The organism is Staphylococcus kloosii, assembly GCF_003019255.1.
Lineage (GTDB): Bacteria > Bacillota > Bacilli > Staphylococcales > Staphylococcaceae > Staphylococcus > Staphylococcus kloosii.
Genome location: NZ_CP027846.1, coordinates 1,095,759 through 1,211,101 on the forward strand (window position 1 = coordinate 1,095,759; position 115,343 = coordinate 1,211,101).

The window sequence follows — 115,343 nt, forward strand, 5'->3', positions numbered from 1 at the left end:
ATCGCCATAGTTGTAATAACTTCACCGACGAGACCTATGACACATGCTAATTTATCGGCTTTGGTAAATGTTGAATCTATATTATGTAATACATTACCAAAATTTGCTGCTGTTAAATCACCAGGTATTGGAGGTTCGGTATTTTCATATATATGTTTAACTTTTAAGTCAATAAGTTCTCTATTACCATTTTGCGCTATATTAGTTAATTCTTCATAATCTTCTATACCACTTAATAAATAGCCTAAGCCTTGAATCATTCCACCACCAGTTCCGATACCGCCAACACGGGATTGATTAATACCATCGGAGAAATGTAAAGACGTACCCGTCCCGACATTAGTAAAAATATAATTATCTAAATTGTGACCTTGCTCCTTCAGTAAAATATTTAGACCAATTGCTGCTGCATCGAATTCTACAAAAGTTCGAGTAGAACAATTTAATTGTTGATTGATAGTTGCAGCATGCCCACCAGTTAAACTAATATCCTCACAATTATGATTGTTTAACCACTTTATGACTTTATCAATTTCTGTCGTAGGTATCGTCTGGTATTCTCTATAATCATCATGTTGTATAACTATTTTAATCAGTGTGCCACCTGCATCAATACCAATTTTCATTGAAGTGCCCCCCTAAAAAATTTACATTATAACTAATAATATAATAAAATATTGGAAAATAACATATAAGTTGGGGAGAATTTTGAATGTTGCAATTAAGCCCATACATTACTGTCGAAAATGTCAAAGAAGCAATTGATTATTATCAAAGTGCATTTGGTGGTGAGGTGAAAATATTAAATAAAGCTAAAGATAATATATTACATGCTGAATTACATGTTTCAACTGCAGTAATATTACATTTATCTAGTAATTACGGCAAAACATATAGCAATGAAAATACAGATATTATTTTGACTCTTGATGACTTAGCCACACAAGAACAAGCTTATAATGCTTTAAGTGTAGAAGGTAATCCGCATATGCCGTTAGAAAAAACATTCTTTAATGCAATACACGGGCAAGTTAAAGATAAATATGGAGTCAATTGGTTGATGAATTGCTTTTTAAAATAAAGTTAATGCTTAATCAAAGGGTTAAATTTTTAGTTTAGTGGTAATAAATAATTAAATAAAACGCATAGGGGTTTAATTATGGTTATTAAGAAACAATTCAAAAACATTAAAGTTCAAGAATTTGAAGAACAATATCGACAGGCACTATATGATTTTAAATTAAGTGAAAGACAGCAAATATATTCATCTTTGCCGAAAGATGTGTTGGATGATGCATTAACTGACGAGGATAGAATTGCTAACATTGTCTTAAATGAAGAAGATCAAGTCGTAGGTTTTTTTGTATTACATCAATTTTATCAACACGAAGGCTATGATACGCCAGAACAGGTCGTTTATATACGATCATTATCTATCAATGAAGTTTTCCAAGGGAATGGTTATGGTACTCAAATTATGATGTTTATCCCGCAATATGTACAAACTGTATTTCCAGACTTCAATCACCTCTATTTAGTTGTAGATGCTGAAAATAAAGGGGCTTGGAATTTATATGAACGCGCTGGATTTATGCACACTGCGACAAAAGAAGAAGGCCCAATCGGGAAAGAACGTTTATATTATTTAGATTTAGATGCCAAATATGTGTCATCTTTATCATTAATTTTAAACGATGAAGAATATAAATACGGCATCAATATTATAGATTTAATAAAAGACGGTTCAAAAGTTGGGTTTATTGCAGTGGAACAACATGATAATAGACTTAATATTACTTCGATAGAAGTTGATGCTTCGGAGCGTTTAAGTGGAATCGCTCAGAGTGCACTTAGACAACTTTCTACATTCGTTAGGAAAAATTTTGAAGGTATAAATGTCATAACAATAACGTTATATGGTGAACGAAACGAACTAAAACCCTTATGTTTAAATAGTAATTTTGTTGCTTTCGAAGAAGGGGATGATTTTGTTATCTTCGAAAAGTATATAAATTATTAATACTGATTGCGTAATCATTGTTTGTCCTTTATAATTTAGATTTGTTACTATTAATTAAGTGAAATGTGTATATAAATGTGAGAAAAGCGTGCGAAAGGAAGTAAATGAGCTATGAAAATACAAGATTATACTAAAGAGATGGTTGATGAGAAATCATTTATCGACATGGCATATAGCCTATTAAATGAAAAAGCAGATACAATGAATTTATACGATATCATTGATGAATTCAAAGCAATTGGTCACTATGAAGATAATGAAATTGAAAATAGAATTGTACAATTCTATACTGACTTAAACACTGATGGTCGTTTCTTAAACGTAGGAGAAAACGTATGGGGATTACGTGACTGGTATTCAGTAGATGACATTGAAGAAAAAATTGCACCAACTATTCAAAAATTTGATATCTTAGACAAAGACGACGAAGAAGATAAAAATCTTAAACTATTAGGTGAAGACGAACGAGACGATGATGACAACATTCCTAATGCAACTGATGATCAAGAAGGATTAAATGATCCTGAAGATGAAGAAGTAGAAGAAGAAATCAATGATTCTGAAATTGTTATCGAAGATGACGATGAAGAATTAGATGATGAAGAATTAGACGAAGACGACGAAGAATATGATGAAGAAGAGGAAGAATTCGAAGAGTAATTCTTGATATTCAATTGACTTTTTCTGTGAACATGATAAAATTTTATTCGGGCTCCTTTAATTAGGACGACGTGTATAAATTATATACGCTCCCCCTTACAAATTTGTGAGAGGGAGCGTTTTTTTATTTTTTAAATAAACTTATTAATAGCTTAATTTTAGCAAAAGAAGTAGTGTTTTCGCTTAAGTTTTATACATAATATGAAAAGTAAGCAAATACTAACGACTTATATGGCATATTATTGTTAAAATGTATCACCCCCTATCAGAAAGGTATTAGACCCTAAGAAAAATACAATATTAAAAGGTTGTTTGAATAACAGGAGGATTAGAAATGACAAAATTTATTTTTGTAACCGGTGGTGTAGTTTCCTCACTTGGTAAAGGTATTACGGCAGCTTCTTTAGGTAGATTATTAAAAGATCGTGGATTAAAAGTAACGATTCAAAAATTTGATCCATATTTAAATGTGGACCCAGGTACAATGAGTCCATATCAACATGGTGAAGTATTTGTCACTGATGATGGGGCAGAAACTGACTTAGACTTAGGTCACTATGAAAGATTTATCGATATTAATTTAAATAAATATTCTAACGTAACGGCTGGTAAAGTATATTCACACGTTCTAAAAAAAGAACGTCGTGGTGACTATTTAGGTGGTACGGTTCAAGTTATCCCTCATATTACAAATGAAATTAAAGAACGATTATTATTAGCAGGCGAAAGTACAAATGCAGATGTAGTTATTACAGAAATCGGCGGAACGACTGGCGATATCGAATCTTTACCATTTATCGAAGCTATTAGACAAATAAGAAGTGATTTAGGTAGAGAAAATGTAATGTATGTTCACTGTACTTTATTACCTTATATTAAAGCTGCTGGTGAAATGAAAACAAAACCAACACAACATAGTGTGAAAGAATTACGTGGTTTAGGTATTCAACCAGATTTAATTGTTGTTAGAACTGAATTTGAAATGACGCAAGATTTAAAAGATAAAATAGCATTGTTCTGTGATATTAATAAGGCAAGTGTTATTGAATGTCGTGATGCCGATTCGTTATATGAAATTCCATTACAATTAAGTAAACAAGACATGGATGATATCGTAATCGAACGTTTACAATTAAAGCCAAAATACGAAACACAATTAGATGAATGGCAATATTTATTAGATACAGTAAATAGTTTAGACGGTAAAATAACTATCGGTTTAGTTGGTAAATATGTAAGTCTACAAGACGCTTATTTATCAGTAGTTGAATCATTAAAACATGCGGGTTATCCATTTAAAAAAGATGTTGTTGTAAAATGGATAGATTCAAGTGAAGTTACAGATGAAAATGTGAAGGATTATCTAGCAGATGTAGATGGCGTACTTGTACCTGGTGGTTTCGGGTTCCGTGCTAGTGAAGGTAAAATTTCAGCTATTAAATATGCTAGAGAAAATAATGTGCCATACTTTGGTATCTGTTTAGGTATGCAATTAGCAACAGTTGAATTTGCGCGACACGTTATTGGATTAGAAGGTGCACATTCAGCAGAATTAGATCCTAACACACCATATCCAATCATTGATTTACTACCTGAACAAAAAGATATTGAGGATTTAGGGGGAACTTTACGCTTAGGCTTATATCCATGTAAAATCCAACCAAATACTTTAGCGCATCGTATTTACAATTTATCTGATATAGAAGAAAGACATCGTCATCGTTATGAATTTAACAATGATTATCGTCAACAACTTGAAGATAATGGCATGGTTTTCTCTGGTACGAGTCCAGATGGCAGATTAGTAGAAATGGTAGAAATACCTGCAAATGATTTCTTTGTAGCGTGCCAATTCCACCCAGAATTTTTATCTAGACCAAACCGACCACAACCAATCTTCAAATCATTTATTGAAGCTGCTTTAAAACAAAGTCAAAAGTAAGTTGATTAATAAAATATTAAAATTTAAAATTTTGAGATAAAAAAACGTCAATTTCTAACATAATAGTTTAGAAATTGACGTTTACTTTATGTGTTCGAAAATTTATGGTGATTCAAGTTTCAAACAAAGATTATTAATTATTATATGGTAGGCGTGCTATCATCTATAGTTCTAAGTCTCGTGACATCTCTATCATTTGTGTATAAATTTCATAATAAATGTAATTAAATGACATCGTGTGTGGTGTAATAATTTTATCGTAATCTTCTGTGTAAATAATTGGTCTAGATGTATTTAAGTTAACGAAATGAAACAGGTGATCAGGAAAATCAGTTTCTTTGGGTTTATTTGTAATGAGTACAAAGTCAGCATCTAAGTTTATTAACGTTTCAACATCACTTTGAACTTCTGCAGTATAAAAAGGAGCGAATAAAAACACTCTGTCTGTCGTATCAATTGAGGTATTAGCAATCGTGTCAGTCATAATTTCACTTGAGTCTAATTTTTCATTACTGTTAACGATATAAGATTCAAAGAATTTTAAATCGTCATACCCTTTAATATAAACGATGCCTTCACCACCAATAGCTTGGACAACACATTGTGCAGCCATTTGAATATCTAGCGCTTGATCTTCTAATCTATTAAATATCCCATTTAATTGTGTATTTAAAATTTTAGACATGGATACCCTCCGTTCTTTCTTCATCAACATATTGTATAAAAATGCCTAATATAATGCAATAATACGTATTTTAAACTTATTTGATAATATTTAAATGTAATAAGTATATGAAAATTAATTAAAATTATTGAATTTGCATGCATACGAGTCCAAATTTTGATATAATACAATAGTAAAAATACGTGCACATTGCACCCAAGGAGGAACTTTAATGCCTTTAGTTTCAATGAAAGAAATGTTAATCGATGCAAAAGAAAATGGTTATGCGGTTGGTCAATACAACTTAAATAACTTAGAATTTACACAAGCTATACTACAAGCTTCTCAAGAAGAGAATGCACCAGTAATTTTAGGTGTATCTGAAGGTGCTGCTCGCTACATGGGTGGATTTTATACTGTAGTGAAAATGGTTGAAGGTTTATTACATGACTTTAACATTACAATTCCTGTAGCTATCCACTTAGACCATGGTTCAAGCTTTGAAAAATGTAAAGAAGCAATTGACGCTGGTTTCACATCAGTAATGATTGATGCTTCTCACGCTCCATTCGAAGAAAATATTGAAATTACTTCAAAAGTAGTTGAATATGCTCACGAAAATGGTGTATCAGTTGAAGCTGAATTAGGAACTGTTGGTGGACAAGAAGATGACGTTGTAGCTGAAGGCGTTATTTATGCTGATCCTAAAGAATGTCAAGAACTAGTAGAAAGAACTGGAATTGACACATTAGCACCAGCACTTGGTTCAGTACATGGGCCATATAAAGGTGAACCAAAATTAGGTTTCAAAGAAATGGAAGAAATTGGTACTTCTACTGGTTTACCATTAGTATTACACGGTGGTACTGGTATCCCAACAAAAGATATCCAAAGAGCAATTCCTTATGGTACTGCTAAAATAAACGTAAATACTGAAAACCAAATTGCTTCTGCACAAGCTGTTCGTGATGTATTAAATGCAGACAAAGAAGTTTATGACCCTCGTAAATATTTAGGGCCAGCACGTGAAGCAATTAAAGAAACAGTAAAAGGTAAAATTAGAGAGTTTGGAACTTCTAATCAAGCTAAATAATTAAAGATATTAACAGCTATTATATATAAGTATAATAGCTGTTTTTTATGTTATAATTAACGCATTAAATATTGAAATGTGAGTTTAGAATTCTCAAAAAATAAATCTTTTTAAGAATTTTATAAAATAATGATTTAAGTTGCTTTACAATGGGAATTGTAATATTGAGTCAAATTAACAGAGATAGAATTTAAATTTGCTTATGATTTGGAAAGATGATTTTTGCATTGAACATCGATTTATTTTATAATTCTCGTATTGTGTAAAATTAGATTTCGAGTGATTGAAAAAAGGAGAACGTGCGTATGGCTCAAGAAGTTATTAAAATTAGAGGTGGACAAACACTTAAAGGTACTGTAAATAATCATGGCGCTAAAAATAGTGCGGTTGCAATTATACCTGCATCAATTTTAGCTGAAGACAAAGTGACGATAAATGGTTTGCCTGAAATATCAGATGTAGAAACACTTGTAAGTTTGTTAGGCGATTTAAACATTAAAACTGAACTTGATGGATCAACATTAAATGTAGACCCAACTGAAATTGAAAATGCACCATTACCTAATAATAAAGTAGAATCATTAAGAGCTTCTTATTATATGATGGGCGCAATGTTAGGTAGATTTAATAAATGTGTTATTGGTTTACCTGGTGGTTGTCCTTTAGGGCCTAGACCTATTGACCAACATATTAAAGGATTCAAAGCGTTAGGTGCAGAAATAGATGAATCTAGTGAAACTTCTATGCAATTAGTAGCGGATAAACTTGTTGGCGCAAATATTTTCTTAGATATGGTAAGTGTAGGCGCTACAATTAATATCATGTTAGCTGCCGTTCGTGCAGAAGGACAAACGGTTATAGAAAATGCGGCTAAAGAACCTGAAGTAGTCGATGTGGCATCATTTTTAACTTCTCTTGGAGCGAATATTAAAGGTGCTGGTACAAGTACAATTAAAATAATGGGTGTACCACATTTACATGGCTCCAATCATCAAGTAATACCAGATAGAATTGAAGCGGGTACATATATGTGTATTGCAGCTGCTTGTGGGGAAGATATTGAAATTAATAATATTATACCAACTCATTTAGAACCACTAGCAGTAAAAATGAAAGAATTAGGCGTCGATTTAACGATGGAAGACGACAGCGTTAAAATTAAACGTAAGCCTACATACAATAGTGTAGATATTAAAACACTTGTTTATCCTGGTTTTGCTACTGATTTACAACAGCCTATCACACCATTATTATTTTTAACTGATGGCGTGTCGTTTGTAACAGAAACAATTTATCCAGCACGATTTAAACATGTAGAAGAATTACAAAAGATGAATGCAGATATTCACGTTGACAATGGTACAGCGACTGTAAAACCATCTACTTTAAAAGGTGCAGAAGTCTATGCTAGTGATTTAAGAGCGGGCGCTTGTCTAATCGTAGCGGGTCTTTTAGCAGAAGGTGTTACTACAATTTATAACGTTAAACATATCTATAGAGGATATACAAATATTGTTAAAACATTATCAGCATTAGGCGCAGATATTTGGACTGAAGAAATATAAAAAATGTGGTATAATAATTATATCAAGAATTAGGAACTAACGATTGGTGAATTTAGCGATGCTGAATAGAGGTGAATATAATGGAGGTTTGTCCTTATCTTGAAGAAACTTTCAAAATCGTCGGTAGAAGTTGGAATGGACTTATCATTAATTATTTATCTAGATGTTCAAGCCGATCAGCACACTTTTCTGATATGAAGAAAGATCTTAAAACAATTACGCCACGTGCTTTAAGTATAAAGTTGACCGATTTAAGTGATTGGGGACTTGTAGAAAAGAAAATTGTATCGACAAGTCCGGTAAATATTGTATATGAGTTAACTGATAAAGGTTATGCACTAGCGCAAGCATTAGTACCAATAGAAAAGTGGGCACAAGATTATATTGAACTGGAAGAGATGCAATAATATATAACGTTTATTATAGCTGTTATTATGGGAATATACCGTAGGAATCGTGAAGATTCTTACGGTATTTTTTAGTTATTTGTTTTTTTAAATGATAGTTGCATATATCCTGTGAGCATTTTTATTTCATAATCAAATAATCTTGTTAGAATGTAACTACAGTAAAAATTTAAGGAGTGAATATATAATGAGAAACTTCACTAAGCAATATATTAACGGTGAATGGATAGACAGCACGAGCGGTGAAACAATTGAAGTTGTTAACCCTGCAACTGAAGAAGTTATCGGTTCAATTGCAAAAGGTAATAAAGAAGATGTTGATAAAGCAGTAGAAGCTGCTGAAAATGTATATATTGACTTCAGACATAGTTCTGTTAAAGAAAGACGCGATCTTTTAGATAAAATAGTACAAGAATATAAAAATAGAAAAGATGACATTGTAGAAGCAATTAGAGACGAATTAGGTTCTCCGGTTACTAATGCAGAAAAAGTACATTACCAAATGGGACTAGATCATTTTGAAGCTGCACGTGACGCACTAGATGATTTTGAATTTGAAGAACGTCGTGGCAATGATTTAGTAGTTAAAGAAGCTATTGGTGTAGCAGGATTAATTACACCATGGAACTTCCCAACTAACCAAACTTCATTAAAATTAGCTGCTGCATTTGCTGCAGGTAGTCCAGTTGTATTAAAACCATCTGAAGAAACACCATTTGCTGCAATTATCTTAGCTGAAATTTTTGATAAAGTAGGCGTACCTAAAGGTGTATTCAACCTTGTAAATGGTGACGGTGAAGGCGTTGGTAACCCAATCAGTGAACACCCAAGCATTAGAATCGTATCATTTACTGGTTCTGGCGGTACTGGTTCTAAAATTATGGAAAAAGCTGCTAAAGACTTCAAAAAAGTATCACTTGAATTAGGTGGTAAATCACCATATATTATTTTAGAAGATGCAGATATCGAAGATGCGGCTGCAGCTGCAGTTAAAAAAGTAATTGGTAACACTGGTCAAGTTTGTACTGCTGGTACAAGAACATTAGTTCCAGAAAGTATTAAAGCTGATTTCTTAACTGCTGTTAAAGAAAAAATGAGCCAAATTAAAGTAGGCGACCCTACAGATGCATCAACTGAAATGGGTCCAATTATTAGTAAAAAACAATTCGACCAAGTTCAAGCATATATTGATAAAGGTATCAACGAAGGTGCAGAACTATTTTATGGTGGTCCAGGTAAGCCAGAAGGCTTAGAAAAAGGTTACTTTGCTAGACCAACTATATTTAATAATGTTGATAATAAAATGACAATTGCTCAAGAAGAAATTTTTGGACCAGTAATGTCTATCATTAGTTACAACAATTTAGACGAAGCTATTAAAATTGCTAATGATACTAAATACGGACTTGCAAGCTATGTATTTGGTAAAGATAAAGAACAATTGGAAAAAGTTGCACGTTCAATGGAAGCTGGAACAGTTGAAATTAACGAAGCAGGTCGTAAACCAGACTTACCATTCGGTGGTTATAAACAATCAGGTATTGGCCGCGAATGGGGCGACTATGGTATTGAAGAATTCCTAGAAGTTAAATCTATTGCAGGATTTTACAATTAATAATTAGTTCAAGATATTGGGTGGGTAACCACCCAATATTTTTTTATTTTTTCAATAACTGAAAATCATTTTGTATTTAAATAGAAAATTTGCTATAGTGATTAGATGAATAGTGAACTATTAGGCTATTTAAATAAACTTTTTTATGAAATGGGTGCAAGATAATGCCTGACAAAGTACGTACATCACCTCAGTACGAGTCATTCCACGAATTATATAAAAATTACACTACTAAAGAGCTCACTCAAAAAGCAAAATCCTTAAAATTAACAAATTATAGTAAATTGAATAAAAAAGAACTTGTGTTAGCCATTATGGAAGCGCAAATGGAGAAAGACGGCAATTACTATATGGAAGGGATACTAGATGACATCCAACAAGATGGCTATGGTTTCCTTAGAACTGTTAATTATTCAAAAGGTGAAAAAGATATTTATATATCCGCTAGCCAAATAAGACGATTTGAAATTAAACGCGGAGATAAAGTAACAGGCAAAGTAAGAAAGCCTAAAGATAATGAAAAATATTATGGCTTGTTACAAGTTGACTTTGTGAATGATGAAAATGCAGAAGAAGTTAAAAAGCGACCTCATTTCCAAGCACTCACACCACTTTATCCAGAAGAACGCATTGTGTTAGAAACTGAGAAAAATAAATATTCAACAAGAATAATGGATTTAATTACGCCGATTGGTTTAGGGCAACGTGGACTGATTGTAGCACCACCTAAAGCAGGTAAAACTTCATTGCTTAAAGAGATTGCAAACGCGATTGCTGTTAATAAACCAGATGCAGAATTATTTATTTTACTTGTCGGTGAAAGACCGGAAGAGGTAACTGACATAGAACGTTCTGTTGAATCTGCTGAAGTCGTACATTCGACATTTGATGAACCACCACAACACCATGTTAAAGTTGCGGAGTTATTGTTAGAAAGAGCAAAAAGACTCGTCGAAATTGGAAAAGATGTTATTATTTTAATGGATTCAATTACAAGATTAGCCCGTGCCTATAACTTGGTAATTCCTCCAAGTGGCAGAACTTTATCAGGCGGTCTAGATCCTGCTTCATTACACAAGCCAAAGGCCTTCTTTGGTGCAGCACGTAATATTGAAGCTGGTGGCAGTTTGACTATATTAGCTACTACACTTGTAGATACGGGTTCACGTATGGATGATATGATTTACGAAGAATTTAAAGGTACAGGTAATATGGAACTGCATTTAGATCGCAAATTAGCTGAACGTCGTGTTTTCCCTGCTATAGATATCGGACGAAGCTCTACAAGAAAAGAAGAATTATTAATTTCACCAAAAGAATTGGAATCTTTATGGCAATTGCGTAATATGTTTAGCGATTCATTAGACTTTACAGAAAGATTTATACGTAAATTGAAACGAACTAATAACAATCACGAGTTTTTCTTACAGTTACAAAAATCAGCAGAAGAAAGTACTAAAACTGGAAAACCAATCATTTAATTTATTGACTTAAATACAAAGTCACGTTTAAAACGAAACTTTATAAAGAGGGTTGCGTTTTATATGTATAACAATTATAATGACTTAGTATTGGGTAAAAAACTCACAAACAACTCTGTTCCAGATGGTTCAGGGCAAAGGAGCTGAAAACAATGAAACAAAATACTCATCCTGAGTACCACAAAGTTATCTTTTTAGACACTACTACAGATTTTAAATTCTTAAGTGGTTCTACTAAAACATCTTCAGAAACTATGGAATGGGAAGACGGCAATGAATACCCAGTTATTCGTTTAGATATTTCTTCTGATTCTCATCCATTCTACACAGGACGTCAAAAATTCGCTGCTGCGGATGGTCGTGTTGAACGTTTCAACAAGAAATTCGGTTACAAATCAAGCAACCAATAATTGTTGTCATAAAGCATTCTCATATTTATATGAGAGTGCTTTTTTTGTTAGTATAACGATAGATTAACTTTCGTAGGTTACATATCTAAATATTTGAAGTTTTATTTTTAACAATTAATAAAAAACAACTGTATAAGTACAGATTTCTGTAATGTAAATATGCTATAATAAATCGATTATGTTTTGAAAAGGATGGACTCATTATGTATGAAACTTATCATTCTGGTTGGATAGAATGTATCACTGGCAGTATGTTTAGTGGTAAATCAGAGGAATTAATACGACGTTTACGTAGAGGTTTATATGCTAAACAAAAGGTAGTAGTATTTAAACCAGCTATAGATGACCGATATCATAAAGATAAAATAGTCTCTCATAATGGGAATGCAATAGAAGCATTTAATATTTCAACAGCTTCTGAGATATTAAGACATGATTTAACAGACGTAGGTATCATTGGTATTGATGAGGTACAATTTTTTGAAGACGAAGTAGTAAAAATTGCTGAACATTTAGCTTCTCAAGGCCATAGAGTTATAACTGCTGGTTTAGATATGGATTTTAGAGGCAGACCTTTTAGACCAATACCAGAATTACTATCTGTTAGCGAAATCGTTACTAAATTGCAAGCTGTATGTGCAGTTTGTGGCGCATCATCAAGCCGTACACAACGACTTATTGACGGTAAACCAGCTAAAATTGATGATCCGATTATTTTGGTAGGCGCAAATGAAAGCTATGAACCAAGATGTAGAGCACATCATGTAGTAGCGCCAAGTGATAATGACAAGGAGGAACTATAAGTGTTTGATCAATTAGATATAGTAGAAGAACGATACGAACAATTAAATGAATTATTAAGTGACCCTGATGTTGTAAATGATTCATCAAAATTACGTGCTTATTCGAAAGAACAAGCAGATTTACAAAAAACTGTGGAAGTTTATCGTGATTACAAACAAGTTAATGAAGATATTGGCGAAATTGAAACAATGTTGAATGATACAAAAGATAAAGATGAAATTGAAATGTTAAAAGAAGAGTTACAAAGCTCGAAAGAAAGAATTCCTCAATTAGAAGAAGAATTGAAATTCTTACTTATACCTAAAGATCCTAACGACGATAAGAACGTTATTTTAGAAATTAGAGCTGCTGCTGGTGGGGATGAAGCTGCGATTTTCGCAGGTGACTTATTTAGAATGTACTCTAGATACAGTGAAACACTTGGCTACAAAACAGATGTCGTAGAAATGAATGATAGCGACCATGGTGGTTATAAAGAAATCAGTGTAATGATTCAAGGTCAAGGTGCTTATTCAAAATTAAAATACGAAAATGGTGCCCACCGTGTACAACGTGTACCAGAAACTGAATCAGGTGGACGTATTCATACGTCAACAGCAACTGTTGCTGTTTTACCAGAGGCTGAAGACGTAGAAGTTGAAATACGTAATGAAGATATTAAAATTGATACTTATCGTTCAAGTGGTGCAGGTGGTCAGCACGTCAATACGACTGACTCAGCTGTGCGTATTACACATTTACCAACAGGTACAGTCGTAACATCACAAGATGAAAAGTCTCAAATTAAAAACCGTGAAAAAGCGATGAAAGTATTAAAAGCGCGTGTATACGACATGAAAGTACAAGAAGAAGAAGCTAAATATGCTTCAGAACGTAAATCTGCAGTAGGTACTGGTGACCGTTCAGAACGAATTAGAACTTATAACTATCCTCAAAACAGAGTGACAGACCATCGAATAGGTTTAACTATCCAAAAACTAGATCAAGTTATGGAAGGTAAGTTGGATGAAATCATAGATGCGTTAACGATGTCTGAACAAACCGAAAAATTGAAAGAACTAAACAATGGTGAAATTTAAAGATTTTATTAACGATGCAAAGGCGAAATGTGCTACTAAAGATTTAGACACTTCGAGCGTCGATTGGTTAATTATGGATTTGTTTGACTGGAATCGTACAGATATGATTATGAAGCAAAATAAAATTCCAACTGAGATGGAACAAAATAAATTGGATGATGCTTTTGAACGTTTATATCAAGGTGAACCAGTACAATATATTGTTGGTTTTCAAAGTTTTTATGGTGAAGTGTTCGATGTGAATCAACATTGCTTAATACCTAGACCTGAAACTGAAGAGGTTATGCTACATTTCTTGGATGAACTTCCTGATAATAGTAAAGTAGTGGATATAGGTACTGGTAGTGGCAATATACCGGTAATGTTAAAAAAGTTGAATAAATCATTAGAAGTTTTTGCTACAGATATTAGTCTAGAAGCTTTAAAAGTAGCTAAAAGCAATGCTCAAAAGCATGAGGTTGATATTAACTTTCTACATGGCGATTGTCTTACACCCCTTATAGAACAACAAATAACAGTTGATGGCTTGATCTCCAATCCGCCATATATAGATAGAAAAGATATAGACATTATGACTAATTCGGTTGTTAATTTTGAACCTGATAGTGCACTTTTTGCTGATGACAATGGCTTGGCAATTTACAAATCGATTTTAGAAGATCTACCTCATGTATTGAATGATAATGCTAAAGTCGTGTTTGAAATTGGTTTTAATCAAGCTGAAATATTAAAAACTATAATTGAATCATTGTATTCACATATAGACGTAAAAATTATTCAAGATATAAATAACAATGACAGAATCATTTCATTTAATTGGTAAGAGTTATGTGTCTGCGTATTTTGCGTAGATGCATAACTTTTTGTTTTATTTTAAAATAACTATGAAAGGTTGTGACGATAGTGGATACAAAAACATGGGACTTTAGAAATATTAATGCACTTTTATCTGCTAATGATGATGTACAAGAAATAAAACGTATTTACCAACAGGGTGGTTTAATTGCATTACCTACAGAAACAGTTTATGGATTAGGAGGCAATGCTAAGGATGATGACGCTGTTAAAGCTATTTATGAAGCGAAGGGCAGACCTTCAGATAACCCATTAATCGTACATATCCATAGTATGGATCAGTTAGCTGATTTTACTCAGAATATTTCTGTTGAGACTATAACGTTAATGCAACATTTTTGGCCTGGTCCAATCTCCTTTATTGTTCCGCTGAAGTCAGGCTACTTATGTGATAGGGTGTCCGGTGGATTGTCATCTATAGCAGTAAGAATGCCTAGTCATAAAGTAGGGCGCTATATTTTACAACAAGTTGATTTACCTATTGCTGCTCCGAGTGCTAATTTAAGCGGTAGACCTTCGCCTACATTGTTTGAACACGTATATCAAGATTTAAATGGACGTGTTGATGGCATAATTAATGGAGACCAGAGTGAAGAGGGATTAGAAAGTACTGTATTAGATTGCACTGTTTATCCGTTTAGAATAGCTAGACCAGGTGCTATAACGAAACAAATGATTGAAGAAGTTATTCCTCATAGTGTCGAGGCATTTACAGACTTTAATAACGAAAAACCTATAGCACCAGGCATGAAATATAAACATTATGCTCCAGATACACCATTAACCATTATTCGTAACTTTAATAAAATGCCAACAACTGTACAGGAATGGCAAAATATAGCCTTTATTGTACCAGATAATAAAAAGCATTTAGTTCCTCATAATGCGCAATTTATATCACTGTGTACGGATACTAAGGATTTAAAAGGTGCCAACCATAACCTATATACTATTTTGCATCGATTAGATAACGATACAAACATTAAACATGCTTATATCTATGGCTTTAAGGACACTGAGCAATCGAATGCTTATATGAATCGCTTAATGAAAGCAGCTAGTCAACAAATAATTGAGGGTGATGATTTATGAGGATTATATTCGTTTGTACGGGAAATACCTGTCGCAGTCCTTTAGCAGAAAGTATTGCTAAAAATGAATTAGATGAATGTGTTATTGAATCCAGAGGGCTCTTTGCCATGGACGGTAGTCCCATTTCTAAAAATAGCCAAGAGATTATAGCGGAAAAAAGCTTGCCAGAAAGTAGTACTGCCAAATCATTTTCGACTGATGATTTAGCGGCAGACTACATTTTTACAATGACAGAAACGCATAAACATTCATTATTTAATCAATATGGTAAACAAAAAAATATTTATACGATAAAAGAATTTATTGGTGAAAAAGGCGATATTTCTGACCCTTTTGGTGGGAATAAAAGCGATTATGAAGCAATTTTTGAAGAGTTATCGTCTTTAATTGTAAAGGTCAAGCAAAAAATTATGGAAACATAAATTTGCATAATTGGTATAAGTTATCTGAAAAATAAGTTATAATGTTAACGTGTAGCGAGTTTGCTATATATTTTTTCTGAAGTTGTCTGATTTATGGAAATTATATATTACTTTTATAGGGGGTGGGTAAAAATGGAAAATGATTTAGCATTGTTACTTGAAGAATTAAAAAACCGTGATTTTTTCAAAGAAAATGAACTTTGTATTATCGGTTGTTCTACCTCTGAAATCATTGGCGAAAGAATTGGTTCTGTAGGTTCTATGGATGTAGCTGAAAAGATATATAATCAGCTCAAGGCAATTGAGCAAGACACAGGAGTGTCGTTTGTATATCAAGGATGCGAACACATTAATAGAGCAGTAACGATAGATCGATCTAATTTTAACCCATTAACGTTGGAAGAAGTTACAGTCGTTCCAGATGTACACGCTGGAGGCAGTATGGCTACATATGCATATCAACAACTAGATAACCCAATGGTAGTCGAATATATTTCTGTACCAAAAGGTATTGATATTGGCCAAACACTTATTGGCATGCATATAAATCATGTTGCTATACCAGAACGTACTGAGACGAAAAAAGTTGGCGAGGCTTTTGTAACTGTAGCATCATCTAGACCTAAAAAAATTGGTGGCGAACGAGCGAAATATAATTAATTAAAAGTGAGGGAACTATACCAATGTCATTTATCCAAAAGCAAGATAAAGAAATCTATGAAGTAATCCAAAATGAATTTAACCGTCAAAACAACAATATCGAACTTATTGCATCAGAAAACTTCGTTTCTGAAGCGGTTATGGAAGCTCAAGGTTCAGTATTAACTAATAAATATGCTGAAGGGTACCCTAATAGAAGATATTATGGTGGCTGTGAATTCGTTGATGTATCTGAAAGCATTGCTATCGATCGCGCGAAAAAACTTTTTGGTGCTGAACACGTAAATGTTCAACCACACTCTGGTTCACAAGCAAATATGGCTGTTTATTTAGTTGCTTTAGAACATGGTGATACTGTACTTGGTATGAATTTAAGTCATGGTGGACATTTAACTCACGGAGCTCCTGTAAACTTTAGTGGGCAATTTTATAATTTCGTTGATTACGGTGTAGATAAAGACACTGAACAAATCGATTATGACGAAGTTTTAAGTATTGCTAAAAAACATCAACCTAAATTAATCGTTGCTGGTGCTTCAGCATATTCACGCGAAATTGATTTTAAAAAATTCAAAGAAATCGCTGATGAAGTAGGCGCTAAACTAATGGTGGATATGGCTCATATCGCAGGATTAGTAGCTGTTGGCTTACATCAAAATCCAGTTGAATATGCAGATTTCGTTACGACAACAACACATAAAACTTTACGTGGCCCTCGTGGCGGTATGATTTTATGTAAAGAAGAATATAAAAAAGACATTGATAAAAAAATCTTCCCGGGTATCCAAGGTGGTCCTTTAGAACACGTAATTGCGGCTAAAGCAATTGCTTTCGGTGAAGCTTTACAAGATGATTTCAAAACATACCAACAACAAGTGATTAAAAATGCACAAACACTTGCAGATACACTAAATAAAGAAGGTTTCCGTGTAGTTTCAGGTGGTACTGACAATCATTTAGTAGCGGTGGACGTTAAATCATCTGCAGGTATTACTGGTAAAGTGGCAGAAGAAACGCTTGACGCAATTGGTATCACTTGTAATAAAAATACAATTCCATTCGATCAAGAAAAACCATTCGTTACTAGCGGTATCAGACTAGGTACACCTGCTGCAACAACTCGTGGTTTTGACGAACAAGCTTTTGAAGAAGTAGGTAAAATCATGAGTTTAGTACTTAAAAATCCTGAAGACGAAAAAGCACTATCAGAAGGTAAAGAACGCGTAAAACAATTAACTACAAAATATCCTTTATATAATTAAAAATAGGAGGGAAATGAATTATGGGCAAAGTACATGTTTTTGACCATCCATTAATCCAACACAAATTAAGCTATATTAGAGATGTACACACGGGTACGAAAGAATTTAGAGAACTTGTTGATGAAGTAGGTATGCTAATGGCCTATGAAGTTACAAGAGATCTAGAATTACAAGATGTTAAAATTAAAACACCTGTTACTGAAATGGTTGCAAAACGATTAACAGGGAAAAAATTAGCATTTGTACCTATTTTAAGAGCAGGATTAGGAATGACTCAAGGGATTTTAAACCTTGTACCAGCTGCTAGAATTGGTCATATCGGCTTATATAGAGATCCAAATACTCTAGAAGCTGTAGAATACTTTGCTAAATTACCTCAAGATATTGAAGAAAGAGAAATCGTTGTAGTTGACCCTATGTTAGCTACTGGTTCTTCAGCTATTGAAGCAATAAATTCTCTTAAGAAAAGAGGAGCAAAGCATATTCGTTTTATGTGCTTAATTGCAGCGCCAGAAGGTGTAGAAAAAATGAAAGCGGCTCATGAAGATGTTGATATTTACATCGCAGCGCTTGATGAGAAATTGGATGACCATGCATATATCATCCCTGGACTAGGCGATGCTGGTGACCGTTTATTTGGTACAAAATAGAACACCAGGAGTGTATTAATATGAAAAAAATCATGACTGTTTTTGGTACTAGGCCAGAGGCAGTGAAAATGGCACCGTTAGTACAAGCGTTAAAAGAAACTGAAGAATTACAGCCTGTAGTGGTAGTTTCTGCACAACACCGTGAAATGTTAGATGGCGTGCTTGAAACTTTTCATATCAAACCAGATTATGATTTAGATATTATGCAGCAAGGGCAAACTTTGTCCGAAATCACATCTAGAGTGTTAATGAAGTTAGAAAGTGTCATCAAAGAAGTACAACCAGATATGATTCTTGTGCATGGTGACACGATGACTACTTTTGCGGGTAGTTTAGCGGCATTGTATAATCAAATTCCAATAGGTCATGTTGAAGCAGGACTCAGAACTTGGAATAAGTATGCGCCATTCCCTGAAGAGATGAATAGGCAAATGGTAGGAGTAATGGCAGACTTAAATTTTGCTCCTACCAATAATGCTGCTCAAAATTTAATTAACGAAAACAAAGATGAATCATCAATAGTCGTTACTGGTAATACGGCAATCGATGCGATGAGCACAACGATAGGAGATGACTATGACTCTGCCATTATCCAAAAGCATAAAGGCAAACGTGTCATTTTATTAACCGCACATAGAAGAGAGAATATAGGCGAGCCTATGGAGCATATCTTTAAAGCGGTCAGAAGAGTCGTTGAACAATATGAGGATGTTGTAGTTGTTTATCCAATGCATAAAAATCCTAAAGTTAGGACGATTGCACAACAGTATTTAGGTGATCATGAACGTATTGAATTAATCGAACCACTAGGTGTCATAGATTTTCATAATTTTGCAAATAATGCTTATTTTATATTGACAGATTCAGGTGGTGTGCAAGAAGAAGCACCATCACTTGGTAAGCCCGTGTTAGTTCTTCGTGACACTACAGAGAGACCAGAAGGAGTTGAAGCAGGTACTTTGGAAATTGTAGGTACTGAAGAGGCATACGTTTTTAATGCTACTGTACAATTGTTAGATGATGAAAGTCATTACCAACATATGAGTCAGGCACGTAATCCTTATGGTGACGGACAAGCTTCAAAACGAATTTGTGACAATATTAAATATTATTTTGGTTTAATAGATAAAAAACCAGAACCATTTATATAAAAGTTTATATTTAACTTTATTTGTGACAATTTAATGACATAAATTAAGATTTTATAATAACAATTTGAATAGAATTGACAGGCTTTACACGCTATATTATTATTAAATTTATATGAGTGGAACGGTTTTCATAAATTAGGAATTAATGAAATGAGGCACAGAATTGAAACGTTTTCACATCATCTTCAATCAATACATTCAATACTATATATATGCACTTATTGTATTGGTTATTGTGTTTTTTTTCACAAATTCACCATTTGTATTAGGACTCATAATAGGGACAATAGGATCGCTAATAAATACATTTACTTTCGAATATTATTTAGCTAAGGCTAAAAAGATTGAAACTATACATATATCTACGGGCAATATTTGGAGATATTTAACGGCGATTTTAGCATGTGTATTATGGGCTTGTTTTAAAGACAATATTAATATTTTTGGTGTAATTGTTGGTTTGTTAGTTTCTTATGTATTAGTTATTTTCAAACCGTTAATTCATAAGAAGAAAGTTTAAGATTAAGAGAGGTGAAAAAAACATGCAACACAAGCAACCTCTTGTCAGTTGGAAAGTGTTTGGTTTAGACATCGTGTTTAATTTATCATCCATTATGATGCTAATTATTACAGCGGTTATTGTATTTGTAGTAGCTATTATTTGTACGCGTAATCTTCAAAAACGACCAACAGGCAAGCAAAACTTCATAGAGTGGGTTTTTGACTTTGTTAGAGGCATCATATCAAGTAATATGTCTTGGTCGAAAGGTGGACAATTCCATTTCTTAGCAGTGACATTGATATTATTTATTTTTGTCAGTAACATGCTGGGATTACCATTTTCAGTTGTGACTGGTCATACATTGTGGTGGAAATCACCTACTGCAGATGCAACAGTGACTCTAACGCTTTCAACACTCATAATATTGTTGACGCATTATTATGGTATTAAAATGAGAGGTACCAAAAGCTATTTTGGTAATTATACAAAGCCAATATTCCTATTACCGATTAACGTGTTCGAAGAGTTTACTTCAACGTTAACGCTCGGTCTACGTTTATACGGTAATATTTATGCAGGTGAGTTATTACTTACTTTACTTTCAGGGTTAGTAATAAATCATTTAGCATGGGGTTGGATTATCGGCTTACCAGGATTAGTTGTTTGGCAAGCATTCTCAATCTTTATTGGTTCCATCCAAGCATATATCTTTATAATGCTATCAATGGTTTACATGTCACATAAAGTACAAAGTGACCATTAATTGATTTATTAAACAATTTATACAAAATTTAGGAGGATTTATAAATGAATTTAATCGCAGCAGCAATCGCAATTGGTTTATCAGCATTAGGCGCAGGTATTGGTAACGGTCTTATCGTTTCAAGAACAGTAGAAGGTGTAGCACGTCAACCAGAAGCTCGTGGACAATTAATGTCAATTATGTTTATCGGTATTGGTTTAGTTGAGGCATTACCTATCCTTGGTCTTGTAATTTCATTCATCGTAATGTTCATGTAATTACACTTAAATAGGCGAAGTCGTTACGACTTTGCCCTTCGTTTTACTATTAAGCAATTGGTTATAATGAATGAAAGGAGTGTAAGGCTAAGTGACTGCTACGACAAATATGTTCGTACTTGGTGCAGCTGAAGCACATGGCGTTCAGTGGGGAACTATTATTGTTACTGCAATAACATTTCTTGTTTTATTAGGTTTATTAAAGAAATATGCATGGGGTCCATTAAAAGAAGTAATGGATAAACGTGAACGTGACATTAATAAAGACATTGACGACGCTGAACAAGCTAAGTTAAATGCACAGAAGTTAGAAGAACAAAACAAACAAACGTTAAAAGAAACTCAAGATGAGGTTCATCGCATGATTGAAGAAGCGAAAGTTCAAGCACGCCAGCAACATGAAGAAATTATTCATGAAGCTAATGTACGTGCGAACGGTATGATTGAAACAGCTCAAAACGAAATTAATAGCGAAAAAGAACGCGCAATTGCGGATATTAATAATCAAGTTTCAGATCTATCTGTACTTATTGCTTCAAAAGTATTACAAAAAGAAATCAGCGAACAAGACCAAAAAGCATTGGTTGAAAAGTACATTAAAGAGGCAGGGGATAAATAATGGCGAAAGTAGCAATGAAATACGCTAAAGCTTTATTTGACGCCTCTCTTGATGCTAATAACTTGGATGTCGTTTATGAAGAATTTTCTGAGGTTGAAAAAGGGGTTTCTTCTGAAATCCATGGTTTAAAAGAGTTAGACCTAGACCCTAAAAAAAATAAAGAACAACGCGTTCAATTTGCTGAAAAAGTGTTTGCAAATACTAATGACTATTTATTAAATATGTTCAAAGTACTTGCTTCAAATAGACATCTTGGAATGATTAGTGAAGTTTATAATTCATTTAATCATCTATACAATAAACACAATAATCGAGATTATGCAGTTGTAGAATCAGTATATGCTTTATCAAATGATGAATTAGATGAAATTGGAAAAATAATAATACAGCAAACGAAATTATCTAAAGTCTTACTTAAAAACGAAATTAATAAAGAACTTATTGGTGGTATTCGTGTAAAAGTTGGCACTAAGGTAATGGATGCGAGTGTTCAAAACGATTTAGCTCAATTAGAGAAGAAATTTAAAAGAGCGCATTAATTAATAATAAAGGAGTGACATAGATGGCCATTAAAGCTGAAGAAATCAGCGCATTACTACGCTCACAAATTGAAAATTATGAGTCGGAAATGTCTGTAACTGATGTAGGTACAGTTTTACAAATTGGTGACGGCATTGCGTTAATTCATGGTTTAAACGATGTAATGGCTGGAGAGCTAATTGAATTTAAAACCGGCGTATTAGGCTTAGCTCAAAACTTAGAAGAATCAAACGTTGGTGTTGTTATTTTAGGACCATACGACGACATTAAAGAAGGCGACGAAGTTAAACGTACTGGTCGTATTATGGAAGTTCCTGTAGGTAACGAATTAATAGGTCGCGTAGTTAATCCATTAGGACAACCAATCGATGGTCAAGGTCCTATCCATACTACGAAAACAAGACCTGTTGAGAAAAAAGCTACAGGCGTAATGGACCGTAAATCAGTAGATCAACCATTACAAACAGGTATTAAAGCAATCGACGCATTAGTACCTATTGGTAAAGGTCAACGTGAGTTAATTATCGGTGACCGCCAAACTGGTAAAACTACAGTTGCTTTAGATACTATTTTAAACCAACATGATCAAGATACTATTTGTATTTATGTAGCTATTGGTCAAAAAGATTCTACTGTACGCGCAAACGTTGAAAAACTACGTCAAGAGGGTGCATTAGATTACACTATCGTAGTATCAGCATCTGCAGCAGATCCAGCACCACTTTTATACATCGCACCATATGCTGGTGTAACTATTGGTGAAGAGTTCATGTTTGATGGTAAAGACGTATTAATCGTTTATGATGATTTAACGAAACAAGCTTCTGCTTACCGTGAATTATCATTATTATTACGTAGACCACCAGGTCGTGAAGCTTACCCAGGTGATGTGTTCTACTTACATAGTAGATTGCTAGAAAGAGCAGCTAAATTAAATGACGAATTAGGTGGCGGTTCAATTACTGCATTACCTATTATTGAAACACAAGCAGGCGATATTTCTGCATACGTACCAACGAACGTTATTTCAATCACTGATGGACAAATTTTCTTACAATCAGATTTATTCTTCTCTGGTGTAAGACCAGCGATTAACGCAGGTCAATCAGTATCACGTGTTGGTGGTTCTGCACAAATTAAAGCTATGAAAAAAGTAGCAGGAACTTTACGTTTAGATTTAGCATCATATCGTGAATTAGAATCATTCGCACAATTTGGTTCAGATCTTGACGAATTTACTGCACAAAAACTTGAACGTGGTAAACGTACTGTTGAAGTTTTAAAACAAGACAAAAACAAACCACTACCTGTTGAAAATCAAGTATTAATTATTTTTGCTTTAACTAAAGGTCATTTAGACGATATTCCTGTTGAAGATATCACGCGTTTCGAAAGTGAATTAAACATTTGGGCTAAATCAAATGCAACAGAATTACTTGATGAAATCAGAACAACTGGTGCATTACCTGATGCAGAAAAATTTGAAACAGCAATTAATGAATTCAAAAGAAGCTTTAGTAAATCAGAATAATTAGTAAGAGTTATGAAAAGGTGGTGAGATAATGGGATCTCTTAAAGAAATTGATACACGTATAAAATCCACGAAGAAAATGAAACAAATTACCAAAGCGATGAACATGGTGTCAAGTTCTAAGTTACGTCGTGCGGAAAGTAATACAAAGTTATTTAGACCTTACATGGATAAAATGCAAGATGCTATAACAGCCGTGGCTGGTGCAAATCAACATACAAACCACCCGATGTTAAAACAACGTGAAGTTAAAAGACGTGGTTACCTAGTCATTACTAGTGACAAAGGTTTAGCAGGTGCATATAATGCCAATGTTTTGAAAAACCTAATTAAAGACATGGATGAGTATCATAAAGACAATGATGATTATTCATTAATGGTATTAGGTCAAACAGGTGTAGATTTCTTAACTAATAAAGGCTATCGCATTGATGACTCTTTAACGGAAGTGCCAGATCAACCTTCTTTCAAAAGCGTTCAAGCTATTGCTGAAAAGGCGATTGATTTATATAGTGATGAAGATATCGATGAATTAACGATTTATTTCAGTCATTTTGTCAATGTTTTAGAAAATAAACCTTCGAAGAAAACGGTACTTCCATTATCTCCAGAAGATTCAAGTCTTGGACATGGTCAAATGTCTTCATACGAATTTGAGCCAGACAAAGAATCTATATTGAGCATAATCTTACCTCAATACGTGGAAAGCTTAATATATGGAACAATCTTAGATGCAAAAGCAAGTGAACACGCTGCACGAATGACTGCAATGAAAAATGCGTCAGACAACGCATCTGATCTTATTGATGATTTATCATTAGAATATAACAGAGCGAGACAAGCAGAAATCACCCAACAAATTACTGAAATTGTCGGTGGTTCAGCTGCACTTGAATAGAATTAAAAGGAGGATACAAAAAATGGGAGTAGGCCGTGTGACCCAAATTATGGGGCCAGTCGTAGACGTTCGTTTTGAACATAACGAAGTGCCTGAAATTAATAATGCCTTAGTACTAGATGTTAAAAATGGCGAAAAAACGACATCATTAACATTAGAAGTTGCTATCCAATTAGGCGATGACGTTGTACGTACAATTGCTATGGATGGAACTGAAGGTGTTAAACGTGGTACTGAAGTCAAAGATACAGGTAGAAGTATTAGTGTACCAGTTGGAGATGCTACATTAGGTAGAGTATTCAACGTTCTTGGTGACACAATTGACTTAGATGAAGAAATCGATTCTTCTGTACGTCGTGACCCAATTCATAGACAATCTCCAGCTTTTGACGAATTATCTACAAACGTAGAAATTTTAGAAACTGGTATCAAAGTAGTAGATTTATTAGCACCATACCTTAAAGGTGGTAAAATTGGTCTTTTCGGTGGTGCAGGTGTAGGTAAAACAGTATTAATCCAAGAATTAATTAATAATATCGCGCAAGAACATGGTGGTATATCAGTTTTCGCAGGTGTAGGAGAGCGTACACGTGAAGGTAATGACTTATACTTCGAAATGAGTGATAGTGGCGTTATTAAAAAGACTGCCATGGTCTTCGGACAAATGAATGAACCACCTGGCGCACGTATGCGTGTTGCTTTATCAGGCTTAACTATGGCTGAATATTTCCGTGATGAAGAAGGTAAAGATGTATTATTATTCATCGACAATATCTTCAGATTTACACAAGCTGGTTCTGAAGTATCAGCATTGTTAGGTAGATTACCTTCAGCCGTAGGTTATCAACCAACGTTAAGTACTGAAATGGGTCAATTACAAGAACGAATTACTTCTACAAATAAAGGTTCTGTAACGTCAATTCAAGCAGTATTCGTACCTGCCGATGACTACACTGACCCAGCACCAGCCAATGTCTTTGCTCACTTAGACTCTACAACTAACTTAGAACGTAAGTTAACTGAAATGGGTATTTACCCAGCAGTCGATCCATTAGCTTCTACTTCTAGAGCTTTGGAACCTAGTATCGTAGGTCAAGAACATTATGACGTTGCTCGTGAAGTACAATCAACGTTACAAAAATATCGTGAATTACAAGATATTATTGCAATCTTAGGTATGGATGAGTTATCTGAAGACGATAAACAAACAGTTGAACGCGCGCGTCGTATTCAATTCTTCTTATCTCAAAACTTCCACGTTGCTGAACAATTTACTGGTCAAAAAGGTTCATATGTACCAGTTAAACGTACAGTAGCAGACTTCAAAGATATTCTTGAAGGTAAATATGACCATATCCCAGAAGATGCATTCAGACTTGTAGGTAGTATGGATGATGTAATTGCAAAAGCAAAAGATATGGGCGTTGAAGTTTAAAAAATTAGGAGGTATGGATAATGAGTACATTAAGCCTAAATATTGTCACTCCTAATGGCTCAGTTTACGACAGGGATGATGTCGAGTTAGCTGTAATGCAAACAACAGCTGGTGAGATTGGTGTTATGTTCGGACACATTCCTACCGTAGCAGCGCTAAAAACTGGCTATGTCAAAGTTAACTTTGATGGTGGTTCAGAATTTATCGCAGTGAGTGAAGGTTTTGTTGAAATAAGACAGCATAAATTATCGATTATTGTTCAAACTGCTGAAGCTGCTAAAGACATTGATGTTGATAGAGCACAGACAGCAAAAACAAAAGCCGAAGAGCATTTGAATAGCGAGCAAAATAGCGGTGATTTACATAGAGCTGAACGCGCACTTGAACGTGCGAATAACAGACTTTATGTTGCTACTTTAAAATAAACTTATTTAAGAGAAGTTCCTAAAGGGGACTTCTCATTTTTTTTTTGTGACAACAAAAATATCTTTGATTAAGATGTTTAAAATCGGGAACGTTACATAAAGTCATACGTTAAAGTTATAATAAAAATAATGACAATATTATTTTAGCGAAAAGTATCTTTTGTAGAATTTTTCGTGTAGAATACTTTAATAGAGACGAATGAGGAGAATTTAATATGGAGTATTTAGGTCAATTTGCGATTATACATTTGATATTACATGTGGTATGTATTTGTATAAGTTATTGGGCACTAAATGTACTCAGATTGGATCAATTTTTTAAAAAAGGTGATCCTTTAAAAGTACAAATATGCATGATATTTTTAGCAATATTATTAGGTACTGCAGTAAGTAATTTTATCGTAGATTTATTGCAATTTTCTACACAGGTAAAATATTTGTTACAATAATCCAAATAGTTGTTATTTAAATTTGAATATAGATATAATTACATGGAAGAAAATATTCATATAATAAGTGAGATGAAATTGTAGTTTAAGTGGAGGATAAATGATGGACAAGATAGTTATAAAAAGTGGCAATAAATTAACAGGAGAAGTAAAGGCTTCAGGAGCGAAAAATGCAGTATTACCAGTATTAACTGCATCTTTACTTGCAGCGGAAGGTACAAGTAAATTACTTAATGTACCTGCATTAAGCGATGTAGAAACAATTAATAACGTAATTTCTACATTAAATGCAGAAGTATCTTATGACAAAGATGGAGAAGCTGTTACTGTCGATGCAACTAAAGATTTATTTGAAGAAGCACCTTATGAATATGTAAGTAAGATGAGAGCAAGTATATTAGTTATGGGTCCTTTATTAGCTCGTTTAGGACATGCTAAAGTTGCGCTTCCTGGTGGTTGTGCTATTGGTTCAAGACCAATTGAACAACATATTAAAGGTTTTGAAGAACTTGGCGCAGACATCCATATGGATGGTGGTTTCATATACGCTAATGCGAAAGATGGACTTAAAGGTACAACGATTCATTTAGATTTCCCAAGTGTAGGTGCGACACAAAATATTATTATGGCTGCTTCATTGGCTGAAGGTAAAACTGTTTTAGAAAATGTAGCACGTGAGCCAGAAATAGTAGATTTAGCAAACTACATTAATGAAATGGGCGGTAACGTTGTAGGTGCAGGTACTGATACGATTACTATAAATGGAGTAGATAAACTGCATGGCGTCACTCATTCAATAATTCCGGACCGTATCGAAGCAGGTACTTTATTAATTGCAGGCGCAATTACACGTGGTGACGTGCTAGTTAAAGGTGCAATCAAAGAACATATGACTAGTTTAGTTTACAAATTAGAAGAAATGGGAGTTAACCTAGAGTATTCAGATGAAGCTATTCGCGTTAGAGCAGAAGGTGAATTAAAACCAGTAGACGTTAAAACTTTACCACATCCTGGCTTCCCAACAGATATGCAATCACAAATGATGGCATTATTATTAACAGCTGAGGGCAATAAAGTCGTTACTGAAACAGTATTTGAAAATAGATTTATGCACGTTGCTGAATTTCAACGTATGAATGCTAATATTACTGTCGAGGGTAGAAGTGCAAAAATTCAAGGTAAGAGCCAACTTCAAGGTGCTCAAGTCAAAGCCACAGACTTAAGAGCTGCAGCTGCTTTAATTTTAGCAGGATTAGTAGCGGAAGGAACAACTCAAGTTACTGAATTAACACATTTAGACCGTGGTTATGTAGATTTACATGGTAAATTGAATTCATTGGGTGCTAACATTGAAAGAATTAACGACTAATTAAATTGTAAAATTATTGGAGGATTTAATAAAATGGAAACTATTTTCGATTATAATCAAATTAAGCAAATCATCCCACATAGACAACCATTTTTATTAATTGATAAAGTGGTTGAATATGAAGAGGGTAAACGTTGCGTTGGTATTAAACAAGTATCAGGTAACGAACCATTTTTCCAAGGCCATTTTCCTGAATATGCGGTAATGCCTGGCGTATTAATTACAGAAGCATTAGCACAAACGGGTGCTGTCGCAATGCTAAATAACGAAGAGAATAAAGGTAAACTTGCGCTTTTTGCAGGTATTGATAAATGTCGTTTTAAACGTCAAGTTGTACCAGGAGATACTTTAACTTTAGAAGTAGAAATCACTAAAATTAAAGGCCCTATTGGCAAAGGCAGTGCTAAAGCAACTGTAGATGGTCAAGTCGCATGTAGTTGTGAGTTAACATTTGCCTTACAAGATGCAAAATAATAAAAAGAGCTTAACTTTTTAATAAGTTAAGCTCTTTTTATTTAATGTTTATCTGGTTTTTCATCTTTTAGACGAGGTTTAGATTGCATTAATCTATTGAAAGAAGTTTTTAATTCGTCTCCTGATAATCCTTCATCTACAAGTTGTTCTAATAAGCTTTCGGCATATACTTGTCGTAAAGTATAAATATGACATTCAAAAACGACCGAAATTGATCCGTTTAATTTCGTGATGTGTTTAATAGTCGCATCAAATAAAGCTGGGTCATTTGATGGGCGGGTAATGACCACACGAATATCTAACAAAGTTTCATTATCCATATATGATTTCATAGTATCATAATGATAATCTGGTATGACAAGTTCTAACAGCCACCCAGTACCACTACTTTCTTTATTAATGATTACGCCATCTTCCAACTCATATTCAGTTACACCACCGTTTTCTGAAACGATTTGGAATCTAACAGCTTTAAATGTTTTCATTGCCTCACATCCATTAAAGAAATTTAACTTTTACAATAAATAAGATTATGTTGCTATTATAACGTAAATTCAAATTGATAAGCCAATTTTTATAAAATATAGCAAACAATTTTTCCTTGATTTAAACATTACTGACTTTTGACGCTATTGACGAACCCAATTATGATATAGCTAACAAGGAGGTGAACTATGATAAATAATATAGTTGTCGTCGGACGACTAACTAAAGATCCACAGTTATTTAGTAAAGACGAAACAGACTATGTCTCATTATGTCTCGCAATAGATAGACCATCTAAGCGCAATGAGCAACAGCAAAATTGTGATTTTTTATTTTGTAAGGCTTTTGGAAATAATGCTAAAAATATCCACCGTTACTTATCTAAAGGCGCACTTGTAGGTGTAACAGGCCACATGCGTTCTTCTAAATATGAAAAAGAAGGGCAAATGCATTTCGTTACTGAAATCATTATTGATACAATCAAATTTATGTCTCCAAAGGTTAAACAACAGCAAAACCCACTTATTGAACCATGCGATCAAGATGCTACTGATTTAACATTCTCCTTGAATTAATCTATATAACTTAAATGATTTATCCTCAATTTCAATCATATTAATCAACTAACCACCATTTTTATTAACCATCATATTAAACTTATCAATCCTATTATTAATTATACTTGTTGACGGCTATTGCATATATCTAATTATAGATATAGCAATAGCTTTTTGGGGTTTAAATATTGAAAATTTACTCTAATAGTTAAACAGAAAAATCAGATTTATTACATATGTATTACATGAAAAATGTCACATAATAAATTTTCAAAACTGGCATAAACGAAAAAATAATTTTAAAAGCTTTAAATTAACCATTATTTAATGTAATTGTGTTGTAAAAAAATGCCGAATTTTTTTATTTCACTGTAACCTACAGCCTTTTTATAGATGTTACATTGGTAATTGCAAATTGATGATAAAACTAATTACCTTATAGGAGGATTTTTTAAATTATGAAAAAAACATTACTAACTTCAACTATAGTAGTAGGATTAGGCGTAACAGGATTAGCAACAGGACATCATGCAAATGCAGCAGAAACAACTGGAGCTAACCATGCGCACTTAGCACAATTAGCACAAAATAACCCTTCTGAATTAAATGCAAAACCAGTTCAAGAAGGTTCATATAATATTAACTTTGATCAAGACAACACTAACTATCAATTCTCTTCAAATGGCCAAAACTGGTCTTGGAGTTATAACGGATATGGTAATCAAGCAGCTAATACTCAACAAGAACAACCACAACAAAATGAACAACCACAACAAAATGAGCAAGCACAACAACAATCACAACAACCAGAACAACAAGAACAAACTCAACAAAGTACTCAAACTCAAGAGCAACCAAAACAACAACAAGCACCACAAACTGAATCAACTCAACAACCACAACAAGAATCTACTTCAAGTTCAAATGATTCAAGTTCAAGTGACGACAGTGGTTCTTCAGTAAACGTTAACAGTCACTTAAAACAAATTGCTCAACGTGAATCAGGTGGCGACATCCATGCTACAAATGCATCAACTGGTGCATCAGGTAAATATCAATTCTTACAAACTACATGGGATTCAGTAGCACCTGAACAATATAAAGGTAAACCAGCTTCATCAGCACCAGAATCAGTACAAGATAAAGCAGCAGTTAAATTATACAATACTGAAGGTGCTTCACAATGGGTAACTGCATAATTTAGTTATAAATTATGTAATATAATATCAATTTAAATAGAGTTTGGGATATGCTATTATCCTAGACTCTATTTTTTTATATTGGCAAAAAATGACTGAATTGAAAATTCACCAGTATTAAACTTTTGCATCTCTAGTCATTTTTCCCAATCCTTTATGATTTTGCCGTGCATGTTTGCCTTGATTTAGGATAGTATGGTTCGAGCCAGTAATCTTTCACTCATACACTTCCCCAAGGCATCAGTACGATACAAAATCGTTACAAAGTTAATCTTATCTTATTTTATTTTGGTTGATATTGATATTGTGACTATATGACTAAATTGAAATTGCGCTTGTATCAAGCTGCTTTCAACTTTAGTTTTTTTGTCGGGGCGAAACGACAAAGTCTTCTTATACAAGTAGGATTATTGTTCTGCTCATGTTATCTTACTCTTTTGCAAATTGCACGGGGATTTGTTATCTTTAATAAGAAAACATTATAGTAAAACTACTAGGGGAGCCTCTGGCTGAGATGATGTAATTCAGACCCTTACGACCTGATTTGGTTAGTACCAACGTAGGAAAGTAGTCTACTTGCGCTTAATTTATTAATTATGCCTAGTTAGTACTACATTCTTACAAGGAATGTAGTTTTTTTATTAGGAGGAATTTTAACAATGACATTTTCACAAGATTTAAGAACAGCAGCACAACCTATATTAGAAAAAATATATAATGACAACTTCGTTCAACATATGCTTGCAGGTGATTTATCAGCAGAAGCAGCAAGATTTTATTTAAGAGCTGATGCATCTTATTTAAAAGAGTTTGCCAATATCTATGCATTACTAATTCCAAAAGTTTCTACAATGGAAGACGTTAAGTTTTTGGTAGAACAAATTCAATTTATTGTAGATGGTGAAGTTGAAGCGCATGAAATAATAGCAAATTATATAGGTGAAGATTACAATGACATTGTACAAGAAAAAGTGTGGCCACCAAGTGGAGACCATTATATAAAACATATGTATTATAATGCTTTTAGCAAAGAAAATGCTGCGCATACGATAGCAGCGATGGCACCTTGTCCTTATGTTTATCAATATATCGCGCGTAAAGCAGTAAAAGATGATGCTTTAAATAAAGACTGTATTTTAGCTAAATGGTTCGAATTTTATAGTACAGAAATGGAAGAACTGGTAAATGTTTTCGATAAATTATTAGATAAACTAACAGCAAATATTTCACAACAAGAATGCGATGCTATTAAAGAGAGCTATTTACAAAGTACAGTGCATGAACAAAACTTTTTCAACATGGCATATGTACAAGAATCATGGGATTTTGGAGGAAATAACAATGAATAAACCTAAAATAGCACTAACAATTGCAGGAACTGACCCATCTGGCGGAGCAGGTGTTATGGCAGATTTAAAATCTTTTCATGCCTGTGGTGTATATGGTATGGCTGCTATAACAAGTATCGTGGCGCAAAATACAAAAGGTGTGCAACACATTCATAATTTAGATCCACAATGGTTGGCAGAACAATTAGATAGTGTATATGATGATGAATTACCACATGCTTTAAAGACAGGTATGATTGCATCTAAAGAAATGATGGAACTTATTCAATCATATATAGCTCAACATCCAGAAATTCCATACGTTATTGACCCAGTTATGCTCGCAAAAAGTGGTGATTCACTTATGGATGACGAAGGCAAAAATAATTTGAAGTCTATTTTATTACCACTTGCTACTGTAGCTACGCCTAATATTCCTGAGGCTGAAGAAATTACTGGATTAACAATTAAAAATGAAGCCGATATATATAAAGCTGGACAAATATTTATAAACGAAATTGGTAGTAAAGGCGTTGTTATAAAAGGTGGTCATGCGAATGATGACACACAAAATTCAACAGATTATTTATTTATAAAAGATGAAGTATACAAATTTACTGAAGCACGATATGATACGCCACATACTCATGGCACAGGTTGTACATTTTCTGCCGTTATTACTGCTGAATTAGCAAAAGGTAAATCAATATATGAAGCGGTACAAAAAGCTAAGAAATTTATAGCACTAGCAATTCAGTATACGCCTGAAATAGGACAAGGTCGTGGCCCAGTGAACCATTTTGCCTATATGAAAAAGGAGGGATTAGATGATGAATAATTTAGCAACGATTCGTCAACAAAATCCTTTAGTCGTGTGTTACACGAATGATGTAGTGAAAAATTTTACTGCTAACGGATTATTGAGTTTAGGCGCTAGTCCAGCTATGAGTGAAGCACCTGAAGAAGCAGAAGATTTTTTTAAAGTCGCATCATCACTATTAATTAATATTGGGACGCTTAACAAATCTCAAAGTCAAGATATGTTGAAAATCGCACGAATTGCTAATAAATCAGCTGTACCAATCGTTTTTGATCCAGTAGCAGTAGGCGCTTCACAGTTTAGAAAAACATTTTGTCATCAATTTTTAGCAGAAGTAGATGTAACTGTTATTAAAGGTAATGCTTCTGAGATTTTAGCTTTAATTGATGATGATGCTACAATGAAAGGTACAGATAGTGCAGAAAATTTAGATGTTATAGATATTGCTCAACGTGCACAGAAAAAATTTAATACAACAATCGTAATTACAGGTAAAGAAGATATTATTGCGCAAGAAGACAAAATAATAAAATTATCTAATGGCTCACAGATGTTAACTAAAATAACAGGTGCAGGCTGTTTATTAGGTGGCGTTATAGCTAGCTTTTTAAATCGTAGTTTAGCGCCATCTATTGAAAGCGTAATTGAAGCTGTCTCAATTTTTAATATAGCTGCAGAACAAGCAGAGAGTAAAACTTCACCACAAGGACCTGGATCATTTTTAACACGCTTTGTAGATAAGTTATATACGATTGAACACTCTGAATATATGCAGTTAAGACAATTAGAAGAGGTGTAAATAATGTTCCAACCAGATGATTTAAGACTATATTTCATTTGTGGTACTCAAGATATAAGCGATGAACGTAATATCGTGGACGTAGTAAAAGAGGCTTTAGCTGCAGGTATCACAATGTTCCAATTTAGAGAAAAAGGCAAAGGGACATTAATTGGTGAGGACAAAGAATTACTTGCTATAAAACTAAAAGAGTTATGTCATTCTTATAATGTTCCATTTATAGTAAATGATGACGTTTCACTAGCAATCGCAATTGATGCTGATGGTATTCATGTTGGACAAGATGATGAAGACGTGGAACATTTTGCACAGCAATTTCAACATAAAATAATAGGTTTAAGTGTAGGTAATATTGAAGAGTATCAGCATTCTAACCTAGCACATGTTGACTATATTGGAGTAGGACCAATGTTTCCGACTTCTTCAAAAGATGACGCAAATGCACCCGTAGGTCCTGAAATGATTACACAACTTCGAGAAAAACTTCAAGATTTCCCAATGGTAGGCATTGGGGGTATTTCGTTAGCTAACTATAAAGAAGTAATGGACGCTAAAGCCAATGGTGTATCAGTGATTTCAGCTATCGCACAAAGTGATGATATTAAATCAACAGTCCACCATTTTTTACAATATGTTGATTAATAGTGAAAATATTATGTTTTTGATTTTCACTTGCACACTAATATGATAAAATGATTTTTGTGTGAATATATCATTAGAGGTGGAAAAATGAAGAAAAAAGCGCTATTACCTTTACTTTTGGGAGTAATGGTCTTTCTAGCAGGATGTGACTACTCTAAACCGAGCAACAGAAATGGTTTCTTCTTTAATACATTTGTTGAACCAATGGACAAATTAATACATTGGTTAGGGACTAGTTTTAATAATGACTATGGTTTAGCAATTGTCGTTATTGTAATTGCAATTCGTTTAGTTTTATTACCATTCATGTTATCAAATTATAGAAATAGTCATATGATGCGAGAAAAAATGAAGGTAGCTAAACCTGACATTGATGCTGTGCAAGAGAAAGTGAAACGTTCTCGTACACAAGAAGAAAAAATGGCTGCCAATCAAGAAATGATGGAAGTTTATAAAAAATACGATATGAACCCAATGAAGAGCATGTTAGGTTGTTTACCAGTATTAATTCAAATGCCAGTCATTATGGGATTATATTTCGTCTTGAAATTCCCATCTAACGGTGGATTTACTGATCACCCTAATTTCTTATGGTTTGATTTATCAAAACCAGACATTTGGATCACAATTATAGCTGGTGTGTTATACTTCTTACAAGCTTATGTATCAAGCTTAAGTATGCCAAATGAACAACGTCAAATGGGTTACATGATGATGGTTATTTCTCCAATCATGATTGTATGGATTTCATTAAGCTCTGCTTCAGCACTTGGCTTATATTGGTCAGTCAGTGCCGCATTCTTGATTATACAAACGCATTTTGCGAACATCTACTACTCAAGAGTTGCCAAAAGAGAAGTTGCTCCAATGTTAGAAGCAATGAACAAAGATAAAAATGGCGACGGTAACAAAGCAAAAAATACACAAGTTGTATCAAAAAAAGCTAAGAAAAAATAATTAAAGTAAAAGCGTCTTTCAAAAATATTGAAAGACGCTTTTTTATATACTCTATATTTGAAGTTACCATTCTTCGAAAAATTGATGCACGAATTGTTGCATAAATTCATGTCTTTTTTCAGCTATAACATAAGCCGTTTTAGTATGCATTAATCCTTTTAAATTAAATAGTTTTTCATAAAAATGTTTAATAGCAGAAGGTGATAAATGAGCTAAGTTATAATTGCCATTAATTAAGGATTCATAGTCTATGTCACCACTCCACATAGGTTCATCATAAGCACCTGCAAACTGAAAAGTGCGGGCAATACCAATAGCACCTAATGCATCTAAACGATCGGCATCACGAACGATTTGTCCTTCTTTTGATAACTTTGTTTGATGAACTTTAGCATGACTATAACTCATATTATTAATGATGTGAAGAATCGCTTCACTATCTTTATCGTTAAGTTGAATTGATGATAAAAACGTACGAAGTTTATGCGTAGCTTCTTCGTTATTTGTTAATTTTGAATCAACCGTATCATGTAGAAGACTTGCCATATTTATAATAAAGGTATTAACAGGTTGCTCTCGCTCTGCTAAATACAATGCTAAACGTTCAACTCTATTAATATGCGCAATATCATGTCCCGAAAAATCATTATTATGAAAAGTAGTCATAAAAGTGCGGGCACTATCAAGCTGTTCTTCTTGGTTCATCTGCTTTCACCTCTATAATTTTATAAAATTGGAGATAATAATCTGGCAATACCTTCTTTAAACTTAACCCATATACTACGTTGTTCGTATAGTTCTTTTGTAAGTCTATATGATACTAAAAGGTCTTTTTCGAATTCTCCGCGTAATTGTTTTGCGACTGCAGTGTCGTAAATAAAAGCATTAATTTCAAAATTCAATGTAAAACTGCGATGATCCATATTAGTCGTACCTACACTAGCAACTTCATCATCAATGATGACACATTTAGAATGTAAAAAGCCGTCTCTATATTGGAAAATATTAACACCGGCATCTAATAAACTTGCAACGTTATTATAAGTTGCCCAGTAAACAAAAGGGTGGTCCGGTTTGTCAGGAATCATAATATTTACATTTACACCACCTAGTGCGGCAATTTTCACTGCATCTAAAAAGGCTTGATCTGGAATAAAATATGGTGATTGTATAAAAATACTCTTTTTAGCAGAGGAAATCATTTTTAAATAGCCATATTTAATTTGCTCCCATTCCTCATCCGGTCCACTCGATGCGATTTGTATACCGATGTTCCCGTCGTAATTGACATCTGGGAAATAACGGTCTTGATAACTTAAGTTGGAACGTGTTGCCTGAGCATTCCAATCGAGCATATAGCGTAATTGCAGTGCGTTCACTGCATCACCTACAATGCGTAAGTGAGTGTCTCTCCAATAACCGAATTTCTTTTTTAGTCCTAAATATTCGTCACCAACATTAAAGCCGCCAACATAACCAATTTTGCCGTCAATAACGACAATTTTTCTATGGTTACGATTGTTCATTCTTAAATTTATTAAAGGCAGTTTAGAAGGGAAGAAAGCCTCTACCTTGCCACCTTTTTGACGAAATGATTTAAAGTCTTTAATTGATAATGATCTCGAACCCATATCATCATATAACATTTTGACTTCTAAACCTTCATCTAGTTTTTGTTCCAATGCAGCTAAAATACTTTTACCTAAATTATCATGACGAAAGATATAATACTGAATATGTATATAATCTTTAGCGTTATGAATATCTTCAAGAAGTGCATCGAATTTCTTTCTTCCATCTGTATAAATCGTTACATCATTATCTGTCGTTAAAAAGGCAGCATTATTATAAAGAAGCATTTGCACCATATCTTTAAATTTAACAATTTGATGATTACCTTTTGAAAAGTTATCATTTTTTAATGCTTCTAACTGTTCATTTACTATCATTTGGATGCCGATTTTGTCTTTTTCATCTATTTTAAATATATGATTTCGTTGAATTTGTCGTCCAAATAATAAATACAAGACGAAACCTAATAAAGGTAATAGAACAAGGACTAAAAGCCAAGCCCAAATTGCTCCAGCAGTTCGTCTTTCCAAAAATATAATTGTAAAAGCAAATATTAAATTTAAAGCAAATGCACTAATAAATATAATGTTTAATACGACATTTGAATGATGAAGTCCGATTGACCACGTTTCCATCATATATATTCCCCCAAAACAACATCACATTTAAATCGTACAAAGTCTTTGTTATTGTAACATGAGATAAAAATTTTATCATTTGACTCATACCCGTTGTGGGTATACGATAAGCTTAAATATATAATAGGAGAGGGTATTTATGGTAGAAACATCTCAAGCCCATCATTCTACACAGACTAAAAACAACTTAAAATCACGTTTAAATCGTATTGAAGGCCAAGTAAAAGCGATTAATCGTATGATTGATGAAGACGTATATTGTGATGATGTATTAACACAAATTAGAGCAACACGTTCAGCATTGAATAGTGTAGCTACAAAACTGCTAGATCATCATATGAAGAGTTGTATTATGGAAAAAATAGACAACGGTGAAAATGAAGCGGCTATGGAAGAATTGCTAGTTACGTTTCAAAAATTAATGAAAGACTGATGGAGATTATACAATGGAAACGAAAGTAATTTTTGTGGCAGGTCTAAATACTGCTAAGCAGGCAGAAGCACTAACAAAAGATTTATTAAATATAATTGGTGTTCATCAAGTTCATGTTGATAGTCACAATAGTTCTATTCAAGTCACTTTTACTACACCTGCCAATTTAAATAATATAGAAAAAGAAATTTATGATAGAGGGTATACAATAATCTTTTAAAATATTGAATAACTTATAAAAAATAAACGCGTTGTAAAAAATATTCATAAAAATGAAAAAAATTGCAATTTGGTGTAGTAACATATATTAAAATAGGGTATGATGAAGTAGAAGCCATACAGTCAGGAGTGATGATATGAATAAGAACAACGACAAATTACAAAACGTAGTTAAGCTATTATCATCATTAGGGGTAAACATAAAGAAAACTAAGTCAAGATTTGAAGTTATGCATACTTTACCAACTACTGTGAAAACCACTAACGAACTGAAATAGTCAAAAAGGACCTAGCGAAGTGCTAAGTCCTTTTTTTGTTGACTATTAATTTGAAGTTGATTGTCGTAGTGGCGTAGTAGCTGTATCTTCGTTAAAACGCTTTGGTTGGTGATAATAAATAGAAAGACAAACACCAATTCCACACATTAAACTCCATAACGAACTACCGCCATAACTTATAAACGGTAAGGGAATACCAGTAATTGGTAGCAACTGAATAGTCATACCGATATTTTGTAAAATATGGAATAATAACAATGAAACATAGCCAATAAGAAAAATCTTATTAAATGGGCTGTCATCAGTTGTCGCCAGACGTACTAAATGGAAGATTAATCCTAAGAAAATAAGTAATAAAATAACCGAACCTATAAAACCAAATTCTTCGCCTATTACTGAAAAAATAAAGTCAGTGTGGTTTTCTGGAATATAGACTTCGCCATGATTAAAGCCTTTACCTAACAATTGACCCGAACCAATCGCTTTTAATGATTCAGTTAAATGATACCCATCTCCACTACTATAAGTATAAGGATCTAACCAAGAACTAATTCTTCCTAATTGATAAGTTTTAACTCCTAATAAGCTTTCTATTAATGAAGGTCTATAAATCATAGCCAATAAAATACTTGAACCAACGGCAATAACGACTAAAAAGAGCGGTGCTAACAATTTCCAAGTAATACCGCTGACAATAATGACACCGACTATAATTGCACAAAGTACTAATGTAGTACCCAAGTCATTTTGTAACAAAATAAGTGCCATTGGTAAAAGTGACATACCAATAATTTTAAATAATAATTTTAAATCTGTTTCGAGCGATTTGTTAAAAGTAAACTTGTTATGTTTCATTACTAATTTCGCTAGTGCTAATATCAAAACTATTTTCATAAATTCAGAAGGTTGGACACTGATTGGACCTAATTTATACCAACTTTTGGCACCATTGATTACAGGAGTAAAAGGTGTCTCTGGAATGATGATTAAGACAAATAAAGCAAAACATAATATAAAGTATAATAAATAACTGTACTTTATTAGTTTTTTAGGAGAGACAATCATTATTAAGCCGGCAATTATAGCACCTAACACATAATAAAATATTTGTCTTTCACTAAAGTTCGAGCTATATTGACCGCCACCCATAGCAGAATGTATTATACTCACACTAATTATAGCTAATATTACGATAACGCCAACTAAAATCCAATCGACGCGTCGCATCCAACTGTGTTCTTTTGAACGACGTGAATTACTCATTGCATACTCCTTAAAATAAAATCTAATTTTATGTATTATAGTTTGATTTTACCGAACTTTCTATTATATTGCTAGAACAATACTAGGTAAGTTTGAATAAAATTATTAAGAAATATGACTATATTTCTTAATGTGTAGAACTTTTTAAAAATTACTTTATTAAAAAAATTAAAATTTAAAACAACCTATTAACATAATCGATGCAAAGATATATTAAATCGTGATATGATGTAGTTTAATAATAATATTTGGAGGCAAAAGAGATGGCTAAAGAAAATATTTGTATTTTATATGGAGGTAAAAGTGCCGAACATGACGTATCGATTCTAACTGCTCAAAACGTACTTAATGCGATAGATAAGGATGCGTATCGTATTGATATCATTTACATAACAAATGATGGGCAATGGAAAAAGAAAACAGATATCGTTAATGAAATTTCGGACAATGATTACTTGAGATTAAACGATGTTGAAGCGGGTGATATATCTCGTTTACTATCAACAGAAGAAGGCCAACAATCATATAGTGCAGTCTTTCCTTTGTTACATGGGCCGAACGGAGAAGACGGTACGATGCAAGGTTTATTTGAAGTATTAGACTTACCATACGTTGGTAATGGTGTATTAGCCGCATCAAGTACAATGGATAAATTAGTTATGAAGCAACTATTTGCACATAGAGGATTGCCTCAATTACCGTATGTTAGCTTTTTAAGAAGTGAATACCAAAAATATGAAGGTAATATCTTAAAATTAGTGCATGACAAATTAGAATATCCAGTATTTGTTAAACCAGCCAATTTAGGTTCAAGCGTTGGTATTAGTAAATGTAATAATGAAGAAGAATTAAAACAAGGTATCGAAGAAGCTTTCCAATTTGACCGTAAACTTGTTATCGAACAAGGTATTGATGCGCGTGAAATAGAAGTCGCTGTACTAGGTAATGACTATCCAGAAACAACATTACCAGGTGAAGTTATAAAAGATGTAGCTTTTTATGATTACAAATCAAAATATAAAGATGGTAAAATCCGTTTGGATATACCAGCCGATTTAGATGAAGAAGTACAAATGACTTTAAGAAATATGGCAGTAGAAGCTTTCAAAGCGACAGACTGTTCAGGTTTATTACGTGCTGACTTCTTTGTCACAGAAGATAATCAAATCTTTATCAATGAAACAAATGCTATGCCTGGATTTACTGCGTATAGTATGTACCCTAGCTTATGGGAAAATATGGGATTATCATACGCTGACTTAATCAAAAAATTAATTGAGTTAGCTAAAGAAAAACATGAAGATAAGAAGAAAAATAAATATAGTATTAATTGAGGCGAATAATTTATGATCGAAGTAACATTAAAACAAATACATGAATGGATTGATTGTGAAATTGACGAACAATTTTTAAATCAGTCTATTGCAGGCGTGACAATAGACTCACGACATATAGATAGCAAAATGTTGTTTATTCCTTTTAAAGGGGAAAACGTTGATGGCCACAAATTTGTGAAACAAGCTTTACATGATGGTGCAGGCGCAAGTTTCTATCAAAAAGGTGAAACAATAGATGAAACGATTGCCGGTCCAATAATTTGGGTTGATGATACGTTAAGTGCTTTACAACAATTAGCACAAACTTATTTGCGTTACGTGAATCCACAAGTAATTGCAGTTACGGGATCTAATGGCAAGACAACCACTAAAGATATGATTGAAAGTGTGTTAAAGCCTCAATTTAAAGTAAAAAAAACACTCGGTAATTACAATAACGAAATCGGCATGCCACTCACGATATTACAATTAGATCATGATACTGAAATTTCTATTCTTGAAATGGGAATGTCAGGATTCCATGAAATTGAGCTACTATCAAAAATTGCTGAACCTGATATTGCGGTAATCACTAATATAGGTGAATCTCATATGCAAGATTTAGGTTCTAGAGAAGGCATTGCTCAGGCTAAGTTTGAAATTACTTTAGGCCTAAAAAAAGATGGTTTATTTATATATGACGGTGATGAGCCATTATTAAAGCCCCATGTAGAACAATTGAAAGATGTAAAACTTACAAGTATTGGTTTGAATGCCGATAATACTTATGTATGTAAAATTGACGACTTTGCGACTGAAGGCATTGCATTTTCAATTAATGATTCAGAACAATATGCCTTACCTATTTTAGGAACACACAATATGAAAAATGCTGCAATTGCAATAGCAGTAGGTAAACGATTAAATTTAGATTATGAAACGATATATCAAAATTTAAAAAAAGTTAAATTAACTGGTATGCGTATGGAACAACATGTAACTGACGATGGTTTAGTTGTTATTAATGATGCTTATAACGCAAGTCCAACAAGTATGAAAGCTGCAATTGATACTTTAGCTAATATGACGGGACGTAAAATACTCGTATTAGGCGATGTCTTAGAATTAGGTCAAGACAGTAAAAAAATGCATCAAGAAGTAGGCGAGTACTTAGACAATAAAGGTATTGATATGTTATTGACTTACGGTACTGAAGCTTCATATATTAATGAAGCAGGGCAGAACTTAGTAAATCAAGCAGTACATTACGATGATAAATCACAATTAATTAATGAACTAAAAGAACTAACACAACTAGACGATAAAATTTTAATAAAAGGCTCTAGAGGCATGAAGTTAGAAGAAGTCGTAGATGCTTTAGTTTAATGATAACCACAATGGAAGTTATATTCTGTTGTGGTTTTTAATTTTAGTAAATATCAGAATATAGAAACTTTAAAAAAATATTTAACAAATTAAATGGGAAATATGAATATTAATTAACCGCTTACAACCCAACAACTGCAATATTAGTTTAATTTTTTTAAAGATGGATAATATCAAATTAATTAAAGTTATGTAATTTTGCTTTATTGCGATTATATTGTGGAGGTGGTACTATTAAGAAGTTGAAGAAACTTAAATGAACATATATGAAGAGAAATATAGAAGTATAAAGGAGAATTATATTGCAAAATTTTAAAGAATTAGGGATATCGGCTAAAACAGTAGAAACCCTAGAATCAATGGGGTTTACAGAAGCCACACCAATTCAAAAGGATAGTATTCCACTTGCATTAGCAGGTAGAGACGTATTAGGACAAGCTCAAACAGGTACTGGTAAAACAGGTGCTTTTGGTATTCCTTTAATCGAAAAAGTAGTAGGTAAAGAAGGCGTGCAATCTTTAATCTTAGCACCTACAAGAGAATTAGCGATGCAAGTTGCTGAACAATTAAAAGAGTTTAGTAAAGATCAAAAAGTACAAGTAGTTACAATTTTTGGTGGTATGCCAATTGATCGTCAAATTAAAGCATTGAAAAAAGGACCTCAAATCGTAGTTGGTACTCCAGGACGTGTTATAGACCATTTAAATCGTCGTACTTTAAAAACTACAGGTATCCACACTTTAATCCTAGACGAAGCAGATGAAATGATGAACATGGGCTTTATAGATGATATGAGATTTATCATGGATAAAATTCCAGCAGAACAACGTCAAACGATGCTATTCTCAGCTACGATGCCTAAAGCTATTCAAAACTTAGTTCAACAATTTATGAACTCACCTGAGATTGTCAAAACAATGGATAACAAAATGTCAAATCCACAAATTGACGAATACTATACTATCGTTAAAGAATTAGAAAAATTTGATACATTTACGAACTTCTTAGATGTACATCAACCAGAGTTAGCTATCGTATTCGGTAGAACAAAACGTCGTGTTGATGAATTAACAAGTGCGTTATTATCTAAAGGTTATAAAGCTGAGGGATTACATGGTGATATCACTCAAGCTAAACGATTAGAAGTCTTGAAAAAATTCAAAAATGATCAAATCGACATTTTAGTAGCTACAGATGTTGCTGCTCGTGGATTAGATATTTCTGGCGTAAGTCATGTTTATAACTTTGATATTCCTCAAGATACTGAAAGTTATACACACAGAATTGGTCGTACAGGCCGTGCTGGTAAAGAAGGTATCGCTGTTACTTTCGTTAACCCAATTGAAATGGATTATATTCGTCAAATCGAACAAGCGAATAATCGTCAAATGAATGCTTTACGTCCACCACACCGTAAAGAAGTATTAAAAGCGCGTGAAAACGACATTAAAGAAAAAGTACAAAATTGGATGTCTAAAGATAATGAACCAAGATTACAACGAATCGCTGGTCAACTTTTAGAAGAATACAATGATGTAGAATTAGTTGCTTCATTATTACAAGAATTAGTAGAAGCAAACGATGAAGTTGAAGTGCAACTTACATTTGAAAAACCATTAGCTAGAAAAGGTCGTCCTTCAAAAGGACCACGTCGTAATAACAACAATAAACGTGGTAACAAGTTTGATAATAAAGGTCGCCGTGGCAAACCAGCATTTAACAAAAAAGGTAAAAAAGATAGAACATCAGACAGAAAAGACAACAAAAAGTCGATGAAAGGTCGTACTTTCGCTGACCACCAAAAATAAGGTCTAACTTTATCATATATAGCAATTTAAGTTTAATCATCTCACATAAGTGAGATGATTTTTTTATATATTTTTTTAATTATTAATTTTTATGAAAAGTTAGTTGTATGTATAGACTATGTTATAATGAAGTGAAATTTTATATTGCGAAAGGATTGAGAAGATGGAACAAAGTAATAAGTATATTCGCAGTCCTAAAAGTGTGCTGAAATATTATTATTTTACGGAAGGATTGTTACTAATTGTCGGACTGATAATTAGTGGTGTATTACTCTTTTTAACAAATCATTTCGAGTGGTGGAAACCGATCTACTATATCATTGTGGTAGGGATGATTTTTGATATTTTATATTTTATCGTGACACCATTAATTAAATATAAATTTACTTTTTATAAAATTGAAGAAGATTATGTAGCTATTTCCAAGCAATTTTTCTTTCAAAAAACAGAATTAGTTAAATTCGAAAGAACACAATTGATTAAAAGAAACAGCAATCCGATTTTACATAAATTATCATTGAGCAAAACTTCAATACTTACTGCTGGACATATAGTAGATTTGCCTTTGATTCATAAACAAGATGCTGAAAAATTTGAAACAACGATAATGTCGTATTTGAGAGGAGCAGATTTTGATGTATAACCCTCAAAAATTACACCCAATTTCATATATTTCAGGAATTATTAATGTAATCAAGCAAAATTTTATTTTTGTTATTATTTTCTTAATATTTAACTTAAAAGATTTTGAGTTCACTAATTTTTATTCATACATCTATCCCGGTATAGTGACGCTTATCTTTGTGGTTTCATTTATTATACATATTGTAAAAGTATATAAGACAAGATATTGGATTGAAGAAGATCATTTTATATTAACGACTGGCGTTTTCACTAAACAACGTAAAGAATTGAATATTCGTCGTATTCAATCGGTTGATACTGCACAAGGAATCGTTAATCAACTTGTTGGTGGTGTAGTCTTACTAATTAAAACACCAAGTGACGGTATAGAGTTGGATACAGTGTCCAAAAAACAAAGTCAACTTATACAACAAGCTATCAAACAGCTGCAATTAGATTTAGCTGACGATGTAGTAAATGATGAGGCGTTGCAAAATAATGAAGCGCATAACGTTGATAATTCTAATACCGCGACACAACAATTATATAAATTAAACTTTAAAAATTTATTGTTAATGGGGATGACAAGTGGTGCGATTGGTATAGCATTTGCAGCAGTGATGCCTATTTTTGGCAGTATTTCAGATTTACTGCCTTGGAAGGCTTTAGATAGTAAAATAGAACATCTTACACATGCAGTTTTAGTCACTGTAATTATTATAGTTTCTGTCATTCTGCTTATAAGTTATATTGTTGGTACAATTATAACTATAGTACGTTATTTTAATTACACGTTAACGCGAGAAAATAACCAACTTAATATTTCATATGGATTGTTTAAAGTTCAAAATATAACTGTTCCAACCGATAGAGTACAAGCAGTTATAGAAAATCAATCCTTTTTACGAAAAATCTTTGGCTTCACAGCAATCTACTTTGTTATTACAAGTGATATGGATATTAACCTAGAAGATGACAATGTGAGTGGCAAGGTTATGGTTTTACCGTTTATTAAACGGAAGGAAGCATTTAGCATAATTAAAGGTTTAGTACCTTATTATGAATTTAATGAAGCGCGTAAAGGCATGCCATTAAGAAGTTTCCATCGTTACTTTATAAAAGAGTTTTTCGTACTGTTAGTAATTGGTCTTATAGCCACTTATTTTTGGTCAGCATGGGCACTTGTTATCGTTAGTGTAGTACTGCTATTATTTATTATTAATGGCATACTAAACGTTAAATATGCCGGATATAAAGTCGATGAAGATGAACTTGTAGTCCATAATGTTTCAATTTTTGGAATGAAAAATAGTTATTTTAAACGCGACAAAATTTTAGGCATGGAAAATACACAAACACCATTTCTTAAAAGAAGCAATTTAACAACTTTTAAATACGTCATAGCTAAGGCGGCAGGTATGCAAAAGATTGGATTAAAATATGAAAATACAAAGAATGTTAATAGTTTAAAACAATGGTATTTAAGAGGTGAGCGACATGAATGATTTTAAGCGAATGGATATAATGGGCAAAAGAGTCATGGCGCTACGTTCAATTATTTTATCTGTTATTATATTGGCTCTATTAATTGTAGTTTTAGTTGTTAATACGTTATGGTTAGATTTATTAAGCGAAAAAGCATGTTTGTGGGTAGCAATAATTGGTATAGTGGTTATTATATTATATCTATTAATAGGTAGCATTATTATCCCACGATATCAATTTTTAATTTTTAAATATAACTTATCTGATGAAGAAATCGTTGTACGTAAAGGTTTATGGTTTATTACAACAACAAAAATTCCTTTGTTTAGAATTCAAAATGTTGAAATTCAAGAAGGCATTATTATGCGTAAGTATAATTTAGCTAATGTAAATTTATCTACTGCAGGTGGAAACACCGAGGTCATTTTAATTTCAAAGCAAGAGGCGAATATTATAAAACAATTTATAAGAGATAATAAGCAGAAAACTTTATAAAATCAAAAAGATTGTAGGTCGAATAAATATGATATATGGCATTGGTATTGATTTGATTGAGATAGAACGCATAGAAACGTTATATCATAGACAGCAAAAATTCGTTAATAGAATTTTATCAGAACAAGAAATTGAGAAATTTAATACTTTTAACAATCCAAAACGTAAAGTGGAATTTTTAGCGGGTAGATTTGCGTGTAAAGAAGCATTTAGTAAAGCTTTAGGAACTGGGTTAGGTAAGACGATAGCTTTTAACGATATTAATTGCTTTAATGATGAATTAGGCAAGCCTTGTATTGAACATCATGATTATATAGTTCATGTAAGTATTACCCATTCAGAAAATTATGCTATGAGCGAAGTCATATTAGAATATAAATAAAATATTGATTTAAAAGTCACTTCTTTGGCTAAAATTATATATTTTTAATAAACTTAAATTAATAAATGCTTAAATAAATAACTTAGTGAAAGGGTGGAGATAATACATGGCAGATAAATATTATCGATCTACATATGTGAATGTTAACTTGAATGAAATTGCGTCAAACTATCAAATTTTTCAAAAAATACATCCTAAAAAGACAGTGATTCCTGTTGTTAAAGCGAATGGATATGGCTTAGGGAGTATACCTATTGCGAAGAAACTTATGGAAATAGGCGTTGAATTTTTGGCCGTTGCAACATTAGATGAAGCGATTGAACTAAGAATGCATGGTATTAATGCAAAAATTTTAGTGTTAGGCGTAGTTCCTGCAGAACAAATAAATAAGGCGATTCAACACCGCGTAGCATTAACCGTACCTTCACTAAGTTGGTTAACTACTGCAATTACGCATATTTCAGATGATAATGAAAAAGATTTATGGTTACATATCAAGTTAGATACTGGCATGGGTAGATTAGGTATGAAAACTATTGAAGAATATAAAAATACGATTGAAACTATCCATGAGCAAGATCATTTAATATTTGAAGGTGTATTTACTCATTTTGCTTGTGCTGATGAACCTGGAGATTCTATGAATAAGCAACAGCAATTATTTGAAGAAATGGTTGAATCTGCCGAGAAACCTCAATACATCCATTCTCAAAATTCAGCTGGTGCGCTGATGAAAGATACTCAATTTTGTAATGCTGTGCGTGTAGGTATTTCATTATATGGTTACTATCCGTCAGCTTACGTAAAAGAAAATGTTAAAGTTCATCTCAAACCAAGCGCGCAATGGGTAACTGAAATTGTACAAACTAAAACTTTACAATCAGGAGATTCTGTGAGCTATGGCAGCATTTATACAGCAACGGAACCAACAAGAATCGGCATCTTACCAGTAGGTTATGCTGATGGTTTCCCAAGATTAATGACGGGCGCTTACGTAAATGTGAATGGCACACAATGTCGTATTGTCGGTAAAGTTTGTATGGATCAAACAATTATTAAAATTCCTGATCATATAGAGGTAAATGATAAAGTCATTTTAATGGACCATCATACAGATTCACCTCAATCTGCGGAAACGCTGGCAAAACAGCAACAAACGATAAATTATGAAGTACTTTGTAATTTAAGTAGACGATTACCACGTGTATATTATAATTCCGGAAGTGTAGAAATACACAATGAATTATTGAAATAGTATAGTCACTGATTTTAAAATTTGTTATTATAAGTGTAATCACAAATCAAATAAACTATTTCTTTAGTCATACGGAGGTTTTATTCATGTCAAGCTTTAACCAAAGTAGAAACCATAATATAGAACAATCTTTAAAAGAAGGCTATTCTCAAATGGCTGATTTGAATCTCTCCCTTGCAGCAGAAGCTTTTCCCTTTGAATGTGAAGCTTGTGATTGCAATGAATCTTATCTTAGCTCAAATAATACAAGTGATTGATGAGAAGAGGAGATGTATATCTAGCTGATTTATCACCAGTACAAGGGTCTGAACAAGGGGGAGTAAGACCTGTAGTTATCATACAAAATGATACTGGTAATAAATATAGTCCTACCGTAATTGTGGCTGCAATTACTGGTAGGATTAATAAAGCTAAAATTCCAACCCATGTAGAAATAGAAAAGAAAAAATATAAGTTGGATAAAGATTCGGTTATTCTGCTTGAACAAATAAGAACGTTAGATAAAAAGAGACTAAAAGAAAAATTAACGTATTTATCAGAAGACAAGATGAAAGAAGTCAATAATGCGCTTGATATTAGTTTAGGATTACATAATGTTAGAAATCACAAATAAAACCCTTTTATCAATTTAAAATGGTAGAACAATGAAATCAAATTTATGAGTAGCCATTATTGTTTGTTATTCGCATTTAAAAATACATGTATTTTAAATGTGTAACACGAAAGGGTCCATGAATTAAGGCTTTAGGAGATCCTAAAGCTTTTTTAGTTTTTAATATTCACTTGCTCACTATATATTATAATATAATATATATACTTATTACTTATAATAATTTCGATAATAAATACGATTGTTGAGGAGGTTTGTCAGCATGGAAGAATTTAAGAAAAAGTACAAACAGCTTATAGATTTAAGTTTGACGTCATCTGGTAACGATAATCTTGCTGAAAAATGTAGTTCTTACATTGACGAAGTTATAAATAAAGATATTTTACCGGAAGATCTCGTTGAAATTCATAAAGAATATATTACCATGCTTGATTTAAACCAAAAGCAAATTTTGTCTACATTAGAAGTGTTAGAAGAAATAGTTAAAGGCTTTGGTTATAATTATCGTGATTATCAACGACTTGTTGATCGCATGCAACATCATGATAAGGAAATTGATTTAGCTTCAAGGTTACAACAAACTATGTTGAAAACCGATATCCCTCAATTTGATAGTATCCAAATCGGCGTTATCTCCGTTGCAGCCCAAAAAGTTAGTGGTGATTACTTCAACCTTATAGATCACAAAGATGGCACAATGAGTTTTGCTGTAGCTGACGTTATCGGCAAAGGTATTCCAGCAGCTTTAGCAATGAGCATGATTAAGTTTGGAATGGATTCATACGGACATTCCCAATTACCGAGTGATGGTTTGAAAAGATTGAACCGCGTAGTTGAAAAAAATGTTAACCAAAATATGTTTGTGACGATGTTTTACGGGTTATATGAAGAGATGAATCATTTATTGTATTGTAGTTCGGCAGGCCACGAACCAGGTTACATTTATCGAGCCGAGTCACAAGAATTTGAAGAGATAGATGTGCGTGGACGTGTATTAGGTGTAAGCCAACTTACAAGATATAAACAACAAGAAATTCCCATTTACCTTGACGATTTAGTTATCATTTTTACCGATGGTGTTACAGAAGTGAGAGACGAAGAAGGAACATTTTTAGATAAAAGTTACTTACTAAATATGATTCATAAATATAAACATATGCACCCACAAGATATTGTGCAGTTACTTTATGAAGCTATTTTAAAAATTCAAAATCCAAAAAAACGTGACGACTTAACGATATTAATTATTAAACGTGTAAATTAATTATAAATAACTATGGATTAATGAGTAATAACTAGGGGTATATAGAGAATAAATAAGATAATTTTTAGGAGTGTAGCATAATGAATCTTAACATTGAAAAAGTAACTCATGAACAACATTATGAGATTAAAGTAGGCGGAGAATTAGACGTATATACAGTACCTGAACTTGAAGAGGTATTAGTGCCACTTAGACAAGAAGGTACGCACGATATACACGTCAACTTAGAAAACGTGAGTTATATGGATTCCACTGGCTTAGGTTTATTTGTAGGAACTTTAAAAGCCTTGAACCAAAACGATAAAGAATTATATATTTTTGGTGCTTCTGAACGTATTAGCCGTTTGTTTGATATTACAGGATTAAAAGATTTAATGCATGTTAATGAAGGAACGGAGGTTGAATAGCATGCAAAGTAAACAAGATTATATTGAAATGCGTCTACCAGCTTCTGCAGAATACGTGAGTTTAATTAGATTAACATTGTCGGGTGTCTTTTCTAGAGCAGGAGCATCTTATGATGATATAGAAGATTCTAAAATAGCAGTCAGTGAAGCAGTTACAAACGCAGTTAAACACGCATATAAAGATGGCGTTGAAACTGGAATGATAAATCTTTGTTTTGAAATTTTTGAGGATAAAATTAGAATAGTTATTTCTGACCAAGGCGAAAGCTTTGATTACGAAAAAACGAAAGAAGAACTCGGACCTTACAAAGAAAATGAAAACATTGACTTTCTTAGAGAAGGTGGTTTAGGCTTATTCTTAATTGAATCATTAATGGACGAAGTTACAGTCGATAAAAAATCAGGTGTAACTATTAGTATGACAAAGTATATAAAAAAAGAGCAGGTGCGAAATGATGACGAAAGAGTCGAAATCGGTTAACGATGTATCACCTGAACAGATTAACAAATGGATACAAGAGCATCAAAACAATGAAAATACCGATGCTCAAGACAAATTAGTTAATCATTATCGTAAATTGATTGAATCTTTGGCATATAAATATTCTAAAGGTCAATCACATCATGAAGACTTAGTTCAGGTTGGTATGGTCGGTTTAATTGGAGCAATAAACCGTTTTGATTTATCCTTTGATAGAAAATTCGAAGCTTTTTTAGTGCCTACCGTTATTGGAGAAATTAAACGTTATTTACGTGATAAGACTTGGAGTGTTCATGTTCCAAGAAGAATTAAAGAAATTGGCCCACGTATAAAAAAGGTTAGTGACGAATTAACAAATGAATTAGAACGCTCGCCTTCTATTGATGAAATTGCTCAACGATTAGAAGTAAGCGATGAAGAAGTGTTAGAAGCTATGGAAATGAGCCAAAGCTATAATGCACTTAGCGTAGATCATTCAATTGAAGCAGATAAAGATGGATCAACAGTAACTTTATTAGACATCATGGGTCAACAGGACTCTAATTATGATTTGACGGAAAAACGAATGATATTAGAAAAGATTCTGCCCATTTTATCAGAACGAGAACGTCAGATAATTCAATGTACGTTTATCGAGGGATTAAGTCAAAAGGAAACTGGGGAGCGCATTGGTTTAAGCCAAATGCATGTCTCTCGCCTTCAAAGAACGGCAATTAAAAAATTACAAGACGCAGCAAAGAAATAATTATAACTCCTTTCTTAATTTGCATTATTAATGTGAATTACTGGAAGGAGTTTTTGTATTTGTAGTTGAAGTGACCGGCATATTATAGATATTTAGAATATGTTAAAATAAATACCGAAGATATAGACATTAGACGGAGGACATTATGGATAATAATTTAATTCAATCGATACAACAAAAATTTAATTTTACAACAAAACAAATCACTTCAGTTTTACAACTGTTAGAAGATAAAAATACAGTTCCTTTTATTGCCAGATACAGAAAAGAACAAACAGGTGGACTAGACGAAGTTCAAATAAAACAAATTGATGATGAATACCAATACATGGTCAATTTACTAAAAAGAAAAGAAGAAGTTATTCATAATATTGATGAGCAAGGTCTATTAACAGATGATTTAAAACAAGATATTTTAAAACAAACAAAATTACAAAGAGTTGAAGATTTATATAGACCTTTCAAACAAAAGAAAAAAACACGTGCTACTGAAGCAAAACGTAAAGGTCTTGAACCTTTAGCGAAGTGGATACAACATCCGACAGAAGATAGTTTAGAAAATACAGCCAAACAATATCTCACAGATGAAGTGACTTCAGTAGAAGATGCCATAAAAGGTGCGCAAGATATCATTGCAGAACAAATTTCCGATAATCCTAAATATCGTAGTAAGATTTTAAAAGATACATATCATAATGGTAGTATTACTTCACATAAAAGAAAAAATGCAGAAGATGAAAAAGCAATATTTGAAATGTATTATGATTTCAGCGAACCGATTAAACGCATTGCTAATCATAGAGTGTTAGCGATGAACCGTGGTGAAAAAGAAAAAGTTCTTACTATAAAGTTAGATATGGATAATGCTAATTTGCAAAAATTTATTTACCAACAAGAAGTAAAGAACAGTAATAAAGTAAATTACTTAATAGATGAAGCGATTCAAGATAGTTTGAAAAGATTAATTATGCCTTCTATTGAACGTGAAATTAGAGGGGATTTAACTGAAAAAGCAGAAAACCACGCTATAGATGTGTTCAGTGAAAATTTAAACAATCTATTACTTCAACCACCATTGAAAGGAAAGCAAATATTAGGTGTAGACCCAGCATTTAGAACAGGATGTAAATTAGCCGTTATAAATCCATTAGGTACTTTTATAGCAAAAGGCGTCATTTACCCACATCCACCAGTTAATAAAACAAAACAAGCAACAACGACAATGTTACAGTTTATTAAGGATTATAATATTGAATTAATTGCCATTGGTAATGGAACAGCTAGTAGAGAAACAGAACAGTTTACTGCTAATTTGATTCAAGAACATAACTTAAATGTACAGTTTATTATAGTTAATGAAGCGGGTGCTTCTGTTTATTCTGCATCAGAAATTGCACGTGCAGAGTTTCCTGATTTTCAAGTTGAAGAAAGAAGTGCAGTATCAATCGGACGTAGAGTTCAAGATCCTTTAAGTGAATTGGTAAAAATCGATCCTAAATCTATTGGGGTAGGTCAATATCAACACGATGTAAACCAAAAATCATTAGAAGGTGCGCTTACTTTCGTAGTAGAGAAGGCAGTTAACCAAGTTGGTGTGGATGTAAATACAGCTTCTAAATCTTTATTACAATACGTTTCAGGTTTATCAAGTACGATTGCTGATAATATTATTAAATATAGAGAAGAACAAGGTTCAATTAAACACAATAAAGAAATAGCGGGTGTTAAACGTTTAGGCGCTAAAACGTTTGAACAAAGTATAGGTTTCTTACGTATAACTAATGGAGAAGAACCATTAGATAATACTTCAATTCACCCAGAAAGTTATGCTGTAACATATAAGCTACTAGATGAAATTGGTTTTGATGCTTCACAATTAGGGTCTCAAGAATTAAAAGCAAAATTGAATAATATAGATTTACAACAATTTGCAACGAAACTTGATGTCGGGTTACCAACTTTAGAAGATATAGTGAAGTCATTAATAGCGCCTAATCGAGATCCTCGTGATAACTTTGATACTCCTATTTTAAAATCAGATGTATTATCAATTGATGATTTATCTACTGGCATGAAGTTAAGTGGAACAGTTAGAAATGTAGTAGACTTTGGAGCTTTTGTCGATATCGGCGTTAAACAGGATGGTTTAGTACATGTATCAAAATTATCAAAACGCTTTGTTAAAAATCCAATGGACATTGTAAGTGTAGGAGATATAGTAGATGTTTGGATTATCGGGATAGACGAAAACAAAGGAAAAGTATCATTATCGATGGTTGATCCAAATGAACAATGATGATTTACAAACATTAGTAACAAAACTATCTGTAACTCACTTTGACAAAAACTTTAAACATAAAGCTTACTTTAACCATAGGTTGCGGACTACTGGTGGAAGATACCTACTAGATAGCCATAATATTGAAATAAACTATAAGCAATATGAAAAATTTGGCATAGAAGCAATTAAAGACATCATTAAACATGAATTATGTCACTATCATTTGCATATAGAAGGCAGAGGCTATAAACATAGAGATAGAGATTTTAAAATTTTAAGTGCTTCTGTCAATGCACCACGTTTTTGTACACCAACTAAAAGTTATGAAGAAAGAGCAAATTATTTATATCAATGTACTAAATGTGGAAAACAGTTTATGAGAATTAAAAAAGTTAACACGAGAAAAATGGCTTGTGGCTTATGTAAAGGTAAGTTGAAGTTGTTAAATACATTAAAATAAAATTTAAATCCGCCCAAAAATGGGCGGATTTTATAATATAATATATAAAATTATCACTGAATGTGTAATATAGTTATTTTAAAGAAAAATATTATTAATTAAATATATAAAAAGCATTGACGCTGAAGGGTATAATGTCGTATAGTAATAAATGTCGAAAAAACAGCGCATCAAACAAATAGTTAACGATTCACTGATTAAAATTTAACTTATAAAGTTGTTGACATAGACATTTAATTACAGTATAATTAATAATGTTCTAAATTGATAACTTCCGTTTTGCCAAGCGGTCGTGGCGGAATGGCAGACGCGCTAGGTTGAGGGCCTAGTGGGAGAGATCCCGTGGAGGTTCGAGTCCTCTCGACCGCATCAAAAACATTTAATTTTATATATGCGGGTGTAGTTTAATGGCAAAACCTCAGCCTTCCAAGCTGATGTTGTGGGTTCGATTCCCATCACCCGCTCCATTTAGAAAGATAATGAACATTGAAAACTGAATTGCAATATGTCAACGTTAATTCCAAACGCAACGATATAATCGTTGGTTTAAACGTGTTAGAGATAACACACAATTAGTATTTATGAGCTAATCAAACATCATAATTTTTTATGGAGAGTTTGATCCTGGCTCAGGATGAACGCTGGCGGCGTGCCTAATACATGCAAGTCGAGCGAACAGATAAGGAGCTTGCTCCTTTGACGTTAGCGGCGGACGGGTGAGTAACACGTGGGTAACCTACCTATAAGACTGGAATAACTTCGGGAAACCGAAGCTAATGCCGGATAATATGTAGAACCGCATGGTTCTACAGTGAAAGATGGCCTTGCTATCACTTATAGATGGACCCGCGCCGTATTAGCTAGTTGGTAAGGTAACGGCTTACCAAGGCAACGATACGTAGCCGACCTGAGAGGGTGATCGGCCACACTGGAACTGAGACACGGTCCAGACTCCTACGGGAGGCAGCAGTAGGGAATCTTCCGCAATGGGCGAAAGCCTGACGGAGCAACGCCGCGTGAGTGATGAAGGTCTTCGGATCGTAAAGCTCTGTTATTAGGGAAGAACAAGTGCGTAAGTAACTGTGCGCACCTTGACGGTACCTAATCAGAAAGCCACGGCTAACTACGTGCCAGCAGCCGCGGTAATACGTAGGTGGCAAGCGTTATCCGGAATTATTGGGCGTAAAGCGCGCGTAGGCGGTTTCTTAAGTCTGATGTGAAAGCCCACGGCTCAACCGTGGAGGGTCATTGGAAACTGGGAGACTTGAGTGCAGAAGAGGAAAGTGGAATTCCATGTGTAGCGGTGAAATGCGCAGAGATATGGAGGAACACCAGTGGCGAAGGCGACTTTCTGGTCTGTAACTGACGCTGATGTGCGAAAGCGTGGGGATCAAACAGGATTAGATACCCTGGTAGTCCACGCCGTAAACGATGAGTGCTAAGTGTTAGGGGGTTTCCGCCCCTTAGTGCTGCAGCTAACGCATTAAGCACTCCGCCTGGGGAGTACGACCGCAAGGTTGAAACTCAAAGGAATTGACGGGGACCCGCACAAGCGGTGGAGCATGTGGTTTAATTCGAAGCAACGCGAAGAACCTTACCAAATCTTGACATCCTTTGACCACTCTGGAGACAGAGCTTTCCCCTTCGGGGGACAAAGTGACAGGTGGTGCATGGTTGTCGTCAGCTCGTGTCGTGAGATGTTGGGTTAAGTCCCGCAACGAGCGCAACCCTTAAGCTTAGTTGCCATCATTAAGTTGGGCACTCTAAGTTGACTGCCGGTGACAAACCGGAGGAAGGTGGGGATGACGTCAAATCATCATGCCCCTTATGATTTGGGCTACACACGTGCTACAATGGACAATACAAAGGGCAGCTAAACCGCGAGGTCATGCAAATCCCATAAAGTTGTTCTCAGTTCGGATTGTAGTCTGCAACTCGACTACATGAAGCTGGAATCGCTAGTAATCGTAGATCAGCATGCTACGGTGAATACGTTCCCGGGTCTTGTACACACCGCCCGTCACACCACGAGAGTTTGTAACACCCGAAGCCGGTGGAGTAACCATTATGGAGCTAGCCGTCGAAGGTGGGACAAATGATTGGGGTGAAGTCGTAACAAGGTAGCCGTATCGGAAGGTGCGGCTGGATCACCTCCTTTCTAAGGATATATTCGGAACATCTTCTACGAAGATGAAACGGAATAACGTAGACATATTGTATTCAGTTTTGAATGCTCATAGAGTATTCAAAGATTGTACATTGAAAACTAGATAAGTAAGTAAAATATAGATTTTACCAAGCAAAACCGAGTGAATTAGAGTTTTAAAAAGCTTGAATTCAAACTAAAATAATCGCTAGTGTTCGAAAGAACACTCACAGATTAATAACATTTTGGGTTTTGAGTTAAACATTGCGTTTGACTTCGATAGATGTTTTCAAAAGAAAACGTTTGTCAGTCAATGCGTTGCGAGGATGATTTAAGGCGTTTACTTCTGTAAACAACTGACAATCAGACGAAGCAACAAAGCAGAATGCGAGCGTTTGACTTGAAAACAAAAAGATTAAGTTATTAAGGGCGCACGGTGGATGCCTTGGCACTAGAAGCCGAAGAAGGACGTTACTAACGACGATATGCTTTGGGGAGCTGTAAGTAAGCTTTGATCCAGAGATTTCCGAATGGGGAAACCCAACACGAGTCATGTCGTGTTATCAACATGTGAATACATAGCATGTTAGAAGGCATACCCGGAGAACTGAAACATCTTAGTACCCGGAGGAAGAGAAAGAAAAATCGATTCCCTGAGTAGCGGCGAGCGAAACGGGAACAGCCCAAACCAACAAGCTTGCTTGTTGGGGTTGTAGGACACTCTATACGGAGTTACAAAAGTTATTGTTAGACGAAGTATCTGGAAAGATACATCAAAGAAGGTAATAATCCTGTAGTCGAAAACGATAACCCTCTTGAGTGGATCCTGAGTACGACGGAGCACGTGAAATTCCGTCGGAATCTGGGAGGACCATCTCCCAAGGCTAAATACTCTCTAGTGACCGATAGTGAACCAGTACCGTGAGGGAAAGGTGAAAAGTACCCCGGAAGGGGAGTGAAAGAGAACTTGAAACCGTGTGCTTACAAGTAGTCAGAGCCCGTTAATGGGTGATGGCGTGCCTTTTGTAGAATGAACCGGCGAGTTACGATTTGATGCAAGGTTAAGCAGGAAATGTGGAGCCGTAGCGAAAGCGAGTCTGAATAGGGCGTTGAGTATTTGGTCGTAGACCCGAAACCAGGTGATCTACCCATGACCAGGTTGAAGTTCAGGTAACACTGAATGGAGGACCGAACCGACTTACGTTGAAAAGTGAGCGGATGAGTTGTGGGTAGCGGAGAAATTCCAATCGAACCTGGAGATAGCTGGTTCTCTCCGAAATAGCTTTAGGGCTAGCCTCAAGTGATGATTATTGGAGGTAGAGCACTGTTTGGACGAGGGGCCCTTCTCGGGTTACCGAATTCAGACAAACTCCGAATGCCAATCAATTTAACTTGGGAGTCAGAACATGGGTGATAAGGTCCGTGTTCGAAAGGGAAACAGCCCAGACCACCAGCTAAGGTCCCAAAATATATGTTAAGTGGAAAAGGATGTGGCGTTGCCCAGACAACTAGGATGTTGGCTTAGAAGCAGCCATCATTTAAAGAGTGCGTAATAGCTCACTAGTCGAGTGACACTGCGCCGAAAATGTACCGGGGCTAAACATATTACCGAAGCTGTGGATTGTCCGTAGGACAATGGTAGGAGAGCGTTCTAAGGGCGTTGAAGCATGATCGCAAGGACATGTGGAGCGCTTAGAAGTGAGAATGCCGGTGTGAGTAGCGAAAGACGGGTGAGAATCCCGTCCACCGATTGACTAAGGTTTCCAGAGGAAGGCTCGTCCGCTCTGGGTTAGTCGGGACCTAAGCTGAGGCCGATAGGCGTAGGCGATGGATAACAGGTTGATATTCCTGTACCACCTAAATTCGTTTTAAGCGATGGGGGGACGCAGTAGGATAGGCGAAGCGTGCTGTTGGAGTGCACGTCCAAGCAGTAAGACTGAGTGTTAGGCAAATCCGGCACTCATAAGGTCAAGCTGTGATGGGGAGAGGAAATTGTTTCCTCGAGTCGTTGATTTCACACTGCCAAGAAAAGCCTCTAGCTAGAATATTAGGTGCCCGTACCGCAAACCGACACAGGTAGTCAAGATGAGAATTCTAAGGTGAGCGAGCGAACTCTCGTTAAGGAACTCGGCAAAATGACCCCGTAACTTCGGGAGAAGGGGTGCTCTCTAGGGTTAACGCCCGGGAGAGCCGCAGTGAATAGGCCCAAGCGACTGTTTATCAAAAACACAGGTCTCTGCTAAACCGTAAGGTGATGTATAGGGGCTGACGCCTGCCCGGTGCTGGAAGGTTAAGAGGAGTGGTTAGCTTCTGCGAAGCTACGAATCGAAGCCCCAGTAAACGGCGGCCGTAACTATAACGGTCCTAAGGTAGCGAAATTCCTTGTCGGGTAAGTTCCGACCCGCACGAAAGGCGTAACGATTTGGGCACTGTCTCAACGAGAGACTCGGTGAAATCATAGTACCTGTGAAGATGCAGGTTACCCGCGACAGGACGGAAAGACCCCGTGGAGCTTTACTGCAGTCTGATATTGAAATTCGGCACAGTTTGTACAGGATAGGTAGGAGCCTTAGAAGCGTGAACGCTAGTTTACGTGGAGGCGTTGGTGGGATACTACCCTCGCTGTGTTGGATTTCTAACCCGCACCATTGATCATGGTGGGAGACAGTGTCAGATGGGCAGTTTGACTGGGGCGGTCGCCTCCTAAAGAGTAACGGAGGCGCTCAAAGGTTCCCTCAGAATGGTTGGAAATCATTCACAGAGTGTAAAGGCATAAGGGAGCTTGACTGCGAGACTTACAAGTCGAGCAGGGTCGAAAGACGGACTTAGTGATCCGGTGGTTCCGCATGGAAGGGCCATCGCTCAACGGATAAAAGCTACCCCGGGGATAACAGGCTTATCTCCCCCAAGAGTTCACATCGACGGGGAGGTTTGGCACCTCGATGTCGGCTCATCGCATCCTGGGGCTGTAGTCGGTCCCAAGGGTTGGGCTGTTCGCCCATTAAAGCGGTACGCGAGCTGGGTTCAGAACGTCGTGAGACAGTTCGGTCCCTATCCGTCGTGGGCGTAGGAAATTTGAGAGGAGCTGTCCTTAGTACGAGAGGACCGGGATGGACATACCTCTGGTGTACCAGTTGTCGTGCCAACGGCATCGCTGGGTAGCTATGTATGGACGGGATAAGTGCTGAAAGCATCTAAGCATGAAGCCCCCCTCAAGATGAGATTTCCCAACTTCGGTTATAAGATCCCTCAAAGATGATGAGGTTAATAGGTTCGAGGTGGAAGCATGGCGACATGTGGAGCTGACGAATACTAATCGATCGAAGACTTAATCAATTTAAATGTTTTGATTGGTAAAATGATATTTACTTACTATCTAGTTTTGAATGTATAACTTTTATACATCATTGTCTGGTGACAATGGCAAGGAGGTCACACCTGTTCCCATGCCGAACACAGAAGTTAAGCTCCTTAGCGCCGATGGTAGTCGGACTTACGTCCCGCTAGAGTAGGACGTTGCCAGGCAATCAAGAGACCCAAGGGTCTCTTTTTTTTATGCCTAAAAGGAGCTTAACTTCTTAAAGTAATGTTTAGAACACTTTAAAACATTTTAAGACCGAAGGTCTTTATATTAACTACAAATAGAATATTAAACCTTTGGCGCAGAGAAAGCGTTTGAAGATGACGAACTCAGTGCATCGCGCCACGCGCTTACGAGCAGGTAAGCAAGTAAGCGAGGCATGCAAGTGAGGAAAGATGCGAGCGCTTGCCTCAAGCCAAGGAAGCTTCTTAGCGCCGATGGTAGCAGACTTACATCCCGCTAATAATAGAGGAACACAGGTGAATAACACCTGTGTAAGTCCCACTAAACTTAAAGAGTGGGTTGCCAGGCAATCAAGAGAGCAAAAGGTCTCTTTTTTTTATGCCTAAAGGAGCTTAACTTCGTAAAGTAATTATTAAATTACATTAAGACCGTAGGTCTTTTAATATAAATTGAAAATAAAACATTAAACCCATTGGCGCAGAGAAAGCGTTTGAAGATGACGAACTCAGTGCATCGCGCCACGCGCTTACGAGCAGGTAAGCAAGTAAGCGAGGCAAGCAAGTGAGGAAAGATGCGAGCGCTTGCCTCAAGCCAAGGAAGCTTCTTAGCGCCGATGGTAGCAGACTTACATCCCGCTAATAATAGAGGAACACAGGTGAATAACACCTGCGTAAGTATCACTAACCTCATAAATGAGGAAGTGACACTTTAAAAGGAATACAGTTGCCAGTGCAACTGCATAAGTCCCACTAACCTTATAAATAAGGAAGTGACACTTTAAAAGGAATACAGTTGCTAGTGCAACTGCATAAGTCCCACTAACCTCATAAATGAGGAAGTGGTACTTTAGTGGTACTTTAGTGGGACTTTAAAAAAAGGTTCTATACACTTTCGTATATAGAACCTTTTAATTAAATTAATAATGAATAAAGCATTTTGTTTTCATTAATATAAATATTAGATGGATCAAATTCAGTAACATTGGCTTTTAAATTATCCAAGTCACTATGGTTGTTTAGTTGAATACCAATTATAACGGTACCTGTATTTTGAGATGATTTTTTGAGATATTCAAATTTAGTAATATCATCTTTAGGTCCAAGTACGTCGTTTACAAATTCGCGTAAAGCGCCTGGTCTTTGTGGGAAGTTCAAGATAAAGTAATGTTTCATTTCTTCGAATAGTAATGAACGTTCTTCAATCTCTTTCATTCTGTTAATATCATTATTACCACCACTTACGATACAAACGACGTTTTTGCCTTTAATTTTAGATTTATATTGCTCTAATGCAGATACACTTAATGCACCAGCGGGTTCTGCAATAATAGCTTGTTTAGAATACATATCTAATATTGTAGAACAAACGGCACCTTCATCTACTTGTACGTATTCATCTACAACTTTTTGAGCAATGTCATAAGTAATTTCTCCGACTCGTGCAACGGATGCACCATCGACGAATTTTTCGATATTTTCTAATGTAACAATTTTATTTTCAACAACTACTGATTCATACATGCTGCTTGCACCAGCTGGTTCAACACCTACAATTGATGTATCTTTCGAATGGTCTTTAAAATAAGTACCTACGCCTGAAATAAGACCACCGCCACCGATAGCAGCAAATAGATAATCAAAGTGAATATCGTCCTCTTTAGATTGTTCAATAATTTCTTTGGCTAACGTACCTTGTCCTGCAATTGTATAAATATTATTGAAAGGGTCAATGAAATTCATTGCGTAATCTTGTGTATATGTGAGTGCTTCTTTTAAGCATTCATCGAATGTATCACCTGTTAAAACAACCTCAACATTACTGCCACCAAAGAATTTTACTTGGTTTATTTTTTGAAGTGGGGTTGTTACAGGCATAAAGATTACAGCAGTTAAATTTAATTTACTCGCTGTGTATGCTACACCTTGTGCGTGATTTCCTGCACTAGCACAAGTTATACCATTTTGTCGGTCTTTCTCATTTAAAGCGATAATTGCGTTATAAGCACCTCGAAGTTTAAATGAACGTACCCACTGAAGATCTTCGCGTTTTAAGTAAACGTTACAATCATATTTATGTGATAGATAGTGATCTTTTTGTAGGGGTGTTTCTTTTGCAACATCTTTTAAATTTAAAAAAGCTTCATCTATATCTTTGGATGATACTGTAGTTTTAACTGTCATAAATTTCACACCTTTACTTTTGAATTTCTTTATTGAAATGCTTTTGCATTTTCATAAGCTGCAATTTCATCTTCATATTGCAGTGTTACTGCTATATCATCTAAACCATTTACGAGTTTGTTTTTCCACGTAGCATCAATATCGAAATGGAAAGATTTTTCAGGAGTTGATACGGTCTGATTAGGTAAATCTACTGTTATTTCTGAGTATGAAGCCAAATGTTTTCTAGCATCTTCATCTAAAGAAATAGGTAACATACCATTTTTTGTACAATTCATATAGAAAATATCACTATAACTACCAGCGATTATAATATCGAATCCATAGTCTTTAATTGCCCATGCTGCGTGTTCTCTACTAGAACCACAACCGAAATTATCGCCAGTAACTAGTATTGATGCGCCTTCATATTCAGGTTTATTAGGGTTAAAGTCTGGGTTGTCAGAACCATCATCTAAATAGCGCCATTCATCAAATGCGAAAGGGCCGAAACCAGTTTTAGAAATTCTTTTCAAATGAACTTTAGGAATAATTTGGTCAGTGTCAATATTATCATGGAAAAGTGGTACTATTTTTCCAGTATATGTTGTGATTGGTTTTACATCCATGTTAAACGACCACCTTTCTAACATCTACGAATTTACCATTGATTGCGGCAGCAGCTGCCATTGCAGGGGAGACAAGATGTGTACGTGCACCTTTACCTTGACGTCCTTCAAAGTTTCTATTACTTGTAGAAGCACAATGTACACCATTAGGTACTTGGTCTGGGTTCATGCCTAGACACATTGAACAACCTGGCTCTCTCCAATCAAAACCTGCTTCTTTAAATATTTTATCGATACCTAGCTTTTCAGCTTCGTGCTTAACTGTTCTTGAGCCTGGAACAACGATAGCAGTAATATTTGGGTGAACTTTATTTCCTTTTACGATGTGACTTGCTTCCACTAAGTCAGAAAGTCTAGCATTTGTACATGAACCTAAGAATACATAGCCTAATTCAATATCTTCTGCTTTTTGACCAGGTTGTAGACCCATATAGTCATATGCGCGTTCATCATTAACATTTTTAATCTCAGGGAAAGGTGTGTTAAAACTAACACCCATTTCAGGATTAGTGCCCCAAGTAACTTGAGGTTCTAGATCAGTTACATCCATTTCGATAACTTTATCGAATTGAGCGTCGTCATCTGTATATAATTCACGCCATTCATCAACATCATATTGATAATTTGTAGCATATGGACGACCTTTGACATATTCAAATGTAGTTTCATCAGGTTGCATCATTCCGTATTTTGCACCTGCTTCAATTGCCATATTACAAATTGTCATACGTGCTTCCATAGAAAGGTTACGAATTGTTTCTCCAGAAAACTCTAGGGCATAACCTGTACCAAAATCTACACCATATTGATTAATAAGATATAGAATTATATCTTTAGCATAGACGCCAGTTGGTAGTTTACCTTTAACGTCAATTTTAAGATTTTTAGGTTTAGTTTGCCACAATGTTTGTGTTGCAAAAACATGTTCAACTTCACTCGTACCAATACCAAAGGCAATGGCACCGAATGCACCATGTGTAGCAGTATGTGAGTCACCACATACTATTGTTTTGCCCGGTTGAGTTAAACCAGTTTCTGGTCCAACCATGTGTACAATACCTTGTTCATCTGAGCCCATATCAAAAATATGAACACCGAATGCTTTAGCATTTTCTTGCAAAGTTGTGATTTGTTTATTTGCAATTTCATCCTTAATATTAAAAATATCAACGGTAGGCACGTTATGATCTAACGTTGCATAAGTTAGATCTGGTCTTCTAAGTTGTCTATTCTGAAGTCTAAGTCCTTCAAATGCTTGAGGAGATGTAACTTCATGAATTAAATGTAAGTCAATGTATAATAACTGCGGAGAACCTTCTTCCCCAGTCAAAACGTGTTTGTTCCAAACTTTATCGAATAGTGTTTTACCCATATGACATCTCCTCCTTTATATATTTTCTTTCACAAATTGAAAGACTTCTGTAGTAGTACTTTGACCTCCAAGGTCACTTGTCGTCTTGCCATCTTTAATAAGTTGATAAACTGTTTGTTCTAAATGTGATGCTGCTTGTTCTTCGCCAAAACTTTCTCGTAGACACATAGCTACGGATAGTAACATACCAAATGGATTTGCTTTGTTTTGGTTTGCAATGTCAGGCGCAGAACCGTGTATAGGTTCGTAAAGTCTTGTTCCTTGTTCACTAAAACTAGCTGATGGTGACAAACCTAAAGAACCTGGCATAACAGAAGCTTCATCACTTAAAATATCACCAAATAGATTTTCAGTTACAATAACGTCAAATTGAGTTGGATTAGTAATTAAATGCATTGCGCAAGCATCAACAAGTAGGTGATTGACTTCAACATCTGGATATTCTGTCGCTACATTATTAATAACTTGGCGCCATAATTTACTAGATGATAAAACGTTCTCTTTATCTACTGATGTGAGCTTTTTATTACGCTTTTGTGCTAGTTTAAATGCAACATGTGCGATACGTTCAATTTCTGGTTTTGTATATGTTAATGAATCTAATGCTTGATCTTGATTCCAATGTTTTGGTTCACCGAAATAAATACCACCAGTTAACTCACGAACGATTACAAAATCTGTACCAGTTACTCGTGATTCTTTAATAGGGGACAAATGACTTGTACCTTGAGTTACTGTTGTAGGTCTAATATTTGCAAAGAGACCTAGTGTTTTTCTAATACCTAATAGGCCTTGTTCAGGTCTGTTATTTGGGTCAGTCCATTTTGGTCCACCAACTGAACCTAAAAGTATAGCATCGGCATTTTGACAAGCCGTTAATGTGTCATCTGGTAATGGTGTACCATGATTATCGATAGCGATACCACCGAAATCATATTCTTCAACAGAGTAATCGAAATTAAATTTTTTACTTAGTTGTTCTAAGATTTCTAATGAACCACTCATAATTTCAGGTCCTATACCATCTCCAGGTAATGAAACTATGTTATAACTCATGACTTTATGCCTTCTTTCTCAGTTGATTCATTTACATATTTGGCTTGAGCTTCTACATATGATTTACAAGAAGCTAGTAAGATATCATGGTCGATACCTACGCCTGAGACAATTTGGTCATCAATTTTAAGTTGAACGTGTACTTCCGCTTGTGCGTCAGAGCCTTCAGTAACGGAATCAATGGTATAATCTAATAGTTCAGTTTCTCTATCGAAAATACGGTCCACTGCATTATATACAGCGACGATTGATCCTGTACCAATACTAGAATCTTGATAAGTATTACCATCTTTGTCTTTAATGACTACTACAGCACTTTGTAGGCCATTAGAGACGAATTGTAATTGTAATGTATCTACTTGATAGCTTGCACTTTGTTCATGAGATGTACCTTGGATTAATGCATGTATATCTCTGTCTGTAACTGCTTTTTTCTTATCTGCAATTTCTTTAAATTGCTTGAATAGAACTTTTTGTTCTTCAGGTTCTACATCATAACCTAAAGCAGTAAGTTTTTCTGCAAAAGCATGTTTACCAGATAGTTTGCCTAGTGGTAATTCTGTCGTTTTAACACCGACAAGTTGTGGTGTCATAATTTCATAAGTTTCAGGGTTTTTAAGTACACCATCTTGGTGAATTCCTGATTCGTGGCTGAATGCATTTTGTCCGACAATTGCTTTGTTTTTAGGGACTCGAATACCTGCGTAACGGGCAATCAAATCAGAAGTTTGTTTTGTTTCGGCTAAATTGATTTTTGATTGGTTTTGGTAATGATCTTGGCGAACGTAAAGGCCAAGTGCAACTTCTTCAAGTGCCGTATTACCTGCACGTTCTCCAATACCATTTAAAGTACCTTCAATACGTTTAGCACCATTTTCGATTGCTGCCATACTATTAGCAACAGCTAATCCTAAGTCGTCATGACAATGTGCGCTATAAATTACTTCGTGATCACTTTCGATAGTTTCGATTAATGTTTTAAATATTTTGCCATATTCAGTTGGATAACTGAAACCTACAGTGTCTGGTATATTAATAACACTTGCACCAGCATCTACAGCTGTTTGTACAGCTTTTAATAAGAAATCTGGTTCTGTACGTGTTGCATCTTCTGGTGAAAATTGTACTACTTCGAAATATTGTTTAGCGTACTCAACATGTTCTTTAATAGATTCAAGCACTTCATCTTGTGACATTTTAAGTTTAGAATCACGATGAATAGGGCTTGTGGCGACGAAGACGTGAATTCTAGGAATTGCAGCTTCTTTAGTTGCTTCATAAACTGCATCGATATCTGATTTTACACAACGTGCTAAGCCACATACGGCCGTAGTTGTTAATGTTTTAGCAATGGCTTCTACCGATTTAAAACTTCCTGTGCTGGAAGCGGGGAAGCCTGCTTCTATAATATCTACTCCCCATTTTTCTAGTTGTTGAGCTATTTTTAGTCTCTCTTCGAAAGAAAAGTTGACTCCTGGTGTTTGTTCCCCGTCTCTAAGTGTTGTATCAAAAATTTGAATATGGCTACTCATTTTAAACATCTCCTAACTATATAATTATCCCGAAAAAGATCTCTTTAGTATGAATAATTCGTAACTGATGACGAATCACCAATACTCTATAGAGTACAGTGATTGTCAAAATAAAGTTACGAAACAACTAAAGTAATACTTTATTATTTTTCAATACTTTTAGATTTAATAAATGGCATCATTTCTCTTAGGTCGCGACCAACTGCTTCGATTTGATGACCATGTTGTTCTTCACGTAATTTATGGAATTCATTAAAGTTGTTTTCACTGTCTTTAATGAAACGATCACTAAAGTTACCATCTTGAATATCTTTTAATACGGCTTTCATATTGTCTTTAACATCCGGTGTGATTACACGTGGACCTGAAACATAGTCACCAAATTCAGCTGTATTAGAAATTGAGTAACGCATGTTTTCCATGCCACCTTCGTACATAAGGTCAACAATTAATTTCATTTCATGTAGTACTTCGAAATAAGCGATTTCTGGTTGGTAACCCGCTTCAACTAATGTTTCGAAACCAGATTGGATTAATTTTGTTACGCCACCACATAATACTGTTTGTTCACCAAATAGGTCAGTTTCAGTTTCTTCAGCAAATGATGTTTCAATAACACCAGCTCGTGTTGCGCCGATACCTTTTGCGTAACTTAATGCTACGTCTCTTGCTTCGCCACTTGCATCTTGTTCAACTGCGAATAGGGCAGGTACTGCGCTACCTTCAGTAAATGTACGACGAACTAAATGTCCTGGACCTTTTGGTGCGATTAAGAATACATCTACTGTTGAAGGTGGTTGAATTACATCAAAGTGAATGTTGAAACCATGTGCAAATACTAATGCGTTATTATCTTCTAAGTTTGGTTCAATTTCTTCTTTATATACACTACCTTGAATTTCATCAGGCAATAGAATCATGATTACATCAGCTTGTTTTGCTGCTTCGTCCACTGGATATACTTCAAAGCCATCATCTTTTGCTTTATTGAAAGATTTACCTGGGCGGATACCGATGATTACATCGTAACCATTATCTTTTAAGTTTTGAGCATGAGCATGGCCTTGAGAACCATAACCGATAACTGCAATTTTCTTTCCTTGTAATGCATCTTTCGTTACTGATTGATCATAATAAACTGTTGTCATAATAAAATCCTCCATGTTTTGTTAAATTGATTTCTTAATATTCAGACAAATTAAATAATGCCTGCTGAACCTGTTCTTGCTATCTGTTCTATGTTGTATGATGATAGATCATCTATTAAATTGTCCATCGTGTATTGTGGACCTGAAGCTTGAAGATAAGTAAATTGTTCTTCATCCTTCAAAATAGATACTAGCGCATCATACGGTTGGATTAGCTTTTGTAATTGTTCATTGTTTTCAGGTGTGCGTAATTTTACGAGTACTAATTCTCTGTTATAAGTATTTGTATCTGTGATATCTTCAACACTTATAATATTAATTTGCTTTTCAAGCTGCGTAATTAAATTTCTTAATACGTCACTGTCAGGCACTTCTGCCACGAAAGTAATATCAGAAATACCTTCTTCAACTGTTGGCGTGGCAGACAATGTAACAATGTTAAATTGTCTCCTGACAAAGATACTTGTTAAACGATTTAATGTACCAGCTTTATCTCTTACTTTCGTACGAAAAGTTCTTCTCATTATAAGCCCTCCATTTCGTGATTAGGTTTACCAGAAGGGACCATAGGTGTAACTGCTTCAACGGGTGAAATTCTAACTTCAATTAATGCTGGACCGTCATAAGCGAAAGCTTCGTCTAATTGTTGTTCTAGTTTACTTGGGTCATCAATCATATAACCTTTAACGCCATATGCTTCACCTAATTTAATGAAGTCGGGTTGATCATTAAATACAGAATGTGAAAATCTTTGTTTAAAGAATTTATCTTGCCATTGTTTAACCATACCTAAAGTACCATTATTTACTAGTACAACTTTAATGTCTAAACCATATTCACCTAAGATTGCAAGTTCTTGGTTAGTCATTTGGAAACCACCGTCTCCAACGAATGTAACAACTGTTTTATCAGGTCTAGCTAATTTTGCTCCAATCGCTGCAGGAATACCGAAGCCCATTGTACCTAAGCCACCACTTGTAACTAATTGGCCATGTGTTTTAAATGGATAATATTGTGCTACCCACATTTGATGTTGACCAACGTCTGTAGTAACGATTGCATCTCCCTCAGTGATTTTACCAACGTGTTCAATCGTACGTTGTGGTTTAGAGAAATTATCTTCCTCTTCACCATATTTGAAAGGATGAGTTGCTTTATTGTTGTTGCAAGTGTCTAACCATTCATCATGTCTGATTGAATAACTATCAAAAGCTAATAAAGCTTCTAATACTGCTTTACAATCTGCAACGATACCTAAATCAGTATCAATAATTTTATTAATTTCTGAAGGATCGATATCTACGTGTACGATTTTGGCATTAGGCGCAAATTCATCAGGGTTACTCGCTAATCTGTCATCAAATCTACTACCAAAGTTGATAAGTAAATCACAGTCAGTTAGTGCCATGTTACTCGCATATGAGCCATGCATACCGCCCATACCTAAAAATAGGGGATGTTCGTACGGAATAGCACCTAAACCTAATAATGTAGTAACAACTGGTAGTTGGTGACGATTAACAAATTCAGTAAATGTTTCATTTGCTTTAGCATGATTAATACCAGCACCAGCTAAGACAACTGGTTTGCGTGCTGTTTTTAAGTAATCACGAAGTTTTTGAATTTCATCAAACTTAGGTTCTTTCGGTATAGAATAACCAGGTAAATCCAATTCCTCAGATAGTTCGGCATTTGTTGATAAAATACCCATATCTTTAGGGAAGTCAATTACTACAGGTCCTTTTCTACCAGTATTTGCGATATGAAATGCTTCATGAATAATTGTTGGTATATCACTTACATTTTTAACTTGGTAGTTGTGCTTCGTAATCGGTGTCGTCATTGATAGTAAGTCTGCTTCTTGGAATGCATCTTTACCAATTCCTGGTGTTGCAACTTGACCAGTAATAACTACTAATGGTAAGGAATCGCTATAGGCATCAGCAATTCCAGTAATAGCATTAGTAGCTCCAGGGCCACTTGTTACAACTACAACACCTGGTTTGCCAGAAACACGCGCATAACCTTCGGCAGCGTGTGTTGCACCTTGTTCATGTCGTGCGAGAATGTGTTTGATTTTACCATCATAAAACGTGTCATAAAGTGGTAAAACTGCACCACCTGGATAGCCAAATATAAAATCTACATTTTCATGTGCAAGTGAGTCAACTAGCAATTCAGAACCAGTTTTCATATCATTTATAGTTTCAGTCTCTAGTTCAGTTTGTTCATAAGCTTCGTTAGGTTCGATTTGTTCCAAAGTTTCATTTTGCTCTTGGTAAATCGTTTCTGCTTGTTTAGCCATTTTACTTCACTCCTAAATGAGATTTTCAGGTACTTGCATGATGCCACCCGTATTGGCACTTGTAACTAATGCTGTATATCTTGCAAGATAACCAGTCTTTACTTTTGCTTTAAATGGATTTAATTCTTGTTTTCTTGCTTCTAATGTTTCAGTAGGTACATCAGCTTCTAATGTACGTTCAGTTAAGTTAATCGTAATGTCATCACCATCTCTGATTAATCCAATTGGACCACCAGATGCTGCTTCTGGAGAAATATGTCCTACTGCTATACCACGTGTCGCTCCAGAAAAACGTCCGTCTGTGATAAGTGCAACATCTTTTCCTAATCCTCTGCCTACAATCGAAGAAGTAGGGGCTAACATCTCTGGCATTCCAGGACCACCTTTAGGACCTTCATATCTAATAACTACAACGTGACCTTCACGAACTGTGTGGTTATCGATAGCTTCAACTGCTTCATCATGTGAGTTGAAGCAAATAGCTTTTCCTTTAAATACTTTAATTGAAGGATCAACACCACCGACTTTGATAACTGCACCTTTAGGAGCTAAATTACCGTATAGAATAGAAAGTCCACCTTGTTTATCGTATGGATTATCTAAATGTCTAATGACATCTGCGTTAGTAATTTCTTTGCCTTCGTTGTTTTCTCGTAAAGTTTTACCTGTAACTGTGATACGATCTGGATGTAAAGTACCTTCTTTTTTGAAAAGTTCATTAATTATTGCTGGGACACCACCTGCTTCATGTACATCATGCATTGAATATGAAGAACTTGGTGCAATTTTTGATAGGTAAGGTGTCTTTTTAGCTATTTCGTTAATGCGAGTTAAATCGTAATCAATGCCTGCTTCGTTAGCAATTGCGAGTGTGTGTAATACAGTATTTGTAGAACCTCCCATTGCCATGTCTAAAGCAAATGCATCATCAATAGCTTCTTTAGTAACGATGTCTTTTGGTTTAATATCATTTTTTATGTTATCAACTAATCTAAATGCTGCTTCTCTAATCATCTCTCTACGTTGATCACTGACTGCTAATGCAGTACCGTTATATGGGAGAGCTAATCCTAGTACTTCCATCAAACAGTTCATTGAATTTGCTGTAAACATTCCTGAACAAGATCCACATGTTGGACATGCATTTTGTTCCATATCTAAAAATTCTTCTTTAGAAATTGAACCGTCTTTAAATGCTCCAACAGCTTCGAACATTGATGATAGGGTAAGTGCTTTACCTTCTGTTGATAGTCCTGCTTTCATTGGTCCACCTGAACAAAAGACTGCAGGTACGTTAGTTCTAACAGATGCTAATAACATGCCTGGTGTGATTTTGTCACAGTTTGGAATATAAAATACGCCATCGAACCAATGTGCATTTATAACTGTTTCAGCAGCATCTGCGATGATTTCTCTTGAAGGTAAGGAATATCTCATTCCTATATGACCCATTGCTATACCATCGTCAACACCAATTGTATTGAATTCGAAAGGTATTGCTCCGGCTTCTCTAATTGCTTCTTTTGCAATATCAGCAAGTTCTCTTAAGTGAACATGTCCTGGGACGATGTCTATATAAGAGTTACAAATTGCTACAAAAGGTTTGTTCATATCTGTTGGTTTTTCTAATGCCCCGGTGGCATGTAAAAGACTTCGTGCTGGCGCCTGTTGATCTCCTTTTTTTATCATGTCGCTTCTCATTTGAATTCCCCCATAAAAAATGAAAATAAAAAGACGTCCCAATATTTTTATTGGGACGTCTTACAAGTCCCATTCAACTAGAAATAGGACTTAAACTTTTAGTAGTTGCTATACTAAAGTTCCAGTCCTATAAGCATAATAAAATGACTAAAATATTTGTTGTTGTTGGTTGATTTACTGTTGTATTATAAGTCATTTTATTATGCTCCTTTCCTCAAGAATGGTTTTTTATATCATTTGTTTGAATTATCTAAAAATTTGATAAATTTAATTTACTACAAGTTATAAGCCGTGTCAATGATTGTAATGAATTTTCTTTCAATTCTTACAATTTTTTTAAAATAAGAACTTAGTCAGTAATAAAGTATTATAGAGAAAAGTTTGTTAAAATGTAGAAGTTAATTATAAAAGATATTATTATATGAACTAAATAAATATTAAACGAAGTGGGCAACATTAATACTAGGAGTAGTGACATGATTAGAATAAATAACTTAAAAGACATGGAAGCATTTGGCCAAAGTTTAACTCAATATTTAAGTGCTGGAGATGTTATTTTATTAAATGGTGATTTAGGGGCAGGCAAGACGACGTTAAGTCAATTTATTGGAAAAGCGTTAGGCGTTAAAAGAAATATAAACTCGCCAACCTTCAACATCATTAAATCGTATAAAGGAAAAGATTTAAAATTTCATCATATGGATTGTTATAGATTAGAAGAATCTGCCGAGGACTTAGGGTTCCAAGAATACTTTGAAGATAATGCAGTTACTGTTATTGAATGGAGTCAATATATTGCCGCTTACCTTCCTACTAATACATTAACGATAAATATTCAATCTGTAAGTACTGATGAACGTACAATTACTATTGAAGCAAATGGTACACATTATACTGAAATAAAGGAGGCAGTTGAACGTGAATTATCTTCTAATTGATACTTCTAACCAGCCACTTTCCGTAGCGATTATGGACAATAATACAATATTAGCTGAAATAAATAATGATAAAAAAGTTAACCATTCTGTACAATTAATGCCTGCAATCATTTCTGCTTTAGAGCAAGCCAATTTAACTAAACAGGATATTGATTCAATTGTAGTAGCTGAAGGGCCAGGTTCATATACAGGATTAAGAATAGGTGTTACAGTAGCTAAGACTTTGGCCTACGCTTTAAATGCTTCATTATATGGTGTTTCTTCATTAGCAGCTCTAGCAGCTACGGTACAACGACAAGATCGCTTAATTGTACCTGTTTTTGATGCACGACGAGAAGCAGTGTATGCTGGCGTTTATCAACATAACAATGAGAATCTTGAAACTATCATGTCAGATCAATATATTACTATAGAAGATTTATTATCATTCTTACATGCAGATGGACGTCCATACCTCTTCGTAGGCGCAGACACTGAAAAATTAGCACATTTATTAGATAGTGATTGTTTACCTAATTTACCACAAGCCCATGCAATGAAACCCTTAATCTCTAAACCCGTCAATATCCATGAATTTGTTCCAAATTACTTAAAAATTTCAGAGGCTGAACGCAATTGGTTAGCGAAACAGAACAACAATTAAATATTCGCTTAATGGATAAGGCGGATGTGCCACAAGTGTTTGATATTGAACGGAAGAGTTTTGATAGTAGTTCTTGGACAATAGATACTTTTTATCACGAAATTGAACAAAATGATTTTGCATTTTATTTTGTTATAGAATATGACGAACAAATTGTAGGCTATGTCGGATTGTGGATTGTATTAGATAATGCTCAAATTACTACTATTGCCATAGACGAGCAATATCGTGGCTATGGTTTGGGGCAATTACTACTTAAATACGTTATTGATTATGTTCAAGAAGAATGTGAAGCATTAAGTTTAGAAGTACGTGTAGATAATTATGTGGCACAACATGTGTACCAAAATTTAGGTTTCCAATATGGCGGTAAACGTAAAAATTATTATGGAGAAGGCGAGGATGCGTTAGTGATGTGGGTGAATTTAAATGAATAATGATACTTTAATATTAGCTGTTGAATCAAGTTGTGATGAAACGAGTGTCAGTATAATAGAAAATGGTACGACAATTAAAAGTAATATTGTTTTAAGCCAAATAGAAAGTCATAAAAGATTTGGTGGCGTTGTACCAGAGGTAGCAAGTAGACACCATGTGGAAGGTATTACAACTACAATTGATAAAGCGTTAAATGAAGCACAAGTAACAATGGAAGACATTGATGCTGTAGCAGTCACGCAAGGACCTGGATTAATAGGGGCATTGTTGGTAGGTATAAATGCCGCTAAAGCTTTAGCATTTGCTTACGATAAACCATTAATTCCCGTTCATCATATCGCGGGTCATATTTATGCTAACAATTTAGAAGAAGGTATGAATTTTCCATTAATCGCACTTATCGTTTCAGGTGGTCATACTGAACTAATTTATATGAAAGACCATTTAAGTTTTGAAATTATTGGTGAAACAAGAGATGATGCGGTTGGAGAAGCTTACGATAAAGTAGCACGTACGTTAGGTTTAAGTTATCCTGGTGGTCCTCAAATAGACCATTTAGCCAGTAAAGGTAATGATACGTATAACTTCCCGCGTGTGTGGTTAGAAAAAGATAGTTATGATTTCAGTTTTAGTGGATTAAAAAGCGCAGTAATTAATGCGCTGCATAATCAACGACAAAAGAATCAAACAATTATAGATGCTGATGTGGCAACAAGTTTCCAAAATAGTGTAGTAGAAGTATTAGTAGGCAAAGCCATACAAGCATGTAAAGCTTATGGCGTTAAAGAATTAATAGTAGCTGGTGGCGTAGCGAGCAATAGTGGTTTACGTAATGAACTGACTAAAGCATGTGAAGCTAACAATATTCACTTAGCAATTCCTTCGGCTAAATTATGTACTGATAATGGTGCGATGATTGGTGCTGCTGCACATTATTTATATTTAAATAACGTAAGCGCAAATATGGACTTAAACGGTGATAGTGGTTTAGATTTAGAATATTTTGTTGATGAAGTCTAAATAATTTAATGCAAATAATCAAAGTAAATGACAATTTTTTTCTGAAAAAAGGGTATTTATATGACTAGTGATTAGTCAATAGATAGATTATTCGGAAGGAGATGACATTCAATGAAAGCAATTCAATATTTTAATTTTCAAAATAGCTTAGCAGCGTTAAATTTTTATGAGAAAAATTTAGGTGCAACAAACATAAACCGTGTTGGTGGAGATCACGAAATGTTTAGAGATTTACCGGAAGAATATCAAGTGGATGCTGATTTCACTATGAATGCTGCATTCGAAATAATGGGTGAAACATTCTACTGTAGCGATACAATGAAAAATAAAAAGATCGATAACAGTGGCGCAATCGTAGCATTTAATTTTGATTATAATAATGAACAAGAACGTGAAAAAGCAATTGCATTCTTTAATAAAGCTGTAGAAGGTGGTTGTGTGGCAACGATGCCATTAGGTGAGACAGAGTGGTCACCATTATACGGTTTATTCAATGATCCATTTGGCGTCACTTGGATGGTTAATGCAGAATAAGTTGAAAAAGAAATAAAATAATGAGGTCGAGACACGATTAGATGTCCGACCTCATTTTTGTTTTTAAGCAGATTTAGAAGTTGAAGAAAAAATTATATTACCTTTCTTTAACATTGTTTTTGGCACGTTCATAAATAAAATGTGGGAATTTGGTGATACGTAATAATTCTATCGCATTACGAGTATCAGCTTTTCCAGTTTTAATCGTAAAGTCAAAATGGATTTCATTATCCATAATAGATTCATTAAAGTGATAGTTGGCATATTTATCCTGTAATAAATCTGCTAATTCTATATCGTGTGTAGCTGCAATGATTGTAAATTGTTCTGAATCATTGAGATAAGATAATACCGATTCAGAAGCGGCGATGCGTTCTGTTGTGTTAGTACCTTTAAATATTTCATCAATAAAGCAATATACATTTTGATTTTGCGGTATTTCAAAGAGACGATTAATTGATTTTAATTCGGTCATAAAATAGCTGTCGCCAGAAGTTATGCTATCTTGATTTACCATTGCTGTATAAATTAAACCTGGTTTATATACAAAATTCTGAGCCGTTGTCGTGTTAACACTTTGGGCTAATAATAAATTTAAGGCTAGAGCCTTCATAAATGTAGATTTACCAGAAGCATTAGAACCTGTTAACAACATATTAAAATCTAAAGTTAAACTATTAGGAACTGCATTGTTTAGAAGCGGATGTACAAGCTCGTCAAATTCTACCGTATCCTCATTCGTTTTTTTAGGTATTGAATAAAAGTCCAAACTTTTTCGCCATAAAGCAATAGAATAATGATTATCCAACATAGCAATATAGTCATAACATGCGAGTACTTCGTTCTCATAACGTTTAAAGCTAGATTGAATTAAATGGAATAGGAAATAATCGAGCATTAAAAGCATCTTAATAAATCCTATAACCGTGAAGGCGTCATTATCGGTAGAAGCCTTGCCTAACAACCAACTGAAACGACGTGCTACAATAAAATGTTTAAAATCTACATCGATGTCTGGCAAATCCTCGGATTTACTTAATTTATAAGCTTTATTAACAACAGAAGAATTATAAAAAATTGAATTTAAATCTTCTATATAAGTTCTCTTTAACATGCCACTTAAGGCCATATTATAAATACAAACTAATAATAGGAACATTATCCCAAAACCTGTATTAAATAAAGTAATGATTATACCTATTAAAGGCAAATATGTAGAAAGCATATAAAAATTGTTGCGTTTTACTGGTTGAAGTTGATCTGGAAAAGTAGGGTAAATTGATTTTCCAATTTTAGCCAAATGGTATGCGACGAAATTTCGAACACTGTCATTATTATTAAACACATGAAATAATTTTTCGTTGTTAACTTTTTTCATGTGTCTCAATGCACATACTAAACGCATTTCACCAATAGCAGTAAAGTTGAAATTCATAACACTAAATAACTTTGGCATGTCTAAATCGTTCCAAGTTTTATCGTCAATCAATGCGTATGTATCATAATCATCTTTGTATAATTCATATTGATAATCATGTCGACTATTAGGCCTTGTAAATCGTTCTAATGGTTTGATGTGCTCCCATAAAGTAGGTAATTCATTTTTGAGTCTAATGCTATTTACGATTTCAGTAATGATAACTAATAAAATACTAGCTACTATTAATGCGAGTATAAGCCACAGAATAGTTGGCATGGTATAACTGCTCCTTTTTATATCTAGTCTTTGAGTTAATTGTGTCATTTATTATATTTTGGCGCAAGGTTATGTGAAATTTATAGTAATTAATATGTCAATAGGGAACGTGCGTACTTATTAACAATTAGTGTATAAACTGTGGATAAGTTATGGAAAAAGCTGTGGATTAGGTTGAATAGTTAAAAATACGGGGGAAATATAGTAACATATTACTTGTGGATAACTAGGATAACTTTGTGGATAGCCTTTATTAACGTAATTAAGATGTGAATAAAAAAGTTAATAAAAAAAGGAGGGCAAATGAGTTATTTCATTTGCGCCCCTTTTTTTAAATGCACTATAAGTTAAGATTCCTGTAAATCTTCCCATTCAGTCATAGCATGTTCTAATTTTTGTTCGGTTTTTTCTTTTTCAAGTGCGAGTTCATTTGATTTTGATGGATCATTGTATATTTCTGGTGATAGTAACTGTTCTTCTATTTCAGTGATTTTATTTTCGTAAGTTTCTATATCGCTCTCATATTGAGCTATTTTACGCTCTCTTTGACGTTGTTCTTTTTTCTGTTCTTTTTGAGAGAGATATGAATTAGTATTGTTGTTTTCTTCAAACGATGGATTTTGTGTTTCTTCAAGATTTGCTTGTTGCGCTGCTAGTGCATGTTGTTCGGCGATTTTATCTAAATAATACTGATAGTCACCGATATACAAGCTGCCGCCTGAACGATCTAAATCAAATATTTTATTAGCTAATTGATTAATAAAGTAACGATCATGTGACACGAAAATAATTGTGCCATCAAAATCTTGTAGCGCTTGTTCTAACATTTCTTTCGAATCAATATCAAGGTGGTTGGTAGGTTCGTCTAGTATTAATACGTTATTGCGTTCTAACATTAATAATGCAAGTTGAAGCCTTGCTTTTTCGCCACCTGATAAATCGTTAATAATTTTCTTAACATCTTCTTGTACAAATAAGAAACGGCCAAGAACGGCTCTAATGTCCTTTTCATTCATAGTCGAGTATTGATCCCATACATAATCGAGAATTGTTTTAGTAGACTTGAATTCGGCTTGCTTTTGATCATAGTAACCAACTTTTAAATTGGCTCCAGTCGTAATATCCCCAGCTAGTGCATGTTGCTTTTCAGCGATTGTTTTAATAAGTGTTGATTTACCTATACCATTTGGGCCAATTATTGCGATATGATCACCCTTAGTTACTTCTAATGAAATAGGTTCAGTTATAGGTTCTTCATAACCAATTTCTAATTGTTTAATATGAAATACATCATTACCAGTGTTGCGATCAAAATCAAAAGTAATATTGGCGCTGCGCGCATCAATAAGTGGTTTATCAATTGTTTGCATTTTTTCTAAAGTCTTGCGCCTACTTTTGGCCATACCCGAAGTAGAGGCTCTAGCAATATTTTTATCGACAAATGTTTCAAGTTTTTTAATCTCTGCTTGTTGTTTTTCGTATTCTTGCATTCGTTTTGCATAATATTTGTCACGTTGTTCGATAAATTGAGCATAGTTTCCTTGATAATGTTGTACATCACCTAAGGCTACATCATAAATTTGATTAACAATTTTATCTAAGAAATATCTGTCGTGACTGATAATGACGATAGCGCCCTTAAAGTAATTTAAATAACCCTCTAACCATTCTGTCGTTTCCATATCAAGATGGTTGGTAGGCTCATCTAATAACAGTAAATCTGGTTCACTAAGTAACATTTGAGCTAATGATAAACGCGTCTTTTGACCACCACTAAAATCATTAATAGGACGATCAAAATCCGCTTCCTCAAAGTTTAAACCATGCAATACAGTTTTTATTTTACTTTCATATTGATAACCTTCTAGTTGTTCAAATTGGTTAGATAGGCTTTCGTACTTTTCGAGATGCTCTTTATAGTCATCACTATCAAAATCATCTGCATGTTGAGCCAACCAATCAGTTTCATTATTCATTTGTTGTCCAAGTTTTTTTATATGTTCAAATGGTTTCGACATTTCTTGAATAACTGTTGAAGTTGTATTTAATGTCATTTGTTGCGTTAAATAACCTAATTTTAAATTTTTGATTTTTGAAATATGTCCATCATCATATCCTTCAACACCAGCAATTATTTTCATTAATGTCGATTTGCCGGCACCATTTCTACCAACAATACCGATACGTTCACCGGTTTTAATTTCTACATTTACATCGTTAAAAATGTCTTCACCATCGAAAGATTTTGATATATCGTTTAGTTGTAATAATATCATGTTTTGTGCACCTCACTAATAGTTCTATTTTACCGTATATAGGTGTTAGATAAAACTACGATTGTTTATTTTTCTATTTTATTCATGTATAATATTGTGGTAATTGATTACATTTATAACTTTGTATATTTTCGTATTAATAGGGGGACTTAATTTTGGCGCATCAAAGTGATAAAATTCCTCGTGCTACATTAAAGCGTTTACCTTTATATTATAGATTTGTGAATACTTTAAAATCAAAAGGCATAGATAGAGTGAATTCAAAAACGATTAGTGAGGGTCTAAATATAGATTCAGCTACTATTCGTCGTGATTTTTCATATTTTGGAGAATTAGGTAAAAAAGGATACGGTTACAACATAGATAGTTTGTTGAACTTCTTTAAACATGAAATAAACGAAAATAATGAAATAAAAATTGCCATCGTTGGAGTTGGTAATTTGGGGAAAGCATTATTAAATTTTAATTTTTCTATTCATGATGAAATGACAATAACAGAAGCCTTCGATATACGTGAAGATGTTATAGGCACTAAAGTTGGCAATGTTAAGGTTAAGCATTATAACGATATAGCAACTATATTAAAAGAAGAAGAAATCGATGTTGTTATTCTTACTACAAATGAAAATGCAGCGCAACAAGTAACGGATCAATTAGTACAAACAGGTGTGAAAGGTATATTGAATTTCACGCCGACAAGAGTTCATACCCCAGGAGACGTACAAGTCCATCATATTGACCTAGGCATAGAATTACAGTCTTTATTATTCTTTATGCGCAACTACGGGGACAAATAAACAGTTAAGTTACCTTATGAGATAATGTCTGCCAGATACTATCTCATAAGGTAACTTTTTTAATTTTAAAACTTTTGCTTATTAAATAACTGTTCAAAAGATTTAAATTATGCAATTGCTACGTATAAAAAAATCTCGATTACAATATTATTACAAATTATCAAATGCTCTTGAAAAGACGAATGAAATCTAATATTATTATTCTTATTAATTTAATCGGAAAAGAGGGATTTATTTGGTGTGGTTAGTAATTAGTGGACTCATCGTTGGAGCGTTATTAGGTTTTGTTATGCAACGTACACGCTTCTGTTTAGCAGGCGGTTTCCGAGATATGTATATTCAGAAAAGTAATAAAATGTTTTATGCTTTATTAATAGCTATATCTGTACAAAGTATTGGATTACTTGTCTTAACATCTACAGGCGTCGTTACAATACCTACAGAATCATACCCTATCATTGGGACAGTTATCGGATCATTTATTTTTGGTATAGGGATGATTTTATCAGGAGGATGTGCAACGGGTACTTGGTATCGTGCCGGTGAAGGTTTAATAGGTAGTTGGATTGCATTAGTGTTATATGGTTTCACTGCTGCAGTTACAAAATTCGGCTTGCTTTTACCTGTAATGGATAAAGTTAATAAACCGACAAATGTTAATGCAAGTATGGCACAAACGACAGGTATTCCTATGTGGGTTTGGGTTTTATTATTGGTGATTGTAACTGTATTTTTCGTAACTAAAACATTACGCAAGCCAAAAGTTGCTGTACCAACTTTAAAACGTAAATTTACAGGCATACGTTACTACTTATTTGAGAAAAAATATCATCCTTTCGTTGCAGCTATCGTAGTTGGTTTAATTGCTTTATTAGCATGGCCAGCAAGTGAAGCAACAGGTCGAATGGACGGCTTAGGTATTACTACACCTTCAGCTAACTTAGTTCAATTTTTAATTAGTGGTGACGTTAAACTATTAGACTGGGGCGTATTTTTAGTCTTAGGTATCTTTTTAGGTTCTTATGTTGCTGCTAAAGGATCAAGAGAATTCAAATGGAGATTACCAGATAAAAAGACAATTAGAAATAGCGTATTTGGTGGTATGTGCATGGGCTTTGGTGCATCTGTAGCAGGAGGTTGTTCAATCGGTAACGGTTTAGTATCAACTGCCACAATGTCATGGCAAGGTTGGATTGCCTTAGCTTCAATGATTTTAGGTGCATGGTTTATGAGTTACTTTATCTTTATTAGACCTATGAAAAAAGCTCAAAAAGAACAAAGCACTTCAGCAAATAGTGCGCATTTAAGTGGTCAAACACAAACAACATAATAGGGAGGAAAATAAATTATGGTATATGAATTAGGAACTGTAGGAATGGTATGTCCATTCCCATTAATAGAAGCTCAGAAAAAAATGGTAACTTTAGATAATGGAGACGAATTAAAGATTGATTTTGACTGCACGCAAGCAACTGAAGCTATCCCTAACTGGGCAGCTGAACAAGGATATCCAGTGACAAACTATGAACAGTTAGATGATGCATCTTGGACTATCACAATTCAAAAAGCATAAGCAATATTAACTCGGCTATTGTATAATAGCCGAGTTTTTTGTATCTATGTATGTCTTTAACCCCAGCAAGATGATACACTATAAATTAAAAGTTTACATATTCAAACGTCATAGCTAAGTCGTTTAAATGTAAAAAATTTTGTCTTTTACAACAATATCAATTTATCGAATGATATTATATATATTGTCGATAACTGAAGCTAGCGTAAAACATAAAATTTATAAGTGAATAATATATACATATGAGTTGATACATTTATTGTAGACCAATCACTAGAGTGGCCATATTTTTAATATAGGTCAGTTCACTTATGAATGCTGAAATAACGATAATACAGTTTTGAGGAGGCATGCTTACCATGCGTGAGTGGACAAGAGACGAGCGCTATCAACGTTTTGAGGAAGTACCTCAAGATAAGTTAGAAGCATTAAGAGCTCAAGTACAACATTCTAACTATAAACAAGTTTTTCATATTCAACCAGAATCAGGATTATTAAATGATCCGAATGGTTTAATTTACTTTAATGGTGAATACCATATATCACATCAATGGTTTCCGTTAGGTGCCGTTCACGGTTTAAAATATTGGTACAATTATACGAGTGAAGATTTAGTACATTTTGAACCACATGGCCCAATTTTGAAACCTGACACTAAAAATGATAGCCATGGTGTCTATAGTGGAAGTGCATTTGAATATGACAACCACTTATATTATATGTATACAGGTAATGCACGTGATGGTGAATGGCAAAGACATGCTAGCCAATTAATTGCAAAAGTGAATCAAGACAAAACTATAAGTAAGTTTCCTAAACCAGTAATTAGTCAACCACCAGAAGGCTATACAGAACATTTTAGAGACCCTAAGGTTTTTAAAAAAGAGGATACATATTACGCTATTATAGGTGCACAAAATATACATCAAAATGGGCGAGTAGTACTTTATCGCTCAACTGATATAGTACATTGGCAATTTATGGGAGAAATAGAAACCAAATTAACTGAATTCGGTTATATGTGGGAATGTCCAGATTATTTCAATTTAGATGGTTTTGATATACTTATGTTTTGTCCCCAAGGTATAGAGCCAGACGGCGATAAATTTAATAATATTTATCAAGCAGGATACATAATTGGCCAACTAGATGTCGATAATTTAACAATGAATCATGCAGATTTTAATGAATTAGATAATGGTTTTGATTTTTATGCACCACAAAGTTTTATTGATGCACAGGGTCAACGTGTATTGATAGGTTGGATGGGCTTACCAGATGTAAATTATCCAACAGATGAAGAAAATTGGGCGCATTGCTTAACGATACCAAGAGTATTGTCAATTGAAGATGGTAAATTAAAACAACGACCAATTAAAGCATTACAGCAATTACGTTTTAATGAAGAAACAGCATTAGGCTATGCTAATAAATATACACGTCAACTTCATCCATATGAAGGAAAGCAATATGAATTAATCATAGATGTTTTAGAAAATGAAACAACGGAATTATATTTTGAGTTACGTAGTTCTCGTCGCAATTCTACTTTAATTAAATATAATAAGAGAGAACAAAAATTAACATTAGATAGAAATGAAAGCGGTCCGCTACCAAATCCAGTAGAAGGCACTTCTAGAAGTACGATATTAGATACGCCACTCTCTCAATTACAAATTTTTATTGATACTTCAAGTATAGAGATATTTTGTAATGATGGGGAACGTGTAATGACTGCAAGAATATTCCCGGATGAAGATGCGACAGGCATAAAAACGTCAACTGAGTCAGGACAAGCTTATTTAAAATTCACAAAATATGAATTGAAAGAAGGTTAATTATGGGTAAATTATATGCAATAGGTGAGGCATTAATAGATTTTATTCCTAATACGACGGATTCTAAGTTGAAAGATGTTGAAACATTTTCTAGACAAGTAGGCGGAGCACCTTGTAATGTCGCTAGCACAGCGCGAAAGCTTGGTGGTCAATCAGAAATGATTACACAACTAGGTCAAGACGCATTTGGGGATATCATTGTCGAAACACTTGAAAATATAGGGGTTGGCACATCATTTATTAAACGAACGAATGAAGCAAACACTGCATTAGCATTTGTAAGTTTAACAAAATCTGGAGAAAGAGATTTTTCATTTTACCGTAAACCTTCTGCTGATATGTTATACAGTCGCGACAATATAAATGACATACCTGTAACACAAACGGATATCTTACATTTTTGTTCTGTTGATTTAGTAGACAGTGAAATGAAAGAGGCGCATAAGGCAATTATAGAAAAGTTTAAGCAACAACAAGGGACAATTTGTTTTGATCCTAATGTAAGATTGCCTTTATGGGATAGCGAAGAAGCATGTAAGCAGGCGATAAGAGAATTTATTCCACATGCTAATATTGTTAAAATATCTGATGAAGAACTGTCATTTATTACAGATATTAAAGATGATGAGGAAGCAATTCAATGGCTATTTCAAAATAATGTGGAAATTGTTATTTTTACTAAAGGTGCTGCAGGTTCAGAATTACATTTTAAAGATGGCACTAAAATAAGTCATGAAGGCTTTAAAGTGAAGGCGGTCGATACGACCGGTGCAGGGGATGCTTTTATAGGTGCGATGTTAAGTAAAATATTGAATTTTGAAACTACTAATCTAACACAAGAATTGAAACAACAAGGTAAGGATATATTAGGCTTTAGTAATTTTGTTGCAGCGAAAGTAACGACTAATTATGGTGCGATTGGTAGTATTCCTACTTTAGAAGAAATTAATAACAGTGAAGCGCTATAATAACTAAAAAAGACTTGTTTTCATTTATTTGAAAACAAGTCTTTTTTATATGTGATTATGTGTTTTTAATCTTTTTAATATTACGCACTGAAGCAAAACAAAATTCTTGGTTTTCGAAATATATAATGCGATCTTTACTGTTTACGGCAGACACATTATTTTTGTTTATGACGTAACTGTTATGGCACCTAAAGAAGCGGTCGTCAAGTTGACTGAGTTCTTTTAAATTACCATAGAATTCAATTTGTCTATTGTCTAAATGAGCGATTAACCGATGTGATTTAGCAGATGATTCAAAAAACATAACGTCATCATAGCGTACATATACAGAGTTACTACCTTGTTTGAGTTCAATCGTATCGACATTACTGTCTTTAGATAGTAGTTTTAAACGCGTTTCTGCTGTTTCAATACAATCAATAATGCGTGTTTTTAATTCATCTGGGTCATCTTTAAATATAAAATCCATAGCGGCAATTTTATAGACAAAGGTTAAGTAAGTTAATTCACTGTGACTTGTGACAAATATAATATTGCCAACAGGGTCGTGTTTACGTATTTCACTTGCTAATTTAATACCATTAATGTCCGCTTCTAGTTGAATATCTAAAAAATAACAACCGATATCATCGAGCTCACGGGCTTCTTCTAATATTTCATAAGGATCTCCTGTTGCCTTAACAATTTCCATAGGTTTTTCTTCAATCATAATGTAGTTATTTATAATTGAAGTCATATTATCACGTTGCCTTGTGTCATCCTCACATATGAAAATTTTCATTATCACACATCCTTATGATTAAGTATTTAATATTTCAACTTTTTGAACAAAGTAATTGTTTTCAATTGTCGTATCTAATAATAAGTTTGATTTTGATTCAGTTATTTCTTTTAAAGTCGATAATCCTAATCCACTATTACCTTTTTTAGTAGTAAAGTTTTCTTGGAATAGGGTGTGTACTCGAGGAATATCATCTTCACATTTATTCATTACGATAAAGGTAACAGAAACATCACTATTTTTTAAAAATGCTATACGAATTAATGGATCCTCATCAATATTCTCTGATGCTTCAATAGCATTGTCGATAATGATACCAATAATACGACTTAGGTCGATAGTAGGCATGTCTATTTTAGTGATTTGTTCGTTTACTTCAACACTAATACTAATATTCATTTCTTGAGCTTGTAAAATTTTCGTTGTTACTAAGCCTTTGATTTCTCTAATTTTTAAATTTTCAATGCCATTAATTTTAACGGCGTTCATTTGCATATTGTCTTGCATAGGTAATATTTCAGTTGTGAAATAGTTACGCAAACCTTCCATGTCATTTTCACGGATGTAATCTGACATTGTAGATAAAATATTAACATAATCATGTCTGAACTTACGCATTTCATTATTAATTTGTTCGATTTGCAAAGTATATTTGTAATAATTTTCAATTTCTTGCATATTTCTTTTGTATTGAACTTCGCGCACAATACTGAAAGAAACTGTAATAATCAAAATCGCGATAATAATTATTAAAATAACATAAATAACAGATAGGTATTTAAAATCACCATATGAAATAACTTCTTTTGGCATATATAAATATAAGATTAAAAAAGTAGCCAATAAAATTATCCCTATTAAAGTCAAATACACCTTGTTCAAAGATAATATCGAGTGCGATAACTTTTTTATGAAATATCGTGTAATAATAGCTAAAAATAAAGCGATAATTGTAAAGACAACTATGTAAATAGTTATCATAAGGTAGCTTGATAAATTATAATTTTTTAATAAAGCCATCGTCCAAACAGAGAAAAAATTAGATATATAAAGCAATAAAAATGTTAGCACAACGAATATTAAACCTAAAAATTTATTTCTTATGTACATAAAAATAAGGGTGAAAACTATAAGTATAAGTATAATTCGTGTACTGAAAATAAAGTATAATAAAGTAGAAGGGATTACGATTCCTAAAATAGAAATATAATCCCTTGTTTTATAAGTCACATTACCGATAATTTTAATAACTCCAAATAACACTATAAGTTGATAAATAGAAATATAAATCGAATTTAAAAACGTCATATTTATACACACTCTCTAATCAGTTAATTATTCGTATAATTTTGTAAGTTCTTCTGGTACTTCAGGTTCGTCGAACCAACCACTACATGGGTTAACTCCTGAAACAGCTCCTAAAACTTCAAAAAACTTCGCGAAAAATGAAAAGATGCTATTTAAAATATCCATAATTAAACTTCCTCCTTAGGGAAAAATATTGGTAGTTGTACTACAGCTATAATTACGATGCCTAATAATATTAGCTGTTGATAAGGGTCGATAAAAACTAGTGACAATAATAAAATAATTACTGAAAGTATTACTGTATTTCTTTTTTTCTTACCTTTTAATTTAGATGGAATAGGTTGCTTTTTAGTCGCAGCAGGGGCATATATACATAAGAGAATAAACCCAATTATTGCTAAGCAATACATAATTCCAACGTTTATTTGAGTATACACTACAAACCAAGGTAAAAAAACAAATAACAATAAATTTTGCACGTGACATAATAACGAAGATTTCGCATGAGCTCCGTGCGCAAAAAATCTAATTAATGCATAAGTTATATGAACAGTGAGTGTGTAAAAAAATAAATTAAATAGGATTGAAACACCATATGCTACAATCGTTTTAAAAAAGTTGCTAACAAATACTTGCATGCCTAAACGCATTTTTAAGTATGCGATGTGATCTAGATTATTACGTTGTTGCAAATATTTTGCAAAGGTGTCTATACGGGTTTCTATCGATTTTAGCATTTGGTTTCTCTCCTTAATTGAATTATAACTCCATAGAAAGGTGTTATGCGACATAATGCCTATCTGTGTAAAAAGTGTGCCTAACTGTAAACGTTATTTTCTATGAATTCATAATTAACTCATCAGATGAACAGTTAGGAATAAAAAATAACGAGTTGGACATTTTGGAACTCAAAAGTGTATTTACGTGTTTTAATGTAGTTGTATCACAAAGAGATACTAAATACTTGAATAATATTTACTAGTGATTTATTCAGATTTATAAAGCTTAAGAGCAGAAGTTTTATAAATAATCTATTCTTGAAGATTATTATACTTCATATAGTATAAGATTTATCAATGATTTAGATAGTATTTGTTAATCTTTGTAATATGTTTAAAGGAGTTGTTGTTGTGACAAAAAACATCATAGACTCGATTGGTGGTTTAGTGAATTAATTTTGGACTCAGTTTGACATTCGCTTAAAATTTAAGCTTTCCCTATAATAACTGTATTCATAATTATTTTGATTAAACAATTTATTCTAGTGTCATTTAAATAATTACCTATAACAGAGGTAATTTAAGTAGTAACATGTAAGCTATCGTAAACATCATTCAATTTGCCGTTCTAACTGACGGTAGATTCACTAAATTTTTTCATAATTAATAACATCCCCAAAAATAGATAGAGAAATAACTGTAAAACATTCCCTTAATAATAAGTTAAAAAAACCGTGAGTCCCTCCCAAGCTCACGGTTTTTATTTTTATGTTTATTTATTTATATAACTCTTTTCTTCTATTTTCAAATACAGGAATAGCTTTGCGTTGTTGTTTTACCTTATCTAAATCTAAAGATAGAGTAATGCATTTTTCAGTTGAACCTACTTCTTCTAAAATTTCTCCGTTCGGATCAACTACCATTGAATGACCAGCATACTGTGTACTGCCATCGTCACCACAGGCATTACATCCTACAATATACATATCATTTTCTATTGCTCTAGCTTGTAACAATGACTGCCAATGTTTTAATCGGGCTTGTGGCCATTGGGCAACATAAAAGGCTATGTCACAGCCTTCTGCAGCTGGATAACGTAGTAGTTCAGGAAATCTTAAGTCATAACAAATAATTTGTGTACTTTGTGTACCATCACTTAATTGATAAGGTTCTGGTACTGCTTCACCAGGTGCTAAATAAGTAGGCTCATTTAACATAGGTACAAGATGTACCTTATCATATACATTAACTAAACTACCGTCTTTAAGTACGGTAAATGCGGTATTGTATACTTGATTATTTCTTTTGTTAGAAACCGATCCAGCTACAATATCAACATCGAATTGTAATGCTAAATTTTTAATGAACTTATAGCTTCGAGTTAAATTATCGTCGGCTAAAATGTCGAGTTGTGATAATGCGTAGCCATTATTCCACATTTCTGGCAAAACGACGACATCTGTATCTGGTTGCACGTGTCTATTAAACCATGCTGTTATATTTTCTTCGTTATAAGATACATCAGCAGGTTCAATTTTTAGTTGGAATACTTTAATGTCCATATCTTTAACATCCTTTACTTAAATTGTATATATTTATTTAATTACCCTTTATACAAAAAGGCAACCTAAGTAAAATAAAAAAAGCTAAAACTCATAAGTAGAGTTTTAGCTTTAGTTCGTGTAGTTGTTTATTATTTACGTACTAAGAAACGTGCATCAACATCATTAAATGATTTTTCACCAGCTTCTTGTCTAATGTTACCAAAAGGCATTTGTGCCATTAAGTTCCAGTTTTTAGGTATATCAAATGCTTCAGTTACTGCAGTGTCAACTAATGGATTGTAGTGTTGTAAAGAAGCGCCAATACCTTCAGTGCTTAATGCTGTCCATATTGCAAATTGGTGCATTGCATTTGTTTGTGTAGACCAAATTGAGAAGTTTTCAGCGTAATTTGGCATTTGATTTTGTAAACCTTCAATAACTTCTTCATCTTCATAGAATAAAATCGTACCGTAAGAATGTTTAAAGTTATCAATTTTATCTGCAGTTGGTTGGAAGTCTCTATCTGCACCCATTTTGTTTTTAAGTGTTTCTTTAGCAATTTCCCAGAATTTATCATTATTATCGTTAAGTAATAAAACGATACGTGTAGATTGTGAATTAAAAGAAGAAGGGACATGTTTAATCGCATGTGCGATAATTTCCTCTAATTGTTTATCTGAAATTGAAATCTCTTGTTCTAAATTATAAATCGTACGTCTGTTTTCTACTGCATTTTGAAATGAAGATAAGTTACTTTTATCACTTTTAAAAATTCCCATTGTTATTAACTCCTTAATTTTTATTTATTATATATACCTAGTATAATAAATATATCGTTAAAAGTAAATAATGATTTACATTAATTCTCAATTATATTAATATTACTTTGCAATTTCTGAATAAAGATGAAAAATAACGTTATTTCTAATATACTAATAATAAATATATTAAAGAGGTAGGTGAGTGATAAAGTTGAAATATATCAAGCGTAAAAAATTAATGACTTCAAGTGTGGCATTATGCTTAAGTGTATCAATGTTCACTTCACCTATACACGGTGCTACAGAGTCATCATCAACTAATACTAATGAAAGTAGTAGTACGTCAGATAATGATGCTAGCAATGAAAGTGTAACTACATCACCAACAGAAAATGAATCGCAACAAGAAGAAAATAGTAGTATTAATGAAACTACTGATGATTCGTCTAATAAAAATGAAGAAAATAGTAGTGCAGCACAAAATGATGTAAGTAATGATACATCAGAAAATAATACGGATAATAGTAACTCAACTGATACAGGGCAAGATAATACAAACGACGACCCAAATCAGGAAGAAAATAGTTCAATTGACAACAATACATCAGAAGATAAGAAGAAAGACGACGCTCAAGATAGTAAAGATAATAAAAATTATCCGACAAAAGAAGATACTACTGACGATAGTGATACTACTAATAGTGGTGGATCTGGTGGAGGTTCTGGCGGTGGGGGACCATCGAACAATACCTCTGATGGTAATAATACAGCTGACGGCAGTAATACCAATAATACAGGTGGTAATACAAACGGCAGTAATGAAGGTTATTATCCAAATTCTGGTAATAATTCGGGATATAATCCAAACCCGAATAACAATACTGCAGCAAATCATTATGGTGGCGGTTCAGGAGGGGGTAGTTCTCAAAACCAACAAACAAATAATAATGGTGCTATGAATAATAACCAAACCGGAAATTATTCAAGCAATGGTCAATCTCATTATCAATATAGTTGGCAATCAGGTTCAGGCTCTAATAACAATTATGCTAAACCGAGTAATAATCAATATTATTATAAAGGTACAAATAGCAATAAAAATTATCGTAATGATAATAAAAACAACACATATAGTACGAATAACAACAAACAACAAGTGAATAGAAACCAAAGTAATAATCAAAATTATTATTATTGGAGTAACAACAATAATAATCAGACTGCTAAAAATAGTAATAGTGTCAAAAACAAAAATAACGATGCTAATAAATCAAATAATTATAATGATGAACCACAATATAACAATCAACATAATGACGATAATGTTATGAATAAGTTTCAAAAAGTAGCACCGGGTTCATTTAAATATAACCCTTATGTTGTTAGCCAAGTAAAAAATCTAGACAAAGATAAGCAGCAAGTTTCTGAAAATCAAATTGATCAGGTAGTATCTAAAAAATCTTTTAATGATAATTCTTATTTAAATGCATTACAACGCGGAACAAATTACTTTAAATTCCAATATTTTAATCCAATTAAATTTGATGCGTATTACAAAAATTTAGATAAGCAAGTCTTGGCTTTAATCACAGGTGAGATAGGTTCTATGCCGGATTTAAAATCACCGAAAGAAAACAAATCACAAGGTTCATATGAATACGAAAAAAGCGATGAAAATGAATTGACGACGACTAAAAAAGAAAGTGAAGCACAAGATAATAATTTAAAATTTGAACGTGCTTTATTTGCTTTAATAGCTACTATGTTTATTATTTTCATTGGTGTCATTGTTGCATATTTCGTCAAAACAACTAGAGACAGATATTTTAATAAAAAGAAACATCTTAAATAATCCGCTTTTGGATTATTTAAGATGTTTTTTTAATTAATAAAGTGAATGATAAATGAAGTTGCATTTTGCATTTCTTTAATTTTTTCAGGACCGACCAATACTTGAATGATAACTACTAGACCATTTTGAAAGACGTGAATAAGTATAGGGACCCAAATACGCTTAGTATAAACATAAAATCCAGCGAAAATTAAACCCATTCCAAAATAAATAATAAAGAAAGCAGGGTCACTATGAGCTAAAGCAAATAGTGTTGCACTAACGACACCAGCAATAATAAATTTAATGGTTTTGTTTCCTTTAATGACATTATACAATTCTCCGAAAATAACTTTACGAAAAACGTATTCTTCTAAGATAGGGCCAACTACAGAAATTAAAATAATAAATAGTGGCACTTTTCTAGCGATAGCCATAATTCTTTCAGTATTCGGGCTTTGATTTGGTGCACCTAAGACATAAATATTAATCATACCCGCAAATATTTGGTAAATCATAACTATGAAAAATCCACCAATCGCCCATAAAACAATGTATCTTTTACGTTCTTTAGTTTGTAACTCTAATTTAGTTGGATTAGAAATTTTAATATGTAAAAATGTAATTATGATTGCTGCAAGAATAAATAGGATAACTTGGCTAAATATGATTGCATATGCTTGAGATTTATTACTAAAACTATTAAAGACACCTGCAGCTTTTAAAATGATTGGACCGACTTGTGCGAGTCCGTAAATAACTAAGGTGAATATGGATACCCATAAACGTGACATCGTGAACCTCCAAAAATTATTAATATGTCTTATTTTAGCTTAAATAGCCACGCTATACAAAATAAATCATAATGAAATACTTTTCGCTTGAAATATTGACCAAATTTGATTATTATAAAAATTGTATTAGCACTCTAGATAGAGAAGTGCTAAATGTTATGAAACACAAGGAGGAACAATTAATGTTAAAACCATTAGGTAACCGAGTAATTATTGAAAAAGTAGAACAAGAACAAACAACAAAAAGTGGTATTGTATTAACAGATAGCGCTAAAGAAAAATCAAATGAAGGAAAAATAATTGCAGTTGGTGCAGGCCGTTTACTAGAAAATGGTACACGAGTTGCTCCTGAAGTAAAAGAAGGCGATAACGTCGTATTCCAACAATATGCTGGTACAGAAGTTAAGCGCGGCGATGATACTTATTTAATTTTAAATGAAGATGACATTTTAGCTGTTATTGAATAATAAAGATTGTAAGCACAATTATTAAGAATGACAACACGGAGGTTTAAAAAATTATGGCAAAAGACTTGAAATTCTCAGAAGACGCACGTCAAGCAATGTTACGTGGTGTTGACAAGTTAGCAAATGCAGTAAAAGTAACAATCGGTCCAAAAGGCCGTAACGTAGTCCTTGATAAAGAATATACTTCACCATTAATCACTAACGATGGTGTGACGATTGCGAAAGAAATTGAATTAGAAGATCCATACGAAAATATGGGTGCTAAATTAGTACAAGAAGTAGCTAATAAAACAAATGAAATTGCAGGTGACGGTACTACTACTGCAACAGTGTTAGCACAAGCTATGATTCAAGAAGGTTTGAAAAACGTTACAAGTGGTGCAAACCCTGTAGGTATTAGACAAGGTATCGATAAAGCAGTTGAAGTAGCAATTGAAGCTTTACACGGTATCTCTCAAAAAGTTGAAAATAAAAACGAAATCGCACAAGTAGGTTCAATTTCTGCTGCTGATGAAGAAATTGGTAAATACATTTCTGAGGCAATGGAAAAAGTTGGTAACGACGGTGTTATTACAATCGAAGAATCTAATGGTTTTAATACTGAATTAGAAGTAGTTGAAGGTATGCAATTTGATAGAGGTTACCAATCTCCATATATGGTAACTGATTCTGATAAAATGGTAGCAGAATTAGAGAATCCATATATCTTAATTACGGACAAAAAGATTTCTTCTTTCCAAGATGTTTTACCTTTATTAGAACAAGTAGTGCAATCTAACCGTCCAATTTTAATTGTTGCAGATGAAGTTGAAGGTGACGCACTTACAAACATCGTACTTAACCGTATGAGAGGCACATTTACTGCAGTAGCAGTTAAAGCGCCAGGATTTGGTGATCGTCGTAAAGCAATGTTAGAAGACTTAGCAATCTTAACAGGTGCACAAGTTATTACGGACGATCTTGGTTTAGAACTTAAAGAAGCATCATTAGATATGTTAGGTACTGCTAGCAAAGCAGAAATTACTAAAGACAACACAACTGTTGTTAATGGTGACGGAGATCAAAACAGCATTGATGCACGTGTAAGCCAAATCAAATCACAAATTGAAGAAACTGATTCAGAATTTGATAAAGAAAAATTACAAGAACGTTTAGCTAAATTAGCAGGCGGCGTTGCAGTTATTCGTGTTGGTGCTGCTAGTGAAACTGAACTTAAAGAGCGTAAATTACGTATTGAAGATGCATTAAACTCTACTAGAGCAGCAGTAGAAGAAGGTATCGTAGCAGGTGGCGGAACAGCATTTATGAACATTTACGATAAAGTTAATGACGTAGAAGCTGAAGGCGACATTGCGACAGGTATTAATATCGTCTTAAAAGCATTAGAAGCACCAGTAAGACAAATTGCTGAAAATGCCGGTCTTGAAGGCTCAATTATTGTTGAAAGACTTAAAAATGCTGAAGTCGGCGTTGGATTTAACGCAGCAACAAATGAATGGGTAAACATGCTTGATGCAGGTATTGTTGACCCAACAAAAGTAACACGTTCTTCATTACAACACGCAGCAAGTGTTGCAGCAATGTTCTTAACAACAGAAGCGGTTGTAGCAAACATTCCTGACAAAGACGACAACGACCCACAACAAGGCATGGGCGGCATGCCAGGTATGATGTAATATCACTAAGTAATGATAGGTTGCTTAATGGATATAGGAATATAAAAGAATATTAGATAAGACGCTCTCTAAAAGTAGTTAATACTTTGGAGGGCGTCTTTTTATGAATTCGTATTATTAACTAAGATATTAGGGTATGTATTATATCTCCTAACCAATCTTTTGAATCTTTAATAGGTATATCATCTATTTAAAAAGTTATCATCTTTAAGGACTATGAATTAGTTCCTAAATTATTTGGAGTAATATTATTCCTACTACTATTAATAGCAATAATGAGCCTATAACCCAGTATAAATTTTTAGGATTGCGCCCATACTGAGTTATAAAATATTTATACATGTTATAAACTGCGAATATAAAGCTTAATATTAATAATAAAGATAAAAGTGAAGTCATTATATTACCTCCCCAATTTTTAAATAGGTACATTTGACATTGAAAAATTAGTAATAGTTAAATTAAATATACAAATCAATAAACATAAATACAACCTTTTTCAAAAAAATAAAAATAAACATTTCGTGATTATTGTGCTATGCTTAAATGGTTTTATAATATCTAGAATAAAAATGCTTTTTATCATTTAATTAGGGGGGATTGTTAGAATTATTCTAACTACCTAAATAGTATTAATTAAATATTAAAAAACATTAAATTTATAGTTACATTAAAAATATAAACTCTTAAAAAGGCAATATAAACTTATTTATTGTAGAATTGAAACAGTAACATAATTAGCTATTAATATTATTATTAAAGAAAGGACGATGACAACGTTATGACGAAAAAAACAGTTTTTGATGTAATCGATATGGGTGTGAAGTATATCGTATCTGTATATGATAAATGGGGAGTAGAAGAGGTGCTTGATAATCAAAATGAGATATTCCCTAATACATTGCATTGGCAATACGGTCATGTATTGACTATCTTTGAATCGGCCTTATCACTAAGTGAACAAAATGTAGTAGATATTAATTTATATTCAAGTCTATTTGGTTACGGAACTAATCCTAAAGAGTGGGGCGATACAGAAGTTCCATCTATCGATGAAATCATTAAAAATATTAAAACATTACCTGAACGTGCTAGAAATTTAACTGACATTCAATTAGAACAAGAATTACCTGAGTCAATTGCTGGCTGTAATACATTAGATGAATTACTTACTTTAAATGCGATTCATATACCATTGCATTCAGGTAAAATTGAAGAAATGACAAGAGTTTTAAAATCAGAAAAATAAATAAAAAATAAGCTTGAGACATTATAGTGTCTCAGGCTTATTTTTTATTTATTAAGATTTAGTCGTGCTTGCTTGCCTTGATTTAGGTTAGTATGGTTTGAGCCTGTAACCTCTCACTCATACGCTTCCCCAAGGCATCAGCACGATACAAAATCGATACAAAGCTAATCTTATTGTATATTAATTAAGCATTTTGTAAATCTTTGATCGCTTTATCAATTGCATCAAATACATGTGGAATATCGTCTTTTTCTACGCAACTAAATGCTATACGGATATCAGTATCGTTCAATGCGATAATACCAATAGAATATTTCTCAATAAGGTGAACACGTAATTGTTCTGGGTCAACACCATGAACTTTTAAAGCCATGAAATAACCAGAGTTAAAATCATATGGTTGCCAAGATGTTGCATATTTATCATCGTAGACAACTTCTTTAGTGACTTTGTAACGTGCTTCTAATACATCTATGTTATGTTGAATTTCTTGATCGAATTTGTCGTTGTTTTCTAAAACATATTTTATTGCACTTTGGGATGGCATTGGACCACTTGATATATTACTTCTGATAAGTCCTTTTACTTTGGCCTCTAATACTGATTTTGCAATTTCATCATGTAATCCGAAAGTTAGGAAACCTACACGTAATCCCCAAGCAAAAAATTCTTTTGTAGCACCGTCTAAACGTATAGGTAATAAATTATCTAATTGTAAGTTTGTTAATGGTGTAAATAAAGACTGTGTAAATACATCTTCATAGAACAAACCATAATATGCATCGTCAACGACAGCTATAACGTTAGTGCCTCGTTGTGCTAGGTTTTTAATCGCTTCAACAATCGTTTTAGCTTCATCTTTAGTAGGTGTATAACCAGTAGGGTTATTAGGATAGTTAAGTATTAAAATTACTTTTTCTTGATCATAATTGTCTAAAGTTTCTACTAAAGATTTTGTAGAATAATGACCTTCATCATCAAAGATTGAATAAGTTTGTATTTCAGCTGCATGTCTTGTTGAATAGACTAATTTATAATTCCCCCAGTTGTGTTCTGGTAAAAGGATAGTGTCTTGGCTATTAACAAATAAGTCACCGACAAGTGATAAACCATGTGTTAAGGCGTTCGTTAATATAGGACGACTCATTGATGTTTGTGATAAATCAGGGTTCTCTTTTAACATCTTTTGTTGCCATAAGTCACGTAACGATTCTATACCTTGAGGTGGAGCATAAGGGAATATATCATCAGGCTCTAAATGATTAAAAACACCATTTAAAGTATCAGCATACATTTTACTATTTTTGTATGTAGCCATACCGATTGTAGCGTTATATTGTGTTGATTTAGCTTCAGCGGATTGTGATAAGATACCTTTTGGATAATACATTAATTTACCTAGATCAGATAACATATCCGCAATTTCTGGCTTTGCATTAGATAATTGTTCATTTAAGTCTAAGGCTAAAGGATTCATGTTGGACTCAACCTCTCTTTTACTATTTCATTCTTATTACTTATATTATCTTGAAATGAATTAAAGTTAAAGTCTTCACACTATTTAATTTAAAAAAATAGAGTTTATCGATTAAAATACGAACATATGTTCTGTTTTTTATGTTAGAATATGGATAGGCCATCGAAATCCTGCATGTCAAATTTTGTAGGAGGTGTAGTATATGACGTGGTGGCAAGATGCAATGGCAACTTTATTATCAGGGAGTGTGCTAGTTGTTTTTCGAATTTGGTTAGAAAACAAATGGAAAGATAAGTAGTGGCCTTGCACAAAAAACCCCAAGTCTGGCGCAATCAGACTTGGGGTTTGTGTAGTATAATCTGTGGATACAATTTTAGTGTAGCATTACTTCTATTCTAGTGCAAACAATTCATTTGCGATAAGTTATAATGTACGCTTTTTAAATTAAGTATCTTTTTATGAATAAGTAATACTTGTTTACGGTAGTTTTCCAGTTATACAATTATACTATTCTGTAAAATATATTTTTTAATTAATTACAAAATTGTTATAGAGAGTTGGTAACAGTGTGAAGCTTTTTGGTCAGAATAAAATGAGTTGGTTGCCTTATATATTAATAGTTATTGTACTACATATATTAGGTTTTAGTTTTTTATGGATAGTTGGAAAAGATCATCCAATTATAATCGGTATGGGTCTTCTGGCGTATACTTTAGGATTAAGACATGCTTTTGACGCAGACCATATCGCTGCAATTGATAATACTGTGCGTAAGTTAATTCAACAGCGTAAAGACCCTGTAGGAGTAGGTTTTTATTTTTCAATTGGTCATTCATCTGTAGTCTTTATCATGGCTGTGTTATTAGGAATATCGGTAAAATGGGCAAAGCAAGAATTACCACATTTTCAAGATATAGGTGGTACAGTAGGCACGATTGTGTCAGGTGCATTCTTATTATTAATTGGGGTCTTGAATTTAATTATTTTAGTGTCTTTAATTAAATTATTCATAAAACTACGTCATCAACATATAAAGAATGAAGAAATTGACGAATTGTTAGCGGCAAGAGGGTTTATAACTAGATTTGTGGGACCGTATTTTAAGATAATTAATAAAAGTTGGCATGTTTTACCATTAGGATTTTTATTTGGTCTTGGTTTTGATACGGCGAGTGAAATTGCTTTATTAGCTTTATCTTCTGGGGCTTCTCAACAAGCATTACCATTTATAGGCATTTTAGCGTTACCTATTTTATTTGCTGCAGGTATGAGTTTACTCGATACATTAGATGGAATATTGATGAAATCAGCTTATAATTGGGCGTTCTTTAATCCAGTACGTAAGATTTATTATAATATCACAATTACAGCAATTTCGGTCATTGCGGCATTGATTATTGGTATTATCGAATTGCTGCAAATGGTTGCAGATAAATTACAATTAAATAATGCTTTTTGGTCTAATGTGCAAGCTATTAAATTTGATTATTTAGGGTATATTTTAGTTGTTTTATTTATAGTTGCATGGCTAATTTCTACATTAGTTTGGAAACTCGGCAAATTTGAAAATAATTGGTCTAAATAGTTATTAGTTAAATAATAGTACACGTTAATTATTTATTAAAGCGCTGAACAGGTTGCTACATTTAGTAAATTTTAAAATGAGTGCTATTTTTGATAAAATGTAAATGACCGAGGTGAATAAAATGAAGCATCTAACTAAAATATTTGTCATTATCGCTATTGTAGTCTTTATAGCTGGTTATTATTTACAAGCTACTGGTAATGAATCTTCAGGAATAAAATTACTTATCGCTGCAATTTTATTTATGATTTGTGCTTTTATAAATAGAAGAAATGATCGACTTAAAAAACGTAATAAAAAATAAATTTAGTGCTAATAGTATAGAAGTTAAACCTTCTGTATTGCTAGCACTATTTTTTATGATAGTATGTAGTCCTAGTTAAAAATTTCATATTAAAAATGTATGTTGTTCTATTTATTTTTAATAAATTTTAATTGTATATTTGAAATCACTGAGGTTTAATCTATAATAGTGAACTGTATTAAATACTAAATCATTGTGTCGAGGAGGAACTTATGAAGCTGCAGGATATAACTAAAACCTATGGTAGTAACAATGTCTTAGATCATATTGAATTTGACTTTGGAGATAGCAAAATTGTAGGTTTAATAGGTAAAAACGGCGTTGGTAAAACAACTTTAATGAAAGTTATGAACGGCAATATTATTAATTTCAAAGGGAAAGTTGATATTGCTAAAGATGAAAATATAGGTTATTTAATCGAACATCCGAAATTATATAACAACAAATCGGGGCTTTATAACTTGAAATTATTTGCTCAAGTTCTAGGTAAAGGATTTGATAAGCAATATGCCAACCGCATTATAGATGCATTTGGTATGCGTGACTATATTAAGAAAAAAGTTAAAAAATATTCGATGGGTATGAAACAGAAACTTGCAATTGCAGTTTCTTTAATGAACAAACCAAAGTATTTAATATTGGATGAACCAACGAACGGTATGGATCCAGATGGTTCAATTGATGTGTTAACTACGATTCAATCCTTAGTAAACGATTTAGATATGAAAATTCTTATCTCTAGTCATAAATTAGAAGATATTGAGTTGATTTGTGATAGAGCAATATTTTTAAGAGATGGTCAATTTGTTCAAGATATTAATATGAAGCAGGGAACTACTTCTGATTCTACAGTGGTAAAAGTAGAAGCTGCGGATTTTGAAAAAACATTGTCTTATATTAATGACCATAGTGATTTCATTCAGTCTGACCAAACTTCAAATGAAATTATATTAAAAGTACAAAATAGTTATCAGTCATTATTAAAAGGTTTAGCAAGTATTGACGTTTATCCTACTTACATTGAAACACGTAAGAGCTCGCTACGTGATACTTACTTTAATATCAACCAGAGAGGTGGCCAATAATGAACAGTATTCAATTGGTAAAATATGACATCTATAGTATTTTGAGAAGTCCGCTTACTTATTTAGCAATTGTCTTAACTTATCTTGCATTAGGTGGTATGACAGCGTTATTTATGCAACAACTAGATAAAGTTAATGGTAATACTATTTTATCTATTGGTAGTTGGTTTTTCTCAATCGTTGGTTTACTATTTGTGATAAAAACAATTACACGTGATATTTCGCAAGGTACTATTCAATTATTTATGAATAAAAAAAGTAGCCGTATTGGTTATTTAATTGCAAAAGTTATTTCAATTGTTTTAATTGCTTTAATTATGACAGCATTATTAACTATTTTTGTCTTAGTAGTTCAAAACATTTGTGACGGTAAAAATGTAGAAACAAACAAGTTCTTAGAGTTATTAGTTTTTTACATCGTGTTTCATCTGTTTTATGGCATACTGTTATATTTATTCTCATTAATTGTGCCAAAAGCGGCATTGATTTTTACATTAGGAATATTCTTAGTATTCATCGTACCTTTTGCTGAGCCATTTATCCCTATGATCCCTAAAATAGGTGACAATATTCATGACTCACTTAAATATATACCATTTAGTTATTTAACTGATAAAACAACTTCTGGAGATTATACATTTACGCATTGGCAATGGTTTATCTCTAGTGCGTCAATCATTATTTTATTTGTTATCAATCTATTTTACGTGGCTAAAAAGGATATTTAACAGATACAGCTAATAGGAAAAAAGCTCGTTAGATTAGATAATCTAACGGGCTTTTAATTGTTATTAGACTTTAGAAATGATATTATTTCCCACGCATGTCTATAATAGGTTATTTATGGAGAAGCTGTTCTATTATCGAATCGTAAACTGCTTTCCATAATTGGGAGTCAGTTTTATAACGATTAGAGATAATAGCGTGAACTTCATTCGATTGTTCCTCAAAAGTAGGATCATCTTTTGAAGGTAAATGAGCACGACTTTCATCAACAAATTTTTGTGCTTGTCTTGCACGCGGTCCCCACACCGTTTCTTGTTGATAGTCGTCATTTAGAAATACGAAAATTGGAATACTACGTGCAGTTCCATTTGTTAAATATTGATCGATTAAATTTGTATCATCATCACGATGGAAAACACGAACCTCTAAGTTTAACTGTTCAGCAATATTTTTTAATATAGGGAGATTCATCATAGCATCTCCGCACCAGTCTTCTGTTATAACTAAGACTTTACTATAATTTAATGACTTAATTTTTGTAAGTCTATCATCGTCTTCTGGTAGTGAAAATGATTTATAAATAGTAAGTAAATCTTCTTTATTTTCACTCATTTGTTCGATATAGTCGTTGAGTGGTTGACTATCATTAAAATAAGTTTTCAAGCTTGTCATTATGTAACCCCCTTTAGATATTGATGTTATTATAGCAAATTAATATATTATGTGGAATTATTTAAACTTTTAAAAAATAACCTTTTAAATTAATGCATTAGGTTGAGAGATGCAACTGAAAATGGGCTATGCTATATTAAAATTATAAGGTCGGAGTGTGAAATATTGATGAACAAAAATTTATATATCAAAACAATGATATTTATAATTTTTCTTGTTCTGAGCGTTGTTGGAGTAGTAATTGGCCAACATATAAAAGATGAAAAATCTACTGATTTATCCTCTTTTGAAATAGATGGTATTACTGTAGGTGATCAATTTCAACAATCAGGATATGAAAAGAATAATAAAATAAAAGTTGATAGATTTACTTTTTATAACAAAGTAAATCATCCTAATTTAGTAGTTAAGGTTTCTAAGAAATCTAAAATAGTAAAAGGAATTACATTAACCGGAGATCAAAATATTAAAACTATCGATAACTTACATATTAATGATTCATTCAAGGTATTAAAGCATAAGTTAGGTTGTAACTTTACTGAGCGCAAAGTAGGTAAAGGATACAAATTGATTCTTTATGTGGATAAAACACATCGCATTAAATTATCTGCGGTTATTAAAGATGAAAAAATTAAAAAGTTTGAGTTTTATAAACAATAATAGTTCTACTATATTAGTGAAATTTTAATTTTTAGTAAGCTAAGACGAATTAATATAATTAAATTTAAACGGCGGTTGGTATTATGGATAAAATTACTTTTTTGAATGAACTCGAGCAAGAACTCAATCATTTACCTAGAAAAGATAGAGATAGAAAAATGTATGAGTACGAAGAGTATTTTTTTGAAGAAGAACAAAAAGGTAAAAATGAATATCAAATTATGGGTGAGTTAGAATCACCAAAAGTGATTGGTAAAGAAATAATGGCTCAAAATGCTATTAGCTATGCTGAGTATAGAACAAATGCCCAAACTATCTTTAAAGCAATTATGGCTTCATTAGGTATGGGTATTGTCTCATTGCTTATTATTTTGATTCCTATGATTTTTGTTGCTTTTTTTATGTTTATATTATTATTAATCGCTTTGTTATTTTTTATTTCACCAGTTTTACTTATTGTACATGGACTAATTAATGGCAATATTAGTTTAGCTTTAAGCAACTATTTATTTGCCTTTTCGTACTCAGGGCTAGGCATCGTATTATTTGTGTTGATTTTAAAACTAGCCGAGTTAGTCTATCGTATTATTTTAAAATATTTACGTTGGAACATAAAAAATATTAAGGGAAGTGCAGTTAAATGAAGAAGCTATTCATCAGTGGATTGGTTTTATTTGTTATTTGTTTTTCGTTGGCCTGCATTTCCTGGTTTACATTTGAAAAGCAAGATAATAAAACGAATAAAATTCACGAAAATTTTGACCATAAAACGATTAATTATTTAAATGTAAATACGAAATTAGCAAAAGTTAATGTAAAACATGGTAAAGATTTGGCAATTAGTTATAAAGGTACGAAAGACATTAAAGTAGATAAGCAAAATGGTAATTTGAAAATTAAGGAAATAAACAATAATGAAGATCATTATGGATTGAACTTTAATCCATTTAAAAAAATGGATAGTGAATTAACTATTACTGTACCTAAAAAACAAGAAAAATCATTAAATATGTATTTAAATTCGGAAACAATTAATATTAGTGACTTAAATTTAGGTAAAGTTAATATTAAAACGACATACAGCGGTGGCGATGGTTTATTCATTAAAAATGCGCAGTTTGAAAATTTGAAATATCGTTCTAAATCCGCTCCAGTGTATTTAAGCAATTGTGTTATTAAAAATAGTGATATTAAAACAACTAGAGAAATTAATATAAAAGATTCACTACTAAAAAGTGCGGTTTTATTATCAAAACGTAGTAACATTAAATTGACTCATATGAAAAGTGCTTCCGATATTAAGGCATCGACTAACGAAGGAAATATCCTGATGTCTTATGCAACGAAACCTAAAGATACATTGTTAAAATTAAATCCTGATGACGGCAAAGTACAAGTAGATAATAAATATTTTAAAAATGGTAAAGTTGGCAATAGTGATAATGTTTTAGAATTCTATACAGATTCAGGCAATATCCATATTAAATAATAAAAAATGCTCTTTTCAAAGTACGCATAAGCGTATTGCTTTGAAAGGAGCATTTTAATTAATAAGTAGCAAAGGTTAGATCTGTATCTATGTGACCTGTGAAATTTTGTAGCTCTAGTGATTGACCATCTAACCAATGTTGGAAATTAAATTGTGTGGGTTTATTATTTTCACCTAAAGCAATCCAAGCCGACATGGATTGTGGTTCGTACATACTAGTATGGATTGTGCCAGACCAACTATTAAATAATTTGCTGTAGATTTCGTTATCTGGATTATTAAAAAGTTTAAACGCCTCATGTTTTGAGAATTGCTCTGGTGAGTGGGCGATGAGTCTATTTAAACGATCTTTGGATTCTTTTGTATAGTTTCTATTTTCGTGTGTGAGCAACTTGAAATGGTTCGTACACGTTTTATCATATCTAACATCTATTCCTCTAGGTGTTACTTCGACAATAGCGTGATTTAAATTTTTATCCATCACAATATAACTGAAAGAACTTCTATGTGGTAATGATTTTAATAATTGGATTGCTTCAGGTACGTCTTTACAATACTCTAATACTAAGCGTCCAATCATATAACAGACGAAACCGTCACCAGGATGTTTACGATGCATAAAATTATAAGCCATAACCAATCCTGCTTCGTTCATACCATCCATGCGACCAGTAACGCGTGAAGTAGGACCGATTTGCGCTAAACCACCATCATTTGGCTGGAATAATAAATAACGTGCATCGTATGTTGCCGGATGGTAATCATAGTTTCTAACCATATAATCATTGCCGAGAAAAACAGTGCAACCACTATTTTTTAATGGTGTAAAACGATAATGTGCAAAGTTTAATATCATCTGGCGAGTAGGTAAATTTAACACTTCTTGCATCCCCATAATTTCTTCCCATATGTGTGGGGCATAATGTTGAAAAATATTATATGTTTCATTTATATTGATATCAAAGCGTGGCATACGTTTACGCCATTCTTGTTCTCTATTTTTTAAGAGTGGGGTTTGTTGCATCCATTGAGCAGTTTTGACGCCCAAATCAAAATGAGAACCTCTATGAGTCATTATGTCCGATTTTACATCTTGCATGATTAACTACGCTCCTATAGTTACTTTATATGACAAAATTGTAACTTTAATGTAATTTTATATTAATTGCAATTATTAATAGTTGTGTAATATGATGATTATAACATCGATGATAAATTATTTATTAACTCTTTGAGGTGATATTATGAGAGATTATTATGATGCAGTTAAATCAGCAGTTGCAATCTGGTGGAACAACTAAAAATATTTAAAACAAACGGCTACTTGTTTAGTAGTCGTTTTTTGTTATGGCTCTAACTAATAATAATATCGCTATTTTTTAATTTATGATATTATGTAAATGCTAAATAAAGTATCCAATATTGTACCTTCAACAGAAATATACTTTTAATAGTTTAAGCATATCATAGAAGATTATGTTTTTTTACTAGAATATATATTCTAAATAATGGGTATACTTTTATTGATGCTTTTAAGTATGCTATCATTAGTGATAGTGATGTTAATAAATTATTGAGGTGAATCAGAATGTTGAATTTTATTAAAGGTTTAATTAAATTTGTACTAGGTACAATCTTAACTGTATCACTTTTAGCTGGTGTTGGTGCAGTAGTATTTGCTTATATTTTCAAAAAAGACTTTGAAGATATTGAAAGTAAAACAAAAGAAATTGTTTCAGATATTGAAGCTAATAATTAATTATAAAAATAGAACACATGATGTGTTCTATTTTTTTTGTATAAATTTACTAATTCAGCGTTGTTATTGTTCAATCTTTAAAATACTTACTGCTAATGTAATCAATGAAATGCCTACGACATAGTCAAATGCCGCTTTAATTTTCGGACTATTAAATAAGGCTTTGATATAATCAAAAACATAACTACAGATGAAAAACCACACGAATACAATTGCAATAAATAGACTAGATAAGTAAATGATTTGTAAACTTGTATGATGGTTTGTGACGAATTGTGGAAGGATACTAATATAAAACAGTATTGCTTTTGGATTTAACATAGTGCTCATAAAGCCTTGTTTATAAGATGTAGTGAAATTAATCGTTTGCTTACTATGAATCTCTGTATGTATCGGCACATTTTTACGCGCGTTAATTATTGCTTTGATACCTAAATAAGCGATATATAAGGCACCGAAAATCTTAATTACGATAAAAACATAGTACGAACTAGTTAGGATAAAAATAAGGCCTAATGCTGCTAAGGAAGAATATAGTACGTGAGCGCTACAAATACCTAAACCTGCGATAATACCGTTTTTAGTAGTGCCAGACATCGTATTATTAACTACGATGAAAAAGTCGGGTCCCGGTATCATAATAATCATCAATGCAATGGCAATAAAACTGAGCCAATTTTCCATACTATTCCTCCTTTATCAAGTGCTAAAATTGTTATAGATATTTGATTAAGTTTAGTATAGTTAAATAAATTATTCAATATGTTATTTATTAACACTAAAGTTGTTGTATCTTCGTAACGTCTAAGAGTGAAACTTTAATGTCTTCACCGTCATTATATGTTACGCCAGTAAGATACATATTTATCATATCGATATGCTTTATCGTCAATGATAATGATTTGAGCCAACCTTCTTGATAGTACTCAAGTTGCACTGGGCGATTGTTGTGCAAAGACTGGTGCAAATGAATGTTTAAGTCATTTAATTGATCGTCCGATAAAATAGGTCGGTCAATTTTATTTTGATCAATGATATAGTTTTGAATTGTTTCGAACTGTTCGGGCAACGTGGCAAAAGGTGCCCACTTCACCATACCTCTACCCATAGGAATATTTTTAGATAGATATTCTCTCGGGATCTTTCTATAATCGGTTTCTTGTTTATATTTATCTGGAATCATCGAATCACCTCACTACAATAATAGAACAAATGTTCGCGTAAGTGCAAGTGCTTTTCGAAAATAGTAAAAGAAATATTTAAGCAACGTTTGACGTAGCAATAAATTAAAATTCAAACATATATAAATAAGGTCAAGTCATCTAAATATGACTCGACCTGAAAGATATATTGTTTAAAAGAGTATAAGTGTTAAGTATAAGCCTAATAAAGTAATGAATAACACAGGTAACGTAATGACGATTCCAGTTTTAAAATAAGTCCCCCATGATATTTTGATACCTTTATTAGTAAGGACATGTAACCATAGCAATGTAGCTAAGGAGCCAATAGGTGTTATTTTAGGACCTAAATCTGATCCTATAACATTGGCGTAAATCATGCCTTCTTTCACCATACTCGTAACGTCTGCTTGATTAATGGCAAGTGCATCTATTAATACAGTTGGTAGGTTATTCATGATGGATGATAAAAATGCAGAAATGAAACCAGTGCCTATAATACTTAAAATTAAATTATGATTAGAAATAAATGTTAATACATTGCCTAGTAGGTGAGTGATGCCTACATTTTTCAAACCAAAAACGACAAGGTACATACCGATAGAGAAAATAACGATATTCCATGGTGCTTCTTTAAGTATTTTTTTAGTTTGTACCGCCTGTGATTTACGAGCTAATAATATGAAAATAAAAGCTACAAACAGTGCAATAAATGATACAGGTATGTGCGCAAACTCACTAATTAAATAACCTGCAAGTAAAAATGCCAATACTATCCAAGAAATTTTAAACAAGCGATTATCTTTAATAGCAGCGTGAGGGCTTTCAACTTGTTGTGCTTCGAATTGAAGCGGTATCGAACGTTTAAAGTAAAGCCATAAAATAACTATACTCGCTAACAGCGCACATAGATCAGGTAATATCATGCGACTAAAATATTTCATGAAAGAAATATTAAAATAATCAGCAGACACGATATTAACTAAGTTACTAATCGTAAAAGGTAATGACGTGGCATCTGCAATAAACCCACTAGCAATAACAAATGGAAAGATTACTTTTTTATTAAAACCTAATGTACGTACGATAGCTAAAACAATTGGTGTTAAAATAAGTGCAGCACCATCATTAGCAAAAAAAGCCGCTACAATTGCACCAAGTAACATAATATAAATAAACATTTTAATACCATTGCCACGCGATGCTTTAACCATATAGACAGCTGACCATTCAAAAAAACCAACAGCATCTAAAATTAAAGAAATTAAAATAAGCGCAACAAAGGTTAATGTAGCATTCCACACGATTTGCGTTACTTCAATAACATCTGCAAAATTAACAACACCAGTTAGTAGAGCAAGGCAAGCGCCAATAACAGCGCTAATGCCTATATCTAGCCCTTTAGGTTGCCAAATGACTAAGACCAAAGTTAAGACAAAAATGATGATTGCCAAAAATGTCATGATTAGATTCACCCGATTTCGTGGTTTTAACAGTACATTGCACCGATGAATTTTTTTAATGTAAATTATGAAAAATAACGATGCGATTTAACTTACATAGATTAACATCGGAACATCAATTTGTCTATTTGTCAGTAAGAGGCAATGCTTGCGCTAACAGTGTATAGTTAAATAGATAAGGATGAAATTTAATTAATTGTTATTCTCTGCTAACTTTAATAAAATGAAGTTATATCAATAATGGAGGGGTTTTCATGACAACAATAGGTTATGTTGGTTCATATACTAAAAAAGAAGGAAAAGGCATTTACCGTTTTGAGTTAGATGAAGCGTCAGGTAAAATCGCTACAATAGAAACTGGATACGAAGTTGAAGCTTCTACATACCTAACTCAATATAACTCATATTTATATGCCATTACTCGAGAAGGAGACGATTGCGGCATCGCAAGTTTCAAAATCGGTGATAACGGTCAGCTAACTTTAATAAATAAATGTCTTGAATCTACTGCTGGAACAGGTTGTTATGTGTCAGTTTCTCCAAACGGACAATTTTTATTTGAATCTGTTTACGGTGCAGGATTAGCGCGTATATATGAATTAGACACGACGACAGGAAAAGTAGTCAAACTAATACAAGAATTACAACACACTTACCCTGTGGGACCTAATGAGAGACAAGAGCATCCACATGTACATTTATTAGATACGACGCCTGATAATTATGTAGTGGCTATGGATCTAGGAACTGATAGAGTAGTTACTTATCAATACGGTGAACAAGGCCTAACTGAATATGCTGTGACTCAATTTGAACCGGCAGATGGCCCACGTCACATCACATTTAACGATAATAATAATTATGCTTATGTCGTACATGAATTATCAAATATTGTCAGTGTCGTTAGTTATCAAGATGGTAAATTTAAAGAAGTCGAAAGACATAGCACAATACCTGAAGATTTTACAGGTGATACAAAACTAGCTGGGGTCAGACTTTCTCAAGATCAACAGTTTTTATATATAAGTAATAGAGGGCATGACAGTATCGCAATATTTAAAGTATCCAATGATGGCTCATCTCTTGAGTTAGTTAATTTTACGCACAGTGGTGGAGAATTCCCACGTGACTTTAATATAACAAATTCAGACGACTTTCTTGTTTGTGCACACCAAGAAGGCGACTATGCGTTAACAGTATTTAGTAGAGATAAAAATACTGGTGAATTAACACAAGTCGACAACCATGCCGAAGCGGCAGAAGGTGTATGTGTTAAATTTTTACAATAAATAGTTGGATAGTCGAACTAACCATCACATAAAAAAGAGCAACTCATTATGAGATGCTCTTTTTTAGTAGTTATTATTTATTAAAGAACGTTTTAATATATTTAAATTTACCTTTATAAGGAGGGAAAATAACGCTAGATTCTAAACGTGTCGTTTTGAAAATGTAAGACTTATCGTGACTAAACGTATCGAAACTATATTTGCCATGATACTGGCCAATACCAGAATTGCCTACGCCACCAAATGGTAAATTTGGATTAGCAATGTGCATCAATGTATCGTTAATAGCACCACCGCCGAATGATAGTTCGTTTAAAACACGTTCTGTAGCATTTTCATCTTCGCTAAATAAATATAAGCTTAGTGGTTTAGGTTTGGATTGAATTAATGCTAATGCGTCATCAAAATCTTCATAAGTAACAATTGGTAATAGTGGACCGAAAATCTCTTCTTGCATTATTTTAGCGTCAACGTCCACATTGTCTATAATTGTTGGTGCAATATATAAAGTATCTTTATTTGTCGTACCACCAAAAACGATATTCTGCTGTTGTTCCGTTAACAACTCAGTAAGTCTTGAAAAATGTCGCTCATTAACGATACGACCAAAATCTTCAGATTGTTGAACGTCTGTACCATAAAATTCAGAAATTGTTGATTTAAGCGCATTGATCAAATCGTTTTTAATCGATTTTTTTACTAATAAGTAATCGGGTGCTATGCAAGTTTGGCCAGCATTGGTGAATTTACCAAAACAAATACGTTCACTCGTAACCTTTATATTAGCAGATTCATCTATAATGACAGGGGATTTACCACCTAATTCTAATGTTACTGGTGTTAAATTATTACTGGCAGCTTGATAAACAGAACGGCCAACATTTTCACTACCAGTAAAGAAAATATAATCAAAAGGTAATGCTGTAAGTTGCTGCGTCGTTTCTGCTTCACCTTCAATTACAGCTACGTATTCTGGATTAAACACATCTTCAATAATTTTACGTAACACTTTAGTGACATGTGGTGTGAATTCAGACGGTTTAATAACGGCTGTATTACCTGCAGCAATTGCACCTATTAAAGGTTCAATAACCAATTGAAGCGGGTAGTTGAAAGGTCCAATAATTAATACGGTACCGTATGGTTCTTTCATTATGTAACTTTTAGCTGGAAACATAAATAAAGGTGTATTAACTTGTTTGCGTTTAGTCCAATTTTTAAGTTCTTTGCGTGCTAACTTAATACTTTTCAAAACGAAACCAATTTCAGTAGCAAAAGCCTCAACTTTGTTTTTGCCTAAATCAGCATTGAAAGCTTCTAATAACTCTGTTTCGTAATTTTTTATACTTTTACTCAAGTTTTTTAATTGTTGTTTACGAAACTTAACATCTTTCGTCGCATGCGTTTTAAAATATTGTCTACTTTGCTCAAAAGTTTGTTCGACCGAGTTCAAAGTTATTCCTCCCGTATGAAAATAAAATAGCACGTATAAATTTATAAAAACTGGGACATTACAATGTCCCAGTTATCATCAAAAGTATAAACAAATATCAACTTGATTAGCTTAATACGTCAGTAATTTGTGGTACGACTTGTTTTTTTCTTGAAACGACACCTGGTAAAAAGGCTGTACCATTTTCAAGTGTAACATTAAATGCTTCTCCAACTTTATCTTTATCGTCACCGATAACTAAAATTTTAGAGTCACTATTAATAATGTCAGTAACTAAAAGTACAAATAAATCATAATTTTCTTCATTATTTGCTGCTAACATTGCAGTTTCTAGCTCATCATGTCTGTCGAATACTTCGTCAATATCAACAGTATTTACTTGACCAATACGAGTAACATGGCTACCCATATTAAATGATTTGGCATCTAACGATAATAATTCTTCGGCACTTTTATCTACCGTTGAAGCACCTGCTTTTAGCATTTCTAAGCCATATGATTCTAAATCAATGTTAGCGATAGATTTTAAAGCTTCTGCAGCAGCTACATCTTCTTCAGTACAAGTTGGAGATTTGAATAATAAACTGTCAGAAATAATTGCAGAAATCATTAATCCAGCAATCTCTGGTTTAATTTCAAAGCCACGTTCTTGATACATTTTATATAAAATCGTTGCTGTACAACCAACTGGTTCAGCACGATAGTATAATGGAGCAGCAGTTTCGAAATTAGCAATTCTGTGGTGATCGATAACGTGTTGGATTGTTGCGTCCGTAATAGTATCAGCACTTTGTTGGAACTCGTTATGGTCAACAAGAATAACGTTTTGATCTGCTAAGTTATCATTAAGTAACTCAGGTGCCTCAACTTTGAAATAATCTAAAGCGTATTGAGTTTCTGGTCCAACTTCACCTAAACGAAATGCTTGAGCTTCGTTGTTGCCTGTTTGAGCTTCAAAATCTGACATAATAATAGCTGATGAAATAGCATCAGTATCTGGATTTTTGTGTCCGAAAATATAAGTTTTAGCCATAAATCAATTCTCCTTAAAAAAATTAGTTTCTATCATTTTAGCACGATTTAAGACTGATATTCTACATAAGCACCTAAGGAATTTTTAAAATGTTCTAATGCCCACGTATGACCTGTTTGATTGAAAGAGGCTACGCCTTGCGATGAAATAAATAAATTATAGCCTAAATTATATGCGGTTATCGCAGTATGTAATACACAAATATCGGTACAAACACCCACAATTTCAATACCGTCGATATGACGTTCGCGTAACATTAAATCTAAAGCCGTGCCACAAAAAGAGTCATAACGTGTCTTGTCTAGAAAATGTACATGATCGCTAAATTGAATTTTTTGATAAATGTCATTTACTTTGCCATACAGTTCTCGACCGGGTGTACCGATAATATTGTGTGGAGGGAACAACTTACTTTCCGGATGTTGATGATTATCCTCGAAATGTAAATCCATCATAAAGAAAATGGGTTGCTTGTGATTATTATATTCTTCAATTTTAGAAACGATATAAGGTTCTAATCTTTGTGCTGGTTTACCGCAAGTTAAATTACCATTGTCAGCTACAAAATCATTTGAATAATCTACTACTATTAATGCCTTGTTTGCCATAATAATATTTACACCTCATTATTTAAAAATGTTTTACAATAATATAGTTAGTAGCATAACCCATAAAGTAATAATAATCGAGTTTATTTCGGTTAAAATAGGAAATGTTAATTGGGAAGATAAAATAGGGAGGTGCTTGGATTGGAAATTGACGCGCGCGAATTTGGATTAACTGGACAAAATGCTAAAAAAGATACGACTGCCTTACAAAAAGCACTCAATTTTGCTAAAAAGCATTTCGGTACTACTATAAATGTACCTAATGGTGAATATTATATAAAAAAAGCGTTAGTTATTTATGCAGGTACGACATTAAAACTTGAAAATAACACAGTATTAAAACGCCAAGGCAAAGATGCGTTAATAAAAAATGGTAAAAGACCTCATCGTTACTATGGATATAATGGCAACAGTTACATAACGATAACAGGTGGTACGTTAGATATGAATGGTAAGTTAAAACCTGTTAATAATACTGCGATGTGTATCGGACATGCTCGAGAAATTACCATTACTGATGTCACGGTTAAAGATGTTGTTGGTGGCCATGCCTTAGATGCCTGTGGTGTTAATGGATTGCATATCAGCGGTTGTCGCTTTGTAGGATTCAACGACGTAAAGGGAGACAGAAGTTTTTCTGAAGCGATTCAATTAGATATTCAAGTTAAAGGTGCGTTTCCTAAATTTGGCGCAACGGATGGAACTATAACCAAAAATGTTATTATTGAGCGATGTTATTTTGGCAATTCTACCACTGAAGGCATGCAACCATGGAATAGGGCGATTGGTTCACATGCTAGTCGTTATAATCAATATTATGAAAATGTACATATCCGACATAATATTTTTGAAGATTTACAGTACTATGCTTTAACTCCTTTAAAATGTAAAAATACTTATATTCATCATAATTTATTTGAACATTGCCAAGGTGGCATACGATATTTAGGTATAAAAGACGGTAAAAATGCTAAAGATCTTGATGATATAGAGCAGCCTTCTCAAGCAGGAGAAAACTTAAATATTTATAACAATGAATTCAAGGGCAAAATGAAATATGATGCCGTACATGTAAGAAATTATAATGACGTGAAACATAAGCATGTGACGATAGTACAAAATAACTTTTCTGATGTGTCACAAACAATTCATGCAGAAGATATAGAGCAGTTTATTATGCAAGATATAGATGAGCGTGCATTGAAAACAATTAATATTAGTTAGTTTACAAACATAAGGGCCGCTAATTTGCAAAAACTCACTTAATGAGTAATTAAATAAGACTTTTTCTAAGCTACTTATTCCTTATATTCAAAAAAGATAGGTAGCTTAACTATTTTAACTTCGAATAACGATAGCGTATGTCATAAACAACTATTTCTTATACGTTTTTTATTAAAATATACCTGTGATGTTACAGATGATATAATGATGTAGTCGCCTATCTCTCAGGCGTCAATATGACGTAGGGAGGAGGTGTTGTTCATGTTGGATTTCCTTGTTCACAATATGACTTTAGTCATCAATGGTTGTATTATTGCGTTATTTGCGCATTGGCTGCGTAATCGCAATGACAAATAGGCGACAAATAGCCACACCAAAAAATCCCCTCACTATTTGCGGTAGTGAGGGGATTGGTGCATCCATATTGGATTCCTTGTTAATCACATTATAACATCGTAATGGTGAAAAATGCAAAGTTACTAAATGTTTTTTAAACTTTTAAATTTACATGTGTAAACACTGCAATTTATTTAAGGTTGTATTTTGAGATTCAGTTTAGTTGATTTTATTGAAAGAACCAATGATTTTCACTTGGAAATCTAATGTAC

The 115,343-nt window shown here is 33.5% G+C and carries 117 protein-coding genes, 2 tRNA genes, 3 rRNA genes and 1 riboswitch (2 of these 123 cut by a window edge); of the genes, 88 read left to right on the forward strand and 34 right to left on the reverse strand.

Translation table 11 applies throughout. From position 1 onward, the window contains the following. Positions 1–626 carry the 5' portion of a type II pantothenate kinase gene (coaW, locus tag C7J89_RS05320; RefSeq protein ID WP_061855718.1) on the reverse strand. The gene continues 172 nt to the left of window position 1, outside the view, so the window shows 626 of its 798 coding nt (coding positions 1–626); the start codon lies at positions 624–626; its stop codon lies off the left edge, out of view. A gap of 86 nt (positions 627–712) precedes the next feature. Here coaW and C7J89_RS05325 point away from each other — a divergent pair, with 86 nt between their 5' ends. The 4 genes from C7J89_RS05325 (at position 713) to C7J89_RS05340 (ending at position 4,622) form a co-directional block, all read left to right on the forward strand. After that, positions 713–1,081, forward strand: a complete 369-nt coding sequence (locus C7J89_RS05325) for a VOC family protein (protein WP_103295624.1) — start codon at positions 713–715, stop codon at positions 1,079–1,081. Between the two features lie 78 nt (positions 1,082–1,159). Then, positions 1,160–2,020: a GNAT family N-acetyltransferase gene (locus C7J89_RS05330; protein WP_103295625.1), complete on the forward strand. Its 861-nt coding sequence runs from the start codon at positions 1,160–1,162 to the stop codon at positions 2,018–2,020. A gap of 111 nt (positions 2,021–2,131) precedes the next feature. Then, positions 2,132–2,680 carry a DNA-directed RNA polymerase subunit delta gene (gene rpoE / locus C7J89_RS05335; RefSeq protein WP_061855715.1) on the forward strand — a complete coding sequence of 183 codons (549 nt, stop codon included), beginning with the start codon at positions 2,132–2,134 and terminating at the stop codon, positions 2,678–2,680. 334 nt (positions 2,681–3,014) lie between these two features. Continuing rightward, on the forward strand, positions 3,015–4,622 hold the full coding sequence (locus C7J89_RS05340) for a CTP synthase (RefSeq protein WP_061855714.1): 1,608 nt from the start codon (positions 3,015–3,017) through the stop codon (positions 4,620–4,622). Positions 4,623–4,785: 163 nt separating this feature from the next. Here C7J89_RS05340 and C7J89_RS05345 read toward each other — a convergent pair whose 3' ends face one another. Beyond that, positions 4,786–5,307, reverse strand: a complete 522-nt coding sequence (locus C7J89_RS05345) for a DUF2529 family protein (RefSeq protein ID WP_103295626.1) — start codon at positions 5,305–5,307, stop codon at positions 4,786–4,788. A gap of 211 nt (positions 5,308–5,518) precedes the next feature. Here C7J89_RS05345 and fdaB point away from each other — a divergent pair, with 211 nt between their 5' ends. The 27 genes from fdaB (at position 5,519) to fabZ (ending at position 29,094) form a co-directional block, all read left to right on the forward strand. Beyond that, the gene (gene fdaB / locus C7J89_RS05350; protein ID WP_103295889.1) at positions 5,519–6,379 is read left to right on the forward strand and encodes a class IIb fructose-bisphosphate aldolase FdaB; all 861 of its coding nucleotides are present in this window, start codon (positions 5,519–5,521) and stop codon (positions 6,377–6,379) included. A gap of 305 nt (positions 6,380–6,684) precedes the next feature. Then, the gene (locus C7J89_RS05355; protein WP_103295888.1) at positions 6,685–7,944 is read left to right on the forward strand and encodes a UDP-N-acetylglucosamine 1-carboxyvinyltransferase; all 1,260 of its coding nucleotides are present in this window, start codon (positions 6,685–6,687) and stop codon (positions 7,942–7,944) included. A gap of 80 nt (positions 7,945–8,024) precedes the next feature. Further along, positions 8,025–8,351: a winged helix-turn-helix transcriptional regulator gene (locus tag C7J89_RS05360; protein ID WP_061855710.1), complete on the forward strand. Its 327-nt coding sequence runs from the start codon at positions 8,025–8,027 to the stop codon at positions 8,349–8,351. A 187-nt stretch (positions 8,352–8,538) separates the two neighbouring features. After that, positions 8,539–9,966: an aldehyde dehydrogenase family protein gene (locus tag C7J89_RS05365; protein ID WP_103295887.1), complete on the forward strand. Its 1,428-nt coding sequence runs from the start codon at positions 8,539–8,541 to the stop codon at positions 9,964–9,966. Between the two features lie 164 nt (positions 9,967–10,130). Beyond that, complete coding sequence (rho, locus tag C7J89_RS05370; protein ID WP_061855708.1) at positions 10,131–11,447, forward strand: transcription termination factor Rho; 1,317 nt, start codon at positions 10,131–10,133, stop codon at positions 11,445–11,447. 152 nt (positions 11,448–11,599) lie between these two features. Continuing rightward, on the forward strand, positions 11,600–11,857 hold the full coding sequence (locus tag C7J89_RS05375; RefSeq protein ID WP_061855707.1) for a type B 50S ribosomal protein L31: 258 nt from the start codon (positions 11,600–11,602) through the stop codon (positions 11,855–11,857). A gap of 203 nt (positions 11,858–12,060) precedes the next feature. Further along, positions 12,061–12,660, forward strand: coding sequence for a thymidine kinase (locus C7J89_RS05380; protein WP_103295886.1), 600 nt, complete (start codon positions 12,061–12,063; stop codon positions 12,658–12,660). Further along, positions 12,661–13,740: a peptide chain release factor 1 gene (gene prfA / locus C7J89_RS05385; RefSeq protein WP_061855705.1), complete on the forward strand. Its 1,080-nt coding sequence runs from the start codon at positions 12,661–12,663 to the stop codon at positions 13,738–13,740. Further along, a complete protein-coding gene (gene prmC / locus C7J89_RS05390) occupies positions 13,727–14,563 on the forward strand; it encodes a peptide chain release factor N(5)-glutamine methyltransferase (protein ID WP_103295885.1) in 837 nt (278 codons plus the stop codon). Before prfA ends, prmC begins: the two co-directional genes overlap by 14 nt. Positions 14,564–14,643: 80 nt before the next feature. Beyond that, positions 14,644–15,687, forward strand: a complete 1,044-nt coding sequence (locus C7J89_RS05395) for an L-threonylcarbamoyladenylate synthase (RefSeq protein ID WP_103295884.1) — start codon at positions 14,644–14,646, stop codon at positions 15,685–15,687. Next, positions 15,684–16,109: a low molecular weight protein arginine phosphatase gene (locus C7J89_RS05400; RefSeq protein ID WP_061855702.1), complete on the forward strand. Its 426-nt coding sequence runs from the start codon at positions 15,684–15,686 to the stop codon at positions 16,107–16,109. The genes C7J89_RS05395 and C7J89_RS05400 overlap by 4 nt, the downstream gene beginning before the upstream one ends. A 132-nt stretch (positions 16,110–16,241) precedes the next feature. After that, positions 16,242–16,769: a TIGR01440 family protein gene (locus C7J89_RS05405; protein WP_103295883.1), complete on the forward strand. Its 528-nt coding sequence runs from the start codon at positions 16,242–16,244 to the stop codon at positions 16,767–16,769. Positions 16,770–16,792: 23 nt separating this feature from the next. Continuing rightward, positions 16,793–18,031: a serine hydroxymethyltransferase gene (locus tag C7J89_RS05410; protein WP_061855700.1), complete on the forward strand. Its 1,239-nt coding sequence runs from the start codon at positions 16,793–16,795 to the stop codon at positions 18,029–18,031. Positions 18,032–18,051: 20 nt separating this feature from the next. After that, positions 18,052–18,681, forward strand: coding sequence for a uracil phosphoribosyltransferase (gene upp / locus C7J89_RS05415; protein WP_061855699.1), 630 nt, complete (start codon positions 18,052–18,054; stop codon positions 18,679–18,681). 20 nt (positions 18,682–18,701) lie between these two features. Beyond that, on the forward strand, positions 18,702–19,832 hold the full coding sequence (wecB, locus tag C7J89_RS05420) for a non-hydrolyzing UDP-N-acetylglucosamine 2-epimerase (RefSeq protein WP_103295882.1): 1,131 nt from the start codon (positions 18,702–18,704) through the stop codon (positions 19,830–19,832). A 163-nt stretch (positions 19,833–19,995) separates the two neighbouring features. Beyond that, positions 19,996–20,352 carry an ATP synthase subunit I gene (locus C7J89_RS05425; protein ID WP_061855697.1) on the forward strand — a complete coding sequence of 119 codons (357 nt, stop codon included), beginning with the start codon at positions 19,996–19,998 and terminating at the stop codon, positions 20,350–20,352. Positions 20,353–20,374: 22 nt separating this feature from the next. Beyond that, positions 20,375–21,097: a F0F1 ATP synthase subunit A gene (atpB, locus tag C7J89_RS05430; RefSeq protein WP_061855696.1), complete on the forward strand. Its 723-nt coding sequence runs from the start codon at positions 20,375–20,377 to the stop codon at positions 21,095–21,097. A gap of 44 nt (positions 21,098–21,141) precedes the next feature. Beyond that, complete coding sequence (gene atpE / locus C7J89_RS05435) at positions 21,142–21,354, forward strand: F0F1 ATP synthase subunit C (protein WP_002510315.1); 213 nt, start codon at positions 21,142–21,144, stop codon at positions 21,352–21,354. A gap of 91 nt (positions 21,355–21,445) precedes the next feature. Beyond that, positions 21,446–21,973, forward strand: coding sequence for a F0F1 ATP synthase subunit B (locus C7J89_RS05440; protein ID WP_061855695.1), 528 nt, complete (start codon positions 21,446–21,448; stop codon positions 21,971–21,973). Further along, positions 21,973–22,512, forward strand: coding sequence for a F0F1 ATP synthase subunit delta (locus C7J89_RS05445; protein WP_061855694.1), 540 nt, complete (start codon positions 21,973–21,975; stop codon positions 22,510–22,512). Before C7J89_RS05440 ends, C7J89_RS05445 begins: the two co-directional genes overlap by 1 nt. Before the next feature lie 23 nt (positions 22,513–22,535). Continuing rightward, entirely contained in the window at positions 22,536–24,044 is a 1,509-nt protein-coding gene (gene atpA / locus C7J89_RS05450; RefSeq protein WP_061855693.1) for a F0F1 ATP synthase subunit alpha, read from the forward strand. A gap of 31 nt (positions 24,045–24,075) precedes the next feature. Beyond that, complete coding sequence (gene atpG, locus C7J89_RS05455) at positions 24,076–24,942, forward strand: ATP synthase F1 subunit gamma (protein WP_061855692.1); 867 nt, start codon at positions 24,076–24,078, stop codon at positions 24,940–24,942. Between the two features lie 22 nt (positions 24,943–24,964). Further along, positions 24,965–26,377 (forward strand): F0F1 ATP synthase subunit beta, encoded by a 1,413-nt coding sequence (atpD, locus tag C7J89_RS05460; RefSeq protein ID WP_103295713.1) that lies wholly within the window; start codon positions 24,965–24,967, stop codon positions 26,375–26,377. 20 nt (positions 26,378–26,397) lie between these two features. After that, complete coding sequence (locus C7J89_RS05465; protein ID WP_061855690.1) at positions 26,398–26,802, forward strand: F0F1 ATP synthase subunit epsilon; 405 nt, start codon at positions 26,398–26,400, stop codon at positions 26,800–26,802. A 215-nt stretch (positions 26,803–27,017) separates the two neighbouring features. Continuing rightward, the gene (locus tag C7J89_RS05470) at positions 27,018–27,251 is read left to right on the forward strand and encodes a DUF1146 family protein (protein WP_061855689.1); all 234 of its coding nucleotides are present in this window, start codon (positions 27,018–27,020) and stop codon (positions 27,249–27,251) included. 103 nt (positions 27,252–27,354) lie between these two features. Continuing rightward, a complete protein-coding gene (gene murA / locus C7J89_RS05475) occupies positions 27,355–28,620 on the forward strand; it encodes a UDP-N-acetylglucosamine 1-carboxyvinyltransferase (RefSeq protein ID WP_103295714.1) in 1,266 nt (421 codons plus the stop codon). Positions 28,621–28,653: 33 nt separating this feature from the next. Further along, entirely contained in the window at positions 28,654–29,094 is a 441-nt protein-coding gene (gene fabZ, locus C7J89_RS05480; RefSeq protein WP_048792850.1) for a 3-hydroxyacyl-ACP dehydratase FabZ, read from the forward strand. A gap of 41 nt (positions 29,095–29,135) precedes the next feature. On the opposite strand, the gene C7J89_RS05485 is transcribed toward fabZ, so the two are convergent. Then, positions 29,136–29,579, reverse strand: a complete 444-nt coding sequence (locus tag C7J89_RS05485) for a YwpF-like family protein (RefSeq protein WP_061855687.1) — start codon at positions 29,577–29,579, stop codon at positions 29,136–29,138. Between the two features lie 189 nt (positions 29,580–29,768). Here C7J89_RS05485 and C7J89_RS05490 point away from each other — a divergent pair, with 189 nt between their 5' ends. The 7 genes from C7J89_RS05490 to yidC all read left to right on the forward strand — a co-directional run bounded on the left by C7J89_RS05490 (position 29,769) and on the right by yidC (position 35,882). After that, positions 29,769–30,155, forward strand: coding sequence for a single-stranded DNA-binding protein (locus C7J89_RS05490; protein WP_061855686.1), 387 nt, complete (start codon positions 29,769–29,771; stop codon positions 30,153–30,155). A 440-nt stretch (positions 30,156–30,595) separates the two neighbouring features. Then, positions 30,596–31,336 (forward strand): transglycosylase family protein, encoded by a 741-nt coding sequence (locus C7J89_RS05495; protein WP_103295715.1) that lies wholly within the window; start codon positions 30,596–30,598, stop codon positions 31,334–31,336. A 485-nt stretch (positions 31,337–31,821) separates the two neighbouring features. Beyond that, positions 31,822–31,919: riboswitch (TPP riboswitch) on the forward strand. A gap of 76 nt (positions 31,920–31,995) precedes the next feature. Beyond that, positions 31,996–32,685 carry a thiaminase II gene (tenA, locus tag C7J89_RS05500; protein WP_061855684.1) on the forward strand — a complete coding sequence of 230 codons (690 nt, stop codon included), beginning with the start codon at positions 31,996–31,998 and terminating at the stop codon, positions 32,683–32,685. Next, positions 32,678–33,502: a bifunctional hydroxymethylpyrimidine kinase/phosphomethylpyrimidine kinase gene (thiD, locus tag C7J89_RS05505; RefSeq protein ID WP_103295716.1), complete on the forward strand. Its 825-nt coding sequence runs from the start codon at positions 32,678–32,680 to the stop codon at positions 33,500–33,502. The genes tenA and thiD overlap by 8 nt, the downstream gene beginning before the upstream one ends. Next, positions 33,495–34,283: a hydroxyethylthiazole kinase gene (gene thiM, locus C7J89_RS05510; protein WP_103295728.1), complete on the forward strand. Its 789-nt coding sequence runs from the start codon at positions 33,495–33,497 to the stop codon at positions 34,281–34,283. The genes thiD and thiM overlap by 8 nt, the downstream gene beginning before the upstream one ends. Positions 34,284–34,286: 3 nt before the next feature. Beyond that, positions 34,287–34,925 (forward strand): thiamine phosphate synthase, encoded by a 639-nt coding sequence (thiE, locus tag C7J89_RS05515; protein ID WP_103295717.1) that lies wholly within the window; start codon positions 34,287–34,289, stop codon positions 34,923–34,925. A gap of 87 nt (positions 34,926–35,012) precedes the next feature. Continuing rightward, the gene (gene yidC / locus C7J89_RS05520) at positions 35,013–35,882 is read left to right on the forward strand and encodes a membrane protein insertase YidC (RefSeq protein ID WP_061855681.1); all 870 of its coding nucleotides are present in this window, start codon (positions 35,013–35,015) and stop codon (positions 35,880–35,882) included. Positions 35,883–35,945: 63 nt separating this feature from the next. On the opposite strand, the gene C7J89_RS05525 is transcribed toward yidC, so the two are convergent. Beyond that, positions 35,946–36,587, reverse strand: coding sequence for an HD domain-containing protein (locus tag C7J89_RS05525; protein ID WP_103295718.1), 642 nt, complete (start codon positions 36,585–36,587; stop codon positions 35,946–35,948). 20 nt (positions 36,588–36,607) lie between these two features. Continuing rightward, on the reverse strand, positions 36,608–38,092 hold the full coding sequence (gene cls / locus C7J89_RS05530; protein WP_103295719.1) for a cardiolipin synthase: 1,485 nt from the start codon (positions 38,090–38,092) through the stop codon (positions 36,608–36,610). Positions 38,093–38,231: 139 nt separating this feature from the next. Here cls and csoR point away from each other — a divergent pair, with 139 nt between their 5' ends. From csoR to C7J89_RS05545, 3 genes are all read left to right on the forward strand, one after another. Then, positions 38,232–38,525, forward strand: coding sequence for a copper-sensing transcriptional repressor CsoR (gene csoR / locus C7J89_RS05535; RefSeq protein WP_061855678.1), 294 nt, complete (start codon positions 38,232–38,234; stop codon positions 38,523–38,525). A gap of 13 nt (positions 38,526–38,538) precedes the next feature. After that, entirely contained in the window at positions 38,539–38,745 is a 207-nt protein-coding gene (csoZ, locus tag C7J89_RS05540; protein ID WP_061855677.1) for a putative copper chaperone CsoZ, read from the forward strand. Positions 38,746–38,881: 136 nt separating this feature from the next. Beyond that, entirely contained in the window at positions 38,882–39,022 is a 141-nt protein-coding gene (locus tag C7J89_RS05545) for an Lmo0850 family protein (protein ID WP_103295720.1), read from the forward strand. Between the two features lie 45 nt (positions 39,023–39,067). On the opposite strand, the gene C7J89_RS05550 is transcribed toward C7J89_RS05545, so the two are convergent. Further along, on the reverse strand, positions 39,068–40,285 hold the full coding sequence (locus C7J89_RS05550) for an FtsW/RodA/SpoVE family cell cycle protein (protein ID WP_103295721.1): 1,218 nt from the start codon (positions 40,283–40,285) through the stop codon (positions 39,068–39,070). A gap of 263 nt (positions 40,286–40,548) precedes the next feature. On the opposite strand from C7J89_RS05550, the gene C7J89_RS05555 reads away from it, so the two are divergent. From C7J89_RS05555 to rrf, 21 genes are all read left to right on the forward strand, one after another. After that, complete coding sequence (locus C7J89_RS05555) at positions 40,549–41,619, forward strand: D-alanine--D-alanine ligase (protein WP_061855675.1); 1,071 nt, start codon at positions 40,549–40,551, stop codon at positions 41,617–41,619. A 12-nt stretch (positions 41,620–41,631) separates the two neighbouring features. Further along, on the forward strand, positions 41,632–42,987 hold the full coding sequence (locus C7J89_RS05560) for a UDP-N-acetylmuramoyl-tripeptide--D-alanyl-D-alanine ligase (RefSeq protein WP_103295722.1): 1,356 nt from the start codon (positions 41,632–41,634) through the stop codon (positions 42,985–42,987). 302 nt (positions 42,988–43,289) lie between these two features. Beyond that, a complete protein-coding gene (cshA, locus tag C7J89_RS05565; protein WP_061855673.1) occupies positions 43,290–44,795 on the forward strand; it encodes a degradosome RNA helicase CshA in 1,506 nt (501 codons plus the stop codon). Positions 44,796–44,958: 163 nt separating this feature from the next. Beyond that, a complete protein-coding gene (locus C7J89_RS05570; protein ID WP_103295723.1) occupies positions 44,959–45,438 on the forward strand; it encodes a PH domain-containing protein in 480 nt (159 codons plus the stop codon). Continuing rightward, positions 45,431–46,924 (forward strand): PH domain-containing protein, encoded by a 1,494-nt coding sequence (locus C7J89_RS05575; protein WP_103295724.1) that lies wholly within the window; start codon positions 45,431–45,433, stop codon positions 46,922–46,924. The genes C7J89_RS05570 and C7J89_RS05575 overlap by 8 nt, the downstream gene beginning before the upstream one ends. Further along, the gene (locus C7J89_RS05580) at positions 46,917–47,399 is read left to right on the forward strand and encodes a PH domain-containing protein (protein ID WP_103295725.1); all 483 of its coding nucleotides are present in this window, start codon (positions 46,917–46,919) and stop codon (positions 47,397–47,399) included. The genes C7J89_RS05575 and C7J89_RS05580 overlap by 8 nt, the downstream gene beginning before the upstream one ends. A 28-nt stretch (positions 47,400–47,427) precedes the next feature. Further along, a complete protein-coding gene (gene acpS, locus C7J89_RS05585) occupies positions 47,428–47,781 on the forward strand; it encodes a holo-ACP synthase (RefSeq protein WP_061855669.1) in 354 nt (117 codons plus the stop codon). Between the two features lie 106 nt (positions 47,782–47,887). Next, on the forward strand, positions 47,888–49,036 hold the full coding sequence (gene alr, locus C7J89_RS05590; protein ID WP_061855668.1) for an alanine racemase: 1,149 nt from the start codon (positions 47,888–47,890) through the stop codon (positions 49,034–49,036). An 86-nt stretch (positions 49,037–49,122) separates the two neighbouring features. After that, complete coding sequence (gene mazE / locus C7J89_RS05595) at positions 49,123–49,293, forward strand: type II toxin-antitoxin system antitoxin MazE (protein ID WP_048793379.1); 171 nt, start codon at positions 49,123–49,125, stop codon at positions 49,291–49,293. After that, a complete protein-coding gene (locus tag C7J89_RS05600) occupies positions 49,290–49,649 on the forward strand; it encodes a type II toxin-antitoxin system PemK/MazF family toxin (RefSeq protein ID WP_061855667.1) in 360 nt (119 codons plus the stop codon). The genes mazE and C7J89_RS05600 overlap by 4 nt, the downstream gene beginning before the upstream one ends. A gap of 259 nt (positions 49,650–49,908) precedes the next feature. Then, the gene (locus C7J89_RS05605; protein ID WP_061855666.1) at positions 49,909–50,910 is read left to right on the forward strand and encodes a SpoIIE family protein phosphatase; all 1,002 of its coding nucleotides are present in this window, start codon (positions 49,909–49,911) and stop codon (positions 50,908–50,910) included. A gap of 80 nt (positions 50,911–50,990) precedes the next feature. Further along, a complete protein-coding gene (locus C7J89_RS05610; protein WP_061855665.1) occupies positions 50,991–51,317 on the forward strand; it encodes an anti-sigma factor antagonist in 327 nt (108 codons plus the stop codon). 1 nt (position 51,318) lies between these two features. Beyond that, the gene (rsbW, locus tag C7J89_RS05615) at positions 51,319–51,798 is read left to right on the forward strand and encodes an anti-sigma B factor RsbW (protein ID WP_061855664.1); all 480 of its coding nucleotides are present in this window, start codon (positions 51,319–51,321) and stop codon (positions 51,796–51,798) included. Beyond that, entirely contained in the window at positions 51,773–52,543 is a 771-nt protein-coding gene (gene sigB / locus C7J89_RS05620) for an RNA polymerase sigma factor SigB (protein WP_061855663.1), read from the forward strand. Before rsbW ends, sigB begins: the two co-directional genes overlap by 26 nt. Before the next feature lie 145 nt (positions 52,544–52,688). Next, positions 52,689–54,839: a Tex family protein gene (locus tag C7J89_RS05625; protein ID WP_103295726.1), complete on the forward strand. Its 2,151-nt coding sequence runs from the start codon at positions 52,689–52,691 to the stop codon at positions 54,837–54,839. Next, positions 54,829–55,284, forward strand: coding sequence for a SprT family protein (locus C7J89_RS05630; protein ID WP_103295727.1), 456 nt, complete (start codon positions 54,829–54,831; stop codon positions 55,282–55,284). The genes C7J89_RS05625 and C7J89_RS05630 overlap by 11 nt, the downstream gene beginning before the upstream one ends. A gap of 286 nt (positions 55,285–55,570) precedes the next feature. Then, a tRNA-Leu gene (locus C7J89_RS05635) sits at positions 55,571–55,653 on the forward strand. 24 nt (positions 55,654–55,677) lie between these two features. Beyond that, positions 55,678–55,751, forward strand: a tRNA-Gly gene (locus C7J89_RS05640). Between the two features lie 139 nt (positions 55,752–55,890). After that, positions 55,891–57,442 (forward strand): 16S ribosomal RNA (locus tag C7J89_RS05645). 401 nt (positions 57,443–57,843) lie between these two features. Beyond that, positions 57,844–60,766, forward strand: a 23S ribosomal RNA gene (locus C7J89_RS05650). Positions 60,767–60,840: 74 nt separating this feature from the next. After that, positions 60,841–60,955 (forward strand): 5S ribosomal RNA (gene rrf / locus C7J89_RS05655). The 16S, 23S and 5S rRNA genes sit together here with 2 tRNA genes alongside, the layout of an rRNA operon. 930 nt (positions 60,956–61,885) lie before the next feature. On the opposite strand, the gene ilvA is transcribed toward rrf, so the two are convergent. The 9 genes from ilvA to ilvD all read right to left on the reverse strand — a co-directional run bounded on the left by ilvA (position 61,886) and on the right by ilvD (position 72,876). Further along, on the reverse strand, positions 61,886–63,154 hold the full coding sequence (ilvA, locus tag C7J89_RS05660) for a threonine ammonia-lyase IlvA (protein ID WP_061855562.1): 1,269 nt from the start codon (positions 63,152–63,154) through the stop codon (positions 61,886–61,888). A gap of 29 nt (positions 63,155–63,183) precedes the next feature. Then, positions 63,184–63,762: a 3-isopropylmalate dehydratase small subunit gene (leuD, locus tag C7J89_RS05665; RefSeq protein ID WP_103295317.1), complete on the reverse strand. Its 579-nt coding sequence runs from the start codon at positions 63,760–63,762 to the stop codon at positions 63,184–63,186. A gap of 1 nt (position 63,763) precedes the next feature. Further along, entirely contained in the window at positions 63,764–65,134 is a 1,371-nt protein-coding gene (leuC, locus tag C7J89_RS05670) for a 3-isopropylmalate dehydratase large subunit (RefSeq protein WP_103295316.1), read from the reverse strand. A 15-nt stretch (positions 65,135–65,149) separates the two neighbouring features. Further along, positions 65,150–66,190, reverse strand: a complete 1,041-nt coding sequence (gene leuB / locus C7J89_RS05675; RefSeq protein WP_103295315.1) for a 3-isopropylmalate dehydrogenase — start codon at positions 66,188–66,190, stop codon at positions 65,150–65,152. Continuing rightward, positions 66,187–67,722 (reverse strand): 2-isopropylmalate synthase, encoded by a 1,536-nt coding sequence (locus tag C7J89_RS05680; protein ID WP_103295314.1) that lies wholly within the window; start codon positions 67,720–67,722, stop codon positions 66,187–66,189. Before C7J89_RS05680 ends, leuB begins: the two co-directional genes overlap by 4 nt. Before the next feature lie 143 nt (positions 67,723–67,865). After that, a complete protein-coding gene (ilvC, locus tag C7J89_RS05685; RefSeq protein ID WP_061855566.1) occupies positions 67,866–68,870 on the reverse strand; it encodes a ketol-acid reductoisomerase in 1,005 nt (334 codons plus the stop codon). A 50-nt stretch (positions 68,871–68,920) separates the two neighbouring features. Next, complete coding sequence (ilvN, locus tag C7J89_RS05690) at positions 68,921–69,394, reverse strand: acetolactate synthase small subunit (RefSeq protein WP_103295313.1); 474 nt, start codon at positions 69,392–69,394, stop codon at positions 68,921–68,923. After that, positions 69,394–71,175: a biosynthetic-type acetolactate synthase large subunit gene (gene ilvB / locus C7J89_RS05695; RefSeq protein WP_103295312.1), complete on the reverse strand. Its 1,782-nt coding sequence runs from the start codon at positions 71,173–71,175 to the stop codon at positions 69,394–69,396. The genes ilvN and ilvB overlap by 1 nt, the downstream gene beginning before the upstream one ends. Before the next feature lie 12 nt (positions 71,176–71,187). Then, positions 71,188–72,876 (reverse strand): dihydroxy-acid dehydratase, encoded by a 1,689-nt coding sequence (gene ilvD, locus C7J89_RS05700; RefSeq protein WP_103295311.1) that lies wholly within the window; start codon positions 72,874–72,876, stop codon positions 71,188–71,190. A 476-nt stretch (positions 72,877–73,352) separates the two neighbouring features. Between ilvD and tsaE the strand changes: the two genes are divergently transcribed. The 5 genes from tsaE to C7J89_RS05725 all read left to right on the forward strand — a co-directional run bounded on the left by tsaE (position 73,353) and on the right by C7J89_RS05725 (position 76,449). Continuing rightward, positions 73,353–73,814 (forward strand): tRNA (adenosine(37)-N6)-threonylcarbamoyltransferase complex ATPase subunit type 1 TsaE, encoded by a 462-nt coding sequence (gene tsaE / locus C7J89_RS05705; RefSeq protein ID WP_103295310.1) that lies wholly within the window; start codon positions 73,353–73,355, stop codon positions 73,812–73,814. Continuing rightward, positions 73,795–74,457 (forward strand): tRNA (adenosine(37)-N6)-threonylcarbamoyltransferase complex dimerization subunit type 1 TsaB, encoded by a 663-nt coding sequence (tsaB, locus tag C7J89_RS05710; RefSeq protein ID WP_103295309.1) that lies wholly within the window; start codon positions 73,795–73,797, stop codon positions 74,455–74,457. Before tsaE ends, tsaB begins: the two co-directional genes overlap by 20 nt. Positions 74,458–74,468: 11 nt before the next feature. Further along, on the forward strand, positions 74,469–74,894 hold the full coding sequence (gene rimI / locus C7J89_RS05715; RefSeq protein WP_371860684.1) for a ribosomal protein S18-alanine N-acetyltransferase: 426 nt from the start codon (positions 74,469–74,471) through the stop codon (positions 74,892–74,894). After that, on the forward strand, positions 74,887–75,915 hold the full coding sequence (tsaD, locus tag C7J89_RS05720) for a tRNA (adenosine(37)-N6)-threonylcarbamoyltransferase complex transferase subunit TsaD (RefSeq protein WP_103295308.1): 1,029 nt from the start codon (positions 74,887–74,889) through the stop codon (positions 75,913–75,915). The genes rimI and tsaD overlap by 8 nt, the downstream gene beginning before the upstream one ends. Positions 75,916–76,026: 111 nt before the next feature. After that, positions 76,027–76,449 carry a VOC family protein gene (locus C7J89_RS05725; protein WP_061855573.1) on the forward strand — a complete coding sequence of 141 codons (423 nt, stop codon included), beginning with the start codon at positions 76,027–76,029 and terminating at the stop codon, positions 76,447–76,449. Positions 76,450–76,546: 97 nt separating this feature from the next. On the opposite strand, the gene C7J89_RS05730 is transcribed toward C7J89_RS05725, so the two are convergent. After that, positions 76,547–78,145 (reverse strand): MutS-related protein, encoded by a 1,599-nt coding sequence (locus C7J89_RS05730; protein ID WP_103295307.1) that lies wholly within the window; start codon positions 78,143–78,145, stop codon positions 76,547–76,549. Between the two features lie 347 nt (positions 78,146–78,492). Then, positions 78,493–80,421 (reverse strand): ABC-F family ATP-binding cassette domain-containing protein, encoded by a 1,929-nt coding sequence (locus tag C7J89_RS05735; RefSeq protein ID WP_103295306.1) that lies wholly within the window; start codon positions 80,419–80,421, stop codon positions 78,493–78,495. 155 nt (positions 80,422–80,576) lie between these two features. On the opposite strand from C7J89_RS05735, the gene C7J89_RS05740 reads away from it, so the two are divergent. From C7J89_RS05740 to C7J89_RS05760, 5 genes are all read left to right on the forward strand, one after another. After that, complete coding sequence (locus C7J89_RS05740) at positions 80,577–81,218, forward strand: redox-sensing transcriptional repressor Rex (protein ID WP_103295305.1); 642 nt, start codon at positions 80,577–80,579, stop codon at positions 81,216–81,218. Between the two features lie 235 nt (positions 81,219–81,453). Beyond that, complete coding sequence (locus tag C7J89_RS05745; RefSeq protein ID WP_103295304.1) at positions 81,454–82,548, forward strand: YeeE/YedE family protein; 1,095 nt, start codon at positions 81,454–81,456, stop codon at positions 82,546–82,548. Between the two features lie 18 nt (positions 82,549–82,566). After that, positions 82,567–82,791, forward strand: coding sequence for a sulfurtransferase TusA family protein (locus C7J89_RS05750; protein WP_061855578.1), 225 nt, complete (start codon positions 82,567–82,569; stop codon positions 82,789–82,791). 359 nt (positions 82,792–83,150) lie between these two features. Beyond that, positions 83,151–84,629, forward strand: a complete 1,479-nt coding sequence (locus tag C7J89_RS05755) for a sucrose-6-phosphate hydrolase (RefSeq protein WP_103295303.1) — start codon at positions 83,151–83,153, stop codon at positions 84,627–84,629. 2 nt (positions 84,630–84,631) lie between these two features. Beyond that, complete coding sequence (locus tag C7J89_RS05760) at positions 84,632–85,597, forward strand: carbohydrate kinase family protein (RefSeq protein WP_103295302.1); 966 nt, start codon at positions 84,632–84,634, stop codon at positions 85,595–85,597. 55 nt (positions 85,598–85,652) lie between these two features. On the opposite strand, the gene agrA is transcribed toward C7J89_RS05760, so the two are convergent. From agrA to C7J89_RS05790, 6 genes are all read right to left on the reverse strand, one after another. After that, on the reverse strand, positions 85,653–86,378 hold the full coding sequence (agrA, locus tag C7J89_RS05765) for a quorum-sensing response regulator AgrA (protein ID WP_061855581.1): 726 nt from the start codon (positions 86,376–86,378) through the stop codon (positions 85,653–85,655). A gap of 18 nt (positions 86,379–86,396) precedes the next feature. Then, the gene (agrC, locus tag C7J89_RS13575) at positions 86,397–87,686 is read right to left on the reverse strand and encodes a quorum-sensing sensor histidine kinase AgrC (RefSeq protein WP_103295301.1); all 1,290 of its coding nucleotides are present in this window, start codon (positions 87,684–87,686) and stop codon (positions 86,397–86,399) included. Positions 87,687–87,713: 27 nt separating this feature from the next. Beyond that, positions 87,714–87,851, reverse strand: a complete 138-nt coding sequence (gene agrD, locus C7J89_RS05775) for a cyclic lactone autoinducer peptide AgrD (RefSeq protein ID WP_061855583.1) — start codon at positions 87,849–87,851, stop codon at positions 87,714–87,716. A gap of 2 nt (positions 87,852–87,853) precedes the next feature. Then, positions 87,854–88,423, reverse strand: coding sequence for an accessory gene regulator AgrB (locus C7J89_RS05780; protein ID WP_103295300.1), 570 nt, complete (start codon positions 88,421–88,423; stop codon positions 87,854–87,856). A 758-nt stretch (positions 88,424–89,181) separates the two neighbouring features. Then, positions 89,182–89,967 (reverse strand): carbon-nitrogen family hydrolase, encoded by a 786-nt coding sequence (locus C7J89_RS05785; protein ID WP_103295299.1) that lies wholly within the window; start codon positions 89,965–89,967, stop codon positions 89,182–89,184. Between the two features lie 131 nt (positions 89,968–90,098). Beyond that, complete coding sequence (locus C7J89_RS05790) at positions 90,099–90,728, reverse strand: nitroreductase family protein (RefSeq protein WP_061855586.1); 630 nt, start codon at positions 90,726–90,728, stop codon at positions 90,099–90,101. A gap of 184 nt (positions 90,729–90,912) precedes the next feature. Between C7J89_RS05790 and C7J89_RS05795 the strand changes: the two genes are divergently transcribed. Further along, positions 90,913–92,562: an SdrH family protein gene (locus tag C7J89_RS05795; RefSeq protein WP_106884393.1), complete on the forward strand. Its 1,650-nt coding sequence runs from the start codon at positions 90,913–90,915 to the stop codon at positions 92,560–92,562. Positions 92,563–92,591: 29 nt separating this feature from the next. On the opposite strand, the gene mroQ is transcribed toward C7J89_RS05795, so the two are convergent. Continuing rightward, positions 92,592–93,335: an intramembrane glutamic endopeptidase MroQ gene (gene mroQ, locus C7J89_RS05800; protein ID WP_103295297.1), complete on the reverse strand. Its 744-nt coding sequence runs from the start codon at positions 93,333–93,335 to the stop codon at positions 92,592–92,594. A 182-nt stretch (positions 93,336–93,517) separates the two neighbouring features. On the opposite strand from mroQ, the gene groES reads away from it, so the two are divergent. The 3 genes from groES (at position 93,518) to C7J89_RS05815 (ending at position 96,727) form a co-directional block, all read left to right on the forward strand. Continuing rightward, positions 93,518–93,802 (forward strand): co-chaperone GroES, encoded by a 285-nt coding sequence (gene groES, locus C7J89_RS05805; protein WP_048793290.1) that lies wholly within the window; start codon positions 93,518–93,520, stop codon positions 93,800–93,802. Between the two features lie 53 nt (positions 93,803–93,855). Further along, positions 93,856–95,478 (forward strand): chaperonin GroEL, encoded by a 1,623-nt coding sequence (groL, locus tag C7J89_RS05810; RefSeq protein ID WP_103295296.1) that lies wholly within the window; start codon positions 93,856–93,858, stop codon positions 95,476–95,478. A gap of 781 nt (positions 95,479–96,259) precedes the next feature. Beyond that, complete coding sequence (locus C7J89_RS05815; RefSeq protein WP_103295295.1) at positions 96,260–96,727, forward strand: bacillithiol transferase BstA; 468 nt, start codon at positions 96,260–96,262, stop codon at positions 96,725–96,727. A gap of 184 nt (positions 96,728–96,911) precedes the next feature. Here the strand turns inward: C7J89_RS05815 and C7J89_RS05820 are convergent, their stop codons facing one another. Beyond that, complete coding sequence (locus C7J89_RS05820; RefSeq protein ID WP_103295294.1) at positions 96,912–98,204, reverse strand: aminotransferase class I/II-fold pyridoxal phosphate-dependent enzyme; 1,293 nt, start codon at positions 98,202–98,204, stop codon at positions 96,912–96,914. Positions 98,205–98,406: 202 nt separating this feature from the next. Here C7J89_RS05820 and C7J89_RS13580 point away from each other — a divergent pair, with 202 nt between their 5' ends. From C7J89_RS13580 to pmtD, 5 genes are all read left to right on the forward strand, one after another. After that, entirely contained in the window at positions 98,407–98,502 is a 96-nt protein-coding gene (locus C7J89_RS13580) for a Trp-rich small protein (RefSeq protein ID WP_407697222.1), read from the forward strand. A 294-nt stretch (positions 98,503–98,796) separates the two neighbouring features. After that, positions 98,797–99,789: a HoxN/HupN/NixA family nickel/cobalt transporter gene (locus tag C7J89_RS05825; protein ID WP_061855659.1), complete on the forward strand. Its 993-nt coding sequence runs from the start codon at positions 98,797–98,799 to the stop codon at positions 99,787–99,789. A 121-nt stretch (positions 99,790–99,910) separates the two neighbouring features. Then, complete coding sequence (locus tag C7J89_RS05830; protein WP_061855595.1) at positions 99,911–100,093, forward strand: SE1626 family protein; 183 nt, start codon at positions 99,911–99,913, stop codon at positions 100,091–100,093. A gap of 212 nt (positions 100,094–100,305) precedes the next feature. After that, entirely contained in the window at positions 100,306–101,178 is an 873-nt protein-coding gene (gene pmtC / locus C7J89_RS05835) for a phenol-soluble modulin export ABC transporter ATP-binding protein PmtC (RefSeq protein WP_103295293.1), read from the forward strand. Next, entirely contained in the window at positions 101,178–101,906 is a 729-nt protein-coding gene (gene pmtD, locus C7J89_RS05840) for a phenol-soluble modulin export ABC transporter permease subunit PmtD (protein ID WP_103295292.1), read from the forward strand. The genes pmtC and pmtD overlap by 1 nt, the downstream gene beginning before the upstream one ends. Positions 101,907–102,015: 109 nt before the next feature. On the opposite strand, the gene C7J89_RS05845 is transcribed toward pmtD, so the two are convergent. Beyond that, the gene (locus C7J89_RS05845) at positions 102,016–102,576 is read right to left on the reverse strand and encodes a thioredoxin family protein (protein WP_061855598.1); all 561 of its coding nucleotides are present in this window, start codon (positions 102,574–102,576) and stop codon (positions 102,016–102,018) included. A gap of 165 nt (positions 102,577–102,741) precedes the next feature. Between C7J89_RS05845 and C7J89_RS05850 the strand changes: the two genes are divergently transcribed. The 3 genes from C7J89_RS05850 to C7J89_RS05860 all read left to right on the forward strand — a co-directional run bounded on the left by C7J89_RS05850 (position 102,742) and on the right by C7J89_RS05860 (position 104,725). Further along, complete coding sequence (locus C7J89_RS05850) at positions 102,742–103,236, forward strand: hypothetical protein (RefSeq protein WP_142758784.1); 495 nt, start codon at positions 102,742–102,744, stop codon at positions 103,234–103,236. Between the two features lie 83 nt (positions 103,237–103,319). Beyond that, positions 103,320–103,880, forward strand: a complete 561-nt coding sequence (locus C7J89_RS05855) for an HAAS signaling domain-containing protein (RefSeq protein ID WP_061855600.1) — start codon at positions 103,320–103,322, stop codon at positions 103,878–103,880. Beyond that, a complete protein-coding gene (locus C7J89_RS05860) occupies positions 103,877–104,725 on the forward strand; it encodes a DUF4097 family beta strand repeat-containing protein (protein WP_103295291.1) in 849 nt (282 codons plus the stop codon). The genes C7J89_RS05855 and C7J89_RS05860 overlap by 4 nt, the downstream gene beginning before the upstream one ends. Positions 104,726–104,783: 58 nt before the next feature. On the opposite strand, the gene C7J89_RS05865 is transcribed toward C7J89_RS05860, so the two are convergent. Next, the gene (locus C7J89_RS05865) at positions 104,784–105,824 is read right to left on the reverse strand and encodes a C45 family autoproteolytic acyltransferase/hydrolase (RefSeq protein ID WP_103295290.1); all 1,041 of its coding nucleotides are present in this window, start codon (positions 105,822–105,824) and stop codon (positions 104,784–104,786) included. Positions 105,825–106,313: 489 nt separating this feature from the next. On the opposite strand from C7J89_RS05865, the gene C7J89_RS05870 reads away from it, so the two are divergent. Continuing rightward, positions 106,314–106,484: a hypothetical protein gene (locus tag C7J89_RS05870; protein ID WP_103295289.1), complete on the forward strand. Its 171-nt coding sequence runs from the start codon at positions 106,314–106,316 to the stop codon at positions 106,482–106,484. A 63-nt stretch (positions 106,485–106,547) separates the two neighbouring features. Here the strand turns inward: C7J89_RS05870 and C7J89_RS05875 are convergent, their stop codons facing one another. The 3 genes from C7J89_RS05875 to C7J89_RS05885 all read right to left on the reverse strand — a co-directional run bounded on the left by C7J89_RS05875 (position 106,548) and on the right by C7J89_RS05885 (position 109,128). Next, positions 106,548–107,168, reverse strand: a complete 621-nt coding sequence (locus tag C7J89_RS05875) for a LysE family translocator (protein ID WP_103295288.1) — start codon at positions 107,166–107,168, stop codon at positions 106,548–106,550. A gap of 94 nt (positions 107,169–107,262) precedes the next feature. Beyond that, positions 107,263–107,667, reverse strand: coding sequence for a YolD-like family protein (locus tag C7J89_RS05880; protein WP_061855604.1), 405 nt, complete (start codon positions 107,665–107,667; stop codon positions 107,263–107,265). A gap of 171 nt (positions 107,668–107,838) precedes the next feature. Next, positions 107,839–109,128, reverse strand: a complete 1,290-nt coding sequence (locus tag C7J89_RS05885; RefSeq protein WP_103295287.1) for an arsenic transporter — start codon at positions 109,126–109,128, stop codon at positions 107,839–107,841. Positions 109,129–109,382: 254 nt separating this feature from the next. Here C7J89_RS05885 and pglS point away from each other — a divergent pair, with 254 nt between their 5' ends. After that, complete coding sequence (gene pglS / locus C7J89_RS05890) at positions 109,383–110,417, forward strand: 6-phosphogluconolactonase (protein WP_103295286.1); 1,035 nt, start codon at positions 109,383–109,385, stop codon at positions 110,415–110,417. Between the two features lie 73 nt (positions 110,418–110,490). Here the strand turns inward: pglS and C7J89_RS05895 are convergent, their stop codons facing one another. From C7J89_RS05895 to C7J89_RS05905, 3 genes are all read right to left on the reverse strand, one after another. Then, on the reverse strand, positions 110,491–111,870 hold the full coding sequence (locus C7J89_RS05895; RefSeq protein WP_103295285.1) for an aldehyde dehydrogenase: 1,380 nt from the start codon (positions 111,868–111,870) through the stop codon (positions 110,491–110,493). A gap of 106 nt (positions 111,871–111,976) precedes the next feature. After that, entirely contained in the window at positions 111,977–112,903 is a 927-nt protein-coding gene (locus C7J89_RS05900) for a manganese-dependent inorganic pyrophosphatase (RefSeq protein ID WP_103295284.1), read from the reverse strand. Positions 112,904–112,950: 47 nt separating this feature from the next. Further along, complete coding sequence (locus C7J89_RS05905; protein ID WP_103295283.1) at positions 112,951–113,511, reverse strand: cysteine hydrolase family protein; 561 nt, start codon at positions 113,509–113,511, stop codon at positions 112,951–112,953. 141 nt (positions 113,512–113,652) lie between these two features. On the opposite strand from C7J89_RS05905, the gene C7J89_RS05910 reads away from it, so the two are divergent. Together C7J89_RS05910 and C7J89_RS05915 are read left to right on the forward strand one after the other, a co-directional pair. Beyond that, positions 113,653–114,735, forward strand: coding sequence for a glycosyl hydrolase family 28-related protein (locus C7J89_RS05910; RefSeq protein WP_103295282.1), 1,083 nt, complete (start codon positions 113,653–113,655; stop codon positions 114,733–114,735). 261 nt (positions 114,736–114,996) lie between these two features. Further along, the gene (locus C7J89_RS05915; protein WP_106884395.1) at positions 114,997–115,092 is read left to right on the forward strand and encodes a type I toxin-antitoxin system Fst family toxin; all 96 of its coding nucleotides are present in this window, start codon (positions 114,997–114,999) and stop codon (positions 115,090–115,092) included. A gap of 198 nt (positions 115,093–115,290) precedes the next feature. On the opposite strand, the gene C7J89_RS05920 is transcribed toward C7J89_RS05915, so the two are convergent. Beyond that, on the reverse strand, positions 115,291–115,343 hold the 3' end of the coding sequence (locus C7J89_RS05920; protein WP_103295281.1) for a prephenate dehydratase. 751 nt of this gene lie beyond the right edge of the window; the window shows 53 of its 804 coding nt (coding positions 752–804); its start codon lies beyond the right edge, outside the window; it ends in the stop codon at positions 115,291–115,293.

Excerpts from the sequence above, each read along its gene's own strand:
- C7J89_RS05325 (WP_103295624.1), top strand. The coding sequence starts at position 713 with ATGTTGCAATTAAGCCCATACATTACTGTCGAAAATGTCAAAGAAGCA.
- C7J89_RS05330 (WP_103295625.1), top strand. The coding sequence starts at position 1,160 with ATGGTTATTAAGAAACAATTCAAAAACATTAAAGTTCAAGAATTTGAA.
- rpoE (WP_061855715.1), top strand. The coding sequence starts at position 2,132 with ATGAAAATACAAGATTATACTAAAGAGATGGTTGATGAGAAATCATTT.
- C7J89_RS05340 (WP_061855714.1), top strand. The coding sequence starts at position 3,015 with ATGACAAAATTTATTTTTGTAACCGGTGGTGTAGTTTCCTCACTTGGT.
- C7J89_RS05345 (WP_103295626.1), bottom strand. The coding sequence starts at position 5,307 with ATGTCTAAAATTTTAAATACACAATTAAATGGGATATTTAATAGATTA.
- fdaB (WP_103295889.1), top strand. The coding sequence starts at position 5,519 with ATGCCTTTAGTTTCAATGAAAGAAATGTTAATCGATGCAAAAGAAAAT.
- C7J89_RS05355 (WP_103295888.1), top strand. The coding sequence starts at position 6,685 with ATGGCTCAAGAAGTTATTAAAATTAGAGGTGGACAAACACTTAAAGGT.
- C7J89_RS05360 (WP_061855710.1), top strand. The coding sequence starts at position 8,025 with ATGGAGGTTTGTCCTTATCTTGAAGAAACTTTCAAAATCGTCGGTAGA.
- C7J89_RS05365 (WP_103295887.1), top strand. The coding sequence starts at position 8,539 with ATGAGAAACTTCACTAAGCAATATATTAACGGTGAATGGATAGACAGC.
- rho (WP_061855708.1), top strand. The coding sequence starts at position 10,131 with ATGCCTGACAAAGTACGTACATCACCTCAGTACGAGTCATTCCACGAA.
- C7J89_RS05375 (WP_061855707.1), top strand. The coding sequence starts at position 11,600 with ATGAAACAAAATACTCATCCTGAGTACCACAAAGTTATCTTTTTAGAC.
- C7J89_RS05380 (WP_103295886.1), top strand. The coding sequence starts at position 12,061 with ATGTATGAAACTTATCATTCTGGTTGGATAGAATGTATCACTGGCAGT.
- prmC (WP_103295885.1), top strand. The coding sequence starts at position 13,727 with ATGGTGAAATTTAAAGATTTTATTAACGATGCAAAGGCGAAATGTGCT.
- C7J89_RS05400 (WP_061855702.1), top strand. The coding sequence starts at position 15,684 with ATGAGGATTATATTCGTTTGTACGGGAAATACCTGTCGCAGTCCTTTA.
- C7J89_RS05405 (WP_103295883.1), top strand. The coding sequence starts at position 16,242 with ATGGAAAATGATTTAGCATTGTTACTTGAAGAATTAAAAAACCGTGAT.
- C7J89_RS05410 (WP_061855700.1), top strand. The coding sequence starts at position 16,793 with ATGTCATTTATCCAAAAGCAAGATAAAGAAATCTATGAAGTAATCCAA.
- upp (WP_061855699.1), top strand. The coding sequence starts at position 18,052 with ATGGGCAAAGTACATGTTTTTGACCATCCATTAATCCAACACAAATTA.
- wecB (WP_103295882.1), top strand. The coding sequence starts at position 18,702 with ATGAAAAAAATCATGACTGTTTTTGGTACTAGGCCAGAGGCAGTGAAA.
- atpB (WP_061855696.1), top strand. The coding sequence starts at position 20,375 with ATGCAACACAAGCAACCTCTTGTCAGTTGGAAAGTGTTTGGTTTAGAC.
- atpE (WP_002510315.1), top strand. The coding sequence starts at position 21,142 with ATGAATTTAATCGCAGCAGCAATCGCAATTGGTTTATCAGCATTAGGC.
- C7J89_RS05445 (WP_061855694.1), top strand. The coding sequence starts at position 21,973 with ATGGCGAAAGTAGCAATGAAATACGCTAAAGCTTTATTTGACGCCTCT.
- atpA (WP_061855693.1), top strand. The coding sequence starts at position 22,536 with ATGGCCATTAAAGCTGAAGAAATCAGCGCATTACTACGCTCACAAATT.
- atpG (WP_061855692.1), top strand. The coding sequence starts at position 24,076 with ATGGGATCTCTTAAAGAAATTGATACACGTATAAAATCCACGAAGAAA.
- atpD (WP_103295713.1), top strand. The coding sequence starts at position 24,965 with ATGGGAGTAGGCCGTGTGACCCAAATTATGGGGCCAGTCGTAGACGTT.
- C7J89_RS05465 (WP_061855690.1), top strand. The coding sequence starts at position 26,398 with ATGAGTACATTAAGCCTAAATATTGTCACTCCTAATGGCTCAGTTTAC.
- C7J89_RS05470 (WP_061855689.1), top strand. The coding sequence starts at position 27,018 with ATGGAGTATTTAGGTCAATTTGCGATTATACATTTGATATTACATGTG.
- murA (WP_103295714.1), top strand. The coding sequence starts at position 27,355 with ATGGACAAGATAGTTATAAAAAGTGGCAATAAATTAACAGGAGAAGTA.
- fabZ (WP_048792850.1), top strand. The coding sequence starts at position 28,654 with ATGGAAACTATTTTCGATTATAATCAAATTAAGCAAATCATCCCACAT.
- C7J89_RS05485 (WP_061855687.1), bottom strand. The coding sequence starts at position 29,579 with ATGAAAACATTTAAAGCTGTTAGATTCCAAATCGTTTCAGAAAACGGT.
- C7J89_RS05490 (WP_061855686.1), top strand. The coding sequence starts at position 29,769 with ATGATAAATAATATAGTTGTCGTCGGACGACTAACTAAAGATCCACAG.
- C7J89_RS05495 (WP_103295715.1), top strand. The coding sequence starts at position 30,596 with ATGAAAAAAACATTACTAACTTCAACTATAGTAGTAGGATTAGGCGTA.
- tenA (WP_061855684.1), top strand. The coding sequence starts at position 31,996 with ATGACATTTTCACAAGATTTAAGAACAGCAGCACAACCTATATTAGAA.
- thiD (WP_103295716.1), top strand. The coding sequence starts at position 32,678 with ATGAATAAACCTAAAATAGCACTAACAATTGCAGGAACTGACCCATCT.
- thiM (WP_103295728.1), top strand. The coding sequence starts at position 33,495 with ATGAATAATTTAGCAACGATTCGTCAACAAAATCCTTTAGTCGTGTGT.
- thiE (WP_103295717.1), top strand. The coding sequence starts at position 34,287 with ATGTTCCAACCAGATGATTTAAGACTATATTTCATTTGTGGTACTCAA.
- yidC (WP_061855681.1), top strand. The coding sequence starts at position 35,013 with ATGAAGAAAAAAGCGCTATTACCTTTACTTTTGGGAGTAATGGTCTTT.
- C7J89_RS05525 (WP_103295718.1), bottom strand. The coding sequence starts at position 36,587 with ATGAACCAAGAAGAACAGCTTGATAGTGCCCGCACTTTTATGACTACT.
- cls (WP_103295719.1), bottom strand. The coding sequence starts at position 38,092 with ATGATGGAAACGTGGTCAATCGGACTTCATCATTCAAATGTCGTATTA.
- csoR (WP_061855678.1), top strand. The coding sequence starts at position 38,232 with ATGGTAGAAACATCTCAAGCCCATCATTCTACACAGACTAAAAACAAC.
- csoZ (WP_061855677.1), top strand. The coding sequence starts at position 38,539 with ATGGAAACGAAAGTAATTTTTGTGGCAGGTCTAAATACTGCTAAGCAG.
- C7J89_RS05545 (WP_103295720.1), top strand. The coding sequence starts at position 38,882 with ATGAATAAGAACAACGACAAATTACAAAACGTAGTTAAGCTATTATCA.
- C7J89_RS05550 (WP_103295721.1), bottom strand. The coding sequence starts at position 40,285 with ATGAGTAATTCACGTCGTTCAAAAGAACACAGTTGGATGCGACGCGTC.
- C7J89_RS05555 (WP_061855675.1), top strand. The coding sequence starts at position 40,549 with ATGGCTAAAGAAAATATTTGTATTTTATATGGAGGTAAAAGTGCCGAA.
- C7J89_RS05560 (WP_103295722.1), top strand. The coding sequence starts at position 41,632 with ATGATCGAAGTAACATTAAAACAAATACATGAATGGATTGATTGTGAA.
- C7J89_RS05570 (WP_103295723.1), top strand. The coding sequence starts at position 44,959 with ATGGAACAAAGTAATAAGTATATTCGCAGTCCTAAAAGTGTGCTGAAA.
- C7J89_RS05575 (WP_103295724.1), top strand. The coding sequence starts at position 45,431 with ATGTATAACCCTCAAAAATTACACCCAATTTCATATATTTCAGGAATT.
- C7J89_RS05580 (WP_103295725.1), top strand. The coding sequence starts at position 46,917 with ATGAATGATTTTAAGCGAATGGATATAATGGGCAAAAGAGTCATGGCG.
- acpS (WP_061855669.1), top strand. The coding sequence starts at position 47,428 with ATGATATATGGCATTGGTATTGATTTGATTGAGATAGAACGCATAGAA.
- alr (WP_061855668.1), top strand. The coding sequence starts at position 47,888 with ATGGCAGATAAATATTATCGATCTACATATGTGAATGTTAACTTGAAT.
- mazE (WP_048793379.1), top strand. The coding sequence starts at position 49,123 with ATGTCAAGCTTTAACCAAAGTAGAAACCATAATATAGAACAATCTTTA.
- C7J89_RS05605 (WP_061855666.1), top strand. The coding sequence starts at position 49,909 with ATGGAAGAATTTAAGAAAAAGTACAAACAGCTTATAGATTTAAGTTTG.
- C7J89_RS05610 (WP_061855665.1), top strand. The coding sequence starts at position 50,991 with ATGAATCTTAACATTGAAAAAGTAACTCATGAACAACATTATGAGATT.
- rsbW (WP_061855664.1), top strand. The coding sequence starts at position 51,319 with ATGCAAAGTAAACAAGATTATATTGAAATGCGTCTACCAGCTTCTGCA.
- sigB (WP_061855663.1), top strand. The coding sequence starts at position 51,773 with ATGACGAAAGAGTCGAAATCGGTTAACGATGTATCACCTGAACAGATT.
- C7J89_RS05625 (WP_103295726.1), top strand. The coding sequence starts at position 52,689 with ATGGATAATAATTTAATTCAATCGATACAACAAAAATTTAATTTTACA.
- C7J89_RS05630 (WP_103295727.1), top strand. The coding sequence starts at position 54,829 with ATGAACAATGATGATTTACAAACATTAGTAACAAAACTATCTGTAACT.
- ilvA (WP_061855562.1), bottom strand. The coding sequence starts at position 63,154 with ATGACAGTTAAAACTACAGTATCATCCAAAGATATAGATGAAGCTTTT.
- leuD (WP_103295317.1), bottom strand. The coding sequence starts at position 63,762 with ATGGATGTAAAACCAATCACAACATATACTGGAAAAATAGTACCACTT.
- leuC (WP_103295316.1), bottom strand. The coding sequence starts at position 65,134 with ATGGGTAAAACACTATTCGATAAAGTTTGGAACAAACACGTTTTGACT.
- leuB (WP_103295315.1), bottom strand. The coding sequence starts at position 66,190 with ATGAGTTATAACATAGTTTCATTACCTGGAGATGGTATAGGACCTGAA.
- C7J89_RS05680 (WP_103295314.1), bottom strand. The coding sequence starts at position 67,722 with ATGAGTAGCCATATTCAAATTTTTGATACAACACTTAGAGACGGGGAA.
- ilvC (WP_061855566.1), bottom strand. The coding sequence starts at position 68,870 with ATGACAACAGTTTATTATGATCAATCAGTAACGAAAGATGCATTACAA.
- ilvN (WP_103295313.1), bottom strand. The coding sequence starts at position 69,394 with ATGAGAAGAACTTTTCGTACGAAAGTAAGAGATAAAGCTGGTACATTA.
- ilvB (WP_103295312.1), bottom strand. The coding sequence starts at position 71,175 with ATGGCTAAACAAGCAGAAACGATTTACCAAGAGCAAAATGAAACTTTG.
- ilvD (WP_103295311.1), bottom strand. The coding sequence starts at position 72,876 with ATGAGAAGCGACATGATAAAAAAAGGAGATCAACAGGCGCCAGCACGA.
- tsaE (WP_103295310.1), top strand. The coding sequence starts at position 73,353 with ATGATTAGAATAAATAACTTAAAAGACATGGAAGCATTTGGCCAAAGT.
- rimI (WP_371860684.1), top strand. The coding sequence starts at position 74,469 with ATGGATAAGGCGGATGTGCCACAAGTGTTTGATATTGAACGGAAGAGT.
- tsaD (WP_103295308.1), top strand. The coding sequence starts at position 74,887 with ATGAATAATGATACTTTAATATTAGCTGTTGAATCAAGTTGTGATGAA.
- C7J89_RS05725 (WP_061855573.1), top strand. The coding sequence starts at position 76,027 with ATGAAAGCAATTCAATATTTTAATTTTCAAAATAGCTTAGCAGCGTTA.
- C7J89_RS05730 (WP_103295307.1), bottom strand. The coding sequence starts at position 78,145 with ATGCCAACTATTCTGTGGCTTATACTCGCATTAATAGTAGCTAGTATT.
- C7J89_RS05735 (WP_103295306.1), bottom strand. The coding sequence starts at position 80,421 with ATGATATTATTACAACTAAACGATATATCAAAATCTTTCGATGGTGAA.
- C7J89_RS05750 (WP_061855578.1), top strand. The coding sequence starts at position 82,567 with ATGGTATATGAATTAGGAACTGTAGGAATGGTATGTCCATTCCCATTA.
- C7J89_RS05755 (WP_103295303.1), top strand. The coding sequence starts at position 83,151 with ATGCGTGAGTGGACAAGAGACGAGCGCTATCAACGTTTTGAGGAAGTA.
- C7J89_RS05760 (WP_103295302.1), top strand. The coding sequence starts at position 84,632 with ATGGGTAAATTATATGCAATAGGTGAGGCATTAATAGATTTTATTCCT.
- agrA (WP_061855581.1), bottom strand. The coding sequence starts at position 86,378 with ATGAAAATTTTCATATGTGAGGATGACACAAGGCAACGTGATAATATG.
- agrC (WP_103295301.1), bottom strand. The coding sequence starts at position 87,686 with ATGACGTTTTTAAATTCGATTTATATTTCTATTTATCAACTTATAGTG.
- agrD (WP_061855583.1), bottom strand. The coding sequence starts at position 87,851 with ATGGATATTTTAAATAGCATCTTTTCATTTTTCGCGAAGTTTTTTGAA.
- C7J89_RS05780 (WP_103295300.1), bottom strand. The coding sequence starts at position 88,423 with ATGCTAAAATCGATAGAAACCCGTATAGACACCTTTGCAAAATATTTG.
- C7J89_RS05785 (WP_103295299.1), bottom strand. The coding sequence starts at position 89,967 with ATGGACATTAAAGTATTCCAACTAAAAATTGAACCTGCTGATGTATCT.
- C7J89_RS05790 (WP_061855586.1), bottom strand. The coding sequence starts at position 90,728 with ATGGGAATTTTTAAAAGTGATAAAAGTAACTTATCTTCATTTCAAAAT.
- mroQ (WP_103295297.1), bottom strand. The coding sequence starts at position 93,335 with ATGTCACGTTTATGGGTATCCATATTCACCTTAGTTATTTACGGACTC.
- groES (WP_048793290.1), top strand. The coding sequence starts at position 93,518 with ATGTTAAAACCATTAGGTAACCGAGTAATTATTGAAAAAGTAGAACAA.
- groL (WP_103295296.1), top strand. The coding sequence starts at position 93,856 with ATGGCAAAAGACTTGAAATTCTCAGAAGACGCACGTCAAGCAATGTTA.
- C7J89_RS05815 (WP_103295295.1), top strand. The coding sequence starts at position 96,260 with ATGACGAAAAAAACAGTTTTTGATGTAATCGATATGGGTGTGAAGTAT.
- C7J89_RS05820 (WP_103295294.1), bottom strand. The coding sequence starts at position 98,204 with ATGAATCCTTTAGCCTTAGACTTAAATGAACAATTATCTAATGCAAAG.
- C7J89_RS13580 (WP_407697222.1), top strand. The coding sequence starts at position 98,407 with ATGACGTGGTGGCAAGATGCAATGGCAACTTTATTATCAGGGAGTGTG.
- C7J89_RS05825 (WP_061855659.1), top strand. The coding sequence starts at position 98,797 with ATGAGTTGGTTGCCTTATATATTAATAGTTATTGTACTACATATATTA.
- C7J89_RS05830 (WP_061855595.1), top strand. The coding sequence starts at position 99,911 with ATGAAGCATCTAACTAAAATATTTGTCATTATCGCTATTGTAGTCTTT.
- pmtC (WP_103295293.1), top strand. The coding sequence starts at position 100,306 with ATGAAGCTGCAGGATATAACTAAAACCTATGGTAGTAACAATGTCTTA.
- pmtD (WP_103295292.1), top strand. The coding sequence starts at position 101,178 with ATGAACAGTATTCAATTGGTAAAATATGACATCTATAGTATTTTGAGA.
- C7J89_RS05845 (WP_061855598.1), bottom strand. The coding sequence starts at position 102,576 with ATGACAAGCTTGAAAACTTATTTTAATGATAGTCAACCACTCAACGAC.
- C7J89_RS05855 (WP_061855600.1), top strand. The coding sequence starts at position 103,320 with ATGGATAAAATTACTTTTTTGAATGAACTCGAGCAAGAACTCAATCAT.
- C7J89_RS05860 (WP_103295291.1), top strand. The coding sequence starts at position 103,877 with ATGAAGAAGCTATTCATCAGTGGATTGGTTTTATTTGTTATTTGTTTT.
- C7J89_RS05865 (WP_103295290.1), bottom strand. The coding sequence starts at position 105,824 with ATGCAAGATGTAAAATCGGACATAATGACTCATAGAGGTTCTCATTTT.
- C7J89_RS05870 (WP_103295289.1), top strand. The coding sequence starts at position 106,314 with ATGTTGAATTTTATTAAAGGTTTAATTAAATTTGTACTAGGTACAATC.
- C7J89_RS05875 (WP_103295288.1), bottom strand. The coding sequence starts at position 107,168 with ATGGAAAATTGGCTCAGTTTTATTGCCATTGCATTGATGATTATTATG.
- C7J89_RS05880 (WP_061855604.1), bottom strand. The coding sequence starts at position 107,667 with ATGATTCCAGATAAATATAAACAAGAAACCGATTATAGAAAGATCCCG.
- C7J89_RS05885 (WP_103295287.1), bottom strand. The coding sequence starts at position 109,128 with ATGACATTTTTGGCAATCATCATTTTTGTCTTAACTTTGGTCTTAGTC.
- pglS (WP_103295286.1), top strand. The coding sequence starts at position 109,383 with ATGACAACAATAGGTTATGTTGGTTCATATACTAAAAAAGAAGGAAAA.
- C7J89_RS05900 (WP_103295284.1), bottom strand. The coding sequence starts at position 112,903 with ATGGCTAAAACTTATATTTTCGGACACAAAAATCCAGATACTGATGCT.
- C7J89_RS05905 (WP_103295283.1), bottom strand. The coding sequence starts at position 113,511 with ATGGCAAACAAGGCATTAATAGTAGTAGATTATTCAAATGATTTTGTA.
- C7J89_RS05915 (WP_106884395.1), top strand. The coding sequence starts at position 114,997 with ATGTTGGATTTCCTTGTTCACAATATGACTTTAGTCATCAATGGTTGT.